Below are 115343 nucleotides of genomic sequence, written 5' to 3'. Positions count from 1 at the left end.
AATTCATAAAACAGAACAACGGATTAACTGTTACGGTATATCGTCTGGAAGAACGGGTAAAAAATCTTTCTGAGGAACTTGACGAATTCAAAGCCAGCTCAAAGTAGTTATTCTGGTGCATAAGGCTTAGATTGCGATTGACGATTTTTCCAATTTTCAACGTATTGTTCAACTAACGGAAGATCTCCTGTTATAATCAATAGATTTTCAATATTTCTTGATTCAGCCACATATGTAAAGTTAAAAGATCCGGTTATTACTTTGCTATTATCAATAATAATTATTTTATTATGAGCAATAGCTGGTTTAAAATCAATCCAAGTCTGAATACCTTGCTCAAATAATATATTGATGACACTATATTTGGAACGAGTCTGTGACTTATCGAGGATTACTTTAATATCAACACCACGTTCTTTAGCCTGGATCAAGGACTGAGCAATTGGTTTAGAAGTAAACTCATACGCTTGAACTAGCACAGATTTATGAGAACTATCTATAGCATTAATTATTTGATCAGTACAATTTTCTCTAGGTGTAAAACAGACTGTAGTTTTTGGACAATGAACACACCCTGATAAAAGCAATAAAACTAATAAATATCTAACCATGGCAAAATACATCCTTTCAGTTGACGGCGGAGGCATAAGAGAAATAATTCCTGCCATTATTCTCGCAGAAATAGAGCAAAGGACAAGAAAACCGATAGCTGAAATCTTTGATCTTATGGCAAGAACCTCAACCGGTGGGATTGTTGTAGCTGGATTGTGTAAGAAAGATGAACGGGGAAATCCCCAATATTCAGCCAATGATTTGGTTGAGCTCTATCGGGAATATGGGTCATATATTTTCAAGTCTTCGTTTTTTAGACAATCAATACTATCTTGGTTTAACTGCGCACAATACCCATACGAAAACATCGAATCAGTACTGGATAAGTATTTTGGTGAGGATATTCTCAAAAACACTTTAGGTAAGGTGTTGATTACAAGTTACGATATTCACAATAATTTTCCATTTTTCTTCAAAAGCTGGAAAGAAGACAGAAATTTTCTCAAATTAAAAGACGCACTCAGAGCTACAACAGCAGCCCCAACATACTTTGCACCTAAGTATTTAGAAGTTAGCCAAACAGAAAGAGTGTTAGTAGATGGAGGAGTTTTTGCCAATAACCCAGCGGCTTGTGCATATGCAAATAGCAAAAAACTTTTCCCGAATGAAGAAATCGTTCTGGTGTCAATTGGCACTGGTAGACTATCTAACCCAATAAAGTAAAGGAAATTAGGGAAAATAGCATGGATAAAGCCTCTGTTAAATGTGATGTTTGCGTCGAGCCTTGATGTAGTGAATTACCAGCTAGGTAACGTAATGGACGACAGATACGTAAGAATACAATCACAACTGACAATAGCGTCGGCTGAGATGGATAATGTAACACCTAAAAATATTAAATGTCTGCAGCAGGAGGCAAATGCAATGATAGAAGGTAATCAAAAAGTAATCGATAAATTTTGCGATATCGTATCTTAATTTACATAAAAATGCCAAACAAACTAAAAAAATTATACCACAAAGCAAAGAAAGGTTTAAAAAACATAGTTTCGCCCAAAAAACATAAAACTGTGACTAAGGGTTAAGAAGCTAAGCCAAAACCTTCCATAGAGCAACCTCTAAAGATGATGGAGAAAACCTCTAAAGCAGAAAATGTCAAAAAAGATAAAAAAGGAATAAAAGAAAAAATAAAAAGCTTAAAAACAAAGAAAGCAAAACCCGTAGAAAAAGAGCTAAAAAGAGGCAACGTGTTCAAAAAAGGCTTCAAAAAGCTAAAAGGGAAAATAAAAAAATTAAACCCAATAAAGGTTAAGAAAAATAAGATAATCGGGAGCAAGAAGTTAGCATTTTTACTAACATCTGCTACAATCGTGGCAATTTTACCAACATTCAGCCTAGCTCCTCTGCCAGCACTAGCAATAACTTCTGCATGTGTTTTCAGTATTAACTTTATTGCAGTAAAAACGTTAAAGAAATTTATCAAACAACGCAAATTAGCAGCAGAATCTAAAGAGGCAGAAGCTAAAACTGTAGCTGAACCAAACAAGCCAGAAGAAGAAATTCAAGATGTATCGATTCAGCAAGTAGCGGAAAATTCTAAACAAAATTCCAGAGAATAGATTGGCAACTTCTAATGCAGACATATTTTCAGTGTAGCAAATAAAGAAAAGGAAACAAATTTTGCTTGTAAAGTCTCCTCTTCGTTACCCTGGCGGTAAGAGTCGCGCCGTTTCTCAAATTATTAATAAATATATTCCAAAAGGGTTATCTACGCTTTGCTCTCCCTTTATAGGTGGAGGATCAATAGAGCTAACATTAGCCAGCAGAGGAACAAAAGTTTATGGCTATGACGCTTTTCAACCATTAGTAAGATTTTGGCAGGTGCTTTTAGAAGATGCTTCTTACCTTGCAGAGGTAGTGCGGAAATACCAAAATATGACATCTACCATACTTACAAAAAACATTTTTCACCTTGAAAGATAGAGTTGAAATTGCTGCAGCATTTTTTGCATTAAATCGCTCATCTTTCAGCGGTACAACATTGTCGGGCGGTATGTCTCCAGACGTTTTACACTAAGTTCAATAGAAAGATTGGCAAAATTCTCAATTAAAAATCTTACTGTGGATTTAGCTGACTTTAAAAAAAGTATTCCTAAACACGCAAATATATTGTGATCCTCCTTATTTAATTGATCAAAAACTATACGGAAGAAGAGGTTGACCATGAAGAAACTTTTGTCGACTCGCGATGTTATCGTATAATGATTGTGAGGAAATACGGGATATGTATACAGAACATCACATCATTGAACCCAAATGGAGTTATGGAATGGGCAACTCAAAAAAATCAAATGAGATTTTAATCTTGAGTAAAGACTATAGCAAGTTTCAGTATCGCGGTCAAAAAATCAGTAAGTAAAGAAAATTCAGAGCAAATTTCCAAATAATAGATTTCTATATTAATAGATTTGCTTAAATATCTCTCTATTTCTATTTAAATATTATATATTTAATAAAAAACACTAGCAAAGCGGGAATTTTATTCGTAAAATAATCCAAAAGTGAGTGCAAAAGTTAATAATTTAAAAATGTTTGTCGCTGCATACTTGAATACAAACACATTTTTTGTGGGGTTGTTATGACAATAGAAAAGATGTTAAAAAAGGCTGCAAAGGAAATTTATCACCTCAGACATCCTAGTATTCTTTCTTTATTAGTTCGTGCAGCCTTCAAAGAGATTATCAATAGTAGATTTGGTACTAAAATTTTACATTTCTCTGCAAAACGCGATCTTTACAACTTATTTCTATTCCTTGTGGAATATGATGCTAACGTTGATGCCGTAAATAAAAAGGGCAATACAGTATTACACGTTGCCTCTCAATATGAATCCACAGCAATAGCAGAGGTTGCTGTAGTTATGAGCAAAAATGTTAATGCTCAGAATATCGATGGCGACACTCCTTTGCATTATTCAATAAAGTATAAGCACCTTGATGTTATGCAAAAGTTGTTACAATGCGGTGCAGATATCAATTGCCAGAATCGTCTCGGTGAATCTCCTCTTCACATGGCTGTAAAATATGCTGACACAGTAACGTTGGGATTGCTGATCAAAGGGGACGCTTTTCTTGAAATTAAAAATATAGAAGGAAGTACCCCTCTTCACCTTGCAGTTTCATTGAATAAAAAAGATCATGTGGAGCTTTTATTGCAAAATAGAGCAGATATTAACGCAATCGGAAGAGATAGTTGTACTCCTCTGCACCTTGCTGTTATGAAAGGCAATAAAGAAATTGTCGAGTTATTATTAGATAGGAAGGCAAACGCTCATCTGAAATGTTTTTATAACTCTGAAGAAGGTTATACAGTACTGGAAAACGCTGTAGCAAATCGAAAAAAAAAATTGTAGCATTGTTTCTGCTTCATGGAATCATTTTAGAGTAGAGAAGATGTCCTACGAGCAAATCGTTATATACGGTATAATATTAATTATTGCTATTAAAATATTTCTCTTTTTCAGAAGAATATACAAAAATCTCGTCAGAAAGGCTCCATTGAGAGAGAGTGAAAAGAAAACAGAATATAACTTTGAGAATCACGACATCCGGGTTTATAAAGAGAATCCGGAAATAGTTGCTATTGCAAAACCAGTGGGCAAATGGACAAAAATGGCTATACTCAATAATGAATTGATGCAGCGTTTGGCTCAATTGATAGCGGAAGAAGGCGATGAGAAGGGATACTGGCAGCTATTTGTGAAAGCTCAAGCTTCAACCCATGGTAAGTATAAGGGAAGGGGAAGATAGCTCCGTTTGGTAGATCATACAACTTGTTTCTCTTTCGCTGCTGAAGTTAGTATACCCTTTTTATTCTTTATAAACAGCTTTGCACAACAGCCAACATTTGTGCAAAGGTATTCGTTAACCACTTTCTATCAATGACTTTATTTTATCTAAATCACACTCCTTGCTTGAAACTTCTTTTTATAACTGAGGTTCACAAAATAACGTATCGCTCTATAGATACACCTTTTATAGCTCTTATTATTTTTCGTAGTTTTTCCACTCTTAGCTCCTAAATATAAAAACTATGCATAAAAAAAATATTATATATAAATATCTATAAAGGTATATCTTTTTATTTTAGGTTTTCCTCGCTGATTTTTACTATCTCAGACACAAATGTGCACAATGAATCCTTTAATCTTTGATCACCAATTTTTTGATATTCTTGCATTATACTCAATATCTTGTTTTCTCCTTGACCATCCTCATCTTCACAATAGGTTTCATCTTTTGATGTAGGCAGTAGAACTCCATAATGTAATGATAATCCTCCTGCTATTTTAGGTACTGTTTTGAACGATATGTCCCCTTCCTCATATCTTTGTATTTGTGAATTTGTTAATCCGGTCCTATCTGCTAACTCTGTCTGTGGATAACCTCTTGCAAACCGCCAATCTTTTGCCTTATGCGCCATTTGGTAACTTATAGGTCTTATCTCTGTTGTAACCTTTCTAATTTGAATCCCCTCTGACACACATCTGGTTAATGCGCACACCGCATCACGAACTTTTTGGTCCTTAATTCTTTTTAGGTTTTGCACTAAATCAAAAGCCTTCTTGTCTTCACTGTTAATACAATTTATTGGCTTCGGGAAGAAATATTCAACATCACGCGGTGATTTTTGTGCTATCCTTTCGAGCGTTTCAGGTAGAATGTTGTGTATCCCTCGCTCATACTTTCCTATTAGTGACTTTGCTACACCAGTTTTTTCTGCGAAATCCGCTTGAGAGCAATTTAGCTCTAGCCTAACATCTTTGACCTTTTGAATTATATGGTAGCATAAAGAATCAGGATCTATCTTCTTTTCGGTACTCATGTTTTTATTCAATTGCAGTACAAATATATATACCCTTTTATAAAATTTTATTAAAGATAAAACGTTTTTTAGCTAGCCAAGCGGCAAAGTTAAATACTTTTCTGTTTTTATTTAAATATTATATCTTTAATAAAAAACACTAGCAAAGCGGGAATTCTGTTTGTAAAATACCACGAAAGTGAGTGCGCAAGTTAATAATTGATTTACAATTGTCGCTATATACTGAAACAGTGGTTGAGGTAAAAATTATGACTGAAAATACATTAAAACTACAAGAAGAAATAAAGCGTCACAATGAGTTGTACTATCGGGAAAATATATCAGAAATAACCGATGCAGAGTACGATGAACTGGTAAAAAAAGTAGATATTCAAACCGTTGGTACTGCGCCTGATAGAAGATTTTTAGAGGTGGAACATATTGTACCAATGCTCTCGTTGGACAAGGCTCATGGACGAGATGAAGTTGAAGAGTTTCTTGCTAGGGTTAAAAAACTTCTGAATGTGCATGAGTTGGAAATCATATGTGAGCCAAAAATTGATGGATTGTCGTTTTCTGCAATTTATGAGGATGGTATGTTCATTAAGGGTTTAACTCGAGGTGATGGCCATTACGGTGAAGATGTAACAAAAAATGTTGCAACTATAGCAGGATTGCCTAAAGTTTTACCTGATGTAAAGGGCAGATTAGAGGTCAGAGGAGAAGTCTATATAAGAAATGACGACTTTTTAAAATTAAATGAGAACAATGGATTTTCAAATCCACGCAACACAGCGTCAGGTTCATTAAGGCAATTGGATCCAAAGGTTACCGCTAGTAGGCCACTTAGGTATTTCGCATATTCTTTAATTGGTGGAACAGAAAATACCCAGTCTGAAGTATTAAATACGCTGAAAAAGCTTGGATTCTGTGTAAATGAGCATCAATGCTTAGCAAAGAATGTGGACGAAATGCTGGGGTTTTATAACAGAATCTATAATGACCGTTATAGTTTAGGGTATGATATTGACGGAGTTGTCTTGAAGGTAAATAATTTAACATTACAAAGTCGTCTTGGGAATACCAACAAGGCTCCAAAATGGGCAATAGCACACAAGTTTCCAGCAGCTCAAGGAAAAACTAAGATAAAGAAGATATCAGTACAAGTGGGCAAAACTGGTGTACTCACTCCAATCGCTGAATTAGTGCCAATAAACATAGGTGGGATGGTTGTTATTAGAGCAAACCTGTATAATAAAGATGAAATTAAGCGTAAAGACATAAGAGAAGGAGATGTCGTAGTAGTGGAACGAGCAGGCGATGTGATTCCTAAGATCATAGATGTAGACAAAAGTTTTCGTTCTCCAAATGCACCAAAGTTTGTGTTTCCTGATACTTGCCCGGAGTGTGAAAGTGCAGTAGATATATTTGAAGATGAAGCTGCAGTTAGATGTTCAGGTGAAAACGTTTGCCCAGCACAGCAAATAGAAAAGCTGAAATATTTTGTTTCTCAGTTGGACATTACCGGCTTTGGTGATAAGCAAATAGAGTTCTTTTATGACCTTGGTTTGATAAGGAAAATATCTGACATTTTTGCTCTCGAAGAAAAACTCAAAAATTTCAACTTAAGCGAGCTAAATGGATGGGCTGAGAAATCCGTATCTAATCTATTGAATTCTCTCAATAGCAGAAAAACTATAACTCTTGAAAAATTCATATCTTCTTTGGCAATCAGGTTTGTCGGACCGAGTGTAGCAAAAATAATAGCCAAACACTATACATCCTATGAGAGTTGGTATGAGGCTATGGTTCAATTATCCTATGACAGCAAAGCTCCTGATAAATTAATGAGCATAAACGGTGTGGGCGAAAATACTACATATTCCTTGGAGGAATTTTTCTCTGAAGAGGATAATATTGAAATGGTAAATGACCTTGCTGCTCAGTTAAATATTCTGCCTGTGGTTGCTAATACTAGCAATTCCATTTTTAATGGCAAAACAGTAGTTTTTACTGGAAAACTTTCAAAAATGGAAAGAAATGAAGCGCAAGCACTAATGGAATCTTTAGGCGGAATTGTGAGTATCAAGTGTATCAAATAAAACGGACTTCTTGGTTGTCGGCGAAAAACCTGGGTCAAAGTGCAAAAAAGCTGTGGAACTGGGTGTTAAAATTTTAACTGAGGAGAAATTTGTAGCCTTTCTCCAAAAGTCTATATGAAGTTTCTGCTATAGATGCCTATTTGGGGTTTCAAGTTCTTCTGCAGTTAAGTCAGTTGCTCGTGAGATAATATTGATAGAAACGCCTAATTTAAGTAGACTTTTTGCAACCTTGATTTTCTCTGCTTTTTTAACCTTTTCCTTAACAACCTTCATACTTTTAGACAGAGTTTCAACTAGTGCGCTCAATCTACTCCATGATTCTCGATTCTCAGTCTTGTTGTGTCCACTTATTTCTACTTCATTACTCTCATCTTTTTTTATTTCAGGCAGTAAAATCCTTACTTTCACTGATAATGCCTTTGCTATTTCATATAATGTGTCAAGTGGAATAGCAATGTACCCTTGCTCATAGCCTTGTACTTCCTGAGGTGTTACACCAATTTTCTTTGCTAAATCTTCTTGAGTATATCCACGTATTAACTGTAGAATTTCTATTCTCTGTCCTACTTTATAGTCTATAGAATCTATACGGACTTCCTTCTCTGTATTATCATATTTGCAAGTAGATAAGCCTGTTGCTTGCAAGATAATACTAATAGATATGTCCTCTTTAACTAGATTATCTGATACTTCCTCTATTGCTTCTTTTCTGCTGCTTTCTTTGTAAACCTTGGCAAATTCAACCAATGAGTAGATTGCCTTGCGTAATTCCTGATTCTCAATTTTTTCATACATTCTCACCAGGCTTAATATTTTTTCTGCCTCACCTTCAAAATAACAATCTTCATTTAGTACTTTTGGTTCAGGAAGTAGATCTGCAGTATTAACTGATAATGCTTTCGCTATTTTATATAATGTTTCAATTGAGATAGGATTGTACCCTTGTTCATATTTGTGTATTTCCTGATGTGTTACACCGATTTCATCTGCTAAGTCTATCTGAGTATATCTTTGTATTAACCTACAAATTTCCATTTCTTGCCCTACTTTATAATCAATAGAGTCTATATACTCTGGGTTATAGTAGCCTCTAATAGCCGTTTTTTTATAGAAACAAACATACCTCCTACTTTTTTCACCATAAATCTCTCATATAGTAGCTTGCGAAACAATGTCAATAGAAATGCCTAGTCTAAGTAGATTCTTTGCAATTTCTATTTTCTCTGCCTTTTTAACTTTTTCTTCGATAATCTGCATACCTTTAGATAAAGATTTGATCAGTACATAAAATCCGTTGCGTAACTCTTGATCCTCAATTTCCTTATATTCCTTTATTAAACCGCTCAGTTCATCTTTTGCCACAACTTCTTCTATTTGCCCTAACAGTAAAACTGCAATGTTAACTGATAATGCCTCTGCTATCTTGTATAATCTTTCAAGTGGGACGGTTATATGTCCTTGTTCATAGTCATATATTTTCTGGAGTGTTACACCAATTTTATTTGCTAAGTCCTCTTGAGTATATTTTCTCATCAGCCTTAGTTTTTTTATCCTTTGTCCCATCCTGTAGTCTACAGAAGTAGTTTTTTCCTCTGCATTACTATATTCTTCAGTTGATAAGCCCGTTGCTCGATAGATAATGTCAGTAGCAAACCCTGCCTTAATTAGATTCTTTGCAATTCTTATTCTTGCTGCTTTTATATTACTTTCTTCCTCAGCTCGGACAGATTTGGTTAATGCATAAATTGCCTTGCGTCCTTCTATTTTTTTGTATTTTCCTATGAATTTATACATTTCCTGGCTCCTAGCTTCGTCAAAACAACTGCTCTCTTTTAGTACTTTTCGTCTACCAAGTGTACCGTTCGAACTTTGCTATATAATAATTCTACTATACCGCAAAACCAGCTATATTAGCCTACTTTTGCCACATTTAGATATGAACTAATTTGCTTAGCTTGGTTGCAACAATTTTGCGCTTTTATTTTCACAACGCTGTTTTTGTTTAAATTGTTCTCACGAAGGTAGGTACTTTTTTTGTGTTCTTTGAAGAAAGTAAATATTTAATTTTTTTGCAACGCTAATAAACTTGTGTTTTATAAAAAGTAATTTTTTGATATTCTCTATGGTAGAAAGGCTATATAAAATAATACTTACAAATTCAAACCTTTCACACTATAGAAACTCCAAAACTCTTATATTCGCCAAGAAGGTCCTGCAACTAGCTCATGACTTACACTACTCCTAAGAAACTCCCTTAACTAGCGCTTCTTGTTGAACTAATATGTAGCCAAATTCCTGTGCTTTTTTGATTAAATTTTTTACAACTCTCTCTTTGTAACGTGTTTCGTAATAGCTCATTCCTTTTTCCACATACTCTTGTCCATATTTCAACATTTGGTAAAAGATGCATGCTAATTTTCTTGCTGTAGAAGTAATTGCTTTTATTGCTCCTAGCCGTTTTTTTAATCTCCTACAATATGCACCCAATGCACTTTTACTATTTCCCACAGCATAAGCAGCCATTCGCAAGGCATTCGTAGCACGATTAATAACTTTACGAGTTTTTGTTCAAAATACTTTTTCTCCTGTAATCTTATTAGCAGGGCTAAGCCCTAACCATGAGGTAAAATGCCTTTCTGATCGCCATTTATTATGATTAATGCCAACTTCCGCAATAATGGTTTGTACAGTTAGTACATCAAATCCAGGAATTTTAGTGAAATCTATACCAGTTACACGATACAATTCCTCACGCAGGGTGAAATTTGGTCTGCCTCTTCTAGACTTATTTTTTTCCTTACCTAACTCTTTACTCTCATCGGACTTCGTCTCTAATGCTTTGTAATAGTTCTCTATACTTTTATCACATTCAATTATTTTTTCTTGAAAAAAATTATATGCTTCATATTCTTGCTTTAATACAAATAAATGTTCTTCTCTATAATCGCCTGTTAATGCTTTTGCTATAGTAGCCTTATCATTCTTCATATTCACACTTCTGAATTCAGCTAGTTTTTTAGGATTCCTTTCACCTTCTACTATTGCTTTAATAATTTGCATTCCTGTGACGCCAGTAATATCGCTTGTCACTTTATGTAAATGAATATTCATTTGTACTAACACCTTTTGCATGCGATTAATATGTTTAGCAGCGTTTTCAATTAAGTTTTTACGTTGCCGAACATAACCACGCAATACACACATTTGATCATCTGGCCTAAATGATCCTTGGATTAACCCATAACTATGTAGTTGTTGAAGCCATTGACAATCCTGAACATCTGACTTTCTTCCAGGTACATTTTTTACATGTCTTGCATTTGCAAGCTTTACTTCAAGTCCATATGATTCAAGTACTTGGAACAAAGTAATCCAGTATACTCCTGTTGACTCCATGGCTACTGTAGTAACTTTACATTTCTTCAGCCATTTTGCTATGTTATGGAGATCCTCTGTAAAGCAGCTAAATTTTTGTATACGCTGTTCATCACTTCCTTCTGGTACACATACATAATGTACATCTGAACCAACATCTATTCCTGCTGCATCAGGATTCATGATCTCTAATTTACTTTTTGCTTTTTTCATAGTAACTCCCTTATTATAATTTGTAATAGGGAAACGCTTCAGCTTGGAACGGTTAGATAATACAATCTCCTAACCGAGGTAGCCTAAAAAACTCCATCAATGATTTGACCGTTCCTCCCAAAACCATGCTAAACGACGGGTACTTATGGCACCAGTGAAAATTTCGGTTATAACTTCAGAGGCGCTTCCTATACAACTATACTTAAAAACTACTAAAAACTTAAATTGAGGAGTTTCTTCCTGGTTTGACAGATTTCTTCTGTTCGGTGCTATACGCTTAATAACCGCGATTCAGCTGCTTTTAAGCCGCAACTAATCTAAATTATAAACATTAAGAAATTTACTAAACAGAAAAAAAGGCAAAAGAAACCCTAGAGTAGCTAATTATTCACTATCCATTTTTAAGTTGGCGTTTTTTGATGTTTTAAATGTTTTATAAGCGCATTTCAGCTTATGTTAGGTAAAAACCCAGAAATTTGATAAAGACATAAGGTACACATAGTGCAAAAAATTAAACATGAGACGCCAAATACGTTGAGTTTTTTTGTCATTTAATCTGTACAGAGAAGATAAATAAATAGCTTCAGTTTCATTATAAGGGGGCTGGCGAAACTTGTCAAGTAAGTTTTTTCGTTTCTGCGGGCTACTTCTCGACACCAGTGGTGTTAAGTATTCGTACAGTTATTGGTATTATTAAGATACTCCCTAATCTTCTTTAAATCCTCCCAGGCTAAACGTTTTTGCATTGGCTGACGCAGTAGGTAAGATGGGTGAAATATAGCAGCTGTAGTGATTGAGTGAGATAAATATTGGTTAGTGTACGTATGAAATCTACCACGCAAATTCGATATAGTTTTTGTGCTGTCAAGAAGGCTATAACACGCAATTCCCCCGACCAAAATTAGAATTTGCGGTGAAACCAGTGCAACATGCTTCTCAACAAATGGTCTGCACATATCAAGCTCTAGGTCGGTTGGCTTTCTATTGCCAGGTGGGCGCCAAAATACGGTATTGCTTATGTATAACTTAGTGCGATCAAGATTGATTGCATTCAACATTTTATCGAGCAACATTCCACTTGCACCACAAAATGGTATGCCTTGAAGGTCTTCATTTGCTCCTGGAGCTTCACCAACGAGCATAATTTTTGCGTTTGGATTACCATCGGAAAAAACAGTATTAGTTGCAGTTTTTTTTATCTTACAACCTTCAAATGATTCAACTGCACTTCTTAGTTCATCCACACTACTACATTTACTTGCAAGTTTCCTTGCTTCAATTATCCAATCACTTGGAAACATGTCTTTTCCATCTTTAGTGTCACCCCAGCGCGTATCTGCATCTTTTTTCTGGGTCCCAGTTTGGATAACAGAGGGTTGCACACCCTCTTTGCTCTCCAACTTTTTTTCCTCTTCACCCTCTGTTAGTGTGCAATCAACGCCCACTTCATGGTAAAATTTTAATAATTCTAGGTCTTCATTGCTCATAATGCTTTTTAACCTTTTGTGCTTTTTTCATGGCCATATCATACTTTAATTTAGATAAATGTCTAATATATAATATGCCATTTAAGTGATCTAGCTCATGCTGAATACACCTTGCGAGCCAGCCGCAAGCTTTTAGCGTCTGTTCCTCATTATTTAAATCCTTATATTTCACAGTCAAATATTTTGGACGCTTAATTTCATAGCTTTGCTCTGGAATTGAAAGGCACCCTTCTTTGAGAATTACTTGTTCATCGGATAATTCCGTAATTTCAGGGTTAATCATGTAAAATTTGCCAGTCGATTCATACCCTACTGGCTCGTCTTCAGCTCGAGAGAGCTGAATGTCCATAACAAAAACTCTCCTCAGCACTCCAACTTGCACTGCAGCAAGGCCAAGACCTTCTGCATCGTACACAGTTTCGAACATGTCGTTTACTAATTCTTTAATTTTATCGTTTATATCTGTTACTTCACTGGCACGTGTGATTAGTCTTTCATCAGGGGAAATTACAATTGGTAATATGGACATAAAAATTATAATTCTATGTTTTGCTTTTCCTTTTGTCCAGAATTTAGTGTATATTAAAATGTTGCTATATCTATAATAGAAATATAAATTATTAAAGAAAGCTACAATTTAAATGAAATTGCGTAATAAGGTTAACTAATGTACTCTGCAGTAATAGCAAAACCAAAGAGAAACGTTTTTGCTGTTTTAGACATAGGTACAACAAAGATTATTTGTCTAATCGTTAAGATAAATAGCAACTTCAGCTATAAAGTGACAGGAACGGGCTATAAGATTGCAGAAGGTGTAAACGGTGGGTCGATAACTAATGTAAAACACGCAAATTACTCCATCTCATCAACTATAGGTTTAGCTGAGCAAGTGTCAGAGGAAACTATAGACCAGATATATGTGAACATTGCTGGATGTGGCATCTCATCTTTTAATGTACATAATGAAATTATTGCAGCTAATCATGAAATTTCTGACCGGGATATAAAACGTGTAGTTTTTCAGACGTTTGAGAAATATATTGAAGAAAATGTTATCATTCACAATATACCACTGAAATATCACTTAGATGACATGACTGACATAAAAGAAGTTGGTGGATTGTACGGAAAAAGACTATCTGCTGATGTTAATGTTGTCACTGCTTCGCGTCCAGCGCTTACCAATATTGAAAACTGTATTACCAATAATGGTGGATTAAATATGGCAGGTTGTATTGCTTCTGCATATTCTGCAGGTCTTGCCTGTCTGAGTGAAGATGAAAAAGAGCTCGGGACTGCTATTGTTGATATAGGCGGTGGGTGCACTGCAATTGGAATTTTCAAAAGAGGAAAACTTGTGTATGCAAGCAGCGTTCCAATTGGTGGCGTTCATATCACTCGAGATATTGCTTACGGGCTATGCACAAGCATAGAACGTGCAGAGTATATAAAAATACTTTATGGTAGCACTATCGTAACTTCAATAGATGAGAACGAATATATTACAGTCCAAAATAGTGAAAATGATGAACCTACTCAAGTATTCAAATCTGAGCTTATTAACATCATAAGACCAAGAGTTGAAGAAATACTTGAAATGGTAAGAGAGCAATTTCAAGAGCAGAAAGATCCAATTAATAAAGTAGTGATCACAGGTGGAACTAGTCAACTCACAAGCATAAAGGAAATTGCAGGCTATATATTCAATAAGCAAGTTCGAATTGGGTGCCCTGAGTCTTGTAGCGGTCTTGATGGCGAATATGATAAAAATCCTGTATTTTCTGCTGCTATAGGTTCTATAAAGCTAATAGTTGACACTTTTTATAAGAATAACTCTGGAATGCTCGTTCAAGATGGTAAAATAAGTAAGTTGTACCATTGGGTTAAATCAAAAGTTACAGTTTAATTTTACTGAATGAAATTCTTATATCTATCAAAGGAAACATTATGAATAAAAAACATTGTTTCAAAATTAATAAACTTGTTCGTGATCATACAACTGAAATTATACGTTCCCATGGAATTATTGTTTATGAGAGGGTGATGGAAAAAGATGAATACATTGAACGTCTCAAAGATAAACTTTTAGAAGAAGCAAAGGAAGTTATTGCCTCTAAAACCTCAGATGAAAACCTTGAAGAGTTAGCTGATTTACTTGAGGTCATACATGCATTAGGCAAATAAAGTATACTATCTATAGAACAAATTGAAGAAAAGCGTATCTCTAAAAAACAAGAGAGAGGTGGTTTTGAAAATCATATCTACAATACTTACATTGAGGTGAATTCTAAGAGCATCGATTACTATCACAAAAAACCTTCAGATTATCCTGAGATAGTAATTGTATAGTTCAGATTATTAAATAGACTTCTTGCTTGACCACCTTTCATACAAATGACTTGACACTAGGATCTATAGGGCTTATTTTCATAATACGTAAAGTTATTACATTTATGTACTTGCAAGTAAGCGTAAAGGATCACCAATTACAATAAGACATGGAAAATATGAACATAACTATACACTCACAAGAAGATTTTGAATTTATGCGCAAGGCTGGCAGGCTTGCTGCTGAAACTCTTGATTTCATTGCACCGTACGTAAAGGTAGGGGTGACAACTAATGAGTTAAATGATCTATGTCATGATTTTATAATTAATGCAGGTGCAATTCCAGCACCACTAAACTATAGGGGGTATCCAAAATCGATTTGCACTTCAAAAAATGCAGTTGTGTGCCATGGTGTTCCCGATGATAAACCGCTTAAAGATGGAGATATTTTAAATATTGATGTCACGGTGATTTTAAATGGTTGGCATGGTGATACAAGTCGCATGTTTTGGGTTGGCAAGCCATCAATAAAAGCAAAACGTTTGTGTGACGCTACTTATCATGCATTGATGGAAGCAATTAAACAAGTTAAACCCGGCAACAAGTTAAATGAAATAGGGCTTGCTATAGAGAAATATATTAGAGATTTTGGATATTCTATCGTACGCAGCTACTGCGGACATGGTATAGGAAAAGTCTTTCATGCTCCACCAAATGTAGTGCATTTCTATGATCAAGATGAAAATCTCATCTTGAAGGAAGGTATGTTTTTTACAATAGAGCCAATGATTAATGCTGGAAAACATGAGACTCTGCTCAGTAAACTCGATGACTGGACAGTGACAACATGCGATCTTTCACTTTCTGCTCAATTTGAACATACGCTCGGAGTAACTAAAGATGGTGCTGAAATATTCACATTATCACCTAAAAATTGGCACTTTCCACCATATAATTAGATTTTTTTAAAATCTGCTATACTGCAACTATACTTGGATCTTGAAGAAAGCTAATCCTTAATTTGCGATATAGCAACTAGCCCAATTAATGCACAGAAAATCATGTAAAAACTAGCTGAAGCCTCTTGTCCTGTAACTTTGATAATTGTTGTGCATATAAATGGTGCAAGGCCACCAAAAAATCCAGCAGCTATATTTCTTGACAAGCCAAATCCGCTGTACCGAACCTTTGTTGGAAATAATTCACACATAAATGCACTGACAGGACCAAGCGATGCAGCTATTGGAATTATAAAAAGAATATGTGCCGTAAAAGTGAGTAAGTAATTGCCACTACATAACATTGAGAAAACTGGATAACTCACTATTACAAAAGCTATAAATGCAAATTTCATAACTTTTTCTCTTCCTACCTTATCAGAAAGTATTGCAAACAATATTGTCAATCCTCCGAGCGCAATTTGACTCAGTATTTCTACCATATGGTTAAAATGAGTATTTATTGTTAATGTAAGCACATTGAAAAATACCAGATATATGTAAAGAGATGAGTTTTCAACTATATCAACCCCAACTGATATCAGAAAAGGTTTTTTATAGCTATTCAATAACTCTTTTAATGGCAGTTTAGATGGATTTTTCTGTCTTTTATACTCTGGGCTTTCATCAAGTATATATCTCATATATATGCTGATTAATCCCATTGCTAAACTGAAAATGAAAGGTAATCTCCACCCCCAAGATTCAAAATCAGATACTTTTTTGCATATGAGTACTGCTATCAGGCTTAATACTGAACCAAAAATTGCGCTTAATACTTCAATGCTGCCAAAAAATCCTTTTTTGTTTTTAGGAGCGTGTTCTATTAAAAATGGTGCATTTCCTGCTTCTCCTCCAAGGGATATACCCTGCAATAATCTTAAACAAACTACCAGCATTGACGCTAGTATTCCAATGCTTTGATAACCTGGAACAAAAGCAATTAATACAGTTGATAAAGTCATTAATATAATCGAGAGCAATAAGGCGACTCTTCTGCCATGCTTATCACCAATGTGACCAAATATAGCAGCGCCGACTGGTCTCATTAAGAAACCCACTGCAAACACTCCAAAAGCCTTCAATACGCTGGTTAGTTGATCATCCGATGGAAAAAACACACCACCTATTATGTTTATTAAGTGGCCAAAAAGCATGTGGTCATACTACAATAAAGTGTTACAAATCAAACTTGAAAATATTACTTTTGTTATTTGCTGCATAATTTTCTATAGTTTGTTTAGTATTTAGTAATATACATTACTTTTTTTATATAATAGAAAAATTTGAACATTATATTAATAATAGTATCTTATTAAATCTTAATATTTTTATATCATTGACTATATTCAAGTATTTTTATATTATTGCCTATATATTTCCATGAAATATCATGTTTTAGTGGGAAGCTATTTTTATTTGTATGCACAGAGTCTCTTGATGGAGCACTATGACACACACTCCAGTTTTGTTAAAAGAGATGCTATCACTACTATCACTCCAGGATGGTGGTATATACGTGGACGCCACATTTGGAGCTGGAGGGTATAGCAAAGCAATATTGGAGTCAGCTGATTGCAAGGTATATGCAATTGATAGAGATGAAACGGTAACTAAGTTTTATGATGATTTAAGCATTAGATATCCCGATAGAATAAAACTATTCATTGAGAAGTTTAGTAATATTAAAAGTATACTAAGCAACGTTGAGCCATCTCCTGTCATCCCAGTACTTGATACTGGAAAAAATAACTGGTCACGCGCTGGAATGACATCAACCGGAGTGGATGGGGTGGTTTTTGACATCGGAGTTTCATCTATGCAGCTTGATAACGGAGATAGAGGGTTCTCATTTTTACATGATGGTCCACTCGATATGAGCATGGATAACTCTTCTTATATAAACGCTTCAACGTTTGTTAACGCTTTACGCGAAGAAGAAATTGCAAATACTATATATAACTACGGAGGAGAGCATCATTCTCGCAAAATCGCAAGAGCAATAGTAAGTGCACGGAAGAAGAAAACTATCAAAACTACATTTGAGCTTGCGAACATTGTACGTTCTGTGGTGTTCCGTGGAAAAAGCAAAATTGATCCTGCAACCAGAACATTTCAGGCAATCAGAATATGGGTAAACGATGAGCTGGGAGAACTTGAGAGGGGCATTAAAGCTGCATCTGAAATTTTAAATGAGAATGGCAAATTAATTGTTGTCACCTTTCATTCTTTGGAAGATCGTATAGTCAAAACTTTTTTTAAAGATCTATGTGAGCCAAGACCTACTGATTGTAAGACATTCTCTCTTCTAAATAAAAAAGTGATCAAAGCAAGTATAGAAGAAGTAAGTGCAAATCCGCGTTCACGCTCAGCAAAACTAAGAGCTATACAGAAGTTGTCATGAGAACTTTCTGCATCATCTCAATAGTTATGTTTTTTCTTAGCATTGTAGGACTATTTAAGATAAAACTACATGTTCAGTCATTAAATAGAGAGCTAATAAAAATAAAAAGTGAAATTAGTTTAGTACAAAGTGATATAAAAGTTTTACAAGCAGAGTGGAGCTATTTGAATAATCCAAAAAGACTTGCAAGCCTTGTAAAGAAATACCTAAAAAATAACTCTTTAATACTGGCTAGCCAGGTTAAAAATCTTGACTCTTTAAATGGCCGCAGTGTGTTAGCACAACTTAAAACCCAGAGTTAAATTGGTTATACTAAGCTTTATCTTTTACAGATAAGCACACCACAATAAACCTTACTTTAGTATGAAATTGCTTGCGTAAGATTTTGGCAGCCTCTTAACATTTTTTGGCATTTCAATTACGTATTTAACGTTGCGTTTTTTTGCGTAGAATACTGCTTTTTCAAGAGAATCAAACTTTAATACAATCTGTTTTTTTGGATCTTTTGAGCCAACCCAACCCATTAAAGGTTCAATGTAGTAAGAACCAGATTCAATTTTTAGGTGCCAGAGATTTGTATTACCTAAACCAGATTGTGTTGCAGTTTTTGTTGGTTTATAAATCCTAAAAACTACTTTATCATCAATTCCCATAGTTCTTGTTAAATAAGCTTAAATATATATCTAAATAAATCCTTTCACAAACAATTAGTATGAAAGAATGAAGTTTGAAATAAATATTTTTATGTTATATTATTATTAAATTATATTAAAAGGATTAACTGAATAGGAGTAATCGATGACGCAACAAGAAATAGTAACAATTAATGCAGAGTTACGTGATATAACAAAAACAAAAGCGATGCATTCTCTAAGGAAGAAAGGAAACATCCCTGGAATCATATATGGAAAGGGTCATGATAATGTAAATTTAACATTGTCTGCAAAGGAATTCACGAAGCAATATAAATCAGGCTCTCTTTCTGCACATTTGATAGAGCTGAATATTTCGGGCAAAAAGGAATATGCTCTTGTTCGCGATATCCAATTGCATGTAGTAAAGGATACTGTGCAACATGTTGATTTTCAATTTGTTGATAAAGGCAGCGAAATTAAAATAGACATACCTCTATCATTTGTGAATGAAAGTAAAGCTCCAGGGATCAAGTTAGGTGGAGTGCTTAATGTTTTGTGTCGTTCTATTACTGTTAAATGCTCTCCTGATAAAATACCTCAGGTTATAGAAGTTGATTTATCTGGTAAAATGATTGGCCAATCTATACATATCAACGATGTAAAATTACCAGAAGGTGTTAAGTTTGTAGCTCATGAAGAAGAAAATTTTACTATTGTTACAATTTCTGCTGCCGATAGTGATGTTGAAGAACCTCAAGCAGAAACAGAGTAATAGTGCATCTGATAGTTGGACTTGGTAACCCTGGTGGTCAATATGAGTTAACTCATCATAATATCGGCTTCATCGTAGTTAATAAAATTTACAAATATTGGAATTTCCAGTCGTTTTCTAAAAAAGCCGATTATCTAATAACCTCTGGCATAATTAATGATAATAAAATCATGTTAATAAAGCCTTATTCATTTATGAATAATTCAGGCATCCCTGTTGCAAAAATACGAAACTTTTACAAATTATCGCTAGATAATATCGTTGTCATACACGATGACGCTGATTTGGAAATTGGAAGAATAAAAATAAAGAAAGGTGGTAGCTCTGCTGGACATAATGGACTTAAATCCATAGATAGTTTTATTGGTAATGATTATTGGCGCTTGAGATTTGGAGTGGGTAGACCTGAAGATGAAAAAAGCTTAGCAGATTATGTATTATCAAAATTTTCAAATTTTGATAACGTTACTCCCTTAGTGGAAAAAATAGCAAAAAATATACACTTAATGCTGCAAGGAGATAATACAGCTTTTATCAATTCGATTGTATAATATTACGAAACACAAAACTAAATTTCACACAATTAAAATAACAGATTTCTTGCACTACCTCCCAAGCCACAACTGTCATTCAGTGGAAACAAAAAACTTCCTTGACAAACTCCGCCAGCCCCCTTATTATGACAATAAGGGTATTTATGACTCAAAACTTGTTTTTGACCTCCAGGCTCAATGACAAAATTCAGTAAAAAACTTAGGGTATTTTTTGGCGGATTACATAAAATTATAGCGGCTGCATGTCTTTTAAATTTTTTCTACATTCAGCCAAATCGAGCTTATTTTAAGCGTTAGCACATTATTACAGCGCCAGTTTAAATTATTATAGGGTCAAAACTCGCACCACGGGAGTTCTTTGCCTTTTTTTTCTACCTGGTAAATTTCTTAAATATTAAAGCTAAGGTTAGTTGCATTTAAAAGCAGCTAAATTGCAGCGTTTAAGACTTAAAAAACGCCAATACTGAAAATAGACAATGACTAGGGCTTCTTTTGCTTTTTTTTTATTTGGTAAATTTCTTAACATTTATAGGTGTACAGTCCCAGAGTGTGATAGTATGATAAAATGTGAGAAAAAAATACCATCAAAGGAGGAATTATGGGACAAGTATTACATGGGTGTGCCAAAACAACAGAGACGATTCGTAGAGCAATACAAAATAGTAAAGAGAGCATAGCAAAACTCTCAAAGTATTATAACCTTAATCCAAAAACTATTATTAAGTGGAGAAAACGCTCATTCACTAAAGACGCTGATATGGGTCCAAAACATCCAAGATCAACTGTTCTAACTTTAGAAGAAGAAGCAATAATCGTCGCATTTCGGAAGCATACACTTCTACCATTAGATGATTGCCTTTATGCCTTGCAGTCTACAATTCCGCACTTAACTCGTTCTAGCCTGCATCGCTGTTTACAAAGACATAACATTAGCAAACTGCCAGATGTTGATGGTGAAGCTAAACCAAAAAAGAAATTTAAGAAATATCCTATAGGCTATTTCCATATTGATATTGCAGAAGTCAGAACAGAGGAGGGAAAACTATATCTATTTGTTGCTATAGATAGAACATCCAAATTCACCTATATTGAGTTACATAAAAGTGCTACAAAACCCATAGCTGCTGAGTTTTTACGTAATTTGATTAAAATTCTACCGTATAAAATCCACACTGTTTTGACAGACAACGGTATACAATTTACCAACCAGAAACGCCATAAATACGCTTTCCAACACATATTTGATAGAGTTTGTGAAGAACATAATATTGAACATCGTCTAACAAAAATCAGCCATCCTTAGACAAATGGGCAAGTTGAACGTATGAACAAAACTTTAAAAAATGCTACTGTTAAAAAATACTACTACCAATCACATCAGCAACTCACAAAGCATCTTTATGACTTTGTCATGGCTTACAATTATGCAAAGAGACTCAAAACTCTTAATGGTCTTACTCCTTTTGAATTTACATGTTCTCAGTGGACAAAATCTCCTGAATTGTTTATACTAAATCCTTACCATCACACTCTGGGACCATACACTTTAGGTTAGTTACAAATTAAGAGCAATATTCACTAGGGAGGATGTCATCCGAGTAGCTGACACTGGGATCCAGGAAAGTTTGCTTGTGAGCAAGCAAACTATAGCTAACCCAAGTAAGGTTTCCCCGAGTGCTAAAATCAATAGCCGAATTGATATCGGGCCAAAAGTTCTGCAGAGCTTTTCTTATGGCATGCTTGATGGCAAACCATAACTTTTCAATTGGATTTAAATCCGGCGAGTATCTTTGTCTTTGCACATATTGCCAAATTTTTCAATTATCTTTTCTCTTGCTTATCTTCTCTATAGTCATTTTTTTCTCGTCTACTACTTTCAAAACACGTTCCCTCAGATCCTCACTTTGGCATCATTCTACCTTATCTAAAGCCATTTTATACCTTTTTATCCCTTCTGGGTTAACCTTTTTTCAGTTAGCTATATAACCCTAATTATGAATTAACAGACAGTAGAATCGAAAGATTATTACAAGGAAAAGTCTACACAGATCGACCTTTTTGTGAATCTGCGTTTCTGCTTTCTTCAACTTGTTTTGCAAAAGATGTTTCCTGTTTGCTGATATGCTGAAGTGGCTTAGCAATTTCGCACACAACGGCAGTAACTGCTGTTAAAAATGTTTTTAACAATGCACCTAAAGCTCCACCAACTGCTTCCCTGCCATATATATGAGCTTGCTTTTCGTTATCGTCAGCAGTTTCCCCTGCTCTCCTTCTTGGATCCATCCTATGAGCAATCACCGAAAACAACACTCCCCTGATTGAAGACTTCACTCGTTTTTTTGCTTCATCATCATGTGCTGTTTCATGTCTATGACTTAAGTGTTTAGCGTTCATTAGCTCCTTTTGTTGCTGGGCAAACATGCTACTTAATACTTCTTCTATTGCTTGCTTCCTTCTTTTCTCTCTAACCCTTTTCATAGATTCTGATTTATCGCGAGTATGCTTTGTGGTTTCAAATTCTGCATCAATATCTTCAGACGCAGCCTGACTATATAAAGTCTCTATGAGCCTGTCTATGCTTCGCTTTATTTGCATAGTCCTTTCGTAACTATCCGAATTATCAATTCCTTCGTCGATCTGATTTAGAATATCCTCAAAAACTTTTAAATAGTCTTGAATATACTGTATTATGTATTGCTTATCTTCCTCTTTGTATTGTTCTTCTTGATTTTGCTGATTTTCATTTTCTAAACTTTTCTCTCTTTTATCATCGTTATTTTCTTCAATATTATCACCGTCTTCCTCGAAAAGGTCTTCGTCGTTCATGATTTTTTTTAATTTAGTTAAAATTCTCACCAGTTACTATTGTATATGAAAAAATTAAATTAACATTAATGAAAAGCGTTTACAACTTCAGCACTCGCTAAAATTACAGTAAAACTGTCAAAAGCAGCGGGGTCATAATATCTCTCATACAGTTCAACTGAACACCGTAATCTGATCTTTTCCTTAGTGTTAAAATTAATTTCATAATCATTATTAGAGTTTAATATAGCAGAATTACGTAATAATTCATCAGCTAATACAGAGTCTAAAATTCCATTAATTTTTATCGTAATGTGTCTGCTTCCAGCACAATCGAGCACTTTTCTCCAGCCAAAAGAAGAAATATCTTTCACCCCTTCTCTGTTATTACGCAAAGTAAACCTTAGGTTTCGTATATTATTTAACACAATAAAATTATTGTCATGATCTTTAATTTTTAGCTGTAATTTGCTCATTATCGCCTCCTTTCATTAAAATATCAAAATTAATTGTTGAATGTAAAATTTCATCGTGCTGACTCATAGCACAATTACTTTCCAAAATAGTTTCATTATCAGAATATTTAATACTCTTAAGCATCAAGTTAATATGCCTTATAATGGCAAACATACTGCCTATATGATGGGTATATATGTCGCATGAAAATCTTGCCTTTGTAGCAAAATTGGACAGCATGTGCAGATTATTATAATTCACCACATGCAATCTCAGGTAAGGAATGGTGACCTGTTTAGGTAAGTAGTAAAAAGACCTGCTGAGAATCAAGCAATAAAAAGAAGGAAAGGAGGGTGACTAAAATCAAGGTTAACTAAAAGGCGTGCTTAAGATTCACAATACCAGCAATAATATTGAACCTCAGGTTGTATTTTTTCTGAAAATTGCGGTAAACATGAGACATAATCTTAAATATCTTTATCTCACGGATCTTATTTTCTACTCTCATTCTAAATGATGCTAATCTTCTATTATGCTCTTTCTGCTCTGGAGTTAATGGCTTTTTACGATACTTTTTATATGGAATTATAACATTGCTTTGCAATTTTTGCCAACCTTGATATCCAGAATCGGCATATTTTATGCTATCGATTGGTAAATATTTTTCTTGTTTCCTTATGCGAAAATCATTAATTCTACCACGATATGAATTTGACACTGATAAAATTCTTCCACCTTCTTCGATAACAATCTCAGTTTTCATAGTGTTGGTTCTTTTTTTTCCTGAATATGATTTCTTCCGTTTTTTACTATCTTCTGGTCTCTGTATTTGCTGTTCTGTAACATCAGCCAGAATCTTCAGTATTTTTTCTGGTGTCATACTTCTATCTTTTGTTATAGTAACTTTTTTGGCAAGTAATGGCTCTATTTTCTTCAGTAACCTAAATACATTTGCGTTGTGCACATTGAACAGGCACCCTAAAAATCTATGTGTTATGTAAGTGCGATAGTACAAAATTACGCAAAATAACTTATCTTCTAGAGTTGGTAGTTGTGATCTTCTACCATGGCACTTTTTCTGTTTTTCAACTCTTTCCCACCCAGACCTAACTTTTTCCACTACCTTTTCGAACTCCTCTATAGTTAAACCTGTTATACTACGAAAGTTTCTTGGGTGTTTCTTCATGTTATAGTAACTAAAGCTCATTTTTTTACCTTACTCAATCTGCTTATTCTTCTTCTACTTCTCTCACATTATTTTTTCAATCACCTTTTGCAACAGGTCTTAGGTTTGAGCATAGCATACCTTGCAGGAGCCGCCACTTTAGCTCCTGCTATTGTTGCTGTTGCAGTATTTATTGCAGCCACTGTTGTTGGTGCACTGGTGGGTTATGGTATTGGAAAGTTTTGCGAGAAAGTAAGTGAAGAGAAGCAAAATGATCCTGATATGAGTATGTGTACTGCAATTAAGAATGTCCTTATCCCTGAGTGTTTAATCCATAAGGTAGGCATTTAGTATTGACTTTACAACGATAGTCACTTTAAATTAGTAATTGTTGTTGCAGTTAAAGTATCGATGCCTTTTTTCTTTTATTTTTTCGCAATTCTTAGCATTTTATCTGCTGTTTGTGTAATTAGTGTAAGAAATCCTGTGCATGCAGTATTATTTTTAATTTTCACCTTCGTTAATTCTGCAGTTCTTTTTATTCTCCTTGGAGCTGAATTCATCGCTATGATGGTATTGATAGTATACATCGGTGCGGTTGCAGTGTTATTCCTCTTTGTAGTTATGATGCTCGATATTGACTACATAAAATTGCGCCAGGGTTTTGCGAAGCATTTCACTCTTGGTGCTATGTTGTGTGTTGTGTTTTTTCTGATTATCAGCTTTGTAATCCGCAGCTCAGCACCAAATATAAGCAATGTTATAAACTATAATAACAATAACGTGAAAGCTATCGGTAATTTGCTCTACACTGACTACATGTACGCTTTTCATCTTTCTGGTATTCTGCTGCTTGTTGCAATTGTTGGTGCAATTGCTCTTACTTTACAAGATAAGAAAAAAGGGATTAAAAAACAGAATGTATTAAAGCAATTGACACAATCTTCATCTGTAAAATTGATTAAGGCTAAATTTGGAAAAGGAGTGGAATGGAAATAGGATTAAATCATTTTCTGATAGTTGCTGCTATTTTGTTCACTATTGGGGTGTGCGGTATTTTCATTAACCGTAAGAGCATAATCAATATACTGTTATCAATAGAAATATTATTGCTGGCAATTAATATCAATCTAGTTGCTTTTTCTGCCTTTATGAATGATATAGTTGGGCAAATTTTTGTGATGTTTGTGTTGACTGTTGCGGCAGCAGAGTCAGGAGTTGGGCTTGCAATATTGGTTGTATATTATAGAAGCCGTGGCAATATAGACGTTGAACAAGTAAATTTAATGAAAGAATGAAAGTATGACGCATATACTGAAATTAATAGTATTTTTGCCACTTTTTGGTTCGCTATTTGCAGCACTTTTTAGAAAAAGTCAGTTAGTTACAACGGCAGGGATTGGAATATCTGCAGTTTTATCTTGGTATGTTTTTCTCACCTTCTCTGAAAATTATCACTTGAGTTTATTTCCTCTATTTTCATTAAGTGTATTAAAAGTAAATTGGGCAATTAGTGTGGATGCTCTCTCATCCTTAATGCTTATTGTTATTACCACCGTTTCACTAGTAGTCCACCTCTATTCTATCGGTTATATGGAGCATGACAAAGGGAAGTCGAGGTTTTTTTCTTACCTATCGCTATTTACGTTTTGCATGATTGTGCTGGTTGTAAGCGATAATTTCGTGCAGCTTTTTTTTGGCTGGGAAGGGGTTGGCCTATGTTCTTATTTACTCATAGGATTTTGGTTCCAAAAATATTCTGCAAATAATGCAGCAATTAAAGCATTTGTTATGAATAGGGTAGGAGACTTTGCACTATTGATTGGGATCTTTCTCATTTATTATACATTTCACTCTTTGAAATTTACTGAAGTTTTTGACACAGCTGATCTTCTTGGCGCACAGAACATTAGGGCATTCTACTGTGAATTTAAAATAATTCATATAATATGCATATTACTTTTTATTGGCTGTATGGGTAAATCTGCACAGCTTGGTTTACATGTTTGGTTGCCAGATGCAATGGAAGGGCCAACCCCTGTTTCTGCACTCATTCACGCAGCAACGATGGTAACAGCAGGTATATTTTTAGTAGCAAAATGTTCTCCATTGTTTGAGCTATCAAATGTGGCACGAGAATTAATAGTTATTGTTGGGGCACTTACTGCTTTTTTTGCAGCTACGGTTGCGATTACTCAGAACGACATAAAAAAAATAATTGCTTATTCAACCTGCAGCCAACTTGGTTATATGTTCATGGCATGTGGGCTTTCTGCTTACAATGTTGCTATTTTTCATTTAATGACACACGCTTTTTTTAAAGCTCTACTATTTCTTGGTGCTGGCAATGTAATTCATGCAATGCATCATGAGCAAAATATTCAGAAAATGGGAAATTGCTGGAAGAAAATCCCTTGCACTTACACTCTCATGTGGATTGGGTCTCTTGCGCTTTCTGGAATATTTCCATTTGCAGGTTTTTACTCAAAGGATTTGATAATTGAACATGCTTATAGCACGGATAGCTTTGCTTTTGTAATAAGCTTAGTTGTTGCATTCTTCACAGCGTTTTACTCTTGGAGGTTATTGCTTCTTGTGTTCCATAGCCAAAAACAAAGTAAAATTAATATACATGAAGCACCGAAGATTATGCTTATACCATTACTGATACTTGCTTTTGGATCGGTATTTTCTGGAGTGTGGGGAGCAAATATTTTGAACATAACTAGTAATGCGTTTTGGAAATCAAGTTTAATGGTGATTGATGAGCATGGAGTTCATAATTTCTTTATAAAATTACTACCAACCTTGGCAAGCCTAAGTGGAATAGCACTTGCGTACCTAATTTACCAATATAAAGTAATTAGGCAAATTAAGAGTAAATTTTTACTTAAGTTTTTGCAGAATAAATGGTACTTTGATGAGGTGTATGAGTTTGTTATAATTGCACCGATAAGGTTTATATCTAGGCTTCTATGGAAGTTTGATGTTAAGGCTATTGATTCATTTGGACCAAATGGTGTTGTAAGGTTGGTTAATGAATGTTCAAAAAGTTCTATAAAGTTACAAACTGGTTATATATTTGATTATGCATTTATTATGTTTGTTACTTTAATAATCGGTGCTTTATATATTATTGGAATTAAATAGAAGGTGTTGTTACTTAGTATATTCTTGCTTCCACTGATAGGAGCGTTGATTTTATCCTCGATCAGGATTAATCATCAATCTATACACCTAAGATTCCTTGCCCTATTTTTTGCTGTACTTCCATTCTTGCTTAGCATTGTAGCTTGTATAGAATTTGATTATAACAATGCGGACTTTCAGTTTGTCAGCTATCCAGTAAGAGATATTGGAATAGGGGTGGATGGAATATCGTTGCTTTTCCTTCTACTTACGACCTTCTTGTTTGTTATTTGTATGCTCTATAATTGCAAAATGAGTTATACGACCCTCAAGCCATATATGGCATTATTTCTACTGCTTGAGAGTTTTGTAGTCGGTTTTTTCGTTTCACTGAATGCTATAAGCTTTTATGTGTTTTTTGAAGCTGTCTTAATACCAATGTTCTTTATTATTGGCATTTGGGGAGGGAAGCAAAGGATATATGCGACGTTTAAGTTATTTCTTTATACATTAACTGGCTCATTATTATTTCTACTTGGGTTGGTATACATCTATAGTGTTTTTGGAACGTTTAGTATACAAAAATTAGCTACATTAGTGCCAAGCCTTGATCTTGAAGTGCAGTCATTGCTGTGGATTGCATTTTTTATTTCTTTTACAATAAAAGTACCTATGTTTCCATTTCACACTTGGCTTCCTGATGCGCATGTGCAATCACCAACTTCTGGATCTGTGATTTTAGCTGGCTTGCTTATTAAAATGGGGGGATATGGATTTTTAAGGTTTTCTATTCCAATGCTTCCTCAGGCAAGTTTGTATTTTTCAAATTTCGTTGTTGTGCTGAGCATTATTGCGGTGATATATGCTTCTCTAGTTGCGTTTGCTCAAGATGATATAAAGAAGTTAATAGCTTATTCTTCAATAGCACATATGGGGATCGTTACCGCTGGCCTCTTTTCATTTTGTGAGGAAGGAGTACTGGGTAGCATATTTCAAATGATTAGTCATGGCCTTATTTCTGCTGCTTTATTTTTGTGTGTTGGAATGCTATATACTCGAACTGGAACTTTGGAGATTGCAAAGTACTTTGGCATAGTAAACACAATGCCAAAATTTGGTTTTATGTTCATTTTATTTTCAATGGCTTCAATAGGGCTACCTGGAACATCTGGATTCATAGGCGAGTTTTTGGCTATGGTTGGAATGTTTAAGAGCATAGGGTTTTTTACAGGATTTATCGCACTTGGCACTATTTTAAGCGCAGTTTATATGCTGAATTTATGTAAGCAAATAATATGGGGGGTTAGCTATTCTAAATTATTAAATAATCGCTTGGATAGCATAGAATTTTCTGTCTTAATTCTGCTTGCAGTGTTTGTTATTTTGCTTGGATTCTACCCAATCCTTGCACTGAATTATTTGAAGCCATGTATGGCAAATTTGTTAGTCAAATATAATGCGCTATGAATTATATACAGATATTGCCGGAAACGTTCTCTATTATCTCCTCGTTAGTGTTGCTACTGCTTGGAATTATATTTAACCGCCGAACTATCAACTTATTAGCACTTGGCTGCACAGTGGTAACTTTGATTATTTTAATTATTTCGGCAGAAAACAATGAAATTTTTCTCTTTAATTCGTTGTTAAAACTCAATTTATACATCAGGTCAGCCCAAGGGTTAATTCTCAGCACAGGAATTTTAATACTTTTGATGCTGAATTTATCAAAATATGACTATAAATATGAATTTTCAATACTGATTCTTTTTGCGCTATTTGGCATGATAACTTTGGTTTCAGCAAATAGTCTGATTTCTTTTTATTTAGCTTTTGAGTTGATGAGTATATCTTTGTATGTTCTTGCGAGCTTTAATAAAGATTCAGCTTATTCATGTGAAGCAGGAGTGAAATATTTTACACTTAGTGCACTATCTTCCTGCATTATGCTATATGGAATGTCGCTGCTTTATGGATATACAGGACAAGTCAATTTCTCTGAGCTCGGTTCATTCTTGCAAAACCATCAGATAACTTATGGAATAGTTTTTGGGTTAGTTTTTATCCTTATTGGTTTGTGTTTCAAGCTTGCTATTGCTCCTTTTCATATGTGGGCTCCAGATGTCTATCAAGGTGCACCTACCATAGTAACTGCGTTTTTTTCTACGGCCCCAAAAGCTGCACTTGTAACATTTTTAATTCGATTGATGAATGAAGAGTTAGTAAATGTAAAAAGTTATGTTCAGCCTATTTTCTTATACGTTTCAGCATTGTCTGTGCTTATCTCAGCTTTTGGCGCCTTGCGTCAGCAAAACTTAAAAAGGCTGCTTGCTTACAGTTCAATTGGTCACATTGGTTTTATATTTGCTTCACTTTCTATTTTTACACAAGCAGGAACAGATAGTGCCTTAATGTATCTGGTGATATATATCATCACAAGCATAGGGCTATTCTCATATCTCGTACAAATTGACGATGACGATTGTGATATTGCAAATTTATCTGGTATAGGAAAAAAGCAACCAATTTTAGCATTCCATCTTTCTATACTATTACTCTCGATGTCGGGAATACCTCCACTTGCAGGTTTTATCGCTAAATTTTTTATATTCAAAAGTTTAATAAATTCTGGCTTTATCAGTCTGTCTTTGATCCTTGTAATAGCGAGTGTGATATCATGCTACTATTATTTAAATATCATGAAAGTTATGTATTTTGATAAAGCTAGTGGTAATAAGGTTGCCTATTCTAAGGGTCTATTCATTATCACTTCAGTGGCTTTACTGATCAACCTCGTTCTTTTCTTGTATGTAGAAGATCTTGACTCACTCATTGAACTAAAGGGCTGACAAGGTGATCCCTGAAGTATTTGAGGGCTTTCATATTCATCACTACAAAGAAGTTTCAAGCACTAATAAAGAAGCACTAGATTTAATTGATAAAGGAATATCTAATGAAACTATTATTATTGCCGATAAACAAACAGAAGGTAGGGGACGCACTGGAAAAAGCTGGATTTCTCCAGAGGGTAATCTCTATGCGAGTTTGACAATTAACCAAGAAACGGATGTCAGCAAATTGACAGAATTGACTTTTGTTACTGCTCTTGCTGTAGGGAATACTTTACTGTCATTTATGAATGATAGTAACATTCAATATAAATGGCCAAATGATGTCCTAGTTGATAGTAAAAAAATCAGTGGAATATTGCTTGAAAGAAAGTCCAATTCGAATTGGCTCATTATAGGAATTGGAATTAATGTCAATCATGCACCACTTCCAGGAACAACGTGCATTAGCAATTACGGTGAATCTGTGTCTAACATGGATCTGTTAAAGGAATTAATAACAAATTTTAATAAGCTAAGAAAGCAATGGCTATTTGATGGGTTTTATGCTATAAGAGAAATGTGGTTAAAAAAAGCATTCAAAATGAATGAGCAAATCAGTGTAAAGTTAGCTGACAAATTGTATGAAGGAATTTTTGCTGATATAGATAAAAGTGGTAAATTGGTGTTGCAGCAAAAGGATGAAAGCTTAATTTATTTTGATGCAGGTGAGTTATTTATTGATAATGCATTATGAATACATATGTAATTTTTGCTTACCTTATTAGTTTTACGTTGATTACCGGAGAACTGATTTTTACCATTTCTTGCTATACTAAAAGTAAAAAAATTCTAGAAAGCCTGAAAGATAATAATGAAGAAAAAACATAAGCGATTACTTATAACTTCAGGAATTTTCTGCTTTTTAAGCTGCATAGTCTTTTTTATTTTAACGATGCTCAAAGAAAATATCTCATTTTTCTATACAGTAAGTGAGGCAATAGTTTTACCAAATAATCAAAAGCCAATCCGTGTTGGTGGAATGGTCGTTGAAAATAGCGTGATACGCAACGAAAGTGAAGTGATTTTTCAAATGACAGATTTTAATAAGAGCGTTATGGTGAAATATCAGGGAATACTTCCACCAATGTTTTCAGAAAAAAGTGGTGTTGTTGTGCAAGGTAAAATGTTTGATAATAGTACTTTTCTTGCAGATACAGTGTTTGCAAAACATGATGAGAACTATATGCCGAAAGTTTTAAAACAAACTCCCTAACCCCAGGTGTACCTAAATAGTATGTGGAGAAAGCAGCAGCCTGCTAGCAAGCTGTTACTTTCCTAACTACTTACAATATATCAAAGTGAGTTGGTGCTTCCCATTCATCAGACCTGCTGCGAATCAAGCAATAAAAAGAAGGAAAGGAGGGTGACTAAAATCAAGGTTAACTAAAAGGCGTGCTTAAGATTCACAATACCAGCAATTCTTTTGTTATAGTAACTTTTTTGGCAAGTAATGGCTCTATTTTCTTCAGTAACCTACATACATTTGCGTTGTGCACATTGAACAGGCACCCTAAAAATCTATGTGTTATGTAAGTGCGATAGTACAAAATTACGCAAAATAACTTATCTTCTAGAGTTGGTAGTTGTGATCTTCTACCATGGCACTTTTTCTGTTTTTCAACTCTTTCCCACCCAGACCTCACTTTTTCCACTACCTTTTCGAACTCCTCTATAGTTAAACCTGTTATATTACGAAAGTTTCTTGGGTGTTTCTTCATGTTATAGTAACTAAAGCTCATTTTTTTACCTTACTCAATCTGCTTATTCTTCTTCTACTTCTCTCACATTATTTTTTCAATCACCTTTTGCAGCAGGTCTTATATTATCACCACCAATTGTTCCTGTTTTTAAATTTTCAACCTCTTCTTTTAGGTTATTAAAGTTTTCTTTCAAAAATTTAAGATCCTTCTTATTATCCATAACTAGCTCTTCAACCCTATTTGAATTATCATACAATTCATCCATATAATCTTGATGACCTTTCAACACGTCATTTAATTTAGGAACAAATGTGTCGTTTAAATCTGCGATTAGTTTATCTAGAATTGTGTGGACATATTTGACCTGTGCATTCTTTTCTTTATCGCTCTCAAAAGATTTAGGCTTAATTTGACTTCTATGTCATCTATTACTCTAGAGTCGTTTTCGCCTATTCCGCTTATTAATTCAAAGTTGCTTTCGCTTTCTTTTACACTGTAATTACTCATATTAACTACTATAAAAAATTAGAATTTAAAACTAACTAGTTACCTTGAAATGGTATGTGAAAAAAGTAATAGCCCAGTAGGCTATTACTTTTTCTTATTTTTGCTAATTATTAGCTATTTTCTATCCTAGTGGATTTAACTCTGGAGAAAAAAAGGTGTTGGGATTTGTTATGTCAGAATCCATGAATGAATCTACTTCCTCTCTCAATTTATCGATTTTCCCAATTAAACCTGAATCTTTATCACCAATTTCCTTCTTGATTGTAGATAAGTGCTGTGCGGTTTAGTTTACTACATTATTGATATGTTTTATTATGGGATTGACTGATTTTACAAATGTGTCAGCTTTTACCATCCCTTTAGTTCCTGTTATCTCTTTTAATGGTGCCTCAATTAACTCCACATTAAATTTTTTATCTTCTGTTGAATTATTCATATTTATTAACTCCTTAAATAATAATATTAAAAATAATGTTATTCATTATCTTCTGTAATCTGCTAAACAGATACGGAGTAATCCTGAACAGTATAAGCATCATTACTGTTAAGGTAATACTCTTCATTTACTACAGAAGAATGTTGATAGCTAAATTGATTGGGGTTAACTATATCATCACCTTCCAGCAATTCCTTAAGTTCTTCAAGTTTTTCTTTCATTTCCTCTTGCTTCACATTTTGTTCCTTAAACCTTTCTTTCAACATCTTAATAATATCATTAGATTGATCCTTACTGTCAAGATCACCAATCACAGCTGTCACTTTCTCATAAGGCAGTTTGTGAATGATATCTTTAAGCTCTTCTACGCCTATGTTATCCAAAAGTTCTTTAAACTGCTCATTAGACATATTGCGAGCAAAAGCTTGAAGTTTGTCTGGGTTATCAACTAAAGACTTAATGATAATCTGAATCTTATTAGAATCAGTTAAATCCTGAGCAATTGCTTCGAGTTTCTCATGATCAAGCTTATTAACTAAGTCTTTCAGTTGATCTTCCTGCAAGCTATTTACTAAAGCTTTCAACTGATCACCTTCTAATTCTTTGGAGAGTATTGTCAAGTGGTGCTCAGCCAAGTCTTTTGCAAGCACTGTAAATTGCTCGTCATTTAAAGTTTTAATAAGTGCTTTGAACTGATCCACTTTTAAGTGAGGTAAAATTTCTTTTACTTGCTCTGGATTTAAGTCTCTCACTAGAGCTTCAAGCTGAGCATCATTTAAAATAGGAACAATTATTTGTAACTTTTCTGGATTTAGTTCCTGAGCAAGGGTTTGTAATTGGTGGTTGGTTAGATGATCTACTAAAGCTTGGAGTTGTTCATCTGTTAAGTTCTCTGCTAAAGCCTGCAACTGGTTTGAGCTCAACTTAGGAACGATTTTTTGTAGTTGCTCGTTGCTAAAAGTATTGGCAAGAGTCTTTAGTTGATTTTAACTCAGCTCAGGAATTATTTTTTGCAGTTGCTCGTTACTAAGGGTATTGGCAAGAGTCTTTAACTGGTTTTCTGTTAGGTTCTCAGCAAAAATTTTGGCAAATGCATTTGATAATAGTATACTCTCTGGTATATTGGGTAGTACTATATCTCTTATCATCTGTCTCTCACCGCAGTATAACATAATGTTTTGTAATGCCTCATTGTCAGGTGAGTCAATTATATTTCCTTCCCTGTCTGAAAAATAATATTTATTGTTACCAGTATCTGACTCTTCCCATGTTACATATTGGTATTTCAGTTGTTCCGACCCAACAGTACTCCTACAACCACTAATGACCATACCCTTCACAAAATTTGTTGCAATTGATAACTTAACTAATGTATTACTGTAATATACAAGTGCATGCTTATTGTTTACATAATCTGAGTTAGAATCATATTTTACCTTGCTTGCCAGACCTTCTTCATTTTTCTCTATGCATATGAAACGGTCTTTGCAAAGATCGCCGCAGAATTTTGCAGGTAAGTTTAGTACTACATCATTTTTATCATCCAGTGGTACAAGCTCAACTTTTTTAACAGATGTACGATGCATCCCGTTAGACCAATCTATATTATGTCTAATCTGATCTTTAAGCACCTCTTTCCCAGACACCATCTTAAAAACATGCTTTTTTCCACTCATAAATATGACCTAATAAATTTAATTATAGTTATTCTAACATTTATTAATTAATTTATTGTTAAGTTAGTATATATCAGAATTATAATAACAAACATTACTTGCATAAAGAAAAGTTACAGAAAGAGGGATTTTTTAGGGAACCAGTATAAAATACTCATGGGCTAAAATAAGCTGACTTTATGATATGCTAGAACCTATATTGGTGGAGGCAAGCGGGATCGAACCGCTGACCTTCTGCGTGCAAAACAGATGCTCTACCAGCTGAGCTATACCCCCAGGTAATTCTTGCTTAAAGCATAAATCACTCAAGCTGAAATGCAAGAAATATTTATCTGTTATAGCTAAACTGACTTAGATTTACTGACAATTTGAAAAACCGTCATTTCGCTACGTGTTAGCGGAATCTATCTGCAGCAGTGTGACGTGTTAGCTATAGGCTATTGCTAAGCATTATAATAGTGCACAAATTCTGCAGGTATATACAGTTTTCTATTTTTCTTGTCTCCTTAGCGTTATACTTCACACCATCCAAATAAATCTGTGAACTGAAAATTAACAAGAAGTTTTCCTTTAAAAATTTTTTAAATTATCCATAGATTTTTTAACTAAATTATCACTAAGCAGTATATTATATAATTTATTTAACCACACATGAAAATTTTAGTTTGATTAAAACGGATAAAAACTGTATTGATGTTTAGTATAGCTGAAAAATGAAATGATCCCGTAGCTCAGCCGGTAGAGCAACTGACTTTTAATCAGTGGGTCACGCGTTCGAATCGCGTCGGGATCACTCACAAATTTTGAAAAACATGCTAAAAGAACAAGACAAAATATTCACCAACCTAAATGGTAAAGAAACTCCACTACTTAAGGGTGCAAAAAAACGTGGTAGCTGGCAAAAAACAAAGAAGTTACTAGATTTAGGATCAGAAAAGATCATTGATGAAGTAAAGAAATCTGGTTTGAGAGGTCGAGGGGGTGCAGGATTTTCCACCGGCCTTAAGTGGAGTTTTATGCCCAAAAATCTCCCAAAAGCATATTTAGTAGTCAATGCAGATGAGTCAGAACCTGGTACATGTAAAGATAGAGATATATTGCGATATGAGCCACATAAGTTACTTGAGGGAATTCTCCTAGCCGGCAAAGCGATCAGCGCATCAGTTGCGTATATTTATATCAGGGGTGAATTTTATAATGAATATTTAGTTCTAAAAAAAGCACTTGAGGAAGCCTATAAAGAAAACTTAATTGGAAAAAATGCCTGCAAATCAGGTTATGATCTTGATGTGTTTATCCATAGGGGTGCAGGAGCTTACATATGTGGGGAAGAAACAGCTCAACTCGAATCAATTGAAGGAAAAAAGGGCTTTCCTCGCATGAAACCTCCATTTCCCGCAGGTGTTGGACTTTTTGGCTGTCCAACCACAATAAACAACGTTGAAACTATAGCCATGGTTCCAGATATTCTAAATCGCGGAGGAGAATGGTTTGCATCTCTTGGTAAACCAAATAATACTGGTACTAAGATTTTTTGTATTTCAGGACATGTAAACAACCCGTGTAATGTTGAAGAAGAGCTCGGAATTCCACTACGTGAATTGATTGAAAAATACGCAGGTGGAGTGCAAGGAGGTTGGGATAATTTACTTGCTGTAATACCTGGTGGGTCTTCAGTGCCATTAATTCCAAAATCTATATGCGATACTATTGAAATGGATTTTGATTCATTAAGAACCGCACAATCAGGGCTTGGTACTGCTGCTGTAATAGTGATGGATAAATCAACTGATATAATAGCTGCAATAGAGAGGTTATCACACTTTTACATGCATGAGTCCTGTGGACAATGCACACCATGCCGTGAAGGTACTGGATGGATGTGGAGGATTATGAAGAGGATGGTGGCAGGAGATATTAAGCCTGATGAAATAGATAAGCTGCTTGACCTTACAACTCAAATAGAAGGACATACAATTTGCGCACTTGGTGATGCTGCAGCTTGGCCGATTCAAGGATTAATAAGACATTTTCGCCATGTTATCAAAGAGAGAGCGATAGTTTAACTCTACTTATACTTCTTAAGCCGTTTTGCTACTTAGCAACCAGAGCTAAAAAATATTGATTCCCTTCCCTTTTAGGTGCCAATTCTACCTTTGCAATATCTTCAGTGTCTCTAATTAGCCGTTCTAATTTTTCCAGTCCGACTTCAGTGTTTATAAGCTCTCTGCCCTTAAATCTCATTGTAACTTTGATTTTATGTCCGTGGGCAAGTAAGTCTCTTGCTTGACGCAATTTTGTTTCGTAGTCGTGATCACCAATATTAGGACCCAGTTTAATTTCTTTTATAGTTAATGTTTTTTGTTTCTTTTTTGCTTCACTTGCTTTCTTTTTTATATCATACTTTTGTTTGCTATAATCCAGAATTTTACATACTGGAGGGGTTGAATCAGGTGCAATTTCCACCAAGTCTAAACCAACACCCTGTGCAAATTCCAAAGCTCGTTCTATTGGCACGATTCCGACCATTTCACCACTATGATCAACTAAGCGTACCTCCTTAGCTGTGATGAATCCATTAATTCTGTTTTTATTGTTCTTTTTAACTTGCAAACTTTAACTCCCTTAATTCAAATTAATACTTTTTAACAGCGATTCAGTAGCCTTTTCCAAAGAAAAAGACTCCTGTCTTTCCGATCCTAAATTTCTCACTGACACAGTTTTACTTGTAACTTCATTTTTGCCTATAATCCACAATATAGGAACCTTGTTTGAACTATGCAAACGTATCTTATAACTAATTTTTTCATTGGTCAAATCAGTCTTGACTCTCACACCTTGTTCTTTTAAAATATTGCTAATTTCTGTGGCGTAACCGTCAGCTTCATTTGTAATGGTCAGAATAGCAAGTTGCGTTGGAGCAAGCCAAACTGGAAATTTTCCTGCATAATTTTCTATCAAAATTCCGATAAAACGCTCAAAAGTCCCAAGAATTGCCCTATGTAACATGACAGGGTGATGCTTGTACCCATCTGCCCCTATATAAAAAGCTCCCAGACGTTCTGGTAAAATGAAATCAACTTGTAATGTTCCACATTGCCAATTTCTGCCTATTGCGTCTTTCAAAACGAACTCTAACTTTGGACCATAAAATGCACCTTCACCAGGGTTAAGTTTATAACTCAAGCCCGCTTCTTTAACGGCTTCAAGCAGCGCTTTTTCAGCTCTATCCCACACTTCATCATTACCTGCTCTAATATCTGGACGGTCTGAAAATTTCACAGAAATTTCATTGAATCCAAACTCTGAATATACTTCTTTTAAAAGGTCACAAAACTTTACAGTTTCAGAATTTACTTGTTCTTCCATACAAAAAATGTGTGCATCGTCTTGCGTAAAACCACGCACTCGCATCAGTCCGTGCAATGAGCCTGAGCTTTCATTTCTATGGCATGTGCCAAACTCTGCCATACGTATTGGTAGATCGCGATAGCTTCTAGTGTGAGAATTAAAAATCTGCACATGAAAAGGGCAATTCATAGGTTTTATTGCTAGCTTTTTGCTTTCAGATTCATCAACAATAAACATATTTTCACGAAATTTATCCCAATGTCCCGACTTTTCCCACAGTTCCTTGCTTACTAAAATAGGGGTTTTTACCTCAAAATAGCCATTATTTATTAGCTTCTTTCTGATGTAAGACTCAAGAACATTATATAAAATATATCCTTGTTCATGCCAAAAAACCTGCCCGACAGCTTCCTCTTGGATGTGAAATAAATCCATATCCTTGGCAATTTTGCGGTGATCACGTTTCTCTGCTTCTTTGAGACACTCAAGATAAGCGTTTAATTCATCCTTATTTCTCCATGCTGTGCCATATATTCGCTGCAACATTGGGCCCTTTGCATCACCTCGCCAGTATGCACCCGCTACTTTCATAAGTTTAAATGCTTTAACCCTGCCGGTTGATGGTGAGTGCGGACCACGGCATAGGTCTACAAAATCGCCTTGTCTATAAACAGTTAGGTTTTCACTCTCTGATATAGAGGATATAATTTCAACCTTATATTTTTCGCCTATACCACTAAAGAAATCAACTGCCTGCTTGCGAGTCCAAACCTCTCGAACAAATCTGTGATTACTTTTTACAATCTCTTTCATTTTCTTTTCTATTGCAGCAAGATAATCCGTAGTGAAGGTACGATCTGTAGCAAAATCATAGTAAAAACCGTCCTGAATTGTTGGGCCAATAGTAATCTGAGTATTAGGAAATAGCTCTTTCACTGCCTGCGCCATTATATGAGCAGCATCATGCCTTATTATATCTAAACCCGCTTCGTCACTCAGTTGTATCACCTCTATCTCTGCATCAGATTCAATTTCACGTGAGAGATCATACAACTCACCGTTTACTTTCAATGCAACTGCTTCTTTCAAAGCATCCGGTTGTAATATATCAAAGCCAGTGACTCTACTACTGTATTCTTTTACTTTTTGTTCGGTTGAAAAGGTAACTTTTATCATTCATCAGACCTTTTGTCATCCCAGTGCGTGACACTGGGATCCATGTTTCTTTTTTTTCTAGATTCCAGCGTCACGCGCTGGAATGACACCAAAAGGTGAGCTACTGATCTTTCACTTAAATAACAGTTGTACAAGAGATCCATTACATACTTTCTGTAAGAAATTTTAATTGTTGACATACCTAGTTAATAATACGGTCTATTCTTTTTCAACCTGAGTGCAATTGCGTCTTCCCAAACTTCACCATTACGCAATAACTTTTCTTTATTGTACATTAGCTCCTCTCTTGTTTCAGTAGCAAATTCAAAGTTAGGACCCTCCACAATTGCATCAACTGGACATGCCTCTTGGCAAAGTCCACAGTATATGCATTTTGTCATATCAATATCATAGCGCGTGGTGCGACGACTACCGTCTTCTCTTTCCTCCGCTTCAATAACTATTGCTTGAGCAGGGCAGATAACTTCGCATAATTTACAAGCTATGCATCGTTCTTCACCGTTTGGATACCTACGCAACGCATGCTCACCACGAAACCTTGGACTTAAAGGGCCCTTCTCCATAGGATACCTCAAAGTAACCTTTGGCTTAAACATATATTTTAATGTAATAACAAACCCTTTAATTAACTCTACAAAAGACCAATACCAAGCTAATTTCTTGAGCATAAAATATTTAAAACCTATGTTGATAATTATAAATCATATTATCAGTTTTCAAAATAAATATTTTTACCTGAGTGACCTTTGCAGTTTTTTATATAATCATATTTATTAATATGATATTACTATAAACTAGCAAGATAGATAAAAATTTTGAATATTTTCAAATTAGGTATTTTGGTTTCTTAAGTGTAATATTGCTAAGTAGTTTATATAAATAATGACAAACACAAATGAAACTATTTTCGCTTTATCGACCGTATTGGGTAAGTCAGGAGTTGCAGTAATCAGAATTTCAGGCAACTACGCGCTTAAAGCTTTAAATCATTTTCATATTAAGAAAGAAATTAAACCAAGATTTGCTACTTTAGTTGATCTATATGATGATTCCAATCAATTGATAGATAATGGAATAATCATCTATTTCCCTGCTCCAAACAGTTTCACTGGCGAGAACGTTATAGAGTTACAAGTGCATGGAAGCAAGGCAGTCATAAAAATCATCTTGGAGGAATTATCAAAAATTTTTGTTATGGCCAGGCCTGGAGAATTCTCACTTAGGGCTTTTCTAAATGGTAAATTTGACTTAACGCAAATAGAAGGGATTGCAGACTTAATTGATGCTGAGACGAAAATGCAAGCTAAACAAGCGATTAAGCAGATATCGGGAGAATTGGAGAGACTATACAGCAATTGGAGGCAAAGATTAATAACGATACAATCCAAAATCGAAGCATATATAGACTTTCCAGAGGACATTTGGGCAGAAAAAAGTGAATTGAAAAAAATTAATAATGAAGTGCAATCTCTCGTGCAGTTGATACAAGAGCATTTAAATGATAATAGACGGGGCGAAAGGTTGCGTGAGGGTTTACATATTGTAATAACTGGTGAACCAAATGTCGGTAAATCAACTCTGTTTAATTTCTTAGCCAAGCGTGATATTGCTATTGTTTCTGAATATGCAGGCACAACAAGAGACGTGCTTGAAGCTCATATTGACATTGGCGGATACCCAATCATTCTCTCTGATACTGCTGGAATTCGTGAGAGTTCAGACCCGATAGAATCAGAAGGCATAAGTCGAGCAAAAAAGAGGTCTTTTGAAGCTGATCTAAGAATAGAACTATTTCCTTTTGGAAAACGTTATAATATCAATTGCAACGTTGTAAATAGCGATACTATTTATGTATTGAGCAAAGCTGACGATGCAATTAATGACAGAAATATACTGATTGGCGGTGTAGATTTTCTACCTATTTCTATTTTAAAGGGAATAGGTACAAACAAGTTGATCTCTCTCATAAAAAAGAAGGCAGAGGAAAAATTTGGGCATGATAGAGACACTCCTGTGATTACTCGGCAAAGACATAGGAGTCACATGCAGAAAGCACTGGAACATTTACAACGTTTTAATATCGATAATCCAATTGAGTTGATATCTGAAGATTTGAGGCTTGCTGCATTTGAACTTGGTGCGGTGATTGGAATTATTAATGTTGAGGAAATATTGAGTAGTGTGTTTAGCAACTTTTGCGTGGGCAAGTAAAGCTTTTATAGATTGCTTAAAATCAAATGTTGTGATAGAAAAGAAATGGACGGATGGCCGAGCGGTTTAAGGCACCAGTCTTGAAAACTGACGTACGTGATGAGCGTACCATGGGTTCGAATCCCATTCCGTCCGCACGCTACTTTTAGCATCCCGCTATGTTAGCTGATTTTTAGAGCTTATTTGGACTATGTGGTTCATAACGCTGGAAATCTTATCTAATCTAGCCACATCTTTTAAAAATACATCCCTTTGTAAATTGACCTTATTAGCGAAGAAAGCTAATATCTATAAATAGATTACCATCTGAATATGAAAACCGATATAGTAATAATAGGTGCAGGGCCTATTGGAATATTCACTGCTTTTCAAGCGGGAATGCTTGATATGAGATGTCATATAATAGATGTTTTGGATCAAGCAGGAGGACAATGCACAGCTCTTTACCCAGAAAAGCCAATATATGATATACCTGGTTATCCTGTAATTACTGCCCAAAAATTAATTAAGCAATTAATGGAGCAAGCTTCACCATTTGAGCCTGTTTACCATTTAAGTCAAAAAGTGGAAAAGATTTCGAATAACTGTGATCAAAGCTTTACTATCATAACTAACACAGGTACAGAGGTAAAATGTAAGGCTGTTATTGTTGCTGCAGGTAACGGAATGTTTGAACCTAACCGTCCACCCTTAAGTGGTATATTAGAATATGAAAATCAATCTGTATTTTACAGTGTAAATAAAATTTCTGATTTTCAGGACAAAACTATAGTCATTTCAGGGGGGGGTGATTCTGCAGCTGATTGGACTGTAGAACTTTCTAAAGTTGTAAAGAAAATTTATGTGATACATAGAAGAAAGGAATTTCGCTGCACTCCTGAAACTAGAAATAAATTAGAATCACTTGAAAATGATGGAAAGATAGAACTGGTAGTGCCATATCAATTACACGAACTAGCAGGAGGTAATGGGCAGTTGAGCGCAGTGATAGTAAAAAAAATTGCCTCTAAGGAAGAAAAAGAAATATCCGCTGATTTTTTGCTGCCATTTTTTGGATTGTCAATGAATCTTGGTCCAATAAACAGTTGGGGTATAGAGTTAGAACATGGCCGCATAGTTGTTGATCCGACTACCTTAAAAACCAGTAGAGATAGAATATATGCAATCGGAGATATAGCTACTTATTCAGGCAAACTAAAGTTAATATTAAGTGGTTTTGCCGAGAGTGCCATGGCTTGTTATGACATATACAAAGTAATCCACAACTCTCCAGTCAATTTTCAATATTCAACTTCAAAGGGAATTCACGGGAAAGAAAAACTTACTTGACACCCTTCGCCCCTGTATGGTCCCAGAGTGTGATGGTAAGGATTTAGTATAAACAATTCAGGAGATTTTGTCCACTGAGAACATGTAAATTCAAAAGGAGTAAGACCATTAAGAGTTTTGAGTCTCTTTGCATAATTGTAAGCCATGACAAAGTCATAAAGATGCTTTGTGAGTTGCTGATGTGATTGGTAGTAGTATTTTTTAACAGTAGCATTTTTTAAAGTTTTGTTCATACGTTCAACTTGCCCATTTGTCTAAGGATGGCTGATTTTTGTTAGACGATGTTCAATATTATGTTCTTCACAAACTCTATCAAATATGTGTTGGAAAGCGTATTTATGGCGTTTCTGGTTGGTAAATTGTATACCGTTGTCTGTCAAAACAGTGTGGATTTTATACGGTAGAATTTTAATCAAATTACGTAAAAACTCAGCAGCTATGGGTTTTGTAGCACTTTTATGTAACTCAATATAGGTGAATTTGGATGTTCTATCTATAGCAACAAATAGATATAGTTTTCCCTCCTCTGTTCTGACTTCTGCAATATCAATATGGAAATAGCCTATAGGATATTTCTTAAATTTCTTTTTTGGTTTAGCTTCACCATCAACATCTGGCAGTTTGCTAATGTTATGTCTTTGTAAACAGCGATGCAGGCTAGAACGAGTTAAGTGCGGAATTGTAGACTGCAAGGCATAAAGGCAATCATCTAATGGTAGAAGTGTATGCTTCCGAAATGCGACGATTATTGCTTCTTCTTCTAAAGTTAGAACAGTTGATCTTGGATGTTTTGGACCCATATCAGCGTCTTTAGTGAATGAGCGTTTTCTCCACTTAATAATAGTTTTTGGATTAAGGTTATAATACTTTGAGAGTTTTGCTATGCTCTCTTTACTATTTTGTATTGCTCTACGAATCGTCTCTGTTGTTTTGGCACACCCATGTAATACTTGTCCCATAATTCCTCCTTTGATGGTATTTTTTTCTCACATTTTATCATACTATCACACTCTGGGACTGTACACAAAAAAAATTATGCTACGTAAGGTAACAAGCGTAGTAGGGCTAATAGAAGGGACAATATAGGATGCAACGAAAGTAAAGGTATTGAGTCCCGAAATTTTTGACGATATGGAGGTTGACGCTCTCTTGCAGGCGGAAGACAAAATAAGTGATAACGAAAAGGCAAGATATCACTTGCTCCATCGGGATCTAAGGCCGTGTCATGTGTTGAGATGGAACTTACGTGAACTTGGGAGATCCTTTGTATTCCCAATAGGGTACTCTAGAACAAGTCAATAAAGGCGAGGACTGGGGAAAGATACGAAGGAAGTCGGACTAACTGATAGTACTCAGAGTGTGGGAAAGCCACATACAAGGGGAAGCGGTTAGCAATATAGTAACTGGTATAGGGATTGCTATACAAATACAACAGAGATTGGAGGAATATGCAAGGAAAACTAGACCAGATAGTAGAAAGAGCGAAGCGAGATAAACGATTGAAATTCACATCGTTAGTGCATCTGATAAATGCAGAGAATCTTGCAGAGTGCTATAAGGAACTAAAACGAAACAAGGCTTGCGGTATAGACCAGGTAACAGTGGAAACTTACGGAGAAAATCTTGAAGAGAAGCTTAGAACTCTAGTGGATAGCATGAAGAAAAAGCAGTATCAACCGCAACCGGTGAAAAGGGTATATATACCAAAAACTGGGAGCAAAGAGAAACGCGGGCTCGGAATACCATCAACAGAAGATAAGTTGGTACAGATAATGTTAAAGAAGATACTAGAAAGTATTTATGAAACAAATTTTCTGGACAACTCTTATGGATTTCAACCAGGAAGAAGCTGTCATCAAGCGGTCAAAACACTGAATAAAGCAGTTATGGACAAACCAATTAATTACATTGTAGAAGTGGATATCAAGAAGTTCTATGATAATATTCAGCATAAATGGCTAATGAGATGTCTGAGAGAGAGGATAACAGACCCCAACTTATTGTGGTTAGTAAAACGGTTTCTCAAGGCAGGAATAGTTGAAGCTGGACATTATGAAGCAACCGAACAAGGTACACCACAAGGCGGTATAGTAAGCCCAATATTAGCTAAAATATACCTACATTATGTATTGGATTTGTGGTTTGAAAAGAAATTTAAACCTAGATCCAGAGTGAGTATGCAGCTAATAAGGTTTTGCGACGATTTTGTAGTGTGCTGCGAAAAGGAAGAAGATGCGAAAGAGTTCTTGGAATTGCTGAAACAAAGATTAAGAAAATTTGGATTGGAAATATCTGAAAACAAAACAAGAATAGTAAAGTTTGGCAAGAGAGAATGGTATCAAGCAGAAAGAGAGAAACGAAGAAAGAATAGCTTCAAATTTCTTGGATTTACCCATTATTGTGGAAAGAGTCGTAATGGTAGACTAATGATAAAACAGAAAACTGTAAAAACAAGTCTAGCCAGAAAGATTAAAGAAATCAAAGAATGGATGAAGAGAATTCGAAATCACGATCGTCTTAAAGAATGGTGGCAGAAACTCAAAACTAAACTAACAGGACACTATAGCTATTTCGGAATTAGCGGAAATTATCGATGTTTAAGTCAATTCTATCGATCGATAACAAGGCTAGCATTTAAGTGGATAAACCGACGTAGTCAAAAGAGAAGTATGAAGTGGGAGCAATTCAACCATTACTTACTAGTCAATCCACTACCAAAGCCAAAAATACACTATTCTTTATATACATGAGAGCGAATGCTATGAATGCTATTATTGTGGAGCCGTGTGCGGGAAAGCTGCATGCAAGGTTCTTGTGGGGAAGTTATAAGAACAAAACTCAAACAAGAGGTATAGGACTATGACTTCTACCGAACAAAAAATAAAAAGATTATTTAAAGACTGTTTTGCACATCTAGGGCAGCAAGCGTTGTATGAATCAAGGGATAAGTAATACAAGGTACAGATATTAAAGCAACAGCCAGATAAATTATATGGAATTGGTGAAGGACAATTTGTAGGAGAAATTTTGACTTTAGAAGTAAGTGTGTTTGATGTATTAAAGCCAATGGTAGGAGATACTTTTGTTATTGGTAACCGTAGATACAAAGTACATTCACCGCCGCTTAGGGATAATTCAGGAATAATCTGGAAAATTCAAGCGTCAGGAGTATAAATGCGTATTAACGTTGAAGTTACCGGTAGTATTGAAAAGGTAATACAAAGTATAGATGCTGAAAGGAAAAAAGTGGAAAAAGCGACGGTGAGGGCATTAAACAAAACAGCGCTGTGGGTAAGGTCACAAACTGTCAAACAAGTAAACGAAGAAAAACAAATACCAAAAAAAGCGATGAGAAAAAAGTTAAGTGTGGATAAAGCAAATAGAAAGCGTTTGTGGTCAGTAGTAAAGCTTAGTTCCCAGTGGATAGGAGTAGCAAAATTTGGGAGCATAAAACAGACAAAGATAGGAGCAAGGGCAGGAAGCCATATGTATGAAGGAGCATTTATAGCAACAATGAAAAATGGTCATATAGGAATATTCAAAAGAAGGTACATGACACCGTTACCAATAGATGAAATTAAAGTAAACACGCAAGCTCGGGAAATAATGAAAGAGTTAGTTGATAATGAAGTAGAGAGAGTATTTGAGAAGTATTTTGATCAGCAAATGAGTTATATGAAATAATGTTCTGGGGAAATTTACATGAGGCAATCTGTAATAAGGTCAGGGAAGAAATCCCAGCAATACAAACGTGCGAAATGTATCCAACAGAACGTCGGGAAATAATAGCGCCAGCGGTGTTTGTAGAGCTTGTGAGTTTGGAACCAGGAAAAGATCCGGGAACAAGAGGAATTAGCGCTAAGAGCAAGATTTGAAGCGAGAATTGTAGTTAATGGAACAGTTGAAGATTCTCAGGTAGTGGTAAGGTCACTGGCAGCGGAAGTTGCAAGGGTTGTAAGTAAAAATACTTGGAACGTGAAAAATATTGCACCTGGAGAGTTTTTATCAGCGGAAGTAGACGATTTTAAGCCAGAGTTGGATGCATACCTTATGTGGTTAATGGAGTGGACTAATGAGCTACATATAGGTCAATCAATGTGGTCAGGGGGTATTACGCCACATGTTATCGAAATAGGTAAAGCACATGTTAGACCATAATTTTGCGATCTCAGAGCTGAATAGGAAGTTAGCGAATATTATTCGTGTAGATCTAGTTAAAGAAGTAGACTATGAAAAAGCGAGAGTGCGGGTAAAAATAGGAGAATTTATAACCGATTGGCTTCCGTGGGTAACGGCAAGAGCAGGAGAAGATAGAAGTTGGTTTGCGCCAGATATTGATGAGCAGGTGATGGTATTATCGCCATATGGAGAGTTGTCATTAGGGGTGGTGTTACCGGCAATATATCAGGAAAAGTATCCTCCTCCGGAAAGTAAAAAAGAAGTAAGTAGTGTAGTATTTAAAGATGGAACAAAATTATCGTACGACAAGGAGAATCATCATCTTGAGATTGATGTAGTAGATAAAATAACGTTGAAAGTAGAAGGATCAAGCGTAGAGATGACAAAGGATGGAATAAAACTTAAGGCACAAAGAATAAATCTAAATTAGAAAAAGGAATGAATAAATCAGTTATATGCCTAGGAGATCACTGCGGGGAAGCGTTGCCGCATTTTTGTATAAGTGGAAGCAGAGATATATTTGTAAACGGAAGACCAGTTTGTCGGCAAGGAGATAGTTTTACAGAAGGTAAGGTAATGGCACAAGGGTCGAAAGCAGTGTTTGCAAATGGTCATGGTATAGGAAGAGTTGGGGATTCAGTATCTTGTGGTTTTAAGGTAATAAGTGGAAGTGAAAACGTGTTTGCGAGCTAAAAATGAGAGGTATGGATGCTAAAACAGGAAAAGAGTTAGAAGGAATAGAACATTTAAAGCAATCAATAGTTAATATTTTAACTACTCCTATTAACAGCAGAATAATGCGCAGGAACTATGGGTCAAGATTACTTGAGTTAGTTGAACGGCCAATCAATCGTGATTTTACGTTAGAAATTTACGCAGCAACCGCTGAAGCACTGGAAAAATGGGAAAAGAGATTTAAGTTAGAAAAAGTAAAAATAACAGAAGTGAAAGAAGGAAAAGTAACGCTTGACCTAGAAGGATTGTACTTACCAATGGGGGAAAAGATTCGCTTTGATGGAGTTGTGGTATAAAGATGGAGCAGCCAAATATTATCGAACCACTGAACTTTGAAGAGATTTTTTCTCGGATGAAAGAAGAATTAGTAAGTCGTGATGAAAGTTTTACGGCATTAGACCTGCTGCAAAAGGTGATTGAAAAAATAATGTGAGAGAAGTAGAAGAAGAATAAGCAGATTGAGTAAGGTAAAAAAATGAGCTTTAGTTACTATAACATGAAGAAACACCCAAGAAACTTTCGTAATATAACAGGTTTAACTATAGAGGAGTTCGAAAAGGTAGTGGAAAAAGTGAGGTCTGGGTGGGAAAGAGTTGAAAAACAGAAAAAGTGCCATGGTAGAAGATCACAACTACCAACTCTAGAAGATAAGTTATTTTGCGTAATTTTGTACTATCGCACTTACATAACACATAGATTTTTAGGGTGCCTGTTCAATGTGCACAACGCAAATGTATGTAGGTTACTGAAGAAAATAGAGCCATTACTTGCCAAAAAAGTTACTATAACAAAAGATAGAAGTATGACACCAGAAAAAATACTGAAGATTCTGGCTGATATTACAGAACAGCAAATACAGAGACCAGAAGATAGTAAAAAACGGAAGAAATCATATTCAGGAAAAAAAAGAACCAACACTATGAAAACTGAGATTGTTATCGAAGAAGGTGGAAGAATTTTATCAGTGTCAAAGTCATATCGTGGTAGAATTAATGATTTTTGCATAAGGAAACAAGAAAAATATTTACCAATCGATAGCATAAAATATGCCGATTCTGGATATCAAGGTTGGCAAAAATTGCAAAGCAATGTTATAATTCCATATAAAAAGTATCGTAAAAAGCCATTAACTCCAGAGCAGAAAGAGCATAATAGAAGATTAGCATCATTTAGAATGAGAGTAGAAAATAAGATCCGTGAGATAAAGATATTTAAGATTATGTCTCATATTTACCGCAATTTTCAGAAAAAATACAACCTGAGGTTCAATATTATTGCTGGTATTGTGAATCTTAAGCACGCCTTTTAGTTAACCTTGATTTTAGTCACCCTCCTTTCCTTCTTTTTATTGCTTGATTCTCAGCAGGTCTTGACAATGAGGGCAGAACACCACTACATTGGGCAGCTTACCACGCCAACGTTGATTTAGTAAAATACTTCATAGAGAGAGGAGCTGAAATTAAGGCCACTAAGAAATATGGGAATACACCATTACATTATGCCCTTAATGGTCGATGGAATGAGGATTATTTAGAGGTAGTTAAATACATAGCAGGAACAAGAAAATTAACTATTCCCAAAAATGTTGAAAACGTTGAAAAGGACAGCTTGGACATCATCAAATATGATTTTTACTGAAGTCTCCTATCTTACTCTCTTACGGTAGTGCAAGGTAGCTTTAATAGAATCTTAGATTAAAGAGTATATCTTTGTCTCAAAATGTTTTAAAGAGACATGACTACTGACACAAAGTTAACAGACTACGAAGTAGGGAAAAAATTAAAACATGAGAGGGAAAAGAAAAGATATACTCAGGCAGGTCTAGGAAGTAAAGTCGGAGTATTAGAGAAGCAAATGTCCAGATATGAGCGAGGGGAAAATCCGATTTCAATCATTATATTCTGTATGATAGTAGTGGAACTAATGATTGATATGGCAAAACTACTGCCTGAATCGATGGCATCAGAGAAAGGTGAGGTAGAAAAAACATTAAATCTAGTTAGAGAATGTAAAAAATTTAGGAACCAGGAATTATGTAAGATAGCCTCTGCATTAAATAAATCTATCCAGATGGGAGAAGAAGAGGGCAGAGAAGCAGGAAAGATTAAAGTAGCAAAGAATCTACTTAAAGCGGGTATTTCTGTTGATGTCATCCTCCAAACAACAGGCTTGTCTAAAGATGAACTTAAGAAACATGATAAAACAGAGATAGTTAATTTTATAGCCTATAAAACAGGGGAAAATATGAAAGACTGGAGGCTAGCAAGAGGACGTTCTCAGGAGGATTTAGGAAATGAAGTCGGTTTAACAGGTGGTCAAATACGACGCTATGAGCAAGGAACCCATATCATGACAATAGGAAAACTATGTAATGCAGCAGACAAATTATCAACGCACGCTCAAACTCTACTGCCGAAAATTAGTGAACTAATAGAAAAAGGCAATGTTGAAATTGAAAGAAGTAATGAGGATAGAGAGGGAGAAAATGGGGTACTAGATTTAGTGAGAGAGTATGAAAAAATTGATGATCAAGAAATACGTGATAAATTTTATTCATTAATTATGTCAGTATCTAAAAGAATACAGATTGATAAAGAAAAGGGTAAAAAAATAGGGGAAATAGAAGTGGCAAAGAATCTACTTGAGGTAGGTGTTCCTATTAATATAGGCGACTGACCTAAAAAATCTTAAAGCTAGTGGCATGCTTGAAAGACTATAAATATCAAGATAATTTCCTTGGAAAATCTCTAAGCTATTAACTTAACATCAACATCTGTCCTTACTATATACAACGGCTTACTGTTTCTTTGAAACTTGAGGCTCCTCTTATTTCATCAAGTTTTGTCAAAGGACCGATTTTTCCATTAGATTGACTCATTGCTTCAGAACGCATCAATTTCCCAGACCTTTCAAAGTAGCCTTGTTCAATAGCGTCGTACACTGAATACCCACCAAGTGAACAATTCTTACCCAATTCTTCTTTACAATTTTTGAACTTTTCCAATATTTCCTTTTTATTACTCACTTCTACTATTATTTTATCTTGCTTGTCAGGGTATAAATTAACTTCCAATTCTCCTAAACTAGTATAGAAAGTTAACACTATATTGCTACCATCTGCAAGATCAGTGTAATGCCTTATGCCTTTTTGCGTTATAATTTCTACCTCACTTTTACCGATTCTTATTATATCTCTTCCGTACTCTATTTCTCCTTGAGTTAGTCCTAAACTCCTTGCTCCATCTGTAATCTTCGCAACATCTATTTTGCTGTCCTCTGAGTATTCTAAGTAAAAAGTAGAATTATCCATTTTTGCATTTTTTACTTTACCAGTAGCTGCACTTTTAACAATTTCCATAAACTTTAAAGTATTATTGACATATTCTTCATGAGCTTTTTTCATATTAGTTTTGTGACCTTCAAACTTCTCCAGTTCGTCAATCACACACATACTGTTTATGTTATATAATAACGCTCCTTCTGATACTAATTTACATACTATACCACTAGCAATTTTTATATCTTGAGAACTCTTCTTTAAGTCACTAATTCTTTTTATTACATAATCTGCAAAATTATACCTACTTTCATACTTCTTTCCATATTTTACTCGCTGCGTTAACATTTACCAATAATGGAGTACACCCATCTCCATCCGCTGCGTTAACATTTACTCCTTTCTCTATTAGGTAATCTATAAAATCTGTATCGCCAGCTTTAGCAGCACAGTGTAATGCATACTCCTCTTCATCAAGATCTACTTCTCTTACTACATCTATAGGGCTACCTTCAGCAGCCTGGTCTAGTTGATGCTTTGCTTCCAATGGATCTGCTTCTCCACTACAACCCTGCTCAGGTTCAAAAATATCTTCAGTCATACACCCCCCTGGATAAAGATATTATGTGTAATACATAGTACGAATAAAAACTAATGCAAGCATAATTTTTCTAACTTTCGTATTTTTTAGAGAATTTATATTTTTTTCTTTCTATACCCATTTTACTTCAATAAACTTCACTGGCATTGGTACGCTTTCTTTTGAATTTGCTACATGGATTTCTTTTACCTATTTACTCTATAAATGGTTGTGCAACAAAGCTGAATTTACACAAACAAAATCTTTGGTTTACTTTTATTATAGGAATAGTTAATTTAAAGGACGGTTCGTAAGAAATTTGTGGAAGGGCAATATCTATGAAAAGATTTAATCTCATCAAAAATCAGAGACATTATATAGGGTTTAAAGTACAAACTAGGAGTTTATTAATCTTATCACTTTTGATACTAAATAGTAGTTTCACATATGCTGACAGAACAGTTATATCTTCATGTGATAAAGTACCTTCAGGTTATAATGGTAAGGTTTTTAGGATTAAGACTGATTACCCAACTGAAATTAGTAATGCAAAAAACCCGTGGGAATATATATCATTTAAAGAGGAACCACAAAAATACGCTTACACAATTTTAAAATACATATATGACGGAAATATTAACTGTGATTTTGATTTACATTGTAATAAGGTCGCTAATTGGTATCATGCACCATGGATGCATTATGGGATAACTGGTAGAGAATTTGTTAATGGTTTAACAAGAGAACGATCCTTCAAACCTGGTGAATTACATAATCATCAAAAATCTATGCTACAAAATTGGGCAATTTCTATTGTTAATGAGCAAGGAGCCTATACATATGGGCAGGTATGGCAAGATATAAATAACGCTGATATTACTAAAGGTAAATTCCTAGATGGCACAGTAAGCACAAAATTAGTATTTACAGAGGCAACGCAAGAGGATATTTCAACTCTTAAAAACAGTATCTCTTGGACTTGCTATATTAATCAGTCTGAGAAAGGAACTCCAAAGGTATTTAAGCAACTTAGATTATTTCAAATTGATTTTTTAGTTAAAGACAAGAGATCAGAAGAAACAGGATGGGTTGCAGGTACATTTATTTATGATTGTACTATAAATAATAAAAATCCGTGGTTTAATATGAAATTGATCGGTGTTGCTTGGGGTAATGACTCTAATTACTTTACATCAGATTATGCAATCGGGGAAAGATTATTAGAATGTTGGATAAATCCCGATGTGATGAAAAGTTCTTTAGGATATTTAGGTAGACTTAATGGTCCAATAGATAATAAAAAATCTTCATGTTTGTCATGCCATAGTACAGCACAACATCCTGAGAAATCTCCATCGGTACCACCAGAACATATAACAGAACGGGAAGTAAAATACTGGTTTAGGAATCTGAAAGAAGAATCATTTGATGATGGAGCATTTAATTTTGATTATTCCAAGCAGTTAAGCCATGGCATTAGAAACTACTATAGTGCTAAAAAAGAAAATGATCCTATTGGGTGTAATGCCTTTAATTATAAAGATATCACTCAAACTCCAATCAACTAATACAGTTTATGGCTTATTTATAATGGTCTTTAAAACGTGTGAGGGTGAAACTGTCAGATGGAAAACACAACAAGGCAATATCTTCTTGTGGATAGAATACCTTTGAAAGAAACACCTAACTTTAGCGTCACAAAAAATTTCATTATTTACTTTCTTCAAAAACACAAAAAAAGTACGTATATTTGTGAGAACAATTTAAACAAAAGCGGCGTTGTGAAAATAAAAACGCAAAATTGCTGCAACAAAGTTAGGCAAATTAGTTCATATATAAATGTAGCAAAAGTAGGCTAATATAGCTGATTTTGCGGTATAGTAAAATTATTATATAGAAAAGTTTGAACGTATTGTTTGGTAGACCAATCCATCCCAAAACAAAAAGCTCTCACCGCCCTTGGTTTTGACTACTGAAAATGGTTATGTTATTTAATTCTTAATAAATATAGTACTAAATTAATATTAGTTTATTTTAGAATAATAATTAAGATAGACTTATAAAAAACAGAATTAAAAAGTGAACAAAAGACCGTATATTAAGCCTATTAAGAGCCTTTTACTGAAACCACTTTAGGTTAGAAAATTTTTCTAAAATAGTAATTGACAAAGTTTTAAAGGTAGAGCAACATACCTAAAATATATTAAATTTTGTTAGGTGGGTAAGTATGGATTACGAAGATGTACAAAAGATATTACTAACGTCTATTAAAGAAGATGATCCTCATAAAGGGTTTAAAGAGTTAGAGACTAAGAGATATTGTATTGCATATCAGACACTATTTAATAGATGGAATAGCATAATACTACCACCTTTTTTAAAGAAAATTTTAGAAAGCGAAATTTGTTGAAAAGCCGATGATATCTTAGGTTATGTTAAACTTGATAGGTATGCACTAGGGAAAAAATTATTAACCTTAAAAACTGAAGATGGACAGAAATCTCTTCTTGATTCTTCTGATCGCTACAAAATTGCCTGCTGGTGTTGTTTTGAGGACGAGATAAGAGCTATTTTTGAGGAACTTAAATTAACATTAGGTAGCAAGCCAGTAGAGAGTTTAGTTAAAGGATGCAATAGAGGAGCTTTAATGATCTATTGGTCACATGCTATGAATAACCAGGAACATCAGTTAGAATTAAATAATGAACATCCATACGTTTATGCTTTTAAATGTGCGATGCTAGAAAAGCATGTTGAAGCTTTGGAATTCTTTTGGAATAAGTTACAGTCAATTGATTCTGTGTCTCCAAAAAGGAAAGAAGATTTATTAATGGAAGTAGCGTATAATAAAGGGCATTTTTCTACAGATGATGTTGGTATGGTTGATTTTTGCCTACGCTATCTTTGTGAAGATAAGTATCATGAGTTATTGAAAAGGGATTTTAAACAAAATAAGTATCATTATATATTAAATACGTTAATAGGTAGTTACTTTTTTGAAAGTGCCAAAAAGCTATTTGAGCATTTAGAGTCAGAAGATTTATCTACTGATAAGTACTCTACGTTAATGTTTGCAGCATTAGACTCGATTGTTTCTATGCCGGATGATAGTTTTATTAAATCTGGTAGTGACATGCTCACCTCTATGTGGAATCGTCCTGGATTTGAAGCTCATAGACAACACTATTTATATAAGTTAAGCGAACAACTCTCATCAACCAGAGATTTAGTTGCTTCTCTCATTAAGGAGAATAAAGCTATTAAAATATTATCTAAGATCGTTAACTCTCTTAACCAAGAACAAATGCACTCTATTATGGAAGAAGATAAGTCAATATATGAAATATTTACTAGAATTAGAGGTAGGCAATTCGACGGTGGAGCAGGTGATGGTCAGTTGCCAAGTTCATTATTAAATGTAGAAGCTGTAAAGCAGGAGGTTGCTGAGGGTAGAGGAAAAGTTTAGTGTTTCTGCTTTAGGAAATTCAGTTGCTTAGGCTTATGTACAAAAAGAGTTATAGAGCTTAGGTAAGAATGAAAAAGGTTAAAATTAGGGGGCAGTTATGGTTGGTAATAATCAGCAACAAGAAAAACCACAAGATTTTGAATTGATAGAGTTGCTTTTTGGAAAAATAGACTCCTCAACCTCCAATGCAGCAGATCTACTAGATAAGTCCTTTGAAGCAAGATTTCAGTCATTAGTTGATCAAATACAATCTTATTTGCACTCTAGTGAAAAGCCTGGCTTTTTTCCTCATAGATTTTTAGGTTCTTTTTCCAGTGTATTAGATACTAAACTTAATGACAAGCTAGGCATAAAAAAATTGCACTTTCGTTTTGAGGGAGCGAGAACTTTAAAGGTTGTAGCAGAAACAGAATCCAAAACAAATGTTTTTATTTTCACTGAAGAGATAGAAGCTCAACACTCTAAGCCTTCAGATGCCCATACTAGGAGCTTTGAATTCACCAAGGGCGAGTTCAAGAGTGTAATAGGTAGAGATTATAATGAATTGGATGCCCGCAAGCTTCAAATTGATGTGATAAAAATTCTAAAAGATAAATATGAGTTAGTAAAAACTAAGCCGAAGTCAGACAAAGATGTTAAGTCGAAGAAGTTATATTTATATCTGAAGAATAACGTATTGGAGTGTAAAGCTAAGGATGTACATGGAAATACTCAAACAATGCAAATTGACCCTAATGAATTAAAAGGTCATTATCTACCTCAAGATGAATTTTTAAAGAAAGCTAAGCAGTTTCTAAGTAGCTCAAATAAAAACCTTAGTGATGATTTTAGTAAGGAAATATCAAGAATTGTATCAGCAAGGGAATATACTTTAAAGAGTGATGGAGAAGATGAAAAAATAAACATTAAGGTAGAAATTAACAAGAAAATCAAAGATGTACCTATCCCTCCTCCAACAGAGTTTCCATTTACAGAAGTGAAAAAAAAGCTATGTAAATCTGTCTATTTAGAGAATTATATAGAAAAGCTTACTATTCCAGATGAAAAGCAAGTTCAGGATAATCTTAAAGCCATTCTAACTTATATTAAAAAAGCTCATACTAATTTAAATTTACAAGCTAATGTTTATGGCATTAAAGCTCGCGAAGCTGATCAACATGGCTTTGTAGCAGGAGTATTTGATAACTTTCGATATCGTGATAATACCAAGGTCTACCTGGAGCAGTTTGCTGGTGGAGGTTATGCTGATATCGTTTTGCTTGTTCTTGGGCCTAATCGTGCTGTTGATTCAGTTCCAATTCTTATTGAACTCAAGGCTGGAACTGAAGGACAAGTTGATCCAAGTGATGCACTGAGACAAGCTGAAGATTATATAAAGGGTTTTAGACCAAATAAGATGAGGGTTTTAACCAATGCAGATAATGCTATCGCCGTTGGGCTAAATTTAGATTACACAGAACCGTTTAAAACTGAAGTAAAACCTATTAAACAACCACCAGCTCCTTTGATGGAGAAATTTATCGAATTAGTTGGCAAGTGGGATAATCAATCAGCCTATGAGGAAGTTTTTAAGCGGGAGGTAAAAGATCTATTATCAAGCGAATACTATACTTTTCCAGCAAATAAAGAAACAAAAGACCATTACTATTTCAGTCGAGACATATTAGGTCAATCAATCTTAGTTAACAAAATTGGTCAAGATCAGAGTCACATTAACAAATATATATATTCATACAATGAGTATCCTCTGAATTGGTCTCAGGGAACGGAGTACACTTTTTCCAAAAGCCCTGTTACAACATTAATATTTATTCAAGGTAATGAAGGGCAAGAAAAAACAGCATTCATTTTTCATATACGAGAGTCCAATACGAGAGAATTCTATGCTGACAAAAAAATTCCAGTTCTGAACATACCTGAAATAGGAAATGTCATAGAAATTAAAATGAGTCTAAAAAAATATGAAACAGGGTTATCTTTTGAAAAACTTTTTGAAATAGAACAGATAAGTAAGTATAAACCAAGTGGTTCCGGTCAGCAATTTAAAGGTAATTTTCTTAAGATACCCAGTTCTGATGAATTAAAGGCAAAATTTGATCAAGCAATCACTTCTCAATATGCTACTTCCTCTGACGGTGAGGTTTCATTGCAAGCCTATAAAGGGTTGCTTACTGAGGTAGCAGATGCGATTTACCCTATTAAAGATTTGATTACTAATGAAGCAAGATTACAAGCTGTTCTTAATGGTTTATTTAGTAGTTAAAGCGATTTAAAGCTACAGGAAACTTCTTCTAAGACTGTAATCATACCTGAATTTCAAACAGGAGCAGGTGGTCGTGTTGATATGGTAATTCAAGGTATTGGTCCTTCACCTCGGGGTACTAAAGAATACACTCCTATAGCGCTGGAATTTAAGCTTATAGATAAAAACTTAGATGAAGAAGGAATGAAAAAAGAGGTTGATCAATTAACGAAAGAACAAAATGTTAGATATGCTAAAGGGGCGGCACTGAAAGCAATTACAGATAGTGATAAAATGTTTTTCATGGGTGTGGTTGTTAATGTGAAGGCTAAGGATAAAGGTTCTTTAATATTAACAAGTGATGAGTTTGTTCCTGCTCTGGTAGTGCACAGTTCTATTGACATTGCTAAGAGAAAACATTTAGAAGGAATACAAGAAGTAACCCAGAGACTCAAAGATATGGGTATACAAGAAGAGAACCTAAGTACATTAGAGTCTGCAACAGCAGAAAAGGATTATCATTACTGGCTTCAACAACACGATATAGCTGATATTGCAAGAATAGAATATGGCTATGGTACTGATGGGGCTAACATATTGTTTGAAGTAGTGGGATCACCGAAGCATATAGCTAATAAATTACAACAGTTTCAGAATAGCGTAGCAACAAGAGGTGAAAAGCGGCCATTAACTTTAATTGTTAATTTAAATGATAATCATTGGGTTACGTTAGTTATCGCCCGTCAAAATGGGCAGTATAATGGATACTATGCAGACTCGTTTGGTAGCAATGTTCCAGATAGTATTCGTCAAGTTTTAGAAAAGGCTCAAATTACCGTTAATGATGTTTCTGTTACTCAACAAAGTGATGGTTATAATTGTGGCTTGTGGGCGTTAGAAAATGCTAGAGATATTAATGATGTATTGCAAATGAGTAGATCACGTAATATTCCTGATGAAATACATAACCGTTTGCAAGTTCAAGGAAGAAATGAAGATTATTTTATACGTACGAGAGAAGATGTTTCAGATAGATTAAGTATAGATCCACAACGTATATCTAACTTAGATGAAGCTATACTTGCTGAAACACAAGCACCTAGGAAGAAATTCAACCTAAACAGTTGTGTAAGGCCGGTTGGTAGAAGCAAAAGAAGTGTTAATCCTTGTTTATTTTCAAAGAGTGATGTGGAAAAGTTTAGTAAAGGCAAGGTAGATGAAAATAATGTAGACAAAACTATAATTGATAGTGAAAAGTTCCTAACTTATGTTAAAAATAGTCAAGATGAAGCAAAAAATGCTCAGCTAGTAGAGTTTGTTGGAGACAAAAATATTGAAGGTGATAGTAAGTATTTACTTGATAAGGTTGTTGGAGATCAAGGATATGAGCGCTATGTTCAGAATGAACGTATCAAGGATTTGCACGGTGATATTGTACATCAAGATAGTAGTTTAACAAAAAATCCAAAGCTAAAAAGCAGGTTAATGAATGCTGCAGGTGGAATACAATTAATCAGAGGAATCCATCAACGCTATTTTCAATAAGGAACCATTATAGCACAAAAACTAACTTTCTTAGATTTTAATATGTATGCAAGAGGTTACTTTCACCCCGAGAAAACATTACTACTTCCTCTTATCACCTTAAATCCACAGGAAAATCTCGCTTGAGTGAGGCTATATCTACACACTACGTTTTCTTTATTTTGCTTATAACTTCCACAAGCAGTGCAAACATAAATGAAGAATACAAATATCCTTTTGGTAATTCTATATGAAATCCATGAAGTATGAGGTACACACCGACAAGTAAAATAAATAAGATAGCAATTACTTTTAAACCTGGATTAGATTTGATTAAATGGGCGGTATAACTTGATAAAAACAGCATTGCTAGCATGGAAAATGTAAACGCTGTGGCAATTATTATCATGTTATAAGTTAGTGCTATAGCAGTTAATATCGAATCAACTGAAAAAACTAAATCTATTAATATAATTTGTAGCACAACTAAAAAAAATTTTGATTTAACGTTTGCTTTCTTTTTATTTTTCTTACATACAAAGATGTCATCTCGTAACTCCATAGAGCTTTTAACAATAAGGAATAATCCCCCTGCAATCATAAGTAAATCCCTTGCTGAAATATTTAGCGATGCAGTGTGAAATATAGGTTTTTGCATTGACAATATAGATGATGTAAAAAATAGTATTACAAAACGCATTAATAGCGCTAATCCAAGGCCCATAAGGCGCACTCTTTCTCTCAGCACATTTGGTACCTTATCTATTGCTAGAGAAATAAAGATTAAATTGTCTACACTAAGTATAGTTTCAAGTAGTGTAAGTGTCAGTAAAGTCCAAGCATCAGCTAGCATTTTTGTCCCAAATTCGGCTCTTCTTACTCTACAATAGATGTGTAAAAATTAAGTGACTTCACTCAGAAGTTTTATAGCAGCTCTCCAGAAAAACAGGATAACTGCTAATATAAAGTTCAGCAGCTTCTTCTATTTTCGTTTTTGAGTAAAATCAATAATAAGAGAGTTTCTTATTTTCATACACGCAAATAAGATAAAGCCTTATTTTCATTTTTGACTTTATTTGAAAATAATATATACTATAAAAATAGTGTGCTAGGTTGAATGAATGTATATTAAAGGATCACCATCAGGCAAAGTTGTTAGAGCATTCGCTGGTTATCAGGCATTTATACCTAACCCCTTGCTACCAAAATTTGAATGGGACAATTATTTAGTTAATAGTCTTTCCAGAGCAGATCATATTTTGGGTATGTTATCCAGGAAAGGAGCTAAATTGCCTAACCCTCATCTTCTCATACGACCCTTTATAGCACGTGAAGCAGTTCTTTCAAGTAGAATCGAGGGAACTCAAGCAACTCTTGGTGAAATTTTGGCTCAAGAAGCAGGTGCTAATGTAGATCGCAATCCCGATGATTTACAAGAAGTACGCAATTATATATCAGCGCTCGATTATTGACTAAAACGTTTACAATCTTTTCCACTGTCGCTTCAGTTGGTTAAAGAAATTCACGGAAAACTTATGCAAGGTGTAAGAGGTTCTCACGCAACTCCAGGAGAATTTCGCCGAGTGCAAAATTGGATTGGAAGCCCAGGATGTACAATAGACACAGCAAAATATGTGCCACCAATGCCAGGTGAATTGATGGGTTGCTTGGACTCTTTTGAAAAATTTTTACATGATAGAACATTACCCCCACTTATACATATAGATACCGTCTAGTTAGTCAACAAGAAAATTACAAAATAAGGCAATATTTCATATAAGATTGAAAGTATTTTTTTTAACAATCAGCTAAGTAAACCTTCCTCCAACAGCTTTGCCCTGTAGTTTTTGATATGATCTGGATCAAAAGCCTTCTTTGAACCTTAGAACACCAAAAAACAATATGGAGTAACTTACGCACCGCAGCTCCCACAATGGCCATATTATGCTTGCCTTTTTCTTTTAATCTCTTGCAAAAAGTCATAATAATAGGATTGTGATTTTTAACTACTATAGCAGGAAAATACATTGCCTTACGTAGTGTTCGTGAACCTGATTTACTTAATCTGGGCTTGGCATATACAGAGGAACCTGACGTTATATTTCGTGGTATAGCTCCAGCATATGCTGCCAATTGCCTGGCATTTCTAAAAGCTTTTATGTCAGGAACTTCAGCTAAGATAGCTATTGCTGATTCCTCTCCTATGCCTGAAATAGTTAATAGAAGTTGAAAATTTTCCAACAACTCTTTGTGTTGCTTTAATAGTTCACGTATGGAGTTTTTTATTGTTTCTATTTTTTGAGCTATATTCATTGCAAGGTCTTCCCAAGCATTTGTAACTTCTTTAGGCAGTCTCTCTTTTTTTTCTAAGTGGTTATTTACTAATGTCAATTCATCTTTTAACGCAGCCGAGCAACGATAAAGATGTTTTAATTTTTTTAACTCAGGAGAAGGTGGTGTCCAACGAGTTGGTTCCTGTCTTTGTCAGTAATCAGCAATAATTTCCGCATCGGTCTGATCATTCTTTTGTCGTACAAGCTTACTTCTTGCATAAGATCTTATGCAAGAAGGATTTACAACACTTACAAAATGTCCAGCATTGTGTAGAAATTCAGCCAGAGCTTCACTATAACAACCAGTAACTTCCATACAAGCTTTCACTTGCTCTACGTTATGTTTTTGTAGAAAGCTCTGCAGACCTTGAAACCGATTATCATCGTTCTTAAAGCTTCTTTTCCTAGTTTCACGTTTTCCTTTTTTACTTATAAATGAGAGAAAAACATCAAAACGATCTTTTGATACATCTATTCCCAGAAAGTTGTTGATCATATATAACCCCATACGTTACCATTAAAAATGAAAAGTAAGGCTATTCTTGCGGATATAGAATTAGAACCATTTAGGCCTTTCTACGATACCTTCCAGCCTATACCTTTGAGAAGGGAGCTCTTATCTACTTGACAGATTTTATATCTAAGCCCTATGACAGAGTGCTTCCCTTCTCCATCTAATGCTTAAGCTTAAAATATTAGATGCTTTTTACAAGATACAAGACTCTATTATCAGCGCCTTTAGTAAATAAAGAATTTGTAAAAGGAATTGACGATAAAACTAAAGTGGTGCCAGACATTAGAAGCATTTCAGCACAATCTGATATAAATGGAAGAATACTATTAGCTGATATGTTGCTGGTCAAGAGAGGTAAAAGACAAATGTATACTTCTTCAGCAGATAAACAGATTTCTTTGCAAGAGGCACAAGGCTATTCATTAAATATCGTAGTAAGTTTGAAGCAGAACTAAAACAAGCAGCTTTTCGTTGTGGTATATCGGTACAACAATAGACCTGCTGCAAAAGGTGATTGAAAAAATAATGTGAGAGAAGTAGAAGAAGAATAAGCAGATTGAGTAAGGTAAAAAAATGAGCTTTAGTTACTATAACATGAAGAAACACCCAAGAAACTTTCGTAATATAACAGGTTTAACTATAGAGGAGTTCGAAAAGGTAGTGGAAAAAGTGAGGTCTGGGTAGGAAAGACTTGAAAAACAGAAAAAGTGCCATGGTAGAAGATCACAACTACCAACTCTAGAAGATAAGTTATTTTGCGTAATTTTGTACTATCGCACTTACATAACACATAGATTTTTAGGGTGCCTGTTCAATGTTCACAACGCAAATGTATTTAGGTTACTGAAGAAAATAGAGCCATTACTTGCCAAAAAAGTTACTATAACAAAAGATAGAAGTATGACACCAGAAAAAATACTGAAGATTCTGGCTGATGTTACAGAACAGCAAATACAGAGACCAGAAGATAGTAAAAAACGGAAGAAATCATATTCAGGAAAGAAAAGAACCAACACTATGAAAACTGAGATTGTTATCGAAGAAGGTGGAAGAATTTTATCAGTGTCAAAGTCATATCATGGTAGAATTAATGATTTTCGCATAAGGAAACAAGAAAAATATTTACCAATCGATAGCATAAAATATGCCGATTCTGGATATCAAGGTTGGCAAAAATTGCAAAGCAATGTTATAATTCCATATAAAAAGTATCGTAAAAAGCCATTAACTCCAGAGCAGAAAGAGCATAATAGAAGATTAGCATCATTTAGAATGAGAGTAGAAAATAAGATCCGTGAGATAAAGATATTTAAGATTATGTCTCATGTTTACCGCAATTTTCAGAAAAAATACAACCTGAGGTTCAATATTATTGCTGGTATTGTGAATCTTAAGCACGCCTTTTAGTTAACCTTGATTTTAGTCACCCTCCTTTCCTTCTTTTTATTGCTTGATTCTCAGCAGGTCTGGAGCAAGAACCTTTAAAGCTAAGAAATTTCTTGAAATCAATACCAATTATAGGGGGACTTTTAGTAAAAATTTTCACACCTGAAAAAGAAGCATATAAAAAGCCGCAGTCGCAAACATATCGCTCTAGTGAAGTAAAAAATAAGACCTGCATAGACAACAAACATACAGAAGAAGTGAGAAGCAGACTTAAGAAGAGCAATGTTGAACAAGTGGATAAAGAGGAAAAAAACCTTGGTCCATGGACATCGATCATTTAAAGAAATCTCCAGCTATAATATTTACTGTATAGAAACTTTGTGATACCAAAATAAATAAAGAGGTATGCCACTTACGGTAAATAAACTTGCGATTAGCAAGGTATTTATAGGTATTTCAAGTATTACCCAGCAACAAAAGGTTGTTGCCATGCTGCAAATTAAAAATTTATAATAATTTTTCTCCTTTATAATGACCTTTAAAAAAGCTAGGCTGCATGCAAGGTAGACAAATAAAAAAGAAACTACAGAGAAGTCGATAATTGATGTAATCTGCTGAGCAAAATTGTTGTTTGAAGTGAGAATTAGTAAAATAGCAGTTCCAATTGCACTAATTGTTATTCCCCAAAAAGGAGAATCATGTTTGTTCTGTTTAGCAAAAAATTGTGGCATAAGTCCATCTTTTGCAAGACCAAAAGCAACCTGCCCGCTAGATAATACCCAAGCGTTTAGACTGCCAACACAAAAAATGAATGAAATTACAGACATAATCAAATGCCAATTGCCAGAGAACATAATTTTTATCGCATCAGCATATGGTGCTTTTGAACTTGCTAAATCATTTCCATTTATTAACCCCATAATCGCAAAATTATTGATAAAATATATAATAGCAACAAAGATTGTGCCAAGTACTACAGCTCTTGGTATAGTTTTGGCCGGGTTATCAACCGACCCTGCAGGTGCCGTTGCCAATTCAACCCCAACGAAACACCATAAAGTCAAAAGTGTAGAGCGGGCAAGAATCTGTGATGTTGTGAGACTTGATATTTCTTTACTTGTGATAAAGTTGTTTTTATCGAAAAAAAACAACTCTGCCACAGGTATTGCAATCAATACAGAAATTTTTACAACTGTGAGTAGAAACTCAACGCGTCCAGCAGCAGCTATTCCTCTTAAATTTACTAAAACAATGACTGTAAGTAGTAGCAACTCTAAAAGCAAACGCATGCTTTGGATATCTTCATGAAAAAATGGTGTAAGATAACCAACACCTACAACTGTTAAGGCTGTTGTGCTAACCCATGTGATTACCCAATACGTCCAACCAACAAAAAAAGCTGCTGTAGGCCCAAAAACATGTTTCACATAAACGTGAGGACCTCCAGTTTCTGGAAACTTTGCACATAGTGTAGCAAAAACTAGTGCGAGAGACACAGCACCAGCTCCTGATATCACCCAACTTATGAGGCTATAAGAGCCGTATGGTGCAAGGCTAATTGGAAGCATAAAAACCCCAGAGCCAACTTGACTACTGATTACTAAAGCAAAAACAGTTAAAAACCCTATTCTATTCAACACAATACCTTTTTATTTTCAGGCTAGTAGTATAACTTAACCCAAGAATTTTAACAAATAAAAAATTATGTTTTTAAGTTAAGCTTTTGGGAAGGTCGTTTTATAGACTTATTGTACCAAAGCAGATAGATAAGTGCGCCGCTTAGAGGAAACAGGCTTGACATTAGCAATGTGTTTATGGAAGTTTCATATATTACCCAGCAGCAAAAAAGCACAGCCACGCTTCCAATTAAAAGTTTGCAGTAATTTTTCTCTTGTATAATAACCTTGAGAAAAGCAAGACTACACACTAAGTAGACAAATAAATATGAAACTACAGCGACATCAATAATTGAAGTTACTTGCTTAGCAAAGTTTTTGCTTGATGTTAAGACGAGTAAAACTAATATTCCCAACGTATTGATTATCATTCCACAAAAAGGGGCTTCACGCTTGTTTCTTTTAGCAAAAAGTTGCGGCATTAACTTATCTTTTGCAAGACCTAAAGCAACTTGTCCATCAGCCAAAAACCAAGCATTCAGACTACTTATAGAAACGATAAAAGCAATAATGGAAACTACTAAATACCAATTACCAGGTAAAACTATTTTTATCGCATCAACATATGGTGCTTTTGAATTAGCTAGATGATTGCTATTTATCAATCCCATAATTGCAAGGCTATTAATGAAATATATGATAGCAACAGAGAACGTACCAAGTATTATTGCTCTTGGTATTGTTTTGCTCGGATTCTCAATTGACCCTGCAGATGCTGTTACCGTTTCAAGCCCGATAAAGCACCATAAGGTGAGCAATGAAGAGCGAGCAAAAATTTGAGATATTGTAAGATTTGATATTTCCTCGCTTACAAAGAAATTATTTCTATCAAAGAAAAATAGTGCTGCTATTGGTATTGCTAACAGTATGGTAATTTTGATAATCATCAATACAAGCTCAACATGTCCAACGGTAGTTATCCCTCTCAAGTTTACCAGCATAATAGCTAAAATTAATGTTATTTCTAAAAGCAACCGTATATTTTGTATATCATTATGAAAAAGTGGAGCTAAATAACCAATACTCGCAACTGTTACAGCTGCTGAACCAACCCATGAACTTGCCCAATATGTCCAACCGACGAAAAAAGCTGCTGTAGGGCCAAAGGCGTGTTTCACATAAATGTGAGGACCACCTGTTTCTGGAAATTTTGCACATAGTGTAGCAAAAACTAAAGCAAGAAACACAGCGCCGAGCCCCGATATCGCCCAACTTATGAGGCTATAAGTCCCATATGGTGCAAGGCTAATTGGTAGCATGAAAATTCCGGAGCCAATTTGGCTACTAATTACTAAGGCAAAAACAGCCAAAAAACCTATTTTATTTGACACAATAGCTTTTAATTTTTTTACTTGAATACATTAATAGTATAACCGAAGGTCAGAAATTTCAATCGATCTTTATAAAGGCTTGCATTTTTCTATATGTATGCCATAATGAATTATTCTGTTAGTCATTGAGTAAAGGCTATGAATCCGAGATTAAGAAGGTTTTTGGGTATGTTTTATTATTTAGGCCAAAGTTGACAAGAGGACGTTATTTTATTATAATAAGTGTTTATTAATTTAATCTTAATTTAATGGAGTATTTATAGTAGCAAGTGATAGTGTTTTAAAAAGATATGCGTTAGCCTATATAAAGAAATCAGGTGGTAGTGACAACATTGAAGAGTTTTTACAATTTTGCAACACACACAACACCACAAATTGGAGTGAGGATAAGTTTGCAGAGGTATATAAAGGATTTATTGGGAGTCAAAATCTAAACAATGGACAAAATAGAAGAAATGGATACAACGAGAGAAATGGCGGTCGACTTACAGGCACTTAGGATATACATGTACCCGTAATAGCTAACTTTAAGGTATAGTAAAATTACTATATTAAAAAATTTACACGAATCCAGTGGTAGACCAATCCATTCCAAAACAAAAATCTCTTTGGAAATGCTGAAGACGCTATTAATAATATAGATTTATTTTCCATTTCAGAAGGTAAGCGTGGCCATCAATTTACCGTTGATGAGTGGAAGAACATATTAAGAAATAATATAGATAGGAGTAAGATTAGAGATCGGGACGTTGAGAATAAGATCCTAAATATTAAGAATGAAATTCAAGATAGAATAAAATCCAGATTAGTACAAATCTATAAAGGAAAAGATGGTGTTTTTGTTAATATGGAAGTTAAGGAAATACTTGATTCTCCTGCTAGCAAAGAATTTCATGAAATAGAAAAAGGATTATGGAGTAATCCGGAAGGTGATATAGCTGGGCTAAGTTCTAGTAGAGAGATAGGGGTTAAAGAATCTCTTGAGGGAATTCTTGGAGAGATTAGTAAAGTTCATTCTAAATATGAAAACTCATTAATCTATGATAGTAGTGCACGTGAAGCAGCACATCATGGATTTATGGTAGGGGTTTTCATGAATTTCCACTATAGGTATAATCTTAGAGTTTACCCAGAGCAATTTGCAGGAAGAGGTTATGCAGATATTATCTTGCTAGCTCGTGGTCCTGACCGTGCATTAGATTCTATTCCTGTTATTATTGAGTTAACAAGCGGGAGCAGGGCCTAATGCTACTCCAGATAAGGCTTTGCAGCAAGCAGAAAAGTATGCACAAGGTTTTCAACCAAATGTTCAGCGAGTTCTAACTACTGCAGATAACATTTTATGTGTTGGTGTCAATCTTGATAATCCATCTCCTATTTCTGACGTTAGGGTATCGAATCGTAGGGAAAAAATAATTCCTCTTTTTCAAGATATGTTAAAATCCTCTGATGATTGGGATACGCAAGAAATCTACACAAACGCACTAAAAAAACGAATAAAAAATAATATAGAACGTATTTACCATACCTTTTCTGGCACACCGGAGAAGGGAGGTAATCATTATTTTAGTAGGTTTTTACTAGGGCAATCACTATTGCTAAATAGAGTTGAAGATTTAGAAACTAGTTTTAAAAAATACATTTTTATCTATGAGAATAATATACCTACTGAAGTGCATCCTGATTCTGGTAGACCTGGACGTCTAGCAGCTCAAAGAAGCAGAGAAGCACTATCAACTAACCTTGATGCAAGCCACGCAGTTGTAACAATGGTGCTTATTCCAGAAAATACAGAGAAATTGGTTTATGTGATAAATATTGTTGAAGCTAACAGAAAAGATATACTAAATAAAGCGCTTCCTCTTAATAGATTAGATAGAGAGATAGGAAATAGAGAAATAGTTGAATTAAGTCTTAATTTTGATACTAGATACAAGTCAGATTTTAAAAGATATCTTACTGTTTGGACTGAAAAATACAATTCTTTACAAGAATACAACAACGGAGGTGAGAAACTTCGAGGTATTTTCAAAGAAGTTCCTTATCCTAATGAGCTAAAAGAAACATTTGATAAAGCACTAGATGCTCAGTCTTCATCAATAAACGAATATAATAAATTGTTGGAAAAAATTGGAAAGGGAACATTCCCTTTTAAGACTCTCATTAATAAAGAAGCTCATTTTCAAGGGGTGTTGCATGGAGTATTTAGTCATTATAGTGACTTAAAATTACAAGAATCACCAGAAACCAGAGCATTAGTTTTAACTGAGTTTCAAACTGGTAGAGGGGAACGTATTGACATGCTAGTTCATGGTATTAAGTTTGCGGTCCAAGGTAGAAATGCTGAGGAATAGACTCCAATAGGATTGGAACTTAAGGCATCAAGGCAGGGTAAAGGAGCTCAAGCTTTATTGAAGGAAGCAAATGATCAAATAAATGAAGAGTACAAAGAAGGTGTTACCTATAAAACACTTACAGATGGTGATGAGGTAAAATTTATCGGTGTTGTTTTCGATAAAGGATCTAATGATCCGCGTAAACTTATTTTAACAAGCAGGACAATTAAGGAAGGATTTATTCCTGTTGGAGTAGTTCATAGTTCACATCATATGCTGCCTACTGTAGGTCAATGTTCTGAAGGAAAAAAAGAGAATCTTCATCACCGGAGTATCCACCAAGTAAAAAATCAAGAAGAGAAAGAAGTGTAAATATGGCCTGCATAGATTCGTTTGATGAAGAAAAGATTACAGAGGAGGAAAAAGAACAACGTATCAAAGAATTATTTGATGCTAGTAGGGCAGTAGAAAAGGTAAAGAATATTGAGTTCTACGATCATCTTTTCAAAGTTTCTCAGCAGATATCTGAAGGTGAAATTATAGACAAAAATGTTGAAGAAGTACTTGTAGCAAAGATTAAAGACATAGATCTAAGTTCAATAGATCCAGAGATTAGAGATATTGTGAAGGAGATGAAGGATAACATAGAGAATAAAGAAGCAATGAAAAATATTCTGAGAAGATCCGGAGTAGCAGAAAAAATAGAAAAAATAGCAGAAGGTGCAGGTCTTGCCTTTACAGCATTTTAGTTGGTAAGCATATAGTAAGTGGAAACATAAGACCTGCTGCAAAAGGTGATTGAAAAAATAATGTGAGAGAAGTAGAAGAAGAATAAGCAGATTGAGTAAGGTAAAAAAATGAGCTTTAGTTACTATAACATGAAGAAACACCCAAGAAACTTTCGTAATATAACAGGTTTAACTATAGAGGAGTTCGAAAAGGTAGTGGAAAAAGTGAGGTCTGGGTAGGAAAGACTTGAAAAACAGAAAAAGTGCCATGGTAGAAGATCACAACTACCAACTCTAGAAGATAAGTTATTTTGCGTAATTTTGTACTATCGCACTTACATAACACATAGATTTTTAGGGTGCCTGTTCAATGTTCACAACGCAAATGTATGTAGGTTACTGAAGAAAATAGAGCCATTACTTGCCAAAAAAGTTACTATAACAAAAGATAGAAGTATGACACCAGAAAAAATACTGAAGATTCTGGCTGATGTTACAGAACAGCAAATACAGAGACCAGAAGATAGTAAAAAACGGAAGAAATCATATTCAGGAAAGAAAAGAACCAACACTATGAAAACTGAGATTGTTATCGAAGAAGGTGGAAGAATTTTATCAGTGTCAAAGTCATATCATGGTAGAATTAATGATTTTCGCATAAGGAAACAAGAAAAATATTTACCAATCGATAGCATAAAATATGCCGATTCTGGATATCAAGGTTGGCAAAAATTGCAAAGCAATGTTATAATTCCATATAAAAAGTATCGTAAAAAGCCATTAACTCCAGAGCAGAAAGAGCATAATAGAAGATTAGCATCATTTAGAATGAGAGTAGAAAATAAGATCCGTGAGATAAAGATATTTAAGATTATGTCTCATGTTTACCGCAATTTTCAGAAAAAATACAACCTGAGGTTCAATATTATTGCTGGTATTGTGAATCTTAAGCACGCCTTTTAGTTAACCTTGATTTTAGTCACCCTCCTTTCCTTCTTTTTATTGCTTGATTCTCAGCAGGTCTATTGATGAAAGATAGCGCTACGTGTTTCCAAAATTGTGCATAAAAGTAAAACAAAACGAAGGTTAACAGTTGCGTCTTTTTCGCAAGAATAGCTGATAAATGGATTTATGGAAAAAAGGAGTGCCTGAACTATGAAAACATTTACAGGAGAGAAACTATGCGGAAAAGAACGCTTACTATTCATCATCATTACGAACCAAGTAAGTTATCAGACAAGTGTTTATCGGATGCTTACGGAATACTACTAAAACGACTGATGGAAAGAAAGAAAAAGGAATTTTTAAATAAAAAAGAGGTAGAAAGAAATGACAACAGTGGCCTTGTATGCAAGGGTTTCATCGAAGAAACAAGAACAGAACAACACAATAGAGAGCCAAGTTGTAGAGCTTGAGCGTAGAATTGCTACAGATGGGCATAAGTTATTGAATGAGAATAGATTTAAGGACAATGGCTTTAGTGGGTGGAATTTAGAGCGTGAAGGTTTAGATGAATTACGAGATAAAGTAGGAGAAGGAAAAATTGGTAAAATTTATATTCATTCGCCCGACCGGTTGTCAAGGAAATCAGCACACCAAGTGATATTACTTGATGAATTTGAGAAAACAGGAGTAGAAGTAATATTCTTGAATCATAAGGTTGAAAATAACCCAGAATCTAAGTTATTGCTAGGAATGGAAGGATTAGTGTCAGAGTATGAATGTACAAAGATTATGGAACGTAGTCGTAGAGGAAAACTCCATGCAGCAAAAAAAGGTCGTGTTAGTGTAATAGGTATTGCGCCTTTTGGTTATGATCATATAGAGCATGTAGATAGAGAAAAGACAAAATTTGAAATAAATGAAGAGGAAGCAAAAATAGTGCGAGACCTGTTTGAGTGGGTAGGTCAAGAAAGAATAAGTATAAAAGAAACAGTACGACGACTAAAAGAGAGGTGTACTGCTTCCCCAAGGGGCAAGGGAGTGTGGAACGTATGTACAATCCATAGAATATTAAGAAATCAAGCATACAAAGGAGAAGCGGCATTTGGTAAGTCGAAGGTAGGGCCAATAAGAAAAGCAGTGAGGGCAAGATGGAAAGTGCGCAAAAGGAACTATTCTGTTTATCGTACTGATGAGGAGAATTGGATAAAAATAACAATACCAAGGATAATTGAAGAGGAATTATTCGATATAGTACAAAAACAACTTGATGAAAATAGAAAGAGATCAAGAATACAACGAAGTGGAAGAAGGCACCTATTACAAGGACTAATGGTATGTCAGTGTTGCAAATATGCCTACTATGCAGCAAAAAACGCTAAGGGAGGAAGGAGCTACTATCGTTGTACTGGTACAGATGCAAGCCGTTTTGGCGGGACTAGAGTATGTAGCAACAAATCAATACGCATGGAGATACTAGAACCAGTTATATGGGAAGAAATGAAGAAGGTATTGAAAGACACGGATAAAGTTGCAAAAGAACATCAACTTATGCTTTTAGAACATAAAAATAAGCAACCAAATGATGAGATTGAAAAAGAAATAAGCAAATTAGAACAAGGTATCAAAAGACTAAATTATGTCTATGTTCGAGAACGCATAACTCAGGAGGAATATGATCTATAAGCTGAGGAAATAGAGAAGAAGTTAAAAGCAATGAGAAACCAGAAGGAAGAGGTGGTTGATGAAAAGGAACTACAGAGGGAAATAGATTTTATCATAAGTAGTATAAAAGGTTTTGCCTCTGTGGTTGAATCAGAACTTGGTCAAGCAGATTGGGAGGCTAAGCTTAATATAATTAGAGCATTAGTCAAACGCGTTGAAATTGATCACGATAATATACATATAGTGTTTCGATTTCAAGAACTTGCCCTGGCAGAAATGCAGAAAAAAAATGTTCAACATTATATCAGGAGTCCAGTATTACGTAATTGGCGTCTTATTTTTAATTTTTTGTACTATGCGCACCTTATGTCTTCACAACCATTTCTAGCCATATAAGCTGAAATGCGCTTATAAAGCGTTTAAGACAGTATAGAACGCCAATTTGCAGGATTAGAGAGTGACAACTAGCTAACACGGGATTTCTTTTGCCTTTTTTTCCGCTTAGTAAATTTCTTAAACATTTAAACTAAGGTGAGTTGCATTTAAAAGCAGCTGAGTCGCGGTTATTAGACGTTTAAAACATAAAAAAAACGCCAATGTTTTTAAATAGATATTAACCGGGGTTTCTTTTGTCTTTCTTTTCATTTGGTAAATTTCTTAAATGTTTATGGTTAAAAGAGCCCAAGAGAGGTGTCATCCAAGTAGCTGACACTGGAATCTAGTCTTTATTATGCAGCCACTTATTTAAAGTTAAGTTTTCTGGATCCAAGTAGTCAGGGCACTGGGATGACATCCTGCTTGGCAAATATTTCTCTTAAATCACACCTTTTGCATATATGAACTTACGTGTTCAACTTTATTTTTTTCCATTTCTCTATAGCTTGGTAATGTAGAATTTTTTATATGCAACCCGGTACATACTGCAACCAAAGCAGCTACAATACCGCAAATTGCTGCACCAGCCACAAATGGAACCATTACAGCAGCAGCAATGAATAATCCTGTAATAACAACTCCAACAGCATCTTTTGTTAATGAGGTGTAAAAATTTTCCTTGCTTTCTTTATATTTAGTTTCTTTTTCATTTGGCACAGAAAATTGAGCATCTACGAAGCCATTAGCTTTATTATCATTATTTGGTGTGGCAGTTTGGTCAGTCCTTGTTGATAAAGGTGTTTTATTTTCGTTATTATGATTTAGCTGGCCATTTGGTGTATTTACAGGTCTACTACCAATGTTCCCATTACTGCTGCAAGGTTTTGCTCTGTTTTTTTCTACATTAGGTGTTTCTGTTACAATAAAGTTTAAAAGCACCTGAATAATTTCTTCTTGTCTATTATTTATAGCCAACTCTAAAGCTGCTTGTCTGCTTTCATCATTTACATAACCTAAAAATGCCCCAACTTCTTGGACATTACCTTGAACAATAGCAGAATGCAAAGCGTTAAATTTTTCCGTTTCATCAAACTTATCACTACCCAAAAGTACCTTAACAACGTCAGCTTGTTTTGTTATTGCAGCTATGCCCAATATAGTTCTGGAAGCAGTATCTTTAAAATCGATTCCAATGTTTAAATTTGTGAACAACTCAACAACCTTTAGAAATATACTGCGATCGCCGGTAATACTAGGCCCTTCTGAACGAACAGCATAATAAAGCAAAGTCCAACCACTTTGATCTATTATTTCTTTATCTATTTTCTCCTTTTTGAGTTCCTTATCAAACTCCCCAACAGTTATATCGGGGTTTTGAGTTATAATTTCCTTTATCTTTTTATATGACGTAGCAAATTGAGCATCTCTGGAGTTACTAGAATCTACTTCATTGCTGTCTGCTTTATTTTCTCCTATATCAGGTGTGTTTTGCCCCTCTTCTTCCTTGTTTATTGCTGCGGTTATTTGCTCTTGTTGAAGGGGTTTACACCCATTTTGGAGGAGAAAATCCTTAACGCGTGTGTTGTTATTTTCGGTTGCATGTTTTAGAAGTAAGTCTCCTAATGAATTGTCTCCTTCACATTTATCTTGGAAATTAACTTCTTTCCACTTTGGTTCCTTTTGCAAATCTTTAAGACTAGCAATTCCCTTATCATCATATTTTACAATTGTAGCTATCTTTCGATACAACTCTATAATATCATCATTACTATATACCATAACTAAACCTACTACTATATGTTAGTTTATTATAGCAACTTTCCCACAACCAGTCAAGACATATTGCAGTTTCAAGCAGCATGATATATATTGAATGCTTTATTTATAGTTCTTAAAGCAAATGATGGAAGATTTAGCCTATGAATTAGTTAAAGTGACCGAAGCTGCAGCACTTGCTGCATATAAACTAGCAGGCTTCGGTGACGAAAAAAAGGCTGATCAGGTTGCAGTTGATGCAATGCGTACAGTATTAAATTCAATGGAAATAAATGGTACTATCGTAATTGGTGAAGGTGAGAGAGATTCAGCACCAATGCTATATATTGGCGAGAAGGTTGGCACTGGAAATGGTCCTGAGATCGACATTGCAGTTGACCCACTTGAGGGTACCACAATTTGCGCTCACTACAAACAGGGGGCAATGTCCGTTCTTGCTGCAACGAAAAAAGGTGATTTTTTACACGCACCTGATGTTTATATGGAAAAGATAGCAGTAGGAAAAAATCTCCCAGAGGGTGTAGTCTCACTAAAAAATAGCATTGAAAAGAATCTAGACAATTTAGCCAAGGCAAAAGGATGTAAAGTAAATGATCTTACAGTAACTATACTTAATCGTGAAAGGCATGATGAATTAATAGTGAAAATCAGGAAGTTGGGAGCAAAAGTTAAACTAATGGATGATGGTGATGTTGCGGCCATAGTTTCACTAGTAAATGGCAATCACGATATGTATATCGGAATAGGAGGGGCACCAGAAGGGGTGCTTGCGGCTGCAGCGCTGAGTTCAATCGGTGGACAGATGGAGGGAAGATTAATATTTGACACAGATCAGTTAAGAGAAAGAGCAAAAAATTTAAATATTGATGACCCAGAAAAAATCTACACCATAAAAGATATGGCAAGAGGTGAATCAGTGTTTATTGCAACTGGAGTAACAAGCGGAGAACTTGTGGATGGAGTTGAATTTAGTCATAATGTCTGTTCAACTAGTTCTTTAATAATTCTACCTAACAAGCTGATAAAGCTGCAAGTTATAAGTTAGGTTAATTATTTTTCAATATATTATGTAAGAGTTAAAGGGAGTGTTAAAATGTTAGATTCATTTTCTCAAGAGAAACTAATTGTACAAGAAGTTCCTCAAGACGGACATAAAAAGAAGGCTGAACCCTTTTCAAAACCTTCTATCTATTGTTTCTTAAACCACTCTGCTGAACGGAGACAGTTTAGGCTGTTATGCCTGGCGGCTTTGTTGGAATAAGTTTTTCAACATTGCTAACAATAAAATTGATTGTATCGTCAGCTACCTTATCGAATTTATCATTTATCTCTTTTCCTATTTTTTCATTTTTAACATATTCGTGTAGAGCTAAAGCAGTTATAGCTGCACATGCTGCAATTAAGCCAGTTTTTGCTATAATGAGCATTGATAATCCTCCTGCAAATATAAATGTTAATCCAATAGCTAGGTTTATAATTTTACTTTGTATTGTTTGTTGTGCTGCCTGATTCTGATCTACTTTTTCTTTTTCAAGAGCGTTTGATATTGTTTTTGAGAAAATTTTTACCGCGATTGTTGCAATTGCGATCATAGCTAATCCTATGGCTATTTTTGCTAAGAGAAAAAATGATGGGAACACCATCGCAGAGAATAGTAAGCCAGCTCCTACAATTAGTAACTTATTTTTAGGTTGGATTTCATTTGATATAATAAACCTCCATTTCATAACTGCCGGAGTATACCTAATATAAAATACGGAGATAGTCAACATATTTTATGAAAGGGCACGTTAAAAGTTTTTTTCATGTTGTTCTTCGCCGCCTCGTGGTTAAATTTGGAATTTTAGAAAGAGTTACGTATTATTTGAAATTCTTGTATACTGTTTTGAATCAGTTAAATAGATAATGAAGTGCAGGACGCAGTTTTAATTTTACAAGATGGTAAATGCTTTTGGGGAAAATCAGTAGGTAAAAAAGGCAAGTGCATAGGTGAGGTCTGTTTTACCACTGGTATGACCGGTTATCAGCATACTATAACTGATCCTTCTTTTGCTGATCAAATTATAACGTTCACTTTTCCTCATATTGGTAACATTGGAATAAACCATAAAGATAATGAAGGAGAGAAAATTCTTGCAAGTGGTGTGGTTATGCGTGAACTTTCTTCTATGTCCCACCCTTCTTCATATATCAGTTTAAATGATTGGTTAGAGAAAAATAACGTGATTGGGATATCAAGAGTTGATACTAGAGCTTTAACGAGATATTTGAGAGAACATGGATCTCAAAATGGAATGATATGCTCATCGAGTAAGGCGCATGCGTTGGACAAATTGAAGGAATACAAATCTGTAAATGGGATAGAAATAACCAATAAAGTCAGCTTGCATAGTAATTTTAAAAGTGACCTTAATGCAAAATATAGGGTTGTAATCGTTGATTTTGGCGTAAAAATCAGTATAGTTTCACGCTTAATAGAACTTGGTTGTACAGTTGAATTAATCAGACCAAGCACAGGTTTTGCTCAAAAAGTGTTGAGTATGAATCCAGATGGTATAGTGCTTTCAAATGGTCCTGGTGATCCGCAAGAAATAGGAGAAAGTGTAGTTTCAGAGATAGACATTATTATAAAATCTAAAATACCAATTTTTGGCATATGCATGGGTCATCAATTACTTGCGATTACTTTGGGAGCAAAGACCATCAAGATGGATATTGGTCACCGAGGGAGTAACCATCCAGTTTATGATGTAATTAGTGGAAAAGTTGAGATCACTAGCCAAAATCATGGTTTTGTTGTTGATTCAGCTTCTCTTCCAAGTAATGTTGAAATTACTCACATTTCTCTATTTGATAATAGTGTAGAGGGAATAATGATGAAGGATTACTCAGTCTTTTCTGTGCAATATCATCCAGAAGAAGCGCCAGGTACGCATGATTCGCATTATTTATTTAGACGTTTTATTGGCAATATTGTGTTGTATAAAATGAAATCTGCATGATTTTAATCAGGGTAGGTTTTATTGCTTGATTTTTTAATTTTAGGCGTTTAGTATTAAATACAATAAAAGCTTGAGTTAAGGTACTAAAATAGCGTTCTCTTAACAAATTTTTGTGGAGGAGTGACCGAGTGGTTAAAGGTAACAGACTGTAAATCTGTCCGCATTGCGTACGTAGGTTCGAATCCTACCTCCTCCATTGTGCGGGTATAGCTCAATGGTAGAGCTCTAGCCTTCCAAGCTAGTGAAGTGGGTTCGATTCCCACTATCCGCTCTTTTTTTTGTTGTATTTTTATAAAATCAACATATTATTTATTGATGTATTTGTATTTTAGGTAGAAAAGTTTAAATTATGACAGCAGTAGTGGAAGCATTTGGAAAGCCGCATGTAAATGTGGGAACAATAGGACATGTGGATCATGGGAAGACAACGTTAACAGCGGCGATAACAAAGCATTATGGAAATTTTGTAGCGTATGATCAGATAGATAAGGCGCCAGAAGAAAGGAAAAGGGGGATAACGATAGCAACAGCGCATGTTGAGTATCAGACGGAAAAAAGGCATTATGCACACGTTGATTGTCCTGGACATGCTGACTATGTAAAGAACATGATAGTAGGTGCAGCACAGATGGATGCGGCGATATTGGTAGTGTCGGGGGTTGATGGGCCAATGCCACAAACGAGAGAGCATATATTGCTAGCGAAGCAGGTAGGTGTTGGATATATCGTGGTATATATAAATAAAGCTGATGTTGCTGATGCTGATATGATAGATTTGGTAGAAATGGAAGTGAGGGAATTGCTGAATAAATACGGATTTCCAGGGGATGAAGTGCCTGTGGTAGTGGGGTCTGCATTGAAAGCGCTGGAGGATGACAGTAGCGAATATGGAAAGAAATCAATAGATAAATTGATGGAAAAGTTAGATGAGTATGTGGCGGTTCCACCAAGGCCTGTGGATTTACCATTTTTATTGCCAATCGAGGATGTATTTTCGATATCGGGGCGAGGAACGGTGGTAACAGGAAGGATAGAGAAGGGAGAGATAAAGACGGGAGAAGAGATAGAGATAATAGGTCTGAAAGCGACGCAAAAGACGATATGCACAGGTGTAGAAATGTTTAAGAAGTTGCTGGATAAGGGAAGTGCAGGACTCAATGTAGGAATATTGTTAAGAGGAACAAAAAGAGAAGAAGTGGAGAGAGGACAAGTATTAGCAAAACCGGGGACGATAACGCCGCATAGAAAGTTTAGGGCGGAGGTTTATATATTAAAGAAAGAGGAAGGAGGAAGGCATACACCATTTTTTGCGAATTACCAGCCACAGTTTTATTTAAGGACAACGGATGTAACTGGGAGCATAAAATTGCTAGATGGGAAGGAGATGGTAATGCCAGGAGATAATGTGAGTGTAGAAGTAGAATTGCAAGTACCGATAGCAATGGATAAGGGATTGCGTTTTGCGATAAGAGAAGGCGGTAGAACTGTTGGTTCTGGTGTTGTTTCTGAAATTTTGGAGTGAGTGTAGTAACTAAGATGAAGCAAGATATATATATTAACATTAAGGCTTTCGATTGTTCTTTATTGGAGGAGTGTGTTCGAAAATTTGTTGATGAATTAAAGCGGTCCAATGCAAAATTATCTGGTCCGATTGCGTTGCCAAGAAAAGATTCTAAATTTATTGTTAATAGATCTCCTCACGTTGATAAAAAATCTCGTGAACAGTTTGAAATGAGAACTTCTAGGCGTTTGATTGTTTTACATGATCTTACTCCTACTATGATGCAGATGCTTACAGGTTTATCTTTTTCTGCTGGCGTAGAAGTAGATTTAAAAGTCAAGGAAGTTAAGGTTTAGGAGAAGGAAATGAAGAGAATAAATTCACTGAGGAGAATTGGTTTATTAATGACGAATATTGGTCATACTGCTATATATTCTGACAATAGTTGCATGGCTGTAACTTTATTGCATCTCAGCGAAACTCATATTGTTGATATAAAAGGACAAGATAAATGTGGCTATAATTCAGTCATTTTAGGCACAGGAGATTTTAAAAATATAGCAAAACCTCAGTTGGAATATTTAAAGAAAAAGGGTATAAATAATAAATGTAAGTTATACGAAAGTAGATTAAATGACCTGTCGGGAATAGAATGTGGTAAAAAAGTGGGAATCAATCATTTTGTGGTTGGTCAATATCTTGATATTACGGGTTATTCTATAGGTAAAGGATTTGCTGGTGTGATGAAGCGGCATAACTTCAGTGGGCTTAGGGCATCTCATGGTGTTTCTATTGCTCACAGATCACAAGGTTCCACTGGTCAATGTCAGGATCCTGGTAGAGTATTCAAAGGAAAGAAAATGGCTGGTCATTTAGGTAACAGCAGAATAACTGCACAAAATATGAAGATATTATCCATTGATCATGAAAATAGTATAATTGCTGTGAAGGGTAATAATGTTCCTGGGTTTAAAAATTCCTATGTTTTTGTAAGAGATGCAGTTAAAAAATCTTTACATAAAGATGTTCCTTTCCCGGTAGGTTTACTGTTAGATGTAAATGATGATGCTAGTAATTTGGTAAGTTAGTTATGGAATGTAATTTAGTTAATCTATCTAATAATAATGTAGGTACTGCTCAGCTCAATCCTTTGATATTTTCTGCTAAGCAAAAATTGAGTATTTTGCATGATATAGTGAGATGGCAATTAGCGAAGAGAAGAGCTGGTACTCATAAAACAAAAGGTATCAGTGATGTCTCTGGTACAACAGCTAAACCTTATGGTCAAAAACGTACCGGTAGAGCAAGACAAGGGAGCTTGCGATCTCCTCAATTTAGAGGTGGTGGAGTTATTTTTGGCCCTGTTGTGAGGAGTCATACTTATTCTCTTAATAAGAAGGTACGCAAATTTGGTTTAAAAATTGCTTTATCTCTAAAGTATTTAAATAATCAAGTGATTATTCTGGATAATTTAAATATTGATGTGAAGAAAACGTCTGAAATGTGTAAATATATTAAAAATTTTAAATTTTCTTCCTTTTTGATAGTTGGTGATTATGGAGATGATTTGTTGCGTGCTGTTAGAAACTTGCATTATGTAGACTTAATCAAACCTATTGGGTTAAATGTCTTTGATATATTGAATCACGAATGCGTGATGTTGACAAAGGATACTTTAAAGCATCTTGAAGGTAGATTGTTATGATCAAATATAATAATATAATAAAATCTCCTATAATTACAGAAAAGGCCTCTTTTTTGAGGGAGAAGTTTAATAAATATTCTTTGTATGTTTTTGTAAATGTAAATAAGCGTCAAATAAAGTTGGCAATAGAGTCTCTATTTAATGTTAAAATTTCTTCTATAAATGTTGTTAGAATTAAGCCTAAATATAGGCGTTTCAGGGGTGTGATTGGTTGTGAAAAACAGAAAAAGAAAGTTTATTTTTCTTTGATAGATGGTCAAAAATTAGATATAATGAACGTTTAATATGGGTATGAAATTTTTTAATCCTGTTACTCCGTCTTCTCGTGGGACTGTGTTAGTAAGTAAAGTTGGTTTATCAAAAGATGAGCCAGAAAAGTCTCTTACATCCGGTAAAAAGTCCAGTGGTGGAAGAAATAATTATGGTAGAATTACAACTCGTCATAGGGGTGGTGGTCACAAAAAGAAGTATAGAGTTATAGATTTTAAGCGTAATAGAAGTGGTCAGGGTATAGTTGAAAAAATAGAGTATGATCCAAATAGAAGTGGGTTTTTAGCGTTAATATCATATAAGGAAGATGATATTAAGTCTTATATATTAGCTCCTCAAGGTATGAAGCCTGGTGATATTGTTACAGCTGGAAATGATGCTGATATTTTGCCAGGTAATTGTTTGCTACTCAAGTATATACCTGTTGGTTCTTTCGTTCATAATGTTGAGCTGAAGCCAGGTAATGGTGCTGCGATTGCTAGAGCTGCTGGTTGTTATGCGCAAATCGTTGGTCGTGATGGCCAATATGTTTTATTACGACTCAGGTCTGGTCAAATTAGGTTGATTTTATCTTCTTGCAAGGCTACTATTGGTGTAGTATCTAACCCTGACCATAAGAATAGAAAGCTGGGTAAAGCTGGAAGAAGTAGGTGGCTTGGAATTAGACCTACTGTGCGTGGGGTTGCAATGAATCCGGTTGACCATCCTCATGGAGGTGGGGAAGGAAAAACCTCTGGTGGTCGTCATCCTGTTACTCCTTGGGGTGTTGCAACAAAAGGAAAGAAAACTCGGAGGAAAAATAAATCTAGTGATAAGTATATAAAACAATTGAAAGGTTAGTTTATGAGTAGATCTGCGTGGAAGCCTCCTTTTTGTCATCCTTCTATATTAAAGTCGGTGAATAATGCTTTAAACAAGGGGTTTGTTAACATGGCTATAAAAGTTCATTCCAGGGCTTCTGTAATTCTTCCTAATTGTTTAGGTTTAAAGTTTGCTGTTTATAATGGTAAGGATTACATTCCTGTTAATGTTAATGATCAGAATATAATAGGTCATAAGTTTGGTGAGTTTTCGCCCACTCGTAAATTTACTGGGCATAGTGGTGATAAAAAGGCGACAAGAAGGTAATTGATATGAAAAACAGAGATGTAATAGTTAAAGCTGGTTCTAGGGTTTTAAAATCAACTCCTCGTAAATTGAATTTGGTTGCTGGTTTAGTACGTAATAAAAAAGTTTCTTTTGCCACTGTGCAATTAAGATTTTGTGAAAAGAAAGCTGCGGGTCTTATAAGGAAGGTATTAAATTCTGCGATTGCTAATGCTCAATATAATTATGGATTGGATATCGATAATTTATATATAAAAGAAATTTCAATAGGTAAGTCTCTTACTTTACGTAGGGTATGTCCAAAAGCTATGGGTAGAGCTAATAGAGTTAGTAAACGTTATAGTAATATAACTGTAAAATTGGGGGAAATTATATGATTCATAAAAATAGAAAATTAATAAGGAAAGTGCAAAAGTATGGGAAACGTTAATCCTAAAGGGTTTAGGTTAAAAATAATTAATACTTGGTTGTCTGTTTGGTATGCTGAGAAGGGTTATAAACAAGGGTTGCATCAAGATTTATCTATTCGCAGTTATATAAATGAATCTTTTAAGCATGCTGGTGTTTCTAAAGTAATTATAGAGCGTACAATCGATTTAGTGTCTGTAATAATACATTCTTCTAGACCTGGAGTGATAATAGGTAAAAAAGGCTCAGATATTGAGAAGATAAAGCAAAAAATAGCTGAAAAAGTAAAAAATAATGTGGAAGTGAATGTAGTAGGAGTTAAAAGGTCTGAAATAGATGCAACTTTAATATCAAACAGCATTGCGCAACAGTTAGAAAAAAGGGTTTCATTTAGAAGAGCGATGAAAAAAGCTATTCAAAGTTGTTTGAGGATGGGTGCTAGAGGTATTAAAGTAAGTTGTTCTGGTCGCCTTGGCGGAGCTGAGATAGCTCGTACTGAATGGTATAAAGAAGGTCGTTTGCCTTTACACACTTTACGTGCTAATATAGATTATGCTTTTTATGAAGCAAAAACTATATATGGTATTATAGGAGTTAAGGTTTGGGTTTATATTGGTAATTAAGGTATATTGAGATGTTTGTTCCCAAAAAGAGTAAATATAAGAAGGTATTTAAGGGGCGAATTAAGGGTAATACAAAAGGTGGTAGCACATTATCTTTTGGAGATTATGGCTTAAAAGCTGTAGAAGCAGGTAGGATTCAGTCTAAGCATATTGAAACTGCAAGGCGTGTAATATCTAGAACATTAAAACGCTCTGGTAAAGTGTGGATAAGAATTTTTCCTGATACCCCTGTTAGTAAAAAGCCGGCAGATGTACGTATGGGTAAGGGAAAAGGTAGTGTTGAATTTTGGGTGTTTAAAGCTAAGCCCGGTAGAATGTTGTTTGAAATTAGCAGTGATGTTCCCATGCATTTAGCAAGATTGGCGCTTGAAAAGGCAACCGCTAAGCTTCCTATGAAGTGTAAATTTGTATCTAATCATAATTAAATGGAGTTGCAATGGATATAGCTGACATTGAATCGAGGTCTTCACAAGAATTGCATGAAATTCTTGTGAATTTGAGAAAAGAGTTTGTTAATTTGGTTTTTCAAAAGAAGTTGGGGCAGTGCAACAATATTTCGCGTTTTAGCTTAATAAGAAAGAGCATAGCTCGTATTCTAACTACATTAAATAAAAGAAGAAGAGAGGAAAAGAATGCCTAAAAAGGTTTTTTGTGGTACTGTAACTAAGGCTAAGTGTGATAAGACTGTAAAGGTTTCGGTATTACAAGTGTATAAGGATGAGCTGTATAAAAAGGTTATAAAAAAATACAAGAAGTATACAGCACATGATGAGAATAATAGTTGTAAAGAAGGGGACAAGGTTTTAATACAAGAACACAAGCCTATTTCTACTACTAAAAAATGGGTTGTTGTTAATAGCTCACATTAAATAGGATATTTATATGATTCAAAAAAATACATTGTTGGAAGTAGCTGATAATTCTGGTGCGCGTGCAGTGCTTTGTATTGGTTTATTGGGTGGTAGAAAGTCTGCATCTATAGGTGACACAGTTATTGTATCTACTAAATCTATTACTCCAAGAGGGAAGGTTGAGAAGGGAAAAGTATATAGAGCAGTTGTGGTGAGGGTGAAAAGCCCTATTAGAAAATCTGATGGTTCTGTAATTCATTTTTCTAGCAATGCTGTAGTTTTGATTAACGATCAAGGTGAACCACTTGGCACTCGGGTATTTGGTCCGGTAAAAAAGTTATCATCTGGTTCTTTTATGAAGATAATGTCATTAGCTGTTGAGGCTTTATAATGAGTGCTAAAATAAAAAGTGGTGACGACGTTATAGTTTTAACTGGTAGAGATAAGGGAAAAATTGGTAAAGTGATTAAAGTTGTGGCATGTGATGCTAAAAAGAAAGTAATTGTTTCTGGGGTAAATGTATATAAGAGACACACTAAACCAAAAGCTGGTAGTAGTGGTGGTATATTAAATAAAGAGTTAGCTATTGATATATCCAACGTTGCAACATTGGACCCTAAATATAAAACTCTAACTAGAGTGGGGTTTAAGGTTATAGACGGTAGAAAAGTGCGTTTTGCAAAAGTTTCTGGAGAAGTGATAGATTAGGTTGATATGTTTAAAGAATTGTATAAAGATAGCATAGTAAAGTCCTTAAAGGATAAGTTTAATTACGGCAATATAATGCAAGTGCCTAAACTTGTCAAGGTGTGTATCAATATGGGCGTTGGAGATGCTGCTACAGATAGTAAAGCAATAAATGAACCACTTGATAGCCTATATTTGATTGCTGGGCAGAAGCCTTTATCAATTTTTGCAAAAAAATCTATTTCTGGCTTCAAGATCAGAAAAGGTGCTATAGTAGGTTGCAAAATAACTTTGCGTAGAGATAAAATGTATGAGTTTTTAGAAAGATTGATATATATTGCTTTGCCAAGGGAAAAAGATTTTAGAGGATTTAGTGTGAAGCAATTTGACGGTAATGGTAATTTTTCCTTTGGTATAAAGGAACATATCTCGTTTTTAGAAATAGACTATGATAAAATAAGTAAAATTAGAGGTATGGATATTAATATTATAACAAGTGCAGTTAGTGATAAGGAAGCAAAGGAATTATTACTGGCTCTTAAATTTCCTTTTTTTGATTAATTGAGAGGAGAAATATATGGCAAAAAAATCTATGATAGAAAGAAATTTTCGCAGAATAAAGCTGTGCGATCAATATAAAGAAAAAAGAGAGAAATTGAAATCTATAATAAATAATAAGAATTTGTCTATTGTAGAAAGGTTTACAGCTCAAAATAAATTAATTAAAAAATTGCCTAGAAATTCTTCTAAAACCAAAATTAGAAATAGGTGTGCTTTAACTGGGAGACCAAGAGGAGTATATAGAAAATTTGGTTTATGTAGAATTGTTTTGCGTGATTTATGTTCTTTTGGGCAAGTTCCAGGAGTTACAAAGTCTAGTTGGTAAATATAATATAAGGAGTATATTGTGGCGTTATCTGATAGTATTGGTGATTTTTTAACAAGGATACGTAATGCTCAATTGGCAATGCATAGAACAACAAGAGTGTCGTTTTCTAAAGTGAATTCTTCTATACTGAAGATTTTAAAAGATGAAGGGTATATCCTTGATTATGAAAAGCAAGTTGTAGATAATTTACCTTCTTTCATTGTAAAATTGAAGTATTATGAGAAGTCACCTGTAATTAGTGACATAGTTAGGGTGTCAAAGCCTGGTTGTCGTTGTTATTCTAAGTATAAGGACATTTCTAAAGCATATAATGGTCTTGGTATTTTTATTATATCGACACCCAAAGGAGTGATGACTGATTATAATGCACATAAGTTAAAGGTTGGTGGAGAAGTTTTGTGTCGTGTGTTTTAAATAATAGGAGAAATTCATGTCTCGTATAGGTGCTGCTCCTATCAATATTCCTGCTGGTGTTTCAGTTGAATATAATAATGGTAGGATGTTAATAAAGAGTGCTAAGGCTGAAAAAGAGCTTAGCTTAATCAGTGATGTTGTGTGCCGGATTGTTGATAATCAGCTACTCCTTTCTGTGGATCAAGATAAAGATGATTATGATGAAATAAAGCCTATGTGGGGCACTTATAGGAGTAATATTAATAATATTATTAACGGCATGGTTGATGGTTTTTCTGTTAATCTTGAGATTAACGGTGTTGGATATAAGGCAGAGTGTGATGGTAAGTATTTGACTTTGTATCTTGGTTATAGCCATAATGTTAAATATAAAGTGCCTAAAGATGTTGAGATTAAGTGCATAAAGCCAACTCACTTAGTAGTTAGTGGTATGGATAAGCAAAAAGTCTATATGGTGGCATCTGATATATGCAGGATTAGGAAGTACGATCCTTATAAAGGTAAGGGTATTGTAATAAAGGGTAAATTTATGTTGCGTAAAGTTGTAAGTAAAAAGAAGTAATTAAGATGAGAAGGTTATATAATTTTTTAAGTAACTATGAAAAAAGGAAGTTGCGTAATAGAGCGAAGCTTGACAAGAGCGCTGAACGTTTGCGTATATCCATATTTAAATCTAATAGGCATTTTTATGTCCAGTTAATTAATGATGTAAAAGGAGTAACTCTCACTTCAGCTTCTACTTTGGATGCTAAAATTAAGGATGTATGTAAAGGAAAAGTCAATGCTGAAACTATAAAACAGGTTTCTTCTTTAATGATTGAGCGCTTATCTGGTCTGAAATTAGAACAAAAGCTAGTATTTGATCGTGGAGCGTATAAATATACAGGATTAGTTTCTCAATTTGCTGAGGCTTTAAGAAGTTCTGGATTTGAGTTTTAGAAGGTTTTGAATATGGCTATAAAGAATTTACAAAATAATAATGATTTATCAGAGCTTTTAGTTTCGGTACGAAGAGTAACAACGGTTACCAAAGGTGGCAGAAGATTTTCATTTTCAATTTTGGTTGTTGTTGGCGATGGGAAGGGTAGGGTAGGATGTGGAATAGGTAAGCACGCAGAAGTTGCTGAAGCAAGAGTCAAAGCTGTAAATGCTGCAAAGAAATCGATGATTAGAGTATACTTGCGTGAAGGTAGAACTTTGCATCATGATATTAAAGCTAAATTTTGTTCTGGTGAGATAGTTTTAAGAACCGCAAGAGCCGGAACAGGTATTATTGCTGGTGGAGCGATTAGATCAGTTTTTGAGGTGTTAGGTATAAAGGATGTGGTAGCTAAATCCACTAGATCAAATAATCCTCATAACGTTATATGTGCGGTATTTAAGGCTTTTGATAGTATGTTATCTCCTCGTCAGGTAGCAAGCAAAAGAGGCAAAAAGATTAGCGAGATAGTTGGAAACAGGTAAAGTATGAATAATGCTGTAAAATTAAACTCTATATTTACTAAGTTATCTAAGAAAAAGAAGCCTAAGTTGCTGGGTAGAGGTATCGGTTGTGGTAAAGGTAAAACATCCGGTAGAGGGCATAAAGGGCAGAAGGCTAGAAGTGGAGTTTCCATAAATGGTTTTCAGGGTGGACAACAGTCTATATATACTTGTTTGCCTAAAAGAGGTTTTAAGCCTATACGTAGGAACATATACTCTATAATTAATGTGGGCGATATACAGCGCTTAATGGAAGCTAAAAAAATAGTGAAAGACTCTGTTATAGATAAGGAGAGGCTGTATAGATTAGGTTTTATAAAGTCTATTAAGGATAAAATTAAACTTCTTAATAAAGGTAAGTTGAGCGAAAAATTTGTGTTTCATGTTGATTTTGCGTCAGAAGCTGCAAAAAAATCTGTAGCTTCAGTTGGTGGTAGTGTGGAAATACTATCGTAAATCATGGGCAATAAATCCGCATTTAATAGCTTGGATCCTACGTTGTTATATAAAGGCGATTTATTAAAACGTATATTTTTTACGCTAATAGCTTTAATTTGCTATCGCTTGGGTACTTATGTGCCTATTCCTGGAATTAATCTTGATGTAATTAATGATATATTTCCCAAAGAGGGCTCAAGTGTTTTTGGAGTATTTAATTTATTTTCTGGTGGTGCATTGGCTAGAATGACAATTCTAGCATTGAACGTTATGCCATATATAATGGCTTCTATCATTATTCAGTTGCTTTCTTCTGCGATTAAAGGAATGAAGGAAGTTAAGAATGATGGAGAGTCAGGCCGTAGAAAGATGAATTCTTATATACGCTACCTGACCATAGTAATTTGTGTATTTCAATCAATTCCAATTTTGGTTGGATTGGAAGGGATGAATAGGGAAGGGGTATTGGTTGTAATCGAACCTGGTGTTATGTTTCGTACAATAGGTGTTTTCAGCCTTTTAGGTGGAACTATGCTTTTAATATGGCTTGGTGAACGAATCAGTGCTAGCGGTATAGGCAATGGTATCTCATTAATCATTTTCACGGGCATAATATCAGAGTTACACAGCGCTTTGTCATCTCTGTTAACGTTAAATAAAAACGGTAGCGTATCGTTATTTATTATCCTTTTTGTTTTGGTATTGTTTTTTTTGCTGCTAGTCTTAGTCATTTTTATAGAGTCTTCTTATAGAAAAGTTATTGTTCAACATCCTAAAAAGCAATTTAAAAGATTACATAATGACGATTTTACTTATATTCCATTGAAGATTAATTTATCTGGTGTAGTACCAACCATTTTTGCTAATGCAATTTTATTGACACCTATTTCAATTGCAAATTTCTATAAGGGGCACGCTTTTTCTGATTTTATTTTAAATTACTTTATGGCAAATAAAGTAGTATATATTGTAGCCTATTTGATGCTGATAGTATTTTTTAATTTTTTCTATACCAATTTTATATTTAATCCAGAGGAAAACGCAGATTTTCTTAAAAAAAATTGTGGTTTTATACCTGGTAGAAGGCCTGGGAAACATACTTCTGATTACCTTCAAGATATAGTTTTTAAGTTGACATTCATTGGCTCTGCGTATTTGGTAGTCATATGTACTGTACCTGAAGTTATGAGATATTATTATGATATACCATTTATTTTTGGTGGGACGAGTTTACTGATTATAGTGAACGTTATTACTGATACTATTATGCAAATACAATCTTATATTTTTTCGAATAGGTACGATAGCTGGATAAAGAAATATGAGTCTAAAACGAGGAAAGTAAGATGATCATTACGATTTTTGGTCCTCCAGGTTCTGGTAAAGGTACTCAGTCAAGCTTGTTAATAGCAAAATATAATTTAAAATTAATTTCAGTGGGGGATTTATTAAGGAATATTATATCTGATGGCAGAGAGTTAGGTAAAAAAATAAAGGGTACCGTGGAATCTGGTAATTTAATTCAAGATGAAATTATATGTGGATTATTGCATGAACATCTTGCATTAATGGATGATAATTGCTTATTAGATGGTTTTCCGAGAAATTTAAACCAGGCTCATTTTTTGACTCAAGTTTTGCAAGAAAAATATAATAGGGATGTTGATATTGTAATTGAACTGCAGCTTGACGATAATATTGCAATCGATAGATTAAAAAATCGTCTCGCGTGTTTGGACTGTAAAAGCATATATAGTGTATCTTCTTTTAAGAGTACTACTTGTGCTAAATGTAAAAGTACGAGGTTAGAGAAAAGAATTGATGATGCTGATATGTCTGCAATTAATAAGAGAATAAGTGAATATCACCTTCAAATGAAAGGTTTACGCAAGTATTATAAAGGCAAATTATTAATAATTGACGCTAATTTGAGTGTTGATGAGGTAACGCAAGAGATTGAAAGTAAAATTTCTTGTAATTTGGTTTGACTCTGAGTTGTTTTATGGTATAAATTAAGAGTTGTTATTAATAAAGTATCGAGGTACCAGTGGCACGTATTGCAGGCATAAATATTCCAGTGAGGAAATGTGTTCCTTTTGCATTAACTTATATATATGGTATAGGTATTGCTACTGCGAATGTAATTTGTCACGCTTGTGAAGTTGATAAGCGCAAACGTGTTTCAGAATTACGAGATGAAGATATAGAAAAGATCAGCAGTTTCATTAGACAAAATTATGTTATAGAAGGTGAGCTCAGAAAAGAAGTGGCTATGAACATAAAATCTTTAGTGGAAATGGGATGCTATAGAGGAGTGAGACATAGAAAAGGTTTACCTGTGAGAGGGCAAAGGACTCATACTAATGCTAAGACTCGTAAAGGTAGATCTCGGTTGCCTATTGCTGGGAAAAAATAAAATTTATTATTATTGTGAGTTTTAATGAAAAAAGTCAAAACGGTTGGTAAGAGTACAAAGGAATTTATTACTGGTGTTGTTCATATTCGTGCAACTTTTAATAATACTTTTGTAAATGTAACTGATGTTCATGGTAATACGCTATGTCAAACTTCTGTGGGTGCATGTGGTTTTTCAGGTTCGAGAAAATCCACACCTTATGCTGCAGGTAAGGCTGCGGAGGCTGCTGCGAAGAATGCAATGGAGAGATTTGGTATGAAGGTTGTCTCTATAATAATTCGTGGTCCTGGCTTTGGTACCGAAGCTGCGGTTAAAGCACTTCAGAGCTGTGGGTTGACTGTGACTTCAATTGCAGATAAAACCGCAATTCCTCATAATGGGTGCAGGTTAAGAAAAAAAAGAAGAGTATAGGATATTTGAAAGGGTTGTTTTATGTATTATAATAATAATGTTTCTCTCTGTAGCAATTTAGATAAATTGATTAAACCTAGTTCAGTTAAGGTAATATCAGATGATTCAAGTGAAAAAAGTGATATAGTCCTAGAACCGTTGGAAAGTGGTTTTGCTTTAACATTAGGTAATGCATTAAGACGTGTAATGTTATCTTCTCTTAAAGGTAGTGCTGTTTATGGAATAAAAATTGAAGGTGTAACTCATGAGTTTACTTCAATTCAAGGGGTAAGAGAAGACGTAACTGATATAGTATTAAATATGGGCATGTTGAGGTGTAAATTAAATGGTGCTTTTAATAAATGCTTAAATTTAAACGCTAAAGGGCCTTGCCAGGTATTAGCTGGGATGATAGAAACTGATGATCAATGCTCTATTGTTAATAAAGATTTGTTAATATGTACGCTGGGGCAAAATGTAAAGCTTAACATGACCATATATGTGGCTAGCGGAAAAGGTTATCTTCCTGTAACTAAGTATAAAGAAAATGAACTTTTGAAGCTTATGAATGAACAGGATTTAATTGGTTTTATTCCAGTTAATGCTTTGTATAGCCCTGTCAACAGGGTTTCGTACAGGGTAGAGAATAGTCGTGTTGGCCAAGTGACTGATAAGGATAAGCTGATATTGTCAATTGAAACTGATGGTACAATCTCTCCAAGTCAAGCTGTTGACTCTGCTGCAAGAATATTACAGGAACAACTTCAGCCCTTTATTAGTTCTGATGTAAGTTATAAAAAATTGCAGGTTTCTTCGTCTAGTGGTGCTAAAGATTTGGGTTATGACCCTGTCTTATTGCGTAAGGTAGATGAAATGGAATTATCTGTCAGGTCTCATAACTGTCTGAAAAACGAAAACATCACTTATATAGGTGATCTTGTGCAAAAGACAGAAGGTGAAATGTTAAGAACTGCTAATTTTGGCAGGAAGTCTTTGAATGAGATTAAGGCAGTTTTGGCTAATTTTGGCTTGTCTTTGGGTATGAATGTGCTAAACTGGCCGCCTAAGGATATAGATGAGTTGGCTAAACAACATACTGATGAAGATTAGGTGATATATGAAACATGGAATAAAAAAACGTAAACTATCTCGTTGCACTGAACATAGATTATCGACGTTAAAGAATCTATCTATCTCATTAATTAACCATGAGCAGATTGTAACTACTTTACCAAAAGCTAAGGAACTTCGTCCATATGTCGAAAAGTTTATTACAATTGCCAAGAATAAGAATACTTTACATGGTAGAAGACTTTTGCTTTCACGCCTTCATAATAGTAAGTTAGCAGTTGATAAGTTATTAAACGTCTTAGCCAGCCGTTATCAAGATCGTAAAGGTGGGTATTCTAGAATAATAAAATTTAGCACTCGAAAGGGTGATTGCGCTTCAATGGCAGTGATAGAACTGGTTAATAGGGATATTGCAGCAAGAGGTAAGGTTTATAGTAAAAATAGAGAAGGAGGCAAAGTAGTTACACAAAATTAATTGTTATCATAATTGTTCTTCTTATGGTAAGTAGGTTACGTTACTTTGTAGGTTACTTTGGCGAATTGTTAGTTTTGGCATATTTAAAGCTGAAATGGTATAATGTTATAAAACCCCGTTACCGTTGTAAGTTCGGTGAAATTGACTTAATTGTATCTAAAAAAAAGGAGCTGATTTTTATAGAAGTTAAAACAAGTTTACTTGGAAAAGAAATACCGATATCTCATCTTCAATGTCAGTCTATTATAAATTCTTCTAAGTATTTCTTAAGTACAAACCTTAGTTTTTTAGATTATTCAGTCAGATATGATTTATGTTTTCTTTCCTTAAAGAGAGGACCTGTTTATATAAAAAATGCTTGGATTGAAGAATGGAAGATTTGTAGCTGAATTAATTTAGATTTACTGGATTTAATATGAAAAAGACCCAATACAATAATTTAGTTTCATCTTACGCTAAAGTGCTGTTTCATGTCTCAGGAAGCAGGTTAGGTATTATAAGGAAAGAAGTAGAATTTTTATTGGCTTTTTTTAAGGATCAACGTGATGTTTTTGTGTACCTATCTCATCCTATGATTTCTTTTGCACACAAAAAAGAAGTGATGCTTTCTATAAATGAGCACTTGAGTGAAAATTTAGTAAAATTTATTATGGTTATATTTGCAAACAAACTCTCTAGTTTATTGATCCTTATATTAGAAAAATTCTTAAGTCTTGCAAAAGAAAATGAAAATGAATTCGAAATTACTATAAAGTCAGCAGAAGCTTTAAAGGAATCTGATATAAAAATAATTACTGAATCTTTGAGCTTTCTTGGTAAAATAATAAAAGTAAGCAATGTGGTTGACCCTTCTATACTAGGTGGCTTCGTAGTTAGGTATGGTTTTAATTTGATCGATGTTTCGCTAAAAAGTTACTTAGATAGGTTAGTTGACTTAAGTAAAATGGAAATATTAAAAGTAAGGAATTTTGTATGAAGAACAGTATGAATGTTTCTGAGATAGCAAGTGTAATAAGGGAAAAAGTTGAGACGTTTGATAATCCTATAAAGCGGGAAAATATAGGTGAAGTAATTTCAGTAACAGATGGTATCGCATTGGTTTATGGGCTAGAAAAAGCAAAATTCGGTGAAAAGGTATTTTTTGCAAGCGGTGTAGAAGGAATAGTTCTTGATTTAGATCATGATACGGCTGGAATAGTTGTGCTTGGCAATGACCGTGATGTGAAAGAAGGGGACGTTGTAAAATGTAGTGGTGATGTTGTGCAGGTGCCTATAGGGCATGAATTGTTAGGGAGAGTTGTAAATGCGTTGGGCCATCCTATAGACGACGGTGGGGAAATTAGAGCCAAAAACATAATGGATATAGAATCTAAAGCGCCAGGCATTATTGATCGTAAGTCTGTGCACGAGCCACTGCAAACAGGAATTAAAATTATAGATTTGCTAATTCCAATAGGTAGAGGGCAGCGTGAATTAATTATTGGCGATAGACAAATTGGTAAAACTACTATTGCGCTTGATACTATTATCAATCAGAAGAAGATTAACGATGAGGTAAACGAAAATCAAAAAATTTACTGTGTTTATGTTGCTATTGGACAAAAAATTTCAACAGTAGCAAAAGTGGTAAATAAGCTGAAAGAAAGCGGAGCATTAGAGTATACAACTGTAGTTGTGGCTAGTGCATCTGACTGCGCGCCTATGCAATTTTTAGCACCTTATGCTGGTTGCACTATTGGGGAATTTTTCCGTGACAATGGAATGCATTGTTTGATTATATATGATGATTTATCTAAGCATGCTGTGGCATATAGGCAGATGTCTTTATTGCTCAGACGTCCTCCTGGTCGTGAAGCTTACCCTGGAGATATATTCTATGTACATTCTCGCTTGCTTGAAAGAGCTGCTAAAATGTCTGATAAAAAAGGGCAGGGGTCTTTAACTGCTTTGCCGATTGTCGAAACTCAAGCTGGTGATGTATCTGCATATGTGCCAACAAATGTTATTTCAATTACCGATGGGCAGATCTTTCTTGAGTCTGAATTATTTTATAAAGGATTTCGACCTGCAGTAAATATAGGTTTGTCAGTTTCACGGGTTGGTTCTGCTGCACAACTAAAGTCTGTGAAGAAAGTTGCTAGTTCTATAAAGCTAAGCTTAGCTCAGTATAGAGAATTAGAAGATTTTGCAAAATTTGGTTCTGATCTTGATGCTAGTGTTCAATTATCCTTGAATAAGGGTAAATATCTTGTCGAGTTATTAAAGCAAAAACAACATTTACCTATGTCAATAGAAGAGCAAGTAGTGCTGATGTATATTTTTTCTAACCTATATAATCAGTTAAGTAAAATACAAATAAGTTACATTAATAAATTTGAACATGATCTTATTAATTATTTTCATACTGTACACCCTGGGGTTTTAAAAAAGTTGTCAAATGACATGAGTGATGATATAAAAGATGATATTTTTAACATTGTGAGTAATTTCGTTACTCAATTTAATTGCGTTTAGGTGGTGATTATGGCTTCATCCATTATTAATAAATTTCCTATGACGAGGGAAGGTTTTGAGAATATGCAAGCCGAACTTGAAAAATTAAAGGAAGAAAAACCTTCTGTGATACAGGCTATTTCTGATGCTCGTGATCAAGGTGATTTGTCTGAAAATGCAGAGTATCATGCAGCACGGGAAAGGTTAGGTTTTATTGAAGGCCGTATAATGGAGATAGAAAGTAAGCTCTCACATGCGGAAGTAATAGAAGTAAAAAATTTGTCTGGTGATTCAATAATGTTTGGTGCAACTGTGACATTAAGCATGTTAAGTGATAATAACGGTGAAGTGGAATATGTTTATAAGGTTGTAGGCGAATATGAAGCTGATGTTTCAAAGCAGTTAATATCTACTAGTTCACCACTCGGGAGTGCCTTAATCGGCAAAAAAGTCGGTGAGTATGTGGAAGTGACAGTGCCAAATGGAGAGAAATTGTATAAAATAGTTAAGATTGAATTTAAGTAAATTATTATGGTACAGGCCACTTATGCTTCAATGAGTCTACCAGGTATTTCTTCTGTGGAAGATGTATTAGAGGATGCTCGTTCCGGTAAATTATTCATTTTAGTTGATGATGAAAGTAGAGAGAATGAAGGTGATTTGGTTGTCTTAGCTGAAAAAGTAAAACCAGAACATATGGCTTTTATGGTTAGGTACGGTACAGGGGTTGTGTGCTTAGCAATGACTAAATTTCACATGAAGAGGTTGGGCCTTAATTTCATGGAAAAGAAAAATATTGGTGAAAATCATACCGCATTTACTACATCAATTGATGCACGTTATGGCATTACAACCGGTGTTTCAGCAGAGGATAGAACGAAAACTATACATGCTGCTATCAACAAGGATGGCACTCAGAATGACATCATAACTCCAGGTCATGTTTTTCCTGTAATTGCACATAAAGGTGGGGTGGCACAACGTGCTGGTCATACTGAAGCGAGTGTTGAAATGGCGAAGTTAGTAGGGTTTGATCATTCAGCAGTTATTTGTGAATTAGTGAATGATGATGGCTCTATGATGCGCTTACCTCAGTTACTTAAATTTGCTGAACAACATAAAATTAAGTTAACTACCATCGACAAACTTATCAGTTACGTTAAAAAATTAAACTAGCGTTTATAAATTTGTATAATTTAAGTGTTAAAATATAGAATTTCTATAAATTATACAAGCACAGAGTTTCCATGTTTAGAATTGCTAAGTTTTTGACCTTATTGTTCTTTTTTGCATATTATAATAATGCTTACTCTATTAACATTATTAGAGATAGTGAAGTGGAAGCAATAGTGAAAGAGCTAGCGCAACCTTTATTTTTCGCTGCAAACATTGATAGTGACCGAATGAAAGTTTTTATAATTAATGATAATTCGATTAATGCTTTTGTAATTAATAACAACAGTATCTTTATTCATTTAAGACTTTTACAATACTCGGCTAAACCTTATGTCCTGCTTGGTATATTAGCACATGAGATTGCTCACATATCTGCTGGTCATATATTGCAAATGAGTAGTGCTATGGGTTATTTTCAATCGATAGCAATGATTAGTTATATGGTAGGATTAGTTTCTAGTATTATCATTAACCCTCAGGTTGCTGGTGCAATTTTGCTTAGTGGTGTAGCACTCAGTTCAGGGCTATTTTTTAACTATTCTCAAGAGCAAGAAAGTGTAGCAGATAGCTATGCTTTAAGGTACCTTGATGAATCTGGCTATGATAATTCAGGTATGAAAGAGATTTTTGATTATTTTAAAAGTATTGAGCATGAGAACACCGAGGAATATTTCCGCACTCACCCACTTAGTGAGAAACGCATATTTGCTGTACAAAATTATAAGGTCAAAAACAACGTAAAACCAATTTTTGCGGATAAGTTACTAAAGTTTGAGCGTGTGGTTGCAAAGCTAGACTCTTTCTTTGCTCCTATTCATGTGTTATCTAATAAATATGAAAATAATTCTGAGTATGTAAATGCTATAGTTTGCTATAGGCAAGGAAAGATAGAAGAGGCTATTGCTAAAGTTAATTCATTGATTCAAGAGTCACGCAATGACCCATACCTATATGAATTAAAAGCAGAAATGCTATACAAGGCCGGAAATTTAAGTGAAGCAATAAAAATGTATGAGGAATCGCTTAGGTATTTATCTGAGAAAAACAGTTATTTAGTGAAACTTGCATTATCTCATACTTTATTATTACACGGTGATGCAAAAAAGGCGATTTTTTACCTGGAGCAGATTTTGAATGTAGAACCAAATAACGCTTTTGTCTGGAAATATTTAAGCATTGCATATAAATGTGAAGCTGATACGGCAATGCATTATTTTGCCTTGACAAAAAAGGCTTGTATTGAAGGTGATTTAAAGCAATTTACAAAATATGCTGAGCTAGCTGTTAAAACTCTACCAAAAGATAGTCCTTATTTGTTGCAAGTTGAAGATATGAAGCGATTTAATGGATAACAAAAAAGCATTTCTGCACTTTTATGGGTTATTTTCCACACTTTTCCAACATAGCTTTTGCTTCATCACTTACGTTGGGCATAATTTTCGTTATGATAGTTTTAGCGCCAAAAAATACACCACAGAACATGCCTAGAGCAAAGAGGGCTGGCCACGGCATCCTGCCAAATATTGCAAGCAAAGCTGCACCAATTATTACTACCGTCATAAGTGGACCGCCTATTCCCCAAACGTAACCAATAATATTGCATATTACTTTAGTTGTGTCATCCATATCAGGATCAGTGGTAGCTGCATAACCTGAGAAAGAGAAAAGTAATACTACACAAAAAACACTAAAAAGTCTTTTTATTATAGAGCTCATTTTCTTGCCTTTAAATAATAAATTAACGCAAACGCAAACCTACACATATTTTTATTTTAAAGTAAAAATTATAATTTGTCCATACATAAGTGTTGCTACATAAATAACCCACCATTAATGTTAAGCACATGCCCTGTTATATATTTTGCTTCATCACTTGCTAAAAATAAGACCCCTGCTGCTATTTCTTCCCCTGTTCCCATTCTTTTCATTGGAATATTATCTAATATTTTTCCCTTTTGTCCTTCATTTAAAACTTCAGTCATTTTAGTATCTATAAACCCAGGAGCAATACAATTTACTGTTATATTACGACTTGCAACTTCTTTTGCTATAGATTTGCTCATAGCTATTATTCCAGCTTTAGACGCTGCATAATTTGCTTGCCCGGCGTTTCCTGTCAGCCCTATTATTGAGGAAATATTTATAATTCTTCCCCAATTATTCTTAATTAGTCTCTTACATGCTTCTCTACTCAGCTTAAATGTAGAGCTCAAGTTAATATCAATTACTTTTTGCCATGCTTCATCTGTCATTCTCAATAATAAACTGTCTCGCGTAATGCCCGCATTGCATATAAGCCCGTCAAAGCCTTCCATCAACTCACTTGCTCTATTTACTAGTTGATTTACTTCCTCAGCATTTGATAAGTCACAAGGGAGTATGTGCATATTTTTTTCATATTGTTTAGCAACTTCTTCAAGCACTTCTTTTTTTGTGCCAGAAACACATAAAGTTACTCCGGCTTTGTGCATAATTTTTACAATTGCTTGCCCTATTCCGCCTGATGCGCCAGTGATCAGGAACTTTCTGCTTTCCAATCTAAACATAATAACTTTATATTATCTTAATTCCTAACAGAATATCGACTGGTTGGCAATAGATTTCTTAAGACCTGCTGCAAAAGGTGATTGAAAAAATAATGTGAGAGAAGTAGAAGAAGAATAAGCAGATTGAGTAAGGTAAAAAAATGAGCTTTAGTTACTATAACATGAAGAAACACCCAAGAAACTTTCGTAATATAACAGGTTTAACTATAGAGGAGTTCGAAAAGGTAGTGGAAAAAGTGAGGTCTGGGTGGGAAAGACTTGAAAAACAGAAAAAGTGCCATGGTAGAAGATCACAACTACCAACTCTAGAAGATAAGTTATTTTGCGTAATTTTGTACTATCGCACTTACATAACACATAGATTTTTAGGGTGCCTGTTCAATGTTCACAACGCAAATGTATTTAGGTTACTGAAGAAAATAGAGCCATTACTTGCCAAAAAGTTACTATAACAAAAGATAGAAGTATGACACCAGAAAAAATACTGAAGATTCTGGCTGATGTTACAGAACAGCAAATACAGAGACCAGAAGATAGTAAAAAACGGAAGAAATCATATTCAGGAAAAAAAGAACCAACACTATGAAAACTGAGATTGTTATCGAAGAAGGTGGAAGAATTTTATCAGTGTCAAATTCATATCGTGGTAGAATTAATGATTTTCGCATAAGGAAACAAGAAAAATATTTACCAATCGATAGCATAAAATATGCCGATTCTGGATATCAAGGTTGGCAAAAATTGCAAAGCAATGTTATAATTCCATATAAAAAGTATCGTAAAAAGCCATTAACTCCAGAGCAGAAAGAGCATAATAGAAGATTAGCATCATTTAGAATGAGAGTAGAAAATAAGATCCGTGAGATAAAGATATTTAAGATTATGTCTCATGTTTACCGCAATTTTCAGAAAAAATACAACCTGAGGTTCAATATTATTGCTGGTATTGTGAATCTTAAGCACGCCTTTTAGTTAACCTTGATTTTAGTCACCCTCCTTTCCTTCTTTTTATTGCTTGATTCTCAGCAGGTCTTTACATAATATAAGTAACTCAGATATTCACAAAATAAAGGAAAAGTTATAATAAAGTTAAACGTCAAAAAATTTTAAAAACATAGTTGATGCAGGAATTGTTACTAAATAGTTTATTCTGGTGCTCTGCAGTCTCCTAAGAAACTCCCTTAACTAGCGCTTCTTGTTGAACTAATATGTAGCCAAATTCCTGTGCTTTTTTGATTAAATTTTTTACAACTCTCTCTTTGTAACGTGTTTCGTAATAGCTCATTCCTTTTTCCACATACTCTTGTCCATATTTCAACATTTGGTAAAAGATGCATGCTAATTTTCTTGCTGTAGAAGTAATTGCTTTTATTGCTCCTAGCCGTTTTTTTAATCTCCTACAATATGCACCCAATGCACTTTTACTATTTCCCACAGCATAAGCAGCCATTCGCAAGGCATTCGTAGCACGATTAATAACTTTACGAGTTTTTGTTCAAAATACTTTTTCTCCTGTAATCTTATTAGCAGGGCTAAGCCCTAACCATGAGGTAAAATGCCTTTCTGATCGCCATTTATTATGATTAATGCCAACTTCCGCAATAATGGTTTGTACAGTTAGTACATCAAATCCAGGAATTTTAGTGAAATCTATACCAGTTACACGATACAATTCCTCACGCAGGGTGAAATTTGGTCTGCCTCTTCTAGACTTATTTTTTTCCTTACCTAACTCTTTACTCTCATCGGACTTCGTCTCTAATGCTTTGTAATAGTTCTCTATACTTTTATCACATTCAATTATTTTTTCTTGAAAAAAATTATATGCTTCATATTCTTGCTTTAATACAAATAAATGTTCTTCTCTATAATCGCCTGTTAATGCTTTTGCTATAGTAGCCTTATCATTCTTCATATTCACACTTCTGAATTCAGCTAGTTTTTTAGGATTCCTTTCACCTTCTACTATTGCTTTAATAATTTGCATTCCTGTGACGCCAGTAATATCGCTTGTCACTTTATGTAAATGAATATTCATTTGTACTAACACCTTTTGCATGCGATTAATATGTTTAGCAGCGTTTTCAATTAAGTTTTTACGTTGCCGAACATAACCACGCAATACACACATTTGATCATCTGGCCTAAATGATCCTTGGATTAACCCATAACTATGTAGTTGTTGAAGCCATTGACAATCCTGAACATCTGACTTTCTTCCAGGTACATTTTTTACATGTCTTGCATTTGCAAGCTTTACTTCAAGTCCATATGATTCAAGTACTTGGAACAAAGTAATCCAGTATACTCCTGTTGACTCCATGGCTACTGTAGTAACTTTACATTTCTTCAGCCATTTTGCTATGTTATGGAGATCCTCTGTAAAGCAGCTAAATTTTTGTATACGCTGTTCATCACTTCCTTCTGGTACACATACATAATGTACAGCTGAACCAACATCTATTCCTGCTGCATCAGGATTCATGATCTCTAATTTACTTTTTGCTTTTTTCATAGTAACTCCCTTATTATAATTTGTAATAGGGAAACGCTTCAGCTTGGAACGGTTAGATAATACAATCTCCTAACCGAGGTAGCCTAAAAAACTCCATCAATGATTTGACCGTTCCTCCCAAAACCATGCTAAACGACGGGTACTTATGGCACCAGTGAAAATTTCGGTTATAACTTCAGAGGCGCTTCCTATACAACTATACTTAAAAACTACTAAAAACTTAAATTGAGGAGTTTCTTCCTGGTTTGACAGATTTCTTCTGTTCAGTGCTAAATGGAATGCCTAAATTATAGATTCTTTGTTTTTGTGTGTTATCTTGAGTTAACACAAATTCACAGTAGTATTATGATAAGTAAGTTAAAAAAGCTTAGCGCTGGATTTTCTTTGACAGGACTGATTGGCCATAGTGATAATATAAATATGCAAGGAGCAAGAAATAAAAAGAAGAAGTACCCAAAATTTTTGGATAAGACGTTTGCATTGATTGATGAAGTGATAAATTTTATTTTAAAACGCGAAAGTAATAACGTAAATGAAGTTCTGAGAGTAACATGGGGACCACTATTTTTTGGTCTGGTAGTAATACTCATCTTTTTTGGGATAGGTGGTATTTGGTCGGCTATAGCTCCAATTGACGGTGCGGTGCATGCAAGTGGAGAAGTTATTGTATCTTCAAATAGGAAAATAGTTCAACACTTGGGCGGAGGAATAATAAGCAAAATTTTAGTCAAAGAGAGCCAAGCAGTTAAAAAAGATGAGCCTCTAGTTTTGTTGAGTGATGTTAACGAGAAGGCGAATTTAAGTATTATCAAAGAGAAGCTCTTATCATTTTTAGCAACAGAAGCAAGGCTTATTGCAATCAGAGGAGATTTAGACACGCTCGAGTTTCCTGATGAGGTTAAAAAATTATCTCACGATGAACTTGTAAATAAAGCGATAAAGAATCAAGTAAAGTTGTTCAACTCTCAGAGAAAGAGCATATTGGGAAAAACAGACATACTGCAACAACGTATAAAGCAGTTAAATGATGAATTAGCTGGGCTAAACTTTCAACTAAATGCAGCTCATAAGCAATATGACTTGATAACTGAGGAGTTGGAAACAAAAAGACAATTACTTGATAGTGGCCATATAAGCAAACCACACATTTTAGCTTTAGAAAAACAGTTTGCTGAAATTGAAGGCAGAGTTGGACATTACCGTTCTGCAATATCTCAAGTGCAGCAAAAAATTGGAGAGAACGAATTAGAAATTATAAACGTGAGAAATGGTTCTCAAGAAAGAGCAAACGCTGAACTTAAGGAAGTTAGTACGTCTATTGCAGACTTGAAAGAGAGGCTGATGGTTGCTGAAGATTCATTAGCACGTACAATAATTAAATCCCCTCAAGATGGGATAGTCACAGATATAAGATACCATACTGAAGGTGGTGTTATACAATCTGGAGTTCCAATCATGAGCGTAGTGCCATCGGATGATGACCTAATAATAGATGCTAAAATTCAGACCAGAAACATAGAAGAGGTACTGTCAGCACAAAAGAAAGATAGCAACATAGTCTCTATTGATGGGCTAGAAGGGCTAAAGGTTAAAGTCCGGCTGAGTGCTTACAGTGCACGTCGTTTAAGTTTAATTAGTGGTATAGTAAGCCATATTTCTCCTGATGCTCTTGATGATCCAAGACTAGGGCGTTATTATTCAGTGCGCGTAGTGATACCGAAGTCAGAGCTTGCTCAATTTAAAAATGTATACCTATACCCTGGTATGCCAGCAGAAGTGTACATAGTTACTCAATCCCGTACTCTTTTATCATTCTTGTTTACACCTATAATTGCAACAGTCGATAGGTCTTTTATAGAAAGGTAGCTCTATTTGGCTTCTCTAAAGATTTCGTTTACAGAATCTAGTAACTCAGCTATGCAGAATGAAAAAAGTTTGTATGGTATACAAATATAGTGTGTTTTTTTATAATTATTTTCTATAATGCGTAAACCTTTGGTCCAAGGTGTAAATGCTACCATAGGCATTAAAAGTTAATTAACAAACTTCAATGTATAATAAAATAAAGAAACTTGTAAGATTTTGATCTTACAGATTATAAACTTGTCATAAAGTTTAATAGTGTCTGTTACTGCTTTTAGGTGTGAGGCTAGAGGGTTATTAGCAGTAACAGACACTATTAAACTTATTATAGAATTTACTTAAAGTAAATACTTAATTTAAAATATTATAATATTTTTACTTACAATAGATTTATGTAAATGCTTTTTTCCTCAAATTAGTATTGTACTATTATACTTGTTGAATGCTAAAAAATTATTAACCATCACTAATCTCTATTTGCATAGTAAGTTTATATATACTATTATACAGTATATCATTTAGTTTTATAGCAAACAAACAAAAGATATGGTGAAGTTATTTGCACTATTGATAATATTTTACTCAAATATATCTGTTGCCTCTTCTCCTACTTCCTGGCAATTTGGATTTCCTGCTCCTGCAACTGAAGTAATGGAGGCTGTAGTTAGGTCACATTCGTTTGTAATGGTTGTGATGGTTGCAATAATGCTTTTTGTGTGGGCACTGCTTGCTTATGTAGTATTTCGCTTTCGTAAAAGCAAAGTGGCAAACGTAAGCCAAACTAACCACAATGTCCTTTTAGAAATTGTTTGGTTTGTTATACCAACGATTATTGTTGGTATATTAGCTTTTGAAAACGCTAAATTACTGAAGCTACAGGAAGAAATACCGAAAGCTGATATAACACTGAAAGTTATTGGCCATCAGTGGTATTGGAGTTACCAATATCCAGAATATCAAGGTGTGTCATTTGATAGTTATATTAAGGGAAAAGAAGACTTTATCGAAGGAGATTTAAAGCTATTCTCTGTTGATAACAACATCGTTTTACCCATTAATACTAACGTTCGTTTACAAGTTACAGCAGGAGATGTGATACACAGCTGGGGAGTACCGGCTTTCGGTGTAAAAATTGATGCGATACCAGGTAGGCTGAATGAGGCGTGGTTTAATATCAAAAAGTCTGGTGTTTATTACGGGCAGTGCTATGAATTGTGTGGTCAAGGCCATGGATTTATGCCAATTGTTGTTGAAGCAGTAAGCAAAGAAGATTTTAATAAGTGGATTGAAAATAGAAAATTAGTGAGTTAAATTTGGAGTATAGATATGAGTGACGTACCAAAGGGCATAAAGCGTTGGTTGTTTTCCACTAATCATAAAGACATAGGGACACTGTACATTATTTTTTCCATATTAGCTGGAATTATTGGTGGATTATTATCGGTGATTATTCGCACTCAGCTAATGCACATTAATATACTTAACAATAATTATCAATTATATAACGTAATGGTTACAGGGCATGCGTTGATAATGGTGTTTTTTATGATAATGCCAGCCCTCATGGGAGGATTTGGTAACTGGTTTGTACCTCTCATGATTGGCGCACCAGATATGGCATTTCCTCGTATGAATAATTTAAGTTTTTGGTTATTAGTGTCATCTTTTATTTTGCTCATTCTCTCAGTGTTTATTGGTGAAGGTCCAGGTACAGGTTGGACTTTATATCCACCTTTATCACAGGTAATGTCCCATCCAAGTGCAGGAGTTGACATTGCTATACTTGCACTTCATGTTGCTGGTATGTCGTCAATTGTTGGGGCGATCAACTTTATAGTTACTATATTTAACATGCGCACAAAAGGAATGTCATTAACTAAGATGCCACTGTTTGTTTGGTCTGTCTTGCTAACAGCATTTATGTTGATTGTTGCCTTACCAGTGCTTGCCGGTGCTATAACTATGCTTCTTACTGATCGCAATGTTGGTACTTCCTTTTTTGATCCTGCCGGTGGCGGAGATCCTGTGTTATTTCAACATCTATTTTGGTTTTTTGGTCATCCAGAAGTTTACGTAATTATTTTTCCTGCATTTGGCATCATAAGTCAGGTTGTATCAACTTTTTCTCACAGACCTGTATTTGGTTACATAGGGATGGTTTATGCTATGATAGGTATAGCAGTATTTGGCTTTATGGTGTGGGCTCATCATATGTTCACTGTTGGGCTTAGTGCTGACGCTGCTGCATTTTTTAGCACTACCACAATTTTTATCGGTGTTATAACTGGTGTAAAAGTCTTTAGCTGGATTGCAACTATGTGGGGTGGAGCAATTGAGTTTAAGACCCCTATGCTATTTGCACTAGGTTTTATTTTCATGTTTGTTGGCGGTGGCATAACGGGAATAATTCTTTCTCATGGTGGAATAGATAAGCTTCTGCATGATACCTACTATGTTGTTGCTCACTTCCATTATGTCATGTCACTTGCTGCATTATTTGGAGCTTTTGCTGGCTTTTATTATTGGATTGGTAAAATGTCGGGTAAACAATATAATGAGCGCTTAGGTCAAATCCACTTTTGGCTTACTTTTATTAGTACCAATATCACTTTTTTACCTCAACATTTCTTAGGATTAGCTGGCATGCCAAGGCGTATACCTGATTATCCTGATGCGTTTATCCCTTGGAATTATATATCCTCAATTGGCTCATATATGTCCTTTGTTTCAGTTATGTTTTTTGTGTTTATAGTTATACATCTCTTTAAGTGGGGCAAAAAAGCTGGAGATAATCCTTGGGAAGGTGACACCTTGGAATGGACAGTATCTTCACCACCGCCTTTTCATACTTTCGAAAAGCCACCATTGGTAAAATAGAATGTACACAAGTGTTTTGCTAAATGTTGAATCAACAATACTGGATTTTTGGCGTTTGCTGAAGCCAAGGATAATGTATCTTGTGGTATTTACTGCAGTTGCTGGTATGGTTACTGCACCAGGTAGTATGCACCCTTTTCTAGCACTAATATCTCTTATATGTGTTGCTCTTGGCTCAGGATCTGCAGGTGCTATAAATATGTGGTATGACAGAGACATAGATCTGCTCATGGAAAGGACAAAAAACCGCCCTATACCCTCAGGAAGAATTCTTGCAGAAAGTGCGCTTGAATTTGGTATAACTCTTGGAATATTGTCAGTATTTATCATGGCAATAGCAGTAAACTATATTTCTGCTGCTTTACTTGCAGTTAGCATATTATTTTACGTTTTCGTATATACAATTTGGCTAAAAAGGCGTACTCCACAGAATATCGTTATCGGTGGTGCAGCAGGTGCTTTTCCTCCAATGATTGGCTGGGCAGCTGTGACTAATTCTGTCAGTTGGGAAAGTTTCATTTTATTTTTAATAATTTTTATGTGGACTCCACCACACTTTTGGGCCCTATCTTTAAATAAGTCTGAAGACTATGCAAGAGCATCGATTCCTATGTTCAATATTGTTTATGGTCCGGAAAAAACAAGAAAATATATATTAATTTATAGTGTGTTGCTGGTATTAACCAGCTTGCTTCCAGCTCTATTTTTGAAAAAGGCTTTACTTTATCTAAGCATGGCAATTTTTGCAGGTTGCATCTTTATTTGGTACGCTATATCAATTCTCAGATTCAAGAACCACAACTCACAGAAACAAATGTTTTCTTATTCAATTTCTTATCTATTTTCCCTATTCGCCAGTATTATTTTTTGTTCTATTGATTTATTTTAGTTATGAAAGAACGGCAGAAGCATAAAAACTATTTTTTACTTTTCCTTTTGGTAATGCTCGTTGTCACACTTTTTTTTGTTTCTATAATAAAATTTAAAGGTGCAGCTTAAACTACCTTTAGAAATTGTGCTTTCATAAAAGCAACTATATACTTTGTTAACCGATATAAACAAAGATGAGTAAGAAAGAAGTGACAATATACACGGATGGGGCGTGTTCTGGTAATCCTGGAGCGGGAGGATGGGCAGCTATCATATTATTTCAAGATTATAGAAAAGAGATTTATGGTAGAGAAGAAAATACCACAAACAATAAAATGGAGTTAACAGCGGTGATCAATGGGCTAAAAGTATTGAAATTTTCTTGTAATATTAATTTATATACGGATAGTCTTTATATTAATCATGGCATAACAGAGTGGATAAATAAGTGGAAAATGAATGACTGGAAAACAAGTAATAAAAAATCAGTAAAAAATATGGAATTGTGGAAAGAGCTAGACAACGTTGCTTCACAACACGAAATTGATTGGAAGTGGGTTAAAGCACACAGTGGCAATAAATATAATGAGGAGGCTGATATTTTAGCAAGAAAAGCAATAATCGATGCTTAAAAAAATTACTATATTATTTTCCGTAGCTTTATTGTTCATATTGTGCTTCTTTATTTTTTTAAAGCCTTTAGAAATCAATATTAATTATATTAATTTTTATGTTAAACATAAAATATCAAAAGTATTTGTTGGCTCAAGCGTTAATATGGAGAATACCTCAGTTGTTTGGCAGAAAGATGGCAAAGATCCGTATTTAGTCATTACAGATTTGGCAATAGCAAACCCTAATTTTACTATAAAAGTTCCTGAGCTTTTTGTACATTTTAAGTTAAGTTCCTTATTTAAAGCTAGCACAAATCTCTCTCAGGTTTCAGCTGATAATGTGCATGTATGTATCAAGAGAGAAGAAACTAATGTTAATCCGCAAAACTCATTAGACCTTTTGGATAATCATTATTTAAATAGTAACCGCCTTCCTTCGGTGTCATTCCAGCGCGTGACGCTGGAATCTAGAAAAAAAGAAACAAGTAGTCAAGTTACTTGGATGACAAGGACAAGTGCTGGAATGACAGGGAAGAATTTCAAGATGACAGAAAGCAGTGCAAAAAATCTATTAAAAACAATAAGGGAATTTTTTTTTGACTTAAATGCGGATTCAAAAATTGAATTTACTAACATCGCTATTGATAAAAGCACAGAAGATGAATTTTTTATTGACAAATTATATATAGGGAAGGGGGAAGATTTTAATGTTTTAGATATTCATGTGAATACAAAAGATGGAAAGGGATTTTTGGATGATTTATCAATTACAATAAAAAATCGCAACAATTTGCTAAATGTATACGGGACATTTTATAATCTAAAATTGGGACTATTGAGCGAGTTTTCTACATTAGTTAAAAGCTACAATTTGGACAAAAATATAGGATTCAAAGGAAGCTTCTCAGTGAAAATTAATAAAAAGGATGAAATTGTAGATGGAAATATATACGTATTGAATACAGAAAATTATTTGAACAAAAATTTGGCCTTAACTAATGTAAATATAAATTTAACATATAGTGATGGAATTATTAGTGTAAAAAACTTCCATTTTAAGTTTAATGACACGTATCTCTCTTTAATAGGCAAGATGAACTTTAGTACAAGTCATGCTTTGCTTAGAATTAATATTAGCAAGTTTGCTGCAAAGGATTTATGTACTTATGTACCAGATGGTGTAGTGAATAGTAAATTTAGAAGCTGGTATTGTGATAATATTAATGGGGATGTTTTAAATACCATTGTAAGTTTCAATGGCAAAATTAACAATTTGGTTGATGACGATCTGTCAGACATTGTAATTGTTGCTGATATAGAAAATGGTAGCGTAAAATTTGATGAAGATTTTGAGCAAGTAAAGGAACTAAAGGGTGATTTGATCATCAAGAATAACGATCTTGAGATTACTGTAAATAGCGCTAAGTTTCAGAATTTCACTATTAATGGTGGTGATATTGAAATGAAATCTCTCAATAAGGAAAATTCAGTTCTAACCATTAATGGCCAAGCTGTAAGTGATGCGTATGGTTTATATGAGCCTATAAGATTTAAGCTGGATGATGTGGTGAAGGTTGAAAGGGATAAAGTAAGTGGAATGGCAAAATCTGTATTTAATTTTCGCATTTTTAATCTAAATGCTGATGACAAAAAAGTAGACTTCTCAGCAAATTTTCATTCTGAAATTGACAATTTGGCCGTCTATAATGCAAGTCTTGGTAAATATGACATTAAGCTTAGTCTTGGCAGTGACTTTATAGATTTAAATGGTAGTGGTATGGTGAATAACACACAGCTATTATTTGACCTGAAAAGTAGCAATAGGAATGAAAGTTTTGCCTGGAATTTGACCGGAGATTTACCCGCTCAAATACTTGATTTTGATGAAAATATAGGTGGCTATGTTAATACAAATATAGAATCGGTGATAAATCAAGATAAGACGGGACATGTTAATGGTAATATGGATTTATCAGAGCTTGAATCACGTTCAAGTTATTTTGGTTGGAAAAATCGTTTTGAAGATCACAATAAAGTTTTGTTCTCTGTAAAATTAAAAGGTGCCGATGAATTGTTAATAGACAAATTAGATGTTATAGGAAATGACCTAGATATAAAATTCAGCGGAAGAGTAGGAAATGGAAATTTATATTTAAATTCTAGTAGTTTTAAATTGCCTGATAATAATTTTAGTATAGAAATTGAATCAGGTAAGGAAAAAAATGCCATAACTATTTATGGTGAGAAAATCAATTTGAGTGATATTTTAGGCTTGCTTGGCAAAAACAATAATGGATTAAACAAAGATATAGAAATTAGTATGAATGTTGACAATGTAATTATGAAAGAAGGCGTCGTTATCAAAAATGCTAAGCTGAATGTAACCTGTACTAAAGGTAATTGCAATGGAAGTCAATTTACAGGACAGTTTCTAGAAGATAGCAGCAACATACTAGCGGAATACAGTGGAATAGGGCTCGAAATATATGCGGATAATGCAGGTATACTTTCGCGTTCCTTAGGCATTAGTAAATCAGTCAAAAATGGTAAACTTTCTCTTTATCTATCTCCTCAAAGAGAAAATGAAGAACATTATGGCATGTTATCTATTAGTAATTTTTATATCAAAGATGCTCCACTACTCACTACTTTATTATCGATGTCTTCGCTTCCTGGTATTGTAAATGCTATAAAGGATGAAGGTGTATACTTTTATAAATGTAATGTACCTTTCTCATACAAAGATGGCTCTGTCGAAATTGAAGAATCTTGGCTTGAAGGGGCGGAATTAGGCATTAGCACTATCGGTAAGCTCGACATTAGAAATTATAAATTCCAAGTTGAAGGACAGGTAATACCAGCATATTCAATTAATAAATCTTTGTTAAAAATTCCTATAATTGGGAAACTTCTTACTGGCGGGAAAAGTAGGGGAATCGTTTCAATAGACTATAAAGCAAGTGGTGATGACAAAAACAATAACGTATCTGTTGATCTTATCTCTTCGCTAACTCCAAACCTATTAAAGAGGTTATTGGGAGTGTTTGATCGCATTATGACAAAAACTAACGAAGCTGTCATCGGTGGCTTAAAAGGTGGTGTGAAAAAGAAATTTGGTTCGACATGACCAAAAGGGAAGTTGTTTAACAAAATTATGGACAAAAATGCAAGGTGCGCCAAGAAGTGCGTAAGGAACAGTTGGTGAAAATCTAACTCAGGTAAAGCCTAGCCAGCAATCTGGAACGAACTATTATGCTACGTAAGGTAACAAGCGTAGTAGGGCTAATAGAAGGGACAATATAGGATGCAACGAAAGTGAAGGTATTGAGTCCCGAAATTTTTGACGATATGGAGGTTGACGCTCTCTTGCAGGCGGAAGACAAAATAAGTGATAACGAAAAGGCAAGATATCACTTGCTCCATCGGGATCTAAGGCCGTGTCATGTGTTGAGATGGAACTTACGTGAACTTGGGAGATCCTTTGTATTCCCAATAGGGTACTCTAGAACAAGTCAATAAAGGCGAGGACTGGGGAAAGATACGAAGGAAGTCGGACTAACTGATAGTACTCAGAGTGTGGGAAAGCCACATACAAGGGGAAGCGGTTAGCAATATAGTAACTGGTATAGGGATTGCTATACAAATACAACAGAGATTGGAGGAATATGCAAGGAAAACTAGACCAGATAGTAGAAAGAGCGAAGCGAGATAAACGATTGAAATTCACATCGTTAGTGCATCTGATAAATGCAGAGAATCTTGCAGAGTGCTATAAGGAACTAAAACGAAACAAGGCTTGCGGTATAGACCAGGTAACAGTGGAAACTTACGGAGAAAATCTTGAAGAGAAGCTTAGAACTCTAGTGGATAGCATGAAGAAAAAGCAGTATCAACCGCAACCGGTGAAAAGGGTATATATACCAAAAACTGGGAGCAAAGAGAAACGCGGGCTCGGAATACCATCAACAGAAGATAAGTTGGTACAGATAATGTTAAAGAAGATACTAGAAAGTATTTATGAAACAAATTTTCTGGACAACTCTTATGGATTTCAACCAGGAAGAAGCTGTCATCAAGCGGTCAAAACACTGAATAAAGCAGTTATGGACAAACCAATTAATTACATTGTAGAAGTGGATATCAAGAAGTTCTATGATAATATTCAGCATAAATGGCTAATGAGATGTCTGAGAGAGAGGATAACAGACCCCAACTTATTGTGGTTAGTAAAACGGTTTCTCAAGGCAGGAATAGTTGAAGCTGGACATTATGAAGCAACCGAACAAGGTACACCACAAGGCGGTATAGTAAGCCCAATATTAGCTAAAATATACCTACATTATGTATTGGATTTGTGGTTTGAAAAGAAATTTAAACCTAGATCCAGAGTGAGTATGCAGCTAATAAGGTTTTGCGACGATTTTGTAGTGTGCTGCGAAAAGGAAGAAGATGCGAAAGAGTTCTTGGAATTGCTGAAACAAAGATTAAGAAAATTTGGATTGGAAATATCTGAAAACAAAACAAGAATAGTAAAGTTTGGCAAGAGAGAATGGTATCAAGCAGAAAGAGAGAAACGAAGAAAGAATAGCTTCAAATTTCTTGGATTTACCCATTATTGTGGAAAGAGTCGTAATGGTAGACTAATGATAAAACAGAAAACTGTAAAAACAAGTCTAGCCAGAAAGATTAAAGAAATCAAAGAATGGATGAAGAGAATTCGAAATCACGATCGTCTTAAAGAATGGTGGCAGAAACTCAAAACTAAACTAACAGGACACTATAGCTATTTCGGAATTAGCGGAAATTATCGATGTTTAAGTCAATTCTATCGATCGATAACAAGGCTAGCATTTAAGTGGATAAACCGACGTAGTCAAAAGAGAAGTATGAAGTGGGAGCAATTCAACCATTACTTACTAGTCAATCCACTACCAAAGCCAAAAATACACTATTCTTTATATACATGAGAGCGAATGCTATGAATGCTATTATTGTGGAGCCGTGTGCGGGAAAGCTGCATGCAAGGTTCTTGTAGGGAAGTTATAAGAACAAAACTCAAACAAGAGGTATAGGACTATGACTTCTACCGAACAATTTCGGAATGATCCACCTAGTTTTTTATCTAGTTGTTTAAGTGCCCTTTATCGCCCCCCATATCTGCAAAGTTATAAATACAACTAGAAGGGTAGGGGATAAAAGTTCGTTATTTTACTATATTAGGTCATCATGTTGGTGATAATTATGATTACATAGTGAGTAATTGCCTACGTAGTTTTCGTCAGCATCGTGATTAACATCAGGTTTAAGCAAAGAAAGATTGTCATCGGATTGTTCTTCTGATAAGTTAAACAAAGAAAGGTTGTTATCAGATTGTTCTTCCTCTTTAGACCCAAATAACCATGAAAAGAATGATGAGATAGAATCAATAACGGATTTAATTGCTGAAAAAATATTGGATAAGAAATTACTGGGTTGCTCTATTTCATCCACATCCACTTCAGGTTTACTTCTGCTTATAAGTGTCTTATCTAACCATTCGGACATATTCTTGTCTGGATTATGAAAATACATTTGACTTATCTCCTTATTTTCATCAATAGAAATTACTACAGTTGCATTCTGACTTAATTGCCCTTCATTTAATCTATAACGTTCACTAACGAGCGATTCATGAGAGTTCTTTATATCTTGAATCAATCGAAGTTTTTCTTCTTCTACCAAAAGATAACCTTTGTGTTCTGCTCTATAAGTTGTACCTTCGTATTTAAAACTAAATATCCATCCACGATCTTCATATTCATCTAGTCCAGAATTCTTGACACGTTGTATAATTTGAAATTTTTCTTCTTCTGAAAGATCCTTGCGGTATATACTACAAGTTGTACCTTTGTATTTAAAACTAAACATCGATCCATGGTCTTTATATTCATCTACACCCATCTGCTTGCAAATAGCTTTATAATTTTTTTCTTCTACTTCTCGTCCAACAACATTTGCTATGAATTCAGTATCCTGAGTACTCAAAGCTTTGACTGTTGCCGATGGTGAAAAACGCAATTGAAATATGTGGCCTAGCTCATGACCTAGCACAAAATCCATGGCACTTTGCTTATATGTCAGAATATTCTGACAATCTGTTACTCCTCGTGTAATATATCCTGGACTACCATCTTCATCTAAGCCGAAAAGATCATTATACTTTGTATAATCGCTTCTATTATTAAAAATGTGAACCGTTATATTGTAACTTGCATTACTATTTTTCAAGCAAAACTTTTCTTTAAATGCCTCATAGGCAGTTTTAATGTCTGTTTCTATTTGATTTTGTTCCTGCTCAGATAAGTTGTCGTATTTTATAGTACAATTTATATACCCGTATTTAACGGTAAAGCTGTTAGATAAAACATCATGTATATTTGTGGAAAAATAATTGAACTGCTTTGACTCAGCTTCCTTATACAATTGATGCCCATATTTATCACTAGAATACTTTGGTAGTTTAGGTACTTTGGCAATTAAGTTTTTGTTACTATCAAAAAAAGAAATGTCTGTATTACCAATCTCAAAATTTTGTATAGATTGCCCGCAAGTGCCATCATTTGCACAATCGTGATGATTTGGGTCAGTCTTCTTATGAAACCATGCGTTGGTGTATTTTTCCATTTTGATACCTCACTACCAAACCTTACTATATTATTATCTTGGTAAAAATCATAATAATTCGTTAACTTGTATTTTAAATCTGTATATCAAGTGTACTTTTCTCATAAAGCGCCAATTGTGAAGCTAATGAATTTTATTTGTTTAAAATTTTGCTGAAATAGCTCTTTTTATACTATGTTTTATAGTTTGCTATATTATGTGATTTTATTTTCCGTAATGTATATTATGTAATTTTCGATACTAATAAAACTACTTCCCAACCTTTTAAACAGCAACTTGTTGAACCTCCAGATTAGTACTTAAGAGAAAGTGTTAAAGTCTCTCTTTAAGTATTACTTTAACAGCACTTAAATTTTTAACCTTTAGTTCCAACACAACCATTTATTTGTCTTTACTTTGTTTGAGTCTAGTTCATCTAGTTTATTACTAGGTTTTAATACTGCATATGTAATACCACCAGCAACAAGTCCAACTGCCAGCGCAGCAGCTATGCCAGCTATAGCTAATACTGATAATTGAACATCGGCAACACCACATCCAATACCGACTGCCAATGCAGCTATAACACCACAAGTGATACCAGTTTTTATTGCTTTAGTGGCTATTTGGTTGTTTTCTTCATCTTTTATTACATTTTCATCCCTTAGCTAAGTCTCTTGAAGTTTTGTTGCAAAAACCCTTTATATCAGGATCAGCACCTGCTTCTAGTAGAGCTTCTCTTATTTCTGTATTGTTAAATATATTAGTCCTATGTAAAGGAGTTTCTCCACGTCCATTTTGCACATTAACATCTATTCCTTTTACTGCTAATAGAACTTTTACTATCTTTGTTTTGTCAAACACAATAGCATTATGTAAAGGAGTACACCAGCTAGCTGCTACATGCAACAATGTGAATTCATTCATGCTATACTTGTCTGGCTGGCTGAATCGGTGATTTATGTCAAATTTTTCTTCTCCCACTCTTGATACACTCTTAAGTCTATTTCTTGTAGTTTCTTTTTTATTTTTTCAACTACGTCATTACCACTCAAATCGCTGTCATCATTTACTGTACTTAATATCCGTTTCCACTGTTTTAAATCCATATTATACCCCAAAATTTAATTATCACATATTCCATAAAAAAGTCAAGAATATTTATTCAAACCTTGTCTTCTTTTTTTCAATATACCTACATATCAAAATGGACAATTCATATAGAATCAGCATTGGTATTGCAAGCCCTACTTGGCTTAATACATCAGGTGGAGTTAAGATTGCAGCGATAATAAAAATTACCACTATCGCGATTCTGCGTTTATTTGACAAACTTTGTGTAGTGAGTAACCCTACTCTCACCATCAATGTGAGTATTACTGGAATTTGAAATGCAGTGCCAAATGCAAACATAAATTGGAGAACAAGGTCTAAATATTCGCTAACTGATGGCATAAACTCTATCGGTATATCGAAGGATTTACCACTGTGTTCGAAGTTGATAAAAAACTTCCAGGCTAAAGGAAATATATAGTAATAGACTACAGTAGCTCCCGTTACAAATAAAACCGGGGTTGCAATTAAGTATGGCAACAACACTGCCCTTTCACTTTTATATAACCCAGGTGCTAAGAACATATAGAATTGCCATGCAAACACAGGAAAAGAGAGCAAAAGTGCACTCATCATTGCAACTCTAAGATACACAAAAAATGCCTCTGTTAAGTCTGTGTAAATTAAAGAAAAACCTTCGCTATCTTTTGTTGCTTCTATTAAAGGTGCAAGTAAAAAACGGTATATATTTTCCTTAAAGTAGTAACAAAAACCAAAAGCAA

121 protein-coding genes, 5 tRNA genes and 16 pseudogenes (2 of these 142 cut by a window edge) are annotated in these 115343 nt (G+C 34.6%); 101 read left to right on the top strand and 41 right to left on the bottom strand.

Going from position 1 to position 115343, the window contains the following annotated elements:
* A pseudogene (locus tag AAGD69_RS03050) lies at positions 1–107 on the top strand (hypothetical protein) (it extends 109 nt beyond the left edge of the window).
* On the opposite strand, the gene AAGD69_RS03045 reads toward AAGD69_RS03050, so the two are convergent.
* Positions 108–611, bottom strand: coding sequence for a phospholipase D family protein (locus AAGD69_RS03045; protein WP_341812560.1), 504 nt, complete (start codon positions 609–611; stop codon positions 108–110). It lies immediately after the preceding pseudogene.
* On the opposite strand from AAGD69_RS03045, the pseudogene AAGD69_RS03040 reads away from it, so the two are divergent.
* The 5 genes and pseudogenes from AAGD69_RS03040 (at position 610) to AAGD69_RS03020 (ending at position 4361) form a co-directional block, all read left to right on the top strand.
* Positions 610–1530: pseudogene (locus AAGD69_RS03040) on the top strand (patatin-like phospholipase family protein). The gene AAGD69_RS03045 and the pseudogene AAGD69_RS03040 overlap by 2 nt on opposite strands.
* A gap of 146 nt (positions 1531–1676) precedes the next feature.
* Positions 1677–2171 carry a hypothetical protein gene (locus AAGD69_RS03035; RefSeq protein WP_341812559.1) on the top strand — a complete coding sequence of 165 codons (495 nt, stop codon included), beginning with the start codon at positions 1677–1679 and terminating at the stop codon, positions 2169–2171.
* Positions 2172–2232: 61 nt separating this feature from the next.
* Complete coding sequence (locus AAGD69_RS03030; RefSeq protein WP_341812558.1) at positions 2233–2535, top strand: DNA adenine methylase; 303 nt, start codon at positions 2233–2235, stop codon at positions 2533–2535.
* A 655-nt stretch (positions 2536–3190) separates the two neighbouring features.
* On the top strand, positions 3191–3964 hold the full coding sequence (locus AAGD69_RS03025; protein ID WP_341812165.1) for an ankyrin repeat domain-containing protein: 774 nt from the start codon (positions 3191–3193) through the stop codon (positions 3962–3964).
* 40 nt (positions 3965–4004) lie between these two features.
* The gene (locus AAGD69_RS03020; protein ID WP_341812164.1) at positions 4005–4361 is read left to right on the top strand and encodes a hypothetical protein; all 357 of its coding nucleotides are present in this window, start codon (positions 4005–4007) and stop codon (positions 4359–4361) included.
* 331 nt (positions 4362–4692) lie between these two features.
* Here the strand turns inward: AAGD69_RS03020 and AAGD69_RS03015 are convergent, their stop codons facing one another.
* A complete protein-coding gene (locus AAGD69_RS03015) occupies positions 4693–5436 on the bottom strand; it encodes a helix-turn-helix transcriptional regulator (protein ID WP_341812163.1) in 744 nt (247 codons plus the stop codon).
* Positions 5437–5684: 248 nt separating this feature from the next.
* On the opposite strand from AAGD69_RS03015, the pseudogene ligA reads away from it, so the two are divergent.
* Positions 5685–7635 (top strand): annotated as a pseudogene (gene ligA, locus AAGD69_RS03010) (NAD-dependent DNA ligase LigA).
* Positions 7636–7643: 8 nt separating this feature from the next.
* Here ligA and AAGD69_RS03005 read toward each other — a convergent pair.
* The 5 genes and pseudogenes from AAGD69_RS03005 to def form a co-directional block, all read right to left on the bottom strand.
* Positions 7644–8552 carry a helix-turn-helix domain-containing protein gene (locus AAGD69_RS03005; protein WP_341812557.1) on the bottom strand — a complete coding sequence of 303 codons (909 nt, stop codon included), beginning with the start codon at positions 8550–8552 and terminating at the stop codon, positions 7644–7646.
* A 114-nt stretch (positions 8553–8666) separates the two neighbouring features.
* Positions 8667–9311 carry a helix-turn-helix transcriptional regulator gene (locus AAGD69_RS03000; protein WP_341812556.1) on the bottom strand — a complete coding sequence of 215 codons (645 nt, stop codon included), beginning with the start codon at positions 9309–9311 and terminating at the stop codon, positions 8667–8669.
* 447 nt (positions 9312–9758) lie between these two features.
* Positions 9759–11105: pseudogene (locus tag AAGD69_RS02995) on the bottom strand (IS110 family transposase).
* A 665-nt stretch (positions 11106–11770) separates the two neighbouring features.
* A complete protein-coding gene (locus AAGD69_RS02990) occupies positions 11771–12592 on the bottom strand; it encodes a uracil-DNA glycosylase (protein ID WP_341812555.1) in 822 nt (273 codons plus the stop codon).
* A complete protein-coding gene (gene def, locus AAGD69_RS02985) occupies positions 12582–13121 on the bottom strand; it encodes a peptide deformylase (protein WP_341812554.1) in 540 nt (179 codons plus the stop codon). Before def ends, AAGD69_RS02990 begins: the two co-directional genes overlap by 11 nt.
* 138 nt (positions 13122–13259) lie before the next feature.
* Between def and ftsA the strand changes: the two genes are divergently transcribed.
* From ftsA to map, 3 genes are all read left to right on the top strand, one after another.
* Positions 13260–14498, top strand: coding sequence for a cell division protein FtsA (gene ftsA, locus AAGD69_RS02980; protein WP_341812553.1), 1239 nt, complete (start codon positions 13260–13262; stop codon positions 14496–14498).
* Positions 14499–14539: 41 nt separating this feature from the next.
* On the top strand, positions 14540–14776 hold the full coding sequence (locus AAGD69_RS02975; RefSeq protein WP_341812552.1) for a nucleoside triphosphate pyrophosphohydrolase: 237 nt from the start codon (positions 14540–14542) through the stop codon (positions 14774–14776).
* A gap of 323 nt (positions 14777–15099) precedes the next feature.
* Positions 15100–15882, top strand: a complete 783-nt coding sequence (gene map / locus AAGD69_RS02970; RefSeq protein WP_341812551.1) for a type I methionyl aminopeptidase — start codon at positions 15100–15102, stop codon at positions 15880–15882.
* Positions 15883–15932: 50 nt separating this feature from the next.
* Here the strand turns inward: map and AAGD69_RS02965 are convergent, their stop codons facing one another.
* Positions 15933–17042, bottom strand: a complete 1110-nt coding sequence (locus AAGD69_RS02965; protein ID WP_341812550.1) for an MFS transporter — start codon at positions 17040–17042, stop codon at positions 15933–15935.
* 329 nt (positions 17043–17371) lie between these two features.
* Between AAGD69_RS02965 and rsmH the strand changes: the two genes are divergently transcribed.
* Both rsmH and AAGD69_RS02955 read left to right on the top strand, forming a co-directional pair.
* The gene (gene rsmH / locus AAGD69_RS02960; protein ID WP_341812549.1) at positions 17372–18325 is read left to right on the top strand and encodes a 16S rRNA (cytosine(1402)-N(4))-methyltransferase RsmH; all 954 of its coding nucleotides are present in this window, start codon (positions 17372–17374) and stop codon (positions 18323–18325) included.
* Positions 18322–18627 (top strand): hypothetical protein, encoded by a 306-nt coding sequence (locus AAGD69_RS02955; RefSeq protein ID WP_096617865.1) that lies wholly within the window; start codon positions 18322–18324, stop codon positions 18625–18627. The genes rsmH and AAGD69_RS02955 overlap by 4 nt, the downstream gene beginning before the upstream one ends.
* 51 nt (positions 18628–18678) lie before the next feature.
* Here the strand turns inward: AAGD69_RS02955 and AAGD69_RS02950 are convergent, their stop codons facing one another.
* Positions 18679–18978, bottom strand: coding sequence for an ETC complex I subunit (locus AAGD69_RS02950; protein ID WP_253309377.1), 300 nt, complete (start codon positions 18976–18978; stop codon positions 18679–18681).
* A gap of 145 nt (positions 18979–19123) precedes the next feature.
* Between AAGD69_RS02950 and AAGD69_RS02945 the strand changes: the two genes are divergently transcribed.
* The 3 genes and pseudogenes from AAGD69_RS02945 to AAGD69_RS02935 all read left to right on the top strand — a co-directional run bounded on the left by AAGD69_RS02945 (position 19124) and on the right by AAGD69_RS02935 (position 21841).
* Entirely contained in the window at positions 19124–19732 is a 609-nt protein-coding gene (locus AAGD69_RS02945; protein ID WP_064125514.1) for a 50S ribosomal protein L25/general stress protein Ctc, read from the top strand.
* Between the two features lie 2 nt (positions 19733–19734).
* The gene (gene pth, locus AAGD69_RS02940) at positions 19735–20283 is read left to right on the top strand and encodes an aminoacyl-tRNA hydrolase (RefSeq protein WP_341812548.1); all 549 of its coding nucleotides are present in this window, start codon (positions 19735–19737) and stop codon (positions 20281–20283) included.
* Between the two features lie 601 nt (positions 20284–20884).
* A pseudogene (locus AAGD69_RS02935) lies at positions 20885–21841 on the top strand (IS481 family transposase).
* 130 nt (positions 21842–21971) lie between these two features.
* Here the strand turns inward: AAGD69_RS02935 and AAGD69_RS06965 are convergent.
* The 5 genes and pseudogenes from AAGD69_RS06965 to AAGD69_RS02915 form a co-directional block, all read right to left on the bottom strand.
* Positions 21972–22073: pseudogene (locus AAGD69_RS06965) on the bottom strand (IS630 family transposase); the annotation flags it as partial.
* 253 nt (positions 22074–22326) lie between these two features.
* Positions 22327–23112: a hypothetical protein gene (locus AAGD69_RS02930; protein WP_341812547.1), complete on the bottom strand. Its 786-nt coding sequence runs from the start codon at positions 23110–23112 to the stop codon at positions 22327–22329.
* Positions 23113–23177: 65 nt separating this feature from the next.
* The gene (locus AAGD69_RS02925) at positions 23178–23567 is read right to left on the bottom strand and encodes a phage tail tube protein (RefSeq protein ID WP_341812546.1); all 390 of its coding nucleotides are present in this window, start codon (positions 23565–23567) and stop codon (positions 23178–23180) included.
* Complete coding sequence (locus AAGD69_RS02920) at positions 23542–23877, bottom strand: DUF3168 domain-containing protein (protein WP_341812545.1); 336 nt, start codon at positions 23875–23877, stop codon at positions 23542–23544. Before AAGD69_RS02920 ends, AAGD69_RS02925 begins: the two co-directional genes overlap by 26 nt.
* A gap of 43 nt (positions 23878–23920) precedes the next feature.
* Entirely contained in the window at positions 23921–24733 is an 813-nt protein-coding gene (locus tag AAGD69_RS02915) for a transposase family protein (RefSeq protein WP_410529866.1), read from the bottom strand.
* Positions 24734–24838: 105 nt separating this feature from the next.
* Here AAGD69_RS02915 and AAGD69_RS02910 point away from each other — a divergent pair, with 105 nt between their 5' ends.
* The 8 genes from AAGD69_RS02910 (at position 24839) to ccmE (ending at position 31945) form a co-directional block, all read left to right on the top strand.
* The gene (locus AAGD69_RS02910; protein ID WP_341812543.1) at positions 24839–25063 is read left to right on the top strand and encodes a hypothetical protein; all 225 of its coding nucleotides are present in this window, start codon (positions 24839–24841) and stop codon (positions 25061–25063) included.
* Between the two features lie 60 nt (positions 25064–25123).
* On the top strand, positions 25124–25711 hold the full coding sequence (locus tag AAGD69_RS02905; RefSeq protein WP_341812542.1) for an NADH-quinone oxidoreductase subunit J: 588 nt from the start codon (positions 25124–25126) through the stop codon (positions 25709–25711).
* Positions 25702–26010 (top strand): NADH-quinone oxidoreductase subunit NuoK, encoded by a 309-nt coding sequence (gene nuoK, locus AAGD69_RS02900; protein WP_341812541.1) that lies wholly within the window; start codon positions 25702–25704, stop codon positions 26008–26010. The genes AAGD69_RS02905 and nuoK overlap by 10 nt, the downstream gene beginning before the upstream one ends.
* A gap of 4 nt (positions 26011–26014) precedes the next feature.
* Positions 26015–27862 (top strand): NADH-quinone oxidoreductase subunit L, encoded by a 1848-nt coding sequence (nuoL, locus tag AAGD69_RS02895; protein WP_341812540.1) that lies wholly within the window; start codon positions 26015–26017, stop codon positions 27860–27862.
* A 3-nt stretch (positions 27863–27865) separates the two neighbouring features.
* Positions 27866–29308, top strand: a complete 1443-nt coding sequence (locus AAGD69_RS02890; RefSeq protein ID WP_341812539.1) for an NADH-quinone oxidoreductase subunit M — start codon at positions 27866–27868, stop codon at positions 29306–29308.
* Complete coding sequence (locus AAGD69_RS02885; protein WP_341812538.1) at positions 29305–30690, top strand: NADH-quinone oxidoreductase subunit N; 1386 nt, start codon at positions 29305–29307, stop codon at positions 30688–30690. The genes AAGD69_RS02890 and AAGD69_RS02885 overlap by 4 nt, the downstream gene beginning before the upstream one ends.
* Before the next feature lie 4 nt (positions 30691–30694).
* Positions 30695–31426, top strand: coding sequence for a biotin--[acetyl-CoA-carboxylase] ligase (locus AAGD69_RS02880; RefSeq protein ID WP_341812537.1), 732 nt, complete (start codon positions 30695–30697; stop codon positions 31424–31426).
* Between the two features lie 117 nt (positions 31427–31543).
* Complete coding sequence (gene ccmE, locus AAGD69_RS02875) at positions 31544–31945, top strand: cytochrome c maturation protein CcmE (protein ID WP_341812536.1); 402 nt, start codon at positions 31544–31546, stop codon at positions 31943–31945.
* 205 nt (positions 31946–32150) lie between these two features.
* On the opposite strand, the pseudogene AAGD69_RS02870 reads toward ccmE, so the two are convergent.
* The 7 genes and pseudogenes from AAGD69_RS02870 to AAGD69_RS02840 form a co-directional block, all read right to left on the bottom strand.
* Positions 32151–32471: pseudogene (locus tag AAGD69_RS02870) on the bottom strand (helix-turn-helix domain-containing protein); the annotation flags it as partial.
* Positions 32472–32526: 55 nt separating this feature from the next.
* Entirely contained in the window at positions 32527–32721 is a 195-nt protein-coding gene (locus AAGD69_RS02865) for a hypothetical protein (protein WP_341812535.1), read from the bottom strand.
* A 50-nt stretch (positions 32722–32771) separates the two neighbouring features.
* Positions 32772–32939 (bottom strand): hypothetical protein, encoded by a 168-nt coding sequence (locus tag AAGD69_RS02860; RefSeq protein ID WP_341812534.1) that lies wholly within the window; start codon positions 32937–32939, stop codon positions 32772–32774.
* 283 nt (positions 32940–33222) lie between these two features.
* Positions 33223–33375 carry a hypothetical protein gene (locus tag AAGD69_RS02855; protein ID WP_341812533.1) on the bottom strand — a complete coding sequence of 51 codons (153 nt, stop codon included), beginning with the start codon at positions 33373–33375 and terminating at the stop codon, positions 33223–33225.
* Between the two features lie 62 nt (positions 33376–33437).
* Positions 33438–34283, bottom strand: a complete 846-nt coding sequence (locus AAGD69_RS02850; protein WP_341812532.1) for a magnesium transporter MgtE N-terminal domain-containing protein — start codon at positions 34281–34283, stop codon at positions 33438–33440.
* 78 nt (positions 34284–34361) lie between these two features.
* A complete protein-coding gene (locus tag AAGD69_RS02845; RefSeq protein WP_341812531.1) occupies positions 34362–35051 on the bottom strand; it encodes a hypothetical protein in 690 nt (229 codons plus the stop codon).
* Between the two features lie 200 nt (positions 35052–35251).
* Positions 35252–35327, bottom strand: a tRNA-Ala gene (locus AAGD69_RS02840).
* 444 nt (positions 35328–35771) lie between these two features.
* Here AAGD69_RS02840 and AAGD69_RS02835 point away from each other — a divergent pair.
* Positions 35772–35844 (top strand) — tRNA-Lys (locus tag AAGD69_RS02835).
* A 19-nt stretch (positions 35845–35863) separates the two neighbouring features.
* Entirely contained in the window at positions 35864–37117 is a 1254-nt protein-coding gene (nuoF, locus tag AAGD69_RS02830; RefSeq protein WP_341812530.1) for an NADH-quinone oxidoreductase subunit NuoF, read from the top strand.
* 28 nt (positions 37118–37145) lie between these two features.
* Here the strand turns inward: nuoF and infC are convergent, their stop codons facing one another.
* The 3 genes from infC to nuoI form a co-directional block, all read right to left on the bottom strand.
* The gene (gene infC / locus AAGD69_RS02825; RefSeq protein WP_265032780.1) at positions 37146–37664 is read right to left on the bottom strand and encodes a translation initiation factor IF-3; all 519 of its coding nucleotides are present in this window, start codon (positions 37662–37664) and stop codon (positions 37146–37148) included.
* A 12-nt stretch (positions 37665–37676) separates the two neighbouring features.
* Positions 37677–39578: a threonine--tRNA ligase gene (gene thrS / locus AAGD69_RS02820; RefSeq protein ID WP_341812529.1), complete on the bottom strand. Its 1902-nt coding sequence runs from the start codon at positions 39576–39578 to the stop codon at positions 37677–37679.
* Positions 39579–39763: 185 nt separating this feature from the next.
* Complete coding sequence (gene nuoI, locus AAGD69_RS02815; protein WP_038199316.1) at positions 39764–40246, bottom strand: NADH-quinone oxidoreductase subunit NuoI; 483 nt, start codon at positions 40244–40246, stop codon at positions 39764–39766.
* Positions 40247–40460: 214 nt separating this feature from the next.
* On the opposite strand from nuoI, the gene mnmE reads away from it, so the two are divergent.
* The 3 genes from mnmE to AAGD69_RS02800 all read left to right on the top strand — a co-directional run bounded on the left by mnmE (position 40461) and on the right by AAGD69_RS02800 (position 43118).
* Positions 40461–41789 (top strand): tRNA uridine-5-carboxymethylaminomethyl(34) synthesis GTPase MnmE, encoded by a 1329-nt coding sequence (gene mnmE, locus AAGD69_RS02810; protein ID WP_341812528.1) that lies wholly within the window; start codon positions 40461–40463, stop codon positions 41787–41789.
* Between the two features lie 47 nt (positions 41790–41836).
* Positions 41837–41924, top strand: a tRNA-Ser gene (locus AAGD69_RS02805).
* 177 nt (positions 41925–42101) lie between these two features.
* Complete coding sequence (locus AAGD69_RS02800) at positions 42102–43118, top strand: NAD(P)/FAD-dependent oxidoreductase (RefSeq protein WP_341812527.1); 1017 nt, start codon at positions 42102–42104, stop codon at positions 43116–43118.
* On the opposite strand, the pseudogene AAGD69_RS02795 reads toward AAGD69_RS02800, so the two are convergent.
* Positions 43094–44077, bottom strand: a pseudogene (locus tag AAGD69_RS02795) (IS481 family transposase). The gene AAGD69_RS02800 and the pseudogene AAGD69_RS02795 overlap by 25 nt on opposite strands.
* A 489-nt stretch (positions 44078–44566) precedes the next feature.
* Between AAGD69_RS02795 and ltrA (AAGD69_RS02790) the strand changes: the two are divergent.
* The 11 genes and pseudogenes from ltrA (AAGD69_RS02790) (at position 44567) to AAGD69_RS02745 (ending at position 50708) form a co-directional block, all read left to right on the top strand.
* Positions 44567–45868 carry a group II intron reverse transcriptase/maturase gene (gene ltrA / locus AAGD69_RS02790; protein WP_341811720.1) on the top strand — a complete coding sequence of 434 codons (1302 nt, stop codon included), beginning with the start codon at positions 44567–44569 and terminating at the stop codon, positions 45866–45868.
* A 214-nt stretch (positions 45869–46082) separates the two neighbouring features.
* On the top strand, positions 46083–46292 hold the full coding sequence (locus AAGD69_RS02785; protein WP_341812633.1) for a hypothetical protein: 210 nt from the start codon (positions 46083–46085) through the stop codon (positions 46290–46292).
* On the top strand, positions 46293–46802 hold the full coding sequence (locus tag AAGD69_RS02780; RefSeq protein ID WP_341812526.1) for a phage tail protein: 510 nt from the start codon (positions 46293–46295) through the stop codon (positions 46800–46802).
* Positions 46802–47276, top strand: a pseudogene (locus tag AAGD69_RS02775) (hypothetical protein). Before AAGD69_RS02780 ends, AAGD69_RS02775 begins: the two are co-directional and overlap by 1 nt.
* Positions 47263–47727, top strand: coding sequence for a phage baseplate assembly protein V (locus AAGD69_RS02770; protein ID WP_341812525.1), 465 nt, complete (start codon positions 47263–47265; stop codon positions 47725–47727). Before AAGD69_RS02775 ends, AAGD69_RS02770 begins: the two are co-directional and overlap by 14 nt.
* An 8-nt stretch (positions 47728–47735) precedes the next feature.
* Positions 47736–47990 carry a PAAR domain-containing protein gene (locus AAGD69_RS02765; RefSeq protein WP_341812524.1) on the top strand — a complete coding sequence of 85 codons (255 nt, stop codon included), beginning with the start codon at positions 47736–47738 and terminating at the stop codon, positions 47988–47990.
* A 2-nt stretch (positions 47991–47992) separates the two neighbouring features.
* Entirely contained in the window at positions 47993–48328 is a 336-nt protein-coding gene (locus tag AAGD69_RS02760) for a GPW/gp25 family protein (protein WP_341812523.1), read from the top strand.
* 2 nt (positions 48329–48330) lie between these two features.
* Positions 48331–48429, top strand: a pseudogene (locus AAGD69_RS02755) (baseplate assembly protein J); the annotation flags it as partial.
* Between the two features lie 99 nt (positions 48430–48528).
* Positions 48529–49341: a transposase family protein gene (locus AAGD69_RS02750; RefSeq protein WP_410529841.1), complete on the top strand. Its 813-nt coding sequence runs from the start codon at positions 48529–48531 to the stop codon at positions 49339–49341.
* Positions 49342–49436: 95 nt separating this feature from the next.
* A pseudogene (locus AAGD69_RS06960) lies at positions 49437–49670 on the top strand (ankyrin repeat domain-containing protein); the annotation flags it as partial.
* Between the two features lie 96 nt (positions 49671–49766).
* Positions 49767–50708, top strand: coding sequence for a hypothetical protein (locus AAGD69_RS02745; RefSeq protein WP_341812522.1), 942 nt, complete (start codon positions 49767–49769; stop codon positions 50706–50708).
* Positions 50709–50814: 106 nt separating this feature from the next.
* Here the strand turns inward: AAGD69_RS02745 and AAGD69_RS02740 are convergent, their stop codons facing one another.
* Positions 50815–51657, bottom strand: a complete 843-nt coding sequence (locus tag AAGD69_RS02740; protein WP_341812521.1) for a hypothetical protein — start codon at positions 51655–51657, stop codon at positions 50815–50817.
* Entirely contained in the window at positions 51620–51910 is a 291-nt protein-coding gene (locus AAGD69_RS02735) for an ankyrin repeat domain-containing protein (protein ID WP_341812520.1), read from the bottom strand. The genes AAGD69_RS02740 and AAGD69_RS02735 overlap by 38 nt, the downstream gene beginning before the upstream one ends.
* Positions 51911–52227: 317 nt before the next feature.
* On the opposite strand from AAGD69_RS02735, the gene AAGD69_RS02730 reads away from it, so the two are divergent.
* The 5 genes from AAGD69_RS02730 to AAGD69_RS02710 all read left to right on the top strand — a co-directional run bounded on the left by AAGD69_RS02730 (position 52228) and on the right by AAGD69_RS02710 (position 59142).
* Positions 52228–53457 carry a hypothetical protein gene (locus tag AAGD69_RS02730; RefSeq protein ID WP_341812519.1) on the top strand — a complete coding sequence of 410 codons (1230 nt, stop codon included), beginning with the start codon at positions 52228–52230 and terminating at the stop codon, positions 53455–53457.
* 659 nt (positions 53458–54116) lie between these two features.
* The gene (locus AAGD69_RS02725; RefSeq protein WP_341812518.1) at positions 54117–54299 is read left to right on the top strand and encodes a hypothetical protein; all 183 of its coding nucleotides are present in this window, start codon (positions 54117–54119) and stop codon (positions 54297–54299) included.
* A 237-nt stretch (positions 54300–54536) separates the two neighbouring features.
* Positions 54537–55355, top strand: coding sequence for a hypothetical protein (locus AAGD69_RS02720; RefSeq protein WP_341812517.1), 819 nt, complete (start codon positions 54537–54539; stop codon positions 55353–55355).
* A 97-nt stretch (positions 55356–55452) separates the two neighbouring features.
* Entirely contained in the window at positions 55453–57618 is a 2166-nt protein-coding gene (locus tag AAGD69_RS02715) for a hypothetical protein (protein WP_341812516.1), read from the top strand.
* Positions 57619–57699: 81 nt separating this feature from the next.
* The gene (locus AAGD69_RS02710; protein WP_341812515.1) at positions 57700–59142 is read left to right on the top strand and encodes a hypothetical protein; all 1443 of its coding nucleotides are present in this window, start codon (positions 57700–57702) and stop codon (positions 59140–59142) included.
* A gap of 145 nt (positions 59143–59287) precedes the next feature.
* Here AAGD69_RS02710 and AAGD69_RS02705 read toward each other — a convergent pair whose 3' ends face one another.
* Positions 59288–59974: a TerC family protein gene (locus AAGD69_RS02705; RefSeq protein ID WP_341812514.1), complete on the bottom strand. Its 687-nt coding sequence runs from the start codon at positions 59972–59974 to the stop codon at positions 59288–59290.
* A gap of 412 nt (positions 59975–60386) precedes the next feature.
* Between AAGD69_RS02705 and AAGD69_RS02700 the strand changes: the two genes are divergently transcribed.
* Positions 60387–60593 (top strand): Fic/DOC family N-terminal domain-containing protein, encoded by a 207-nt coding sequence (locus AAGD69_RS02700; RefSeq protein WP_341812513.1) that lies wholly within the window; start codon positions 60387–60389, stop codon positions 60591–60593.
* Positions 60594–60656: 63 nt separating this feature from the next.
* Entirely contained in the window at positions 60657–60857 is a 201-nt protein-coding gene (locus AAGD69_RS06955) for a hypothetical protein (protein WP_410529865.1), read from the top strand.
* 68 nt (positions 60858–60925) lie between these two features.
* Here AAGD69_RS06955 and AAGD69_RS02695 read toward each other — a convergent pair.
* A pseudogene (locus AAGD69_RS02695) lies at positions 60926–61950 on the bottom strand (IS110 family transposase).
* A 203-nt stretch (positions 61951–62153) separates the two neighbouring features.
* Between AAGD69_RS02695 and AAGD69_RS02690 the strand changes: the two are divergent.
* From AAGD69_RS02690 to AAGD69_RS02680, 3 genes and pseudogenes are all read left to right on the top strand, one after another.
* Positions 62154–62423 carry a hypothetical protein gene (locus AAGD69_RS02690; RefSeq protein ID WP_341812512.1) on the top strand — a complete coding sequence of 90 codons (270 nt, stop codon included), beginning with the start codon at positions 62154–62156 and terminating at the stop codon, positions 62421–62423.
* A 118-nt stretch (positions 62424–62541) separates the two neighbouring features.
* Positions 62542–63375 (top strand): annotated as a pseudogene (locus tag AAGD69_RS02685) (transposase family protein).
* A 92-nt stretch (positions 63376–63467) separates the two neighbouring features.
* Positions 63468–63695 (top strand): hypothetical protein, encoded by a 228-nt coding sequence (locus tag AAGD69_RS02680; protein ID WP_341812511.1) that lies wholly within the window; start codon positions 63468–63470, stop codon positions 63693–63695.
* A 21-nt stretch (positions 63696–63716) separates the two neighbouring features.
* On the opposite strand, the gene AAGD69_RS02675 is transcribed toward AAGD69_RS02680, so the two are convergent.
* Positions 63717–64994, bottom strand: coding sequence for an APC family permease (locus AAGD69_RS02675; RefSeq protein ID WP_341812510.1), 1278 nt, complete (start codon positions 64992–64994; stop codon positions 63717–63719).
* Positions 64995–65056: 62 nt separating this feature from the next.
* Positions 65057–66361: an APC family permease gene (locus tag AAGD69_RS02670; RefSeq protein WP_341812509.1), complete on the bottom strand. Its 1305-nt coding sequence runs from the start codon at positions 66359–66361 to the stop codon at positions 65057–65059.
* A gap of 847 nt (positions 66362–67208) precedes the next feature.
* Here AAGD69_RS02670 and AAGD69_RS02665 point away from each other — a divergent pair.
* From AAGD69_RS02665 to AAGD69_RS02635, 7 genes and pseudogenes are all read left to right on the top strand, one after another.
* Entirely contained in the window at positions 67209–67607 is a 399-nt protein-coding gene (locus AAGD69_RS02665; protein ID WP_341812508.1) for a hypothetical protein, read from the top strand.
* 19 nt (positions 67608–67626) lie between these two features.
* Positions 67627–68715, top strand: a complete 1089-nt coding sequence (locus tag AAGD69_RS02660; RefSeq protein ID WP_341812507.1) for a hypothetical protein — start codon at positions 67627–67629, stop codon at positions 68713–68715.
* 57 nt (positions 68716–68772) lie between these two features.
* Positions 68773–69069 carry a hypothetical protein gene (locus AAGD69_RS02655; RefSeq protein ID WP_341812506.1) on the top strand — a complete coding sequence of 99 codons (297 nt, stop codon included), beginning with the start codon at positions 68773–68775 and terminating at the stop codon, positions 69067–69069.
* A gap of 2 nt (positions 69070–69071) precedes the next feature.
* Complete coding sequence (locus AAGD69_RS02650) at positions 69072–69446, top strand: hypothetical protein (protein ID WP_341812505.1); 375 nt, start codon at positions 69072–69074, stop codon at positions 69444–69446.
* A 108-nt stretch (positions 69447–69554) separates the two neighbouring features.
* Positions 69555–70388, top strand: a pseudogene (locus tag AAGD69_RS02645) (transposase family protein).
* Positions 70389–70754: 366 nt separating this feature from the next.
* Positions 70755–72053 carry a recombinase family protein gene (locus tag AAGD69_RS02640; RefSeq protein ID WP_341812504.1) on the top strand — a complete coding sequence of 433 codons (1299 nt, stop codon included), beginning with the start codon at positions 70755–70757 and terminating at the stop codon, positions 72051–72053.
* Positions 72054–72083: 30 nt separating this feature from the next.
* The gene (locus AAGD69_RS02635) at positions 72084–72428 is read left to right on the top strand and encodes a hypothetical protein (RefSeq protein ID WP_341812503.1); all 345 of its coding nucleotides are present in this window, start codon (positions 72084–72086) and stop codon (positions 72426–72428) included.
* 423 nt (positions 72429–72851) lie between these two features.
* On the opposite strand, the gene AAGD69_RS02630 is transcribed toward AAGD69_RS02635, so the two are convergent.
* Positions 72852–74186 carry an ankyrin repeat domain-containing protein gene (locus AAGD69_RS02630; protein ID WP_341812502.1) on the bottom strand — a complete coding sequence of 445 codons (1335 nt, stop codon included), beginning with the start codon at positions 74184–74186 and terminating at the stop codon, positions 72852–72854.
* 124 nt (positions 74187–74310) lie between these two features.
* Here AAGD69_RS02630 and glpX point away from each other — a divergent pair, with 124 nt between their 5' ends.
* Complete coding sequence (gene glpX / locus AAGD69_RS02625) at positions 74311–75228, top strand: class II fructose-bisphosphatase (RefSeq protein WP_341812632.1); 918 nt, start codon at positions 74311–74313, stop codon at positions 75226–75228.
* 181 nt (positions 75229–75409) lie between these two features.
* On the opposite strand, the gene AAGD69_RS02620 is transcribed toward glpX, so the two are convergent.
* Positions 75410–75910: a hypothetical protein gene (locus AAGD69_RS02620; protein ID WP_341812501.1), complete on the bottom strand. Its 501-nt coding sequence runs from the start codon at positions 75908–75910 to the stop codon at positions 75410–75412.
* 183 nt (positions 75911–76093) lie between these two features.
* Here AAGD69_RS02620 and carA point away from each other — a divergent pair, with 183 nt between their 5' ends.
* The 36 genes from carA (at position 76094) to AAGD69_RS02440 (ending at position 96933) form a co-directional block, all read left to right on the top strand.
* Positions 76094–77185 carry a glutamine-hydrolyzing carbamoyl-phosphate synthase small subunit gene (gene carA, locus AAGD69_RS02615; RefSeq protein ID WP_341812500.1) on the top strand — a complete coding sequence of 364 codons (1092 nt, stop codon included), beginning with the start codon at positions 76094–76096 and terminating at the stop codon, positions 77183–77185.
* Positions 77186–77299: 114 nt separating this feature from the next.
* A tRNA-Tyr gene (locus tag AAGD69_RS02610) sits at positions 77300–77381 on the top strand.
* 4 nt (positions 77382–77385) lie between these two features.
* Positions 77386–77456: transfer RNA gene (locus tag AAGD69_RS02605), tRNA-Gly, on the top strand.
* 78 nt (positions 77457–77534) lie between these two features.
* Positions 77535–78707, top strand: a complete 1173-nt coding sequence (gene tuf, locus AAGD69_RS02600; RefSeq protein ID WP_264329094.1) for an elongation factor Tu — start codon at positions 77535–77537, stop codon at positions 78705–78707.
* A 14-nt stretch (positions 78708–78721) separates the two neighbouring features.
* Positions 78722–79042 carry a 30S ribosomal protein S10 gene (gene rpsJ, locus AAGD69_RS02595; protein WP_096616846.1) on the top strand — a complete coding sequence of 107 codons (321 nt, stop codon included), beginning with the start codon at positions 78722–78724 and terminating at the stop codon, positions 79040–79042.
* Positions 79043–79051: 9 nt separating this feature from the next.
* The gene (gene rplC / locus AAGD69_RS02590; RefSeq protein WP_341812499.1) at positions 79052–79774 is read left to right on the top strand and encodes a 50S ribosomal protein L3; all 723 of its coding nucleotides are present in this window, start codon (positions 79052–79054) and stop codon (positions 79772–79774) included.
* Positions 79775–79776: 2 nt separating this feature from the next.
* On the top strand, positions 79777–80391 hold the full coding sequence (gene rplD / locus AAGD69_RS02585) for a 50S ribosomal protein L4 (protein WP_341812498.1): 615 nt from the start codon (positions 79777–79779) through the stop codon (positions 80389–80391).
* Entirely contained in the window at positions 80388–80675 is a 288-nt protein-coding gene (locus tag AAGD69_RS02580; protein ID WP_341812497.1) for a 50S ribosomal protein L23, read from the top strand. The genes rplD and AAGD69_RS02580 overlap by 4 nt, the downstream gene beginning before the upstream one ends.
* A gap of 1 nt (position 80676) precedes the next feature.
* Positions 80677–81501 (top strand): 50S ribosomal protein L2, encoded by an 825-nt coding sequence (gene rplB, locus AAGD69_RS02575; protein WP_253309089.1) that lies wholly within the window; start codon positions 80677–80679, stop codon positions 81499–81501.
* Between the two features lie 3 nt (positions 81502–81504).
* Positions 81505–81789 carry a 30S ribosomal protein S19 gene (gene rpsS / locus AAGD69_RS02570; RefSeq protein ID WP_341812496.1) on the top strand — a complete coding sequence of 95 codons (285 nt, stop codon included), beginning with the start codon at positions 81505–81507 and terminating at the stop codon, positions 81787–81789.
* Between the two features lie 5 nt (positions 81790–81794).
* A complete protein-coding gene (gene rplV / locus AAGD69_RS02565) occupies positions 81795–82145 on the top strand; it encodes a 50S ribosomal protein L22 (protein WP_096616838.1) in 351 nt (116 codons plus the stop codon).
* 39 nt (positions 82146–82184) lie between these two features.
* Positions 82185–82799, top strand: a complete 615-nt coding sequence (rpsC, locus tag AAGD69_RS02560; RefSeq protein ID WP_341812495.1) for a 30S ribosomal protein S3 — start codon at positions 82185–82187, stop codon at positions 82797–82799.
* Positions 82800–82810: 11 nt separating this feature from the next.
* Positions 82811–83224: a 50S ribosomal protein L16 gene (gene rplP / locus AAGD69_RS02555; RefSeq protein WP_250294844.1), complete on the top strand. Its 414-nt coding sequence runs from the start codon at positions 82811–82813 to the stop codon at positions 83222–83224.
* Between the two features lie 11 nt (positions 83225–83235).
* Positions 83236–83439, top strand: a complete 204-nt coding sequence (gene rpmC / locus AAGD69_RS02550) for a 50S ribosomal protein L29 (RefSeq protein ID WP_006279350.1) — start codon at positions 83236–83238, stop codon at positions 83437–83439.
* Positions 83432–83668, top strand: coding sequence for a 30S ribosomal protein S17 (rpsQ, locus tag AAGD69_RS02545; RefSeq protein ID WP_182320424.1), 237 nt, complete (start codon positions 83432–83434; stop codon positions 83666–83668). The genes rpmC and rpsQ overlap by 8 nt, the downstream gene beginning before the upstream one ends.
* Before the next feature lie 13 nt (positions 83669–83681).
* A complete protein-coding gene (gene rplN, locus AAGD69_RS02540) occupies positions 83682–84041 on the top strand; it encodes a 50S ribosomal protein L14 (RefSeq protein ID WP_341812494.1) in 360 nt (119 codons plus the stop codon).
* A complete protein-coding gene (rplX, locus tag AAGD69_RS02535; RefSeq protein ID WP_410529864.1) occupies positions 84041–84358 on the top strand; it encodes a 50S ribosomal protein L24 in 318 nt (105 codons plus the stop codon). Before rplN ends, rplX begins: the two co-directional genes overlap by 1 nt.
* Positions 84359–84364: 6 nt before the next feature.
* Positions 84365–84898 (top strand): 50S ribosomal protein L5, encoded by a 534-nt coding sequence (gene rplE, locus AAGD69_RS02530; protein WP_341812493.1) that lies wholly within the window; start codon positions 84365–84367, stop codon positions 84896–84898.
* A 16-nt stretch (positions 84899–84914) separates the two neighbouring features.
* On the top strand, positions 84915–85223 hold the full coding sequence (gene rpsN, locus AAGD69_RS02525) for a 30S ribosomal protein S14 (protein ID WP_341812492.1): 309 nt from the start codon (positions 84915–84917) through the stop codon (positions 85221–85223).
* A 21-nt stretch (positions 85224–85244) separates the two neighbouring features.
* Positions 85245–85640, top strand: coding sequence for a 30S ribosomal protein S8 (gene rpsH, locus AAGD69_RS02520; protein WP_341812491.1), 396 nt, complete (start codon positions 85245–85247; stop codon positions 85638–85640).
* Between the two features lie 16 nt (positions 85641–85656).
* Positions 85657–86202 carry a 50S ribosomal protein L6 gene (gene rplF, locus AAGD69_RS02515; RefSeq protein WP_341812490.1) on the top strand — a complete coding sequence of 182 codons (546 nt, stop codon included), beginning with the start codon at positions 85657–85659 and terminating at the stop codon, positions 86200–86202.
* A gap of 5 nt (positions 86203–86207) precedes the next feature.
* Positions 86208–86579 (top strand): 50S ribosomal protein L18, encoded by a 372-nt coding sequence (gene rplR / locus AAGD69_RS02510; protein ID WP_250294835.1) that lies wholly within the window; start codon positions 86208–86210, stop codon positions 86577–86579.
* 12 nt (positions 86580–86591) lie between these two features.
* Complete coding sequence (gene rpsE, locus AAGD69_RS02505) at positions 86592–87104, top strand: 30S ribosomal protein S5 (protein ID WP_253309082.1); 513 nt, start codon at positions 86592–86594, stop codon at positions 87102–87104.
* Positions 87105–87107: 3 nt separating this feature from the next.
* Positions 87108–87578, top strand: a complete 471-nt coding sequence (gene rplO, locus AAGD69_RS02500) for a 50S ribosomal protein L15 (RefSeq protein ID WP_341812489.1) — start codon at positions 87108–87110, stop codon at positions 87576–87578.
* A 3-nt stretch (positions 87579–87581) separates the two neighbouring features.
* Positions 87582–88910: a preprotein translocase subunit SecY gene (gene secY / locus AAGD69_RS02495; RefSeq protein ID WP_341812488.1), complete on the top strand. Its 1329-nt coding sequence runs from the start codon at positions 87582–87584 to the stop codon at positions 88908–88910.
* Complete coding sequence (locus AAGD69_RS02490) at positions 88907–89548, top strand: nucleoside monophosphate kinase (protein ID WP_341812487.1); 642 nt, start codon at positions 88907–88909, stop codon at positions 89546–89548. The genes secY and AAGD69_RS02490 overlap by 4 nt, the downstream gene beginning before the upstream one ends.
* Positions 89549–89607: 59 nt before the next feature.
* Positions 89608–89976 carry a 30S ribosomal protein S13 gene (rpsM, locus tag AAGD69_RS02485; RefSeq protein WP_007550179.1) on the top strand — a complete coding sequence of 123 codons (369 nt, stop codon included), beginning with the start codon at positions 89608–89610 and terminating at the stop codon, positions 89974–89976.
* A gap of 24 nt (positions 89977–90000) precedes the next feature.
* Complete coding sequence (gene rpsK, locus AAGD69_RS02480; protein WP_341812486.1) at positions 90001–90387, top strand: 30S ribosomal protein S11; 387 nt, start codon at positions 90001–90003, stop codon at positions 90385–90387.
* Positions 90388–90408: 21 nt separating this feature from the next.
* The gene (locus tag AAGD69_RS02475; protein WP_341812485.1) at positions 90409–91476 is read left to right on the top strand and encodes a DNA-directed RNA polymerase subunit alpha; all 1068 of its coding nucleotides are present in this window, start codon (positions 90409–90411) and stop codon (positions 91474–91476) included.
* A gap of 7 nt (positions 91477–91483) precedes the next feature.
* Positions 91484–91912 carry a 50S ribosomal protein L17 gene (rplQ, locus tag AAGD69_RS02470; protein ID WP_341812484.1) on the top strand — a complete coding sequence of 143 codons (429 nt, stop codon included), beginning with the start codon at positions 91484–91486 and terminating at the stop codon, positions 91910–91912.
* A 23-nt stretch (positions 91913–91935) separates the two neighbouring features.
* The gene (locus AAGD69_RS02465) at positions 91936–92301 is read left to right on the top strand and encodes a YraN family protein (protein WP_341812483.1); all 366 of its coding nucleotides are present in this window, start codon (positions 91936–91938) and stop codon (positions 92299–92301) included.
* 26 nt (positions 92302–92327) lie between these two features.
* Complete coding sequence (gene atpH, locus AAGD69_RS02460) at positions 92328–92888, top strand: ATP synthase F1 subunit delta (RefSeq protein WP_341812482.1); 561 nt, start codon at positions 92328–92330, stop codon at positions 92886–92888.
* Complete coding sequence (gene atpA, locus AAGD69_RS02455) at positions 92885–94426, top strand: F0F1 ATP synthase subunit alpha (RefSeq protein ID WP_341812481.1); 1542 nt, start codon at positions 92885–92887, stop codon at positions 94424–94426. The genes atpH and atpA overlap by 4 nt, the downstream gene beginning before the upstream one ends.
* Before the next feature lie 9 nt (positions 94427–94435).
* Positions 94436–94930 (top strand): transcription elongation factor GreA, encoded by a 495-nt coding sequence (gene greA, locus AAGD69_RS02450; RefSeq protein ID WP_341812480.1) that lies wholly within the window; start codon positions 94436–94438, stop codon positions 94928–94930.
* Positions 94931–94936: 6 nt separating this feature from the next.
* Complete coding sequence (gene ribB, locus AAGD69_RS02445; protein ID WP_341812479.1) at positions 94937–95581, top strand: 3,4-dihydroxy-2-butanone-4-phosphate synthase; 645 nt, start codon at positions 94937–94939, stop codon at positions 95579–95581.
* A 71-nt stretch (positions 95582–95652) separates the two neighbouring features.
* On the top strand, positions 95653–96933 hold the full coding sequence (locus tag AAGD69_RS02440; protein WP_341812478.1) for a M48 family metalloprotease: 1281 nt from the start codon (positions 95653–95655) through the stop codon (positions 96931–96933).
* Positions 96934–96961: 28 nt separating this feature from the next.
* Here the strand turns inward: AAGD69_RS02440 and AAGD69_RS02435 are convergent, their stop codons facing one another.
* Complete coding sequence (locus AAGD69_RS02435; protein ID WP_341812477.1) at positions 96962–97297, bottom strand: TrbC/VirB2 family protein; 336 nt, start codon at positions 97295–97297, stop codon at positions 96962–96964.
* 95 nt (positions 97298–97392) lie between these two features.
* Positions 97393–98127 carry a 3-oxoacyl-[acyl-carrier-protein] reductase gene (gene fabG, locus AAGD69_RS02430; protein WP_341812476.1) on the bottom strand — a complete coding sequence of 245 codons (735 nt, stop codon included), beginning with the start codon at positions 98125–98127 and terminating at the stop codon, positions 97393–97395.
* 140 nt (positions 98128–98267) lie between these two features.
* Between fabG and AAGD69_RS02425 the strand changes: the two are divergent.
* Positions 98268–99099, top strand: a pseudogene (locus AAGD69_RS02425) (transposase family protein).
* 196 nt (positions 99100–99295) lie between these two features.
* On the opposite strand, the pseudogene AAGD69_RS02420 reads toward AAGD69_RS02425, so the two are convergent.
* Positions 99296–100642: pseudogene (locus tag AAGD69_RS02420) on the bottom strand (IS110 family transposase).
* A gap of 345 nt (positions 100643–100987) precedes the next feature.
* On the opposite strand from AAGD69_RS02420, the gene AAGD69_RS02415 reads away from it, so the two are divergent.
* From AAGD69_RS02415 to ltrA (AAGD69_RS02385), 7 genes are all read left to right on the top strand, one after another.
* Positions 100988–102508, top strand: coding sequence for an HlyD family type I secretion periplasmic adaptor subunit (locus tag AAGD69_RS02415; protein ID WP_341812475.1), 1521 nt, complete (start codon positions 100988–100990; stop codon positions 102506–102508).
* A 543-nt stretch (positions 102509–103051) separates the two neighbouring features.
* Positions 103052–103816: a cytochrome c oxidase subunit II gene (gene coxB / locus AAGD69_RS02410; RefSeq protein ID WP_341812474.1), complete on the top strand. Its 765-nt coding sequence runs from the start codon at positions 103052–103054 to the stop codon at positions 103814–103816.
* A 15-nt stretch (positions 103817–103831) separates the two neighbouring features.
* Complete coding sequence (gene ctaD / locus AAGD69_RS02405) at positions 103832–105382, top strand: cytochrome c oxidase subunit I (RefSeq protein ID WP_341812473.1); 1551 nt, start codon at positions 103832–103834, stop codon at positions 105380–105382.
* Between the two features lies 1 nt (position 105383).
* Positions 105384–106271 (top strand): heme o synthase, encoded by an 888-nt coding sequence (locus tag AAGD69_RS02400; RefSeq protein WP_341812472.1) that lies wholly within the window; start codon positions 105384–105386, stop codon positions 106269–106271.
* Positions 106272–106446: 175 nt separating this feature from the next.
* Positions 106447–106884, top strand: coding sequence for a ribonuclease HI (gene rnhA / locus AAGD69_RS02395; RefSeq protein WP_341812471.1), 438 nt, complete (start codon positions 106447–106449; stop codon positions 106882–106884).
* Positions 106877–109993, top strand: a complete 3117-nt coding sequence (locus AAGD69_RS02390; RefSeq protein WP_341812470.1) for an AsmA-like C-terminal domain-containing protein — start codon at positions 106877–106879, stop codon at positions 109991–109993. The genes rnhA and AAGD69_RS02390 overlap by 8 nt, the downstream gene beginning before the upstream one ends.
* 538 nt (positions 109994–110531) lie before the next feature.
* Positions 110532–111833, top strand: coding sequence for a group II intron reverse transcriptase/maturase (ltrA, locus tag AAGD69_RS02385; protein WP_341811720.1), 1302 nt, complete (start codon positions 110532–110534; stop codon positions 111831–111833).
* Positions 111834–112077: 244 nt separating this feature from the next.
* Here the strand turns inward: ltrA (AAGD69_RS02385) and AAGD69_RS02380 are convergent, their stop codons facing one another.
* From AAGD69_RS02380 to tatC, 5 genes are all read right to left on the bottom strand, one after another.
* On the bottom strand, positions 112078–113529 hold the full coding sequence (locus AAGD69_RS02380; protein ID WP_341812469.1) for a hypothetical protein: 1452 nt from the start codon (positions 113527–113529) through the stop codon (positions 112078–112080).
* 362 nt (positions 113530–113891) lie between these two features.
* Positions 113892–114083: a hypothetical protein gene (locus tag AAGD69_RS02375; protein ID WP_341812468.1), complete on the bottom strand. Its 192-nt coding sequence runs from the start codon at positions 114081–114083 to the stop codon at positions 113892–113894.
* Between the two features lie 82 nt (positions 114084–114165).
* Positions 114166–114435 (bottom strand): ankyrin repeat domain-containing protein, encoded by a 270-nt coding sequence (locus tag AAGD69_RS02370; RefSeq protein ID WP_341812467.1) that lies wholly within the window; start codon positions 114433–114435, stop codon positions 114166–114168.
* A 32-nt stretch (positions 114436–114467) separates the two neighbouring features.
* Positions 114468–114617, bottom strand: coding sequence for a hypothetical protein (locus AAGD69_RS02365; RefSeq protein ID WP_341812466.1), 150 nt, complete (start codon positions 114615–114617; stop codon positions 114468–114470).
* A 52-nt stretch (positions 114618–114669) separates the two neighbouring features.
* Positions 114670–115343 carry the 3' portion of a twin-arginine translocase subunit TatC gene (tatC, locus tag AAGD69_RS02360; RefSeq protein WP_341812465.1) on the bottom strand. It continues 91 nt past the right edge of the window, so only the last 674 of its 765 coding nucleotides appear in the window; its start codon lies off the right edge, out of view; its stop codon occupies positions 114670–114672.

The organism is Wolbachia endosymbiont (group A) of Conops quadrifasciatus (assembly GCF_964027015.1).
GTDB lineage: Bacteria > Pseudomonadota > Alphaproteobacteria > Rickettsiales > Anaplasmataceae > Wolbachia.
This window is presented reverse-complemented; position numbering and strand designations above follow the sequence as displayed.

Bases quoted from the DNA above. Each gene is read 5' to 3' on its own strand.
- AAGD69_RS02710 (WP_341812515.1), top strand. From the start codon at position 57,700: ATGGTAATTCAAGGTATTGGTCCTTCACCTCGGGGTACTAAAGAATAC.
- rplE (WP_341812493.1), top strand. From the start codon at position 84,365: ATGTTTAAAGAATTGTATAAAGATAGCATAGTAAAGTCCTTAAAGGAT.
- AAGD69_RS02440 (WP_341812478.1), top strand. From the start codon at position 95,653: ATGTTTAGAATTGCTAAGTTTTTGACCTTATTGTTCTTTTTTGCATAT.
- rplB (WP_253309089.1), top strand. From the start codon at position 80,677: ATGGGTATGAAATTTTTTAATCCTGTTACTCCGTCTTCTCGTGGGACT.
- AAGD69_RS02915 (WP_410529866.1), bottom strand. From the start codon at position 24,733: ATGAAGAAACACCCAAGAAACTTTCGTAGTATAACAGGTTTAACTATA.
- AAGD69_RS02770 (WP_341812525.1), top strand. From the start codon at position 47,263: ATGTTAGACCATAATTTTGCGATCTCAGAGCTGAATAGGAAGTTAGCG.
- AAGD69_RS02665 (WP_341812508.1), top strand. From the start codon at position 67,209: ATGGAAGTTAAGGAAATACTTGATTCTCCTGCTAGCAAAGAATTTCAT.
- AAGD69_RS03020 (WP_341812164.1), top strand. From the start codon at position 4,005: ATGTCCTACGAGCAAATCGTTATATACGGTATAATATTAATTATTGCT.
- ltrA (WP_341811720.1), top strand. From the start codon at position 110,532: ATGCAAGGAAAACTAGACCAGATAGTAGAAAGAGCGAAGCGAGATAAA.
- ccmE (WP_341812536.1), top strand. From the start codon at position 31,544: ATGAAGAAAAAACATAAGCGATTACTTATAACTTCAGGAATTTTCTGC.
- glpX (WP_341812632.1), top strand. From the start codon at position 74,311: ATGGAAGATTTAGCCTATGAATTAGTTAAAGTGACCGAAGCTGCAGCA.
- AAGD69_RS02780 (WP_341812526.1), top strand. From the start codon at position 46,293: ATGCGTATTAACGTTGAAGTTACCGGTAGTATTGAAAAGGTAATACAA.
- AAGD69_RS02945 (WP_064125514.1), top strand. From the start codon at position 19,124: ATGACGCAACAAGAAATAGTAACAATTAATGCAGAGTTACGTGATATA.
- AAGD69_RS03025 (WP_341812165.1), top strand. From the start codon at position 3,191: ATGACAATAGAAAAGATGTTAAAAAAGGCTGCAAAGGAAATTTATCAC.
- AAGD69_RS02640 (WP_341812504.1), top strand. From the start codon at position 70,755: ATGACAACAGTGGCCTTGTATGCAAGGGTTTCATCGAAGAAACAAGAA.
- AAGD69_RS02765 (WP_341812524.1), top strand. From the start codon at position 47,736: ATGAATAAATCAGTTATATGCCTAGGAGATCACTGCGGGGAAGCGTTG.
- AAGD69_RS02415 (WP_341812475.1), top strand. From the start codon at position 100,988: ATGATAAGTAAGTTAAAAAAGCTTAGCGCTGGATTTTCTTTGACAGGA.
- ftsA (WP_341812553.1), top strand. From the start codon at position 13,260: ATGTACTCTGCAGTAATAGCAAAACCAAAGAGAAACGTTTTTGCTGTT.
- AAGD69_RS03015 (WP_341812163.1), bottom strand. From the start codon at position 5,436: ATGAGTACCGAAAAGAAGATAGATCCTGATTCTTTATGCTACCATATA.
- def (WP_341812554.1), bottom strand. From the start codon at position 13,121: ATGTCCATATTACCAATTGTAATTTCCCCTGATGAAAGACTAATCACA.
- rplQ (WP_341812484.1), top strand. From the start codon at position 91,484: ATGAAACATGGAATAAAAAAACGTAAACTATCTCGTTGCACTGAACAT.
- AAGD69_RS02955 (WP_096617865.1), top strand. From the start codon at position 18,322: ATGAGAACTTTCTGCATCATCTCAATAGTTATGTTTTTTCTTAGCATT.
- rpsE (WP_253309082.1), top strand. From the start codon at position 86,592: ATGGCTATAAAGAATTTACAAAATAATAATGATTTATCAGAGCTTTTA.
- AAGD69_RS02760 (WP_341812523.1), top strand. From the start codon at position 47,993: ATGAGAGGTATGGATGCTAAAACAGGAAAAGAGTTAGAAGGAATAGAA.
- AAGD69_RS06955 (WP_410529865.1), top strand. From the start codon at position 60,657: ATGCAAGGTGTAAGAGGTTCTCACGCAACTCCAGGAGAATTTCGCCGA.
- AAGD69_RS02950 (WP_253309377.1), bottom strand. From the start codon at position 18,978: ATGGGAATTGATGATAAAGTAGTTTTTAGGATTTATAAACCAACAAAA.
- rpsC (WP_341812495.1), top strand. From the start codon at position 82,185: ATGGGAAACGTTAATCCTAAAGGGTTTAGGTTAAAAATAATTAATACT.
- AAGD69_RS02720 (WP_341812517.1), top strand. From the start codon at position 54,537: ATGATCTATTGGTCACATGCTATGAATAACCAGGAACATCAGTTAGAA.
- AAGD69_RS02800 (WP_341812527.1), top strand. From the start codon at position 42,102: ATGAAAACCGATATAGTAATAATAGGTGCAGGGCCTATTGGAATATTC.
- rsmH (WP_341812549.1), top strand. From the start codon at position 17,372: ATGACACACACTCCAGTTTTGTTAAAAGAGATGCTATCACTACTATCA.
- rpsK (WP_341812486.1), top strand. From the start codon at position 90,001: ATGAAAAAAGTCAAAACGGTTGGTAAGAGTACAAAGGAATTTATTACT.
- nuoK (WP_341812541.1), top strand. From the start codon at position 25,702: ATGGAAATAGGATTAAATCATTTTCTGATAGTTGCTGCTATTTTGTTC.
- ribB (WP_341812479.1), top strand. From the start codon at position 94,937: ATGGTACAGGCCACTTATGCTTCAATGAGTCTACCAGGTATTTCTTCT.
- AAGD69_RS02860 (WP_341812534.1), bottom strand. From the start codon at position 32,939: ATGAGTAATTACAGTGTAAAAGAAAGCGAAAGCAACTTTGAATTAATA.
- AAGD69_RS03000 (WP_341812556.1), bottom strand. From the start codon at position 9,311: ATGTATAAATTCATAGGAAAATACAAAAAAATAGAAGGACGCAAGGCA.
- ctaD (WP_341812473.1), top strand. From the start codon at position 103,832: ATGAGTGACGTACCAAAGGGCATAAAGCGTTGGTTGTTTTCCACTAAT.
- atpA (WP_341812481.1), top strand. From the start codon at position 92,885: ATGAAGAACAGTATGAATGTTTCTGAGATAGCAAGTGTAATAAGGGAA.
- greA (WP_341812480.1), top strand. From the start codon at position 94,436: ATGGCTTCATCCATTATTAATAAATTTCCTATGACGAGGGAAGGTTTT.
- map (WP_341812551.1), top strand. From the start codon at position 15,100: ATGAACATAACTATACACTCACAAGAAGATTTTGAATTTATGCGCAAG.
- AAGD69_RS02400 (WP_341812472.1), top strand. From the start codon at position 105,384: ATGTACACAAGTGTTTTGCTAAATGTTGAATCAACAATACTGGATTTT.
- AAGD69_RS02905 (WP_341812542.1), top strand. From the start codon at position 25,124: ATGCCTTTTTTCTTTTATTTTTTCGCAATTCTTAGCATTTTATCTGCT.
- rplF (WP_341812490.1), top strand. From the start codon at position 85,657: ATGTCTCGTATAGGTGCTGCTCCTATCAATATTCCTGCTGGTGTTTCA.
- AAGD69_RS02630 (WP_341812502.1), bottom strand. From the start codon at position 74,186: ATGGTATATAGTAATGATGATATTATAGAGTTGTATCGAAAGATAGCT.
- rnhA (WP_341812471.1), top strand. From the start codon at position 106,447: ATGAGTAAGAAAGAAGTGACAATATACACGGATGGGGCGTGTTCTGGT.
- rpmC (WP_006279350.1), top strand. From the start codon at position 83,236: ATGGATATAGCTGACATTGAATCGAGGTCTTCACAAGAATTGCATGAA.
- AAGD69_RS02930 (WP_341812547.1), bottom strand. From the start codon at position 23,112: ATGAACGACGAAGACCTTTTCGAGGAAGACGGTGATAATATTGAAGAA.
- rplR (WP_250294835.1), top strand. From the start codon at position 86,208: ATGAGAAGGTTATATAATTTTTTAAGTAACTATGAAAAAAGGAAGTTG.
- AAGD69_RS02365 (WP_341812466.1), bottom strand. From the start codon at position 114,617: ATGGATTTAAAACAGTGGAAACGGATATTAAGTACAGTAAATGATGAC.
- AAGD69_RS02635 (WP_341812503.1), top strand. From the start codon at position 72,084: ATGAGAAACCAGAAGGAAGAGGTGGTTGATGAAAAGGAACTACAGAGG.
- AAGD69_RS02435 (WP_341812477.1), bottom strand. From the start codon at position 97,297: ATGAGCTCTATAATAAAAAGACTTTTTAGTGTTTTTTGTGTAGTATTA.
- AAGD69_RS03005 (WP_341812557.1), bottom strand. From the start codon at position 8,552: ATGGAAATTTGTAGGTTAATACAAAGATATACTCAGATAGACTTAGCA.
- AAGD69_RS02715 (WP_341812516.1), top strand. From the start codon at position 55,453: ATGGTTGGTAATAATCAGCAACAAGAAAAACCACAAGATTTTGAATTG.
- mnmE (WP_341812528.1), top strand. From the start codon at position 40,461: ATGACAAACACAAATGAAACTATTTTCGCTTTATCGACCGTATTGGGT.
- AAGD69_RS03035 (WP_341812559.1), top strand. From the start codon at position 1,677: ATGATGGAGAAAACCTCTAAAGCAGAAAATGTCAAAAAAGATAAAAAA.
- rpsQ (WP_182320424.1), top strand. From the start codon at position 83,432: ATGCCTAAAAAGGTTTTTTGTGGTACTGTAACTAAGGCTAAGTGTGAT.
- rplD (WP_341812498.1), top strand. From the start codon at position 79,777: ATGGAATGTAATTTAGTTAATCTATCTAATAATAATGTAGGTACTGCT.
- AAGD69_RS02690 (WP_341812512.1), top strand. From the start codon at position 62,154: ATGCTTTTTACAAGATACAAGACTCTATTATCAGCGCCTTTAGTAAAT.
- AAGD69_RS02990 (WP_341812555.1), bottom strand. From the start codon at position 12,592: ATGAGCAATGAAGACCTAGAATTATTAAAATTTTACCATGAAGTGGGC.
- rplX (WP_410529864.1), top strand. From the start codon at position 84,041: ATGAGTGCTAAAATAAAAAGTGGTGACGACGTTATAGTTTTAACTGGT.
- AAGD69_RS02620 (WP_341812501.1), bottom strand. From the start codon at position 75,910: ATGAAATGGAGGTTTATTATATCAAATGAAATCCAACCTAAAAATAAG.
- AAGD69_RS02730 (WP_341812519.1), top strand. From the start codon at position 52,228: ATGAAAAGATTTAATCTCATCAAAAATCAGAGACATTATATAGGGTTT.
- AAGD69_RS02390 (WP_341812470.1), top strand. From the start codon at position 106,877: ATGCTTAAAAAAATTACTATATTATTTTCCGTAGCTTTATTGTTCATA.
- AAGD69_RS02885 (WP_341812538.1), top strand. From the start codon at position 29,305: ATGAATTATATACAGATATTGCCGGAAACGTTCTCTATTATCTCCTCG.
- rplV (WP_096616838.1), top strand. From the start codon at position 81,795: ATGAAAAACAGAGATGTAATAGTTAAAGCTGGTTCTAGGGTTTTAAAA.
- fabG (WP_341812476.1), bottom strand. From the start codon at position 98,127: ATGTTTAGATTGGAAAGCAGAAAGTTCCTGATCACTGGCGCATCAGGC.
- AAGD69_RS02380 (WP_341812469.1), bottom strand. From the start codon at position 113,529: ATGGAAAAATACACCAACGCATGGTTTCATAAGAAGACTGACCCAAAT.
- rplP (WP_250294844.1), top strand. From the start codon at position 82,811: ATGTTTGTTCCCAAAAAGAGTAAATATAAGAAGGTATTTAAGGGGCGA.
- secY (WP_341812488.1), top strand. From the start codon at position 87,582: ATGGGCAATAAATCCGCATTTAATAGCTTGGATCCTACGTTGTTATAT.
- tuf (WP_264329094.1), top strand. From the start codon at position 77,535: ATGACAGCAGTAGTGGAAGCATTTGGAAAGCCGCATGTAAATGTGGGA.
- AAGD69_RS02745 (WP_341812522.1), top strand. From the start codon at position 49,767: ATGACTACTGACACAAAGTTAACAGACTACGAAGTAGGGAAAAAATTA.
- AAGD69_RS02700 (WP_341812513.1), top strand. From the start codon at position 60,387: ATGTTATCCAGGAAAGGAGCTAAATTGCCTAACCCTCATCTTCTCATA.
- AAGD69_RS02925 (WP_341812546.1), bottom strand. From the start codon at position 23,567: ATGAGCAAATTACAGCTAAAAATTAAAGATCATGACAATAATTTTATT.
- AAGD69_RS03045 (WP_341812560.1), bottom strand. From the start codon at position 611: ATGGTTAGATATTTATTAGTTTTATTGCTTTTATCAGGGTGTGTTCAT.
- AAGD69_RS02650 (WP_341812505.1), top strand. From the start codon at position 69,072: ATGGCCTGCATAGATTCGTTTGATGAAGAAAAGATTACAGAGGAGGAA.
- atpH (WP_341812482.1), top strand. From the start codon at position 92,328: ATGAAAAAGACCCAATACAATAATTTAGTTTCATCTTACGCTAAAGTG.
- coxB (WP_341812474.1), top strand. From the start codon at position 103,052: ATGGTGAAGTTATTTGCACTATTGATAATATTTTACTCAAATATATCT.
- ltrA (WP_341811720.1), top strand. From the start codon at position 44,567: ATGCAAGGAAAACTAGACCAGATAGTAGAAAGAGCGAAGCGAGATAAA.
- AAGD69_RS02740 (WP_341812521.1), bottom strand. From the start codon at position 51,657: ATGTTAACGCAGCGAGTAAAATATGGAAAGAAGTATGAAAGTAGGTAT.
- nuoL (WP_341812540.1), top strand. From the start codon at position 26,015: ATGACGCATATACTGAAATTAATAGTATTTTTGCCACTTTTTGGTTCG.
- AAGD69_RS02465 (WP_341812483.1), top strand. From the start codon at position 91,936: ATGGTAAGTAGGTTACGTTACTTTGTAGGTTACTTTGGCGAATTGTTA.
- AAGD69_RS02855 (WP_341812533.1), bottom strand. From the start codon at position 33,375: ATGAATAATTCAACAGAAGATAAAAAATTTAATGTGGAGTTAATTGAG.
- AAGD69_RS02845 (WP_341812531.1), bottom strand. From the start codon at position 35,051: ATGAGTGGAAAAAAGCATGTTTTTAAGATGGTGTCTGGGAAAGAGGTG.
- rplC (WP_341812499.1), top strand. From the start codon at position 79,052: ATGAAGAGAATAAATTCACTGAGGAGAATTGGTTTATTAATGACGAAT.
- AAGD69_RS02490 (WP_341812487.1), top strand. From the start codon at position 88,907: ATGATCATTACGATTTTTGGTCCTCCAGGTTCTGGTAAAGGTACTCAG.
- AAGD69_RS02725 (WP_341812518.1), top strand. From the start codon at position 54,117: ATGGATTACGAAGATGTACAAAAGATATTACTAACGTCTATTAAAGAA.
- AAGD69_RS02705 (WP_341812514.1), bottom strand. From the start codon at position 59,974: ATGCTAGCTGATGCTTGGACTTTACTGACACTTACACTACTTGAAACT.
- AAGD69_RS02735 (WP_341812520.1), bottom strand. From the start codon at position 51,910: ATGACTGAAGATATTTTTGAACCTGAGCAGGGTTGTAGTGGAGAAGCA.
- rplN (WP_341812494.1), top strand. From the start codon at position 83,682: ATGATTCAAAAAAATACATTGTTGGAAGTAGCTGATAATTCTGGTGCG.
- rpsN (WP_341812492.1), top strand. From the start codon at position 84,915: ATGGCAAAAAAATCTATGATAGAAAGAAATTTTCGCAGAATAAAGCTG.
- rpsJ (WP_096616846.1), top strand. From the start codon at position 78,722: ATGAAGCAAGATATATATATTAACATTAAGGCTTTCGATTGTTCTTTA.
- thrS (WP_341812529.1), bottom strand. From the start codon at position 39,578: ATGATAAAAGTTACCTTTTCAACCGAACAAAAAGTAAAAGAATACAGT.
- AAGD69_RS02475 (WP_341812485.1), top strand. From the start codon at position 90,409: ATGTATTATAATAATAATGTTTCTCTCTGTAGCAATTTAGATAAATTG.
- AAGD69_RS02580 (WP_341812497.1), top strand. From the start codon at position 80,388: ATGATCAAATATAATAATATAATAAAATCTCCTATAATTACAGAAAAG.
- nuoF (WP_341812530.1), top strand. From the start codon at position 35,864: ATGCTAAAAGAACAAGACAAAATATTCACCAACCTAAATGGTAAAGAA.
- nuoI (WP_038199316.1), bottom strand. From the start codon at position 40,246: ATGCTCAAGAAATTAGCTTGGTATTGGTCTTTTGTAGAGTTAATTAAA.
- AAGD69_RS02370 (WP_341812467.1), bottom strand. From the start codon at position 114,435: ATGAATGAATTCACATTGTTGCATGTAGCAGCTAGCTGGTGTACTCCT.
- AAGD69_RS02975 (WP_341812552.1), top strand. From the start codon at position 14,540: ATGAATAAAAAACATTGTTTCAAAATTAATAAACTTGTTCGTGATCAT.
- AAGD69_RS02750 (WP_410529841.1), top strand. From the start codon at position 48,529: ATGAAGAAACACCCAAGAAACTTTCGTAATATAACAGGTTTAACTATA.
- rpsS (WP_341812496.1), top strand. From the start codon at position 81,505: ATGAGTAGATCTGCGTGGAAGCCTCCTTTTTGTCATCCTTCTATATTA.
- rplO (WP_341812489.1), top strand. From the start codon at position 87,108: ATGAATAATGCTGTAAAATTAAACTCTATATTTACTAAGTTATCTAAG.